Source organism: Pseudomonas sp. TH31, from assembly GCF_016650815.1.
Lineage (GTDB): Bacteria > Pseudomonadota > Gammaproteobacteria > Pseudomonadales > Pseudomonadaceae > Aquipseudomonas.
This window is the reverse complement of sequence record NZ_JAEKEZ010000029.1, coordinates 1-109,938: the sequence shown is the minus strand read 5'-3', so window position 1 is coordinate 109,938 and position 109,938 is coordinate 1. Positions and strand designations below refer to the sequence as shown.

At 58.3% G+C, this 109,938-nt stretch carries 118 protein-coding genes, 4 tRNA genes and 10 pseudogenes (1 of these 132 only partly in view); 64 read left to right on the top strand and 68 right to left on the bottom strand.

Features of this window, described 5'->3' with window-relative positions:
• The 5 genes from JFV26_RS19845 to JFV26_RS19830 form a co-directional block, all read left to right on the top strand.
• Window positions 1–320, top strand: partial view of an adenosylcobinamide-GDP ribazoletransferase gene (locus tag JFV26_RS19845; protein WP_201194866.1) — the final stretch only. The gene continues 415 nt to the left of window position 1, outside the view; 320 of the gene's 735 nt are visible here — the last part of the coding sequence; its start codon lies off the left edge, out of view; its stop codon occupies window positions 318–320.
• Between the two features lie 172 nt (window positions 321–492).
• Window positions 493–897 carry a MarR family winged helix-turn-helix transcriptional regulator gene (locus JFV26_RS19840; RefSeq protein ID WP_201194864.1) on the top strand — a complete coding sequence of 135 codons (405 nt, stop codon included), beginning with the start codon at window positions 493–495 and terminating at the stop codon, window positions 895–897.
• A gap of 52 nt (window positions 898–949) precedes the next feature.
• Window positions 950–2,158, top strand: a complete 1,209-nt coding sequence (locus JFV26_RS19835) for an MFS transporter (RefSeq protein WP_201194862.1) — start codon at window positions 950–952, stop codon at window positions 2,156–2,158.
• Window positions 2,155–2,277, top strand: coding sequence for a hypothetical protein (locus JFV26_RS34240; RefSeq protein WP_274610069.1), 123 nt, complete (start codon window positions 2,155–2,157; stop codon window positions 2,275–2,277). Before JFV26_RS19835 ends, JFV26_RS34240 begins: the two co-directional genes overlap by 4 nt.
• 56 nt (window positions 2,278–2,333) lie before the next feature.
• Window positions 2,334–2,885, top strand: a complete 552-nt coding sequence (locus tag JFV26_RS19830; RefSeq protein ID WP_201194860.1) for a glutathione peroxidase — start codon at window positions 2,334–2,336, stop codon at window positions 2,883–2,885.
• An 89-nt stretch (window positions 2,886–2,974) separates the two neighbouring features.
• Here the strand turns inward: JFV26_RS19830 and JFV26_RS19825 are convergent, their stop codons facing one another.
• From JFV26_RS19825 to JFV26_RS19815, 3 genes and pseudogenes are all read right to left on the bottom strand, one after another.
• Window positions 2,975–4,246 carry an OmpP1/FadL family transporter gene (locus JFV26_RS19825; RefSeq protein WP_201194858.1) on the bottom strand — a complete coding sequence of 424 codons (1,272 nt, stop codon included), beginning with the start codon at window positions 4,244–4,246 and terminating at the stop codon, window positions 2,975–2,977.
• Between the two features lie 146 nt (window positions 4,247–4,392).
• A pseudogene (locus JFV26_RS19820) lies at window positions 4,393–4,874 on the bottom strand (hypothetical protein).
• A gap of 277 nt (window positions 4,875–5,151) precedes the next feature.
• Window positions 5,152–5,376: a hypothetical protein gene (locus tag JFV26_RS19815; protein WP_003214941.1), complete on the bottom strand. Its 225-nt coding sequence runs from the start codon at window positions 5,374–5,376 to the stop codon at window positions 5,152–5,154.
• 1,065 nt (window positions 5,377–6,441) lie between these two features.
• Here JFV26_RS19815 and JFV26_RS19810 point away from each other — a divergent pair.
• The gene (locus JFV26_RS19810) at window positions 6,442–6,765 is read left to right on the top strand and encodes a sel1 repeat family protein (protein WP_201194856.1); all 324 of its coding nucleotides are present in this window, start codon (window positions 6,442–6,444) and stop codon (window positions 6,763–6,765) included.
• A gap of 175 nt (window positions 6,766–6,940) precedes the next feature.
• The gene (rmuC, locus tag JFV26_RS19805) at window positions 6,941–8,305 is read left to right on the top strand and encodes a DNA recombination protein RmuC (RefSeq protein WP_201195860.1); all 1,365 of its coding nucleotides are present in this window, start codon (window positions 6,941–6,943) and stop codon (window positions 8,303–8,305) included.
• 82 nt (window positions 8,306–8,387) lie between these two features.
• Here the strand turns inward: rmuC and JFV26_RS19800 are convergent, their stop codons facing one another.
• Window positions 8,388–11,861, bottom strand: coding sequence for a hybrid sensor histidine kinase/response regulator (locus JFV26_RS19800; RefSeq protein ID WP_201194854.1), 3,474 nt, complete (start codon window positions 11,859–11,861; stop codon window positions 8,388–8,390).
• A 177-nt stretch (window positions 11,862–12,038) separates the two neighbouring features.
• On the bottom strand, window positions 12,039–12,578 hold the full coding sequence (locus JFV26_RS19795; RefSeq protein ID WP_201194852.1) for a TetR/AcrR family transcriptional regulator: 540 nt from the start codon (window positions 12,576–12,578) through the stop codon (window positions 12,039–12,041).
• 91 nt (window positions 12,579–12,669) lie between these two features.
• On the opposite strand from JFV26_RS19795, the pseudogene JFV26_RS19790 reads away from it, so the two are divergent.
• The 4 genes and pseudogenes from JFV26_RS19790 to JFV26_RS19775 all read left to right on the top strand — a co-directional run bounded on the left by JFV26_RS19790 (window position 12,670) and on the right by JFV26_RS19775 (window position 17,453).
• Window positions 12,670–13,862: pseudogene (locus JFV26_RS19790) on the top strand (MFS transporter).
• Between the two features lie 50 nt (window positions 13,863–13,912).
• Entirely contained in the window at window positions 13,913–14,224 is a 312-nt protein-coding gene (locus JFV26_RS19785; protein WP_201194850.1) for a cupin, read from the top strand.
• Between the two features lie 105 nt (window positions 14,225–14,329).
• Complete coding sequence (locus JFV26_RS19780) at window positions 14,330–15,481, top strand: TDT family transporter (protein WP_201194848.1); 1,152 nt, start codon at window positions 14,330–14,332, stop codon at window positions 15,479–15,481.
• Between the two features lie 97 nt (window positions 15,482–15,578).
• Window positions 15,579–17,453: an MFS transporter gene (locus JFV26_RS19775; RefSeq protein ID WP_201194846.1), complete on the top strand. Its 1,875-nt coding sequence runs from the start codon at window positions 15,579–15,581 to the stop codon at window positions 17,451–17,453.
• 126 nt (window positions 17,454–17,579) lie between these two features.
• Here JFV26_RS19775 and sugE read toward each other — a convergent pair whose 3' ends face one another.
• The 3 genes from sugE to rdgC all read right to left on the bottom strand — a co-directional run bounded on the left by sugE (window position 17,580) and on the right by rdgC (window position 20,064).
• A complete protein-coding gene (sugE, locus tag JFV26_RS19770) occupies window positions 17,580–17,894 on the bottom strand; it encodes a quaternary ammonium compound efflux SMR transporter SugE (protein ID WP_027922462.1) in 315 nt (104 codons plus the stop codon).
• 119 nt (window positions 17,895–18,013) lie between these two features.
• Complete coding sequence (locus JFV26_RS19765) at window positions 18,014–18,979, bottom strand: bile acid:sodium symporter family protein (RefSeq protein WP_201194844.1); 966 nt, start codon at window positions 18,977–18,979, stop codon at window positions 18,014–18,016.
• A gap of 164 nt (window positions 18,980–19,143) precedes the next feature.
• On the bottom strand, window positions 19,144–20,064 hold the full coding sequence (gene rdgC / locus JFV26_RS19760; RefSeq protein ID WP_123510650.1) for a recombination-associated protein RdgC: 921 nt from the start codon (window positions 20,062–20,064) through the stop codon (window positions 19,144–19,146).
• 159 nt (window positions 20,065–20,223) lie between these two features.
• On the opposite strand from rdgC, the gene JFV26_RS19755 reads away from it, so the two are divergent.
• From JFV26_RS19755 to JFV26_RS19740, 4 genes are all read left to right on the top strand, one after another.
• Window positions 20,224–20,299 (top strand) — tRNA-Val (locus tag JFV26_RS19755).
• Window positions 20,300–20,317: 18 nt separating this feature from the next.
• Window positions 20,318–20,394: transfer RNA gene (locus tag JFV26_RS19750), tRNA-Asp, on the top strand.
• 187 nt (window positions 20,395–20,581) lie between these two features.
• Window positions 20,582–20,657 (top strand) — tRNA-Val (locus JFV26_RS19745).
• 18 nt (window positions 20,658–20,675) lie between these two features.
• Window positions 20,676–20,752, top strand: a tRNA-Asp gene (locus JFV26_RS19740).
• A gap of 277 nt (window positions 20,753–21,029) precedes the next feature.
• Here JFV26_RS19740 and JFV26_RS19735 read toward each other — a convergent pair.
• Both JFV26_RS19735 and JFV26_RS19730 read right to left on the bottom strand, forming a co-directional pair.
• Window positions 21,030–22,165: pseudogene (locus JFV26_RS19735) on the bottom strand (catalase family protein).
• Window positions 22,166–22,193: 28 nt separating this feature from the next.
• Entirely contained in the window at window positions 22,194–24,002 is a 1,809-nt protein-coding gene (locus tag JFV26_RS19730; RefSeq protein WP_201194842.1) for a di-heme-cytochrome C peroxidase, read from the bottom strand.
• Window positions 24,003–24,273: 271 nt separating this feature from the next.
• Here JFV26_RS19730 and JFV26_RS19725 point away from each other — a divergent pair, with 271 nt between their 5' ends.
• The 6 genes from JFV26_RS19725 (at window position 24,274) to JFV26_RS19700 (ending at window position 28,069) form a co-directional block, all read left to right on the top strand.
• Window positions 24,274–24,987, top strand: coding sequence for an FKBP-type peptidyl-prolyl cis-trans isomerase (locus JFV26_RS19725; RefSeq protein ID WP_201194840.1), 714 nt, complete (start codon window positions 24,274–24,276; stop codon window positions 24,985–24,987).
• Between the two features lie 296 nt (window positions 24,988–25,283).
• Complete coding sequence (locus JFV26_RS19720) at window positions 25,284–25,739, top strand: YkvA family protein (RefSeq protein WP_201194838.1); 456 nt, start codon at window positions 25,284–25,286, stop codon at window positions 25,737–25,739.
• Between the two features lie 113 nt (window positions 25,740–25,852).
• A complete protein-coding gene (locus JFV26_RS19715; protein WP_201194836.1) occupies window positions 25,853–26,194 on the top strand; it encodes a helix-turn-helix domain-containing protein in 342 nt (113 codons plus the stop codon).
• Window positions 26,191–26,562, top strand: coding sequence for a hypothetical protein (locus JFV26_RS19710; RefSeq protein WP_003223109.1), 372 nt, complete (start codon window positions 26,191–26,193; stop codon window positions 26,560–26,562). The genes JFV26_RS19715 and JFV26_RS19710 overlap by 4 nt, the downstream gene beginning before the upstream one ends.
• The gene (locus JFV26_RS19705; protein ID WP_201194834.1) at window positions 26,563–26,970 is read left to right on the top strand and encodes a sel1 repeat family protein; all 408 of its coding nucleotides are present in this window, start codon (window positions 26,563–26,565) and stop codon (window positions 26,968–26,970) included.
• Between the two features lie 64 nt (window positions 26,971–27,034).
• Complete coding sequence (locus JFV26_RS19700) at window positions 27,035–28,069, top strand: alpha/beta hydrolase family protein (protein WP_201194832.1); 1,035 nt, start codon at window positions 27,035–27,037, stop codon at window positions 28,067–28,069.
• 85 nt (window positions 28,070–28,154) lie between these two features.
• Here JFV26_RS19700 and JFV26_RS19695 read toward each other — a convergent pair whose 3' ends face one another.
• From JFV26_RS19695 to JFV26_RS19685, 3 genes are all read right to left on the bottom strand, one after another.
• Window positions 28,155–29,507 carry an OprD family outer membrane porin gene (locus JFV26_RS19695; RefSeq protein WP_201194830.1) on the bottom strand — a complete coding sequence of 451 codons (1,353 nt, stop codon included), beginning with the start codon at window positions 29,505–29,507 and terminating at the stop codon, window positions 28,155–28,157.
• A 680-nt stretch (window positions 29,508–30,187) separates the two neighbouring features.
• A complete protein-coding gene (locus tag JFV26_RS19690) occupies window positions 30,188–31,978 on the bottom strand; it encodes a bifunctional diguanylate cyclase/phosphodiesterase (protein WP_201194828.1) in 1,791 nt (596 codons plus the stop codon).
• Between the two features lie 131 nt (window positions 31,979–32,109).
• On the bottom strand, window positions 32,110–34,191 hold the full coding sequence (locus tag JFV26_RS19685; protein WP_201194826.1) for a carboxy terminal-processing peptidase: 2,082 nt from the start codon (window positions 34,189–34,191) through the stop codon (window positions 32,110–32,112).
• Between the two features lie 139 nt (window positions 34,192–34,330).
• Here JFV26_RS19685 and JFV26_RS19680 point away from each other — a divergent pair.
• Window positions 34,331–35,292, top strand: a pseudogene (locus JFV26_RS19680) (zinc-binding dehydrogenase).
• Window positions 35,293–35,390: 98 nt separating this feature from the next.
• Here the strand turns inward: JFV26_RS19680 and JFV26_RS19675 are convergent.
• The 6 genes and pseudogenes from JFV26_RS19675 to JFV26_RS19650 all read right to left on the bottom strand — a co-directional run bounded on the left by JFV26_RS19675 (window position 35,391) and on the right by JFV26_RS19650 (window position 40,693).
• Window positions 35,391–36,044, bottom strand: a complete 654-nt coding sequence (locus JFV26_RS19675; protein WP_201194824.1) for an HAD family hydrolase — start codon at window positions 36,042–36,044, stop codon at window positions 35,391–35,393.
• Between the two features lie 34 nt (window positions 36,045–36,078).
• Window positions 36,079–37,067, bottom strand: a pseudogene (locus tag JFV26_RS19670) (ABC transporter ATP-binding protein).
• Complete coding sequence (locus JFV26_RS19665; RefSeq protein WP_201194822.1) at window positions 37,064–37,864, bottom strand: ABC transporter permease; 801 nt, start codon at window positions 37,862–37,864, stop codon at window positions 37,064–37,066. The pseudogene JFV26_RS19670 and the gene JFV26_RS19665 overlap by 4 nt, the downstream one beginning before the upstream one ends.
• On the bottom strand, window positions 37,851–38,687 hold the full coding sequence (locus JFV26_RS19660) for an ABC transporter permease (RefSeq protein WP_207203992.1): 837 nt from the start codon (window positions 38,685–38,687) through the stop codon (window positions 37,851–37,853). The genes JFV26_RS19665 and JFV26_RS19660 overlap by 14 nt, the downstream gene beginning before the upstream one ends.
• Window positions 38,688–38,692: 5 nt before the next feature.
• The gene (locus tag JFV26_RS19655) at window positions 38,693–39,499 is read right to left on the bottom strand and encodes an alkaline phosphatase family protein (RefSeq protein WP_201194817.1); all 807 of its coding nucleotides are present in this window, start codon (window positions 39,497–39,499) and stop codon (window positions 38,693–38,695) included.
• 126 nt (window positions 39,500–39,625) lie between these two features.
• Window positions 39,626–40,693 carry an ABC transporter substrate-binding protein gene (locus JFV26_RS19650; protein ID WP_201194816.1) on the bottom strand — a complete coding sequence of 356 codons (1,068 nt, stop codon included), beginning with the start codon at window positions 40,691–40,693 and terminating at the stop codon, window positions 39,626–39,628.
• A 360-nt stretch (window positions 40,694–41,053) separates the two neighbouring features.
• Between JFV26_RS19650 and JFV26_RS19645 the strand changes: the two are divergent.
• Window positions 41,054–41,766: pseudogene (locus JFV26_RS19645) on the top strand (UTRA domain-containing protein).
• Window positions 41,767–41,877: 111 nt separating this feature from the next.
• Here the strand turns inward: JFV26_RS19645 and JFV26_RS19640 are convergent.
• The 7 genes from JFV26_RS19640 to minC form a co-directional block, all read right to left on the bottom strand.
• The gene (locus tag JFV26_RS19640; RefSeq protein ID WP_201194815.1) at window positions 41,878–44,043 is read right to left on the bottom strand and encodes a mechanosensitive ion channel domain-containing protein; all 2,166 of its coding nucleotides are present in this window, start codon (window positions 44,041–44,043) and stop codon (window positions 41,878–41,880) included.
• 78 nt (window positions 44,044–44,121) lie between these two features.
• On the bottom strand, window positions 44,122–44,298 hold the full coding sequence (locus JFV26_RS19635) for a hypothetical protein (protein ID WP_201194814.1): 177 nt from the start codon (window positions 44,296–44,298) through the stop codon (window positions 44,122–44,124).
• Between the two features lie 145 nt (window positions 44,299–44,443).
• Window positions 44,444–45,733 (bottom strand): M18 family aminopeptidase, encoded by a 1,290-nt coding sequence (locus JFV26_RS19630; protein WP_201194813.1) that lies wholly within the window; start codon window positions 45,731–45,733, stop codon window positions 44,444–44,446.
• A gap of 214 nt (window positions 45,734–45,947) precedes the next feature.
• On the bottom strand, window positions 45,948–46,583 hold the full coding sequence (locus JFV26_RS19625; protein ID WP_201194812.1) for an RluA family pseudouridine synthase: 636 nt from the start codon (window positions 46,581–46,583) through the stop codon (window positions 45,948–45,950).
• A 182-nt stretch (window positions 46,584–46,765) separates the two neighbouring features.
• Window positions 46,766–47,020, bottom strand: coding sequence for a cell division topological specificity factor MinE (minE, locus tag JFV26_RS19620; protein ID WP_007898843.1), 255 nt, complete (start codon window positions 47,018–47,020; stop codon window positions 46,766–46,768).
• Window positions 47,020–47,832, bottom strand: coding sequence for a septum site-determining protein MinD (minD, locus tag JFV26_RS19615; RefSeq protein ID WP_150631077.1), 813 nt, complete (start codon window positions 47,830–47,832; stop codon window positions 47,020–47,022). Before minD ends, minE begins: the two co-directional genes overlap by 1 nt.
• A 201-nt stretch (window positions 47,833–48,033) precedes the next feature.
• A complete protein-coding gene (gene minC / locus JFV26_RS19610; RefSeq protein WP_201194811.1) occupies window positions 48,034–48,771 on the bottom strand; it encodes a septum site-determining protein MinC in 738 nt (245 codons plus the stop codon).
• A 118-nt stretch (window positions 48,772–48,889) separates the two neighbouring features.
• On the opposite strand from minC, the gene JFV26_RS19605 reads away from it, so the two are divergent.
• Together JFV26_RS19605 and JFV26_RS19600 are read left to right on the top strand one after the other, a co-directional pair.
• Window positions 48,890–49,822: a lipid A biosynthesis lauroyl acyltransferase gene (locus JFV26_RS19605; protein WP_201194810.1), complete on the top strand. Its 933-nt coding sequence runs from the start codon at window positions 48,890–48,892 to the stop codon at window positions 49,820–49,822.
• A 35-nt stretch (window positions 49,823–49,857) separates the two neighbouring features.
• The gene (locus tag JFV26_RS19600; protein WP_201194808.1) at window positions 49,858–51,012 is read left to right on the top strand and encodes a patatin-like phospholipase family protein; all 1,155 of its coding nucleotides are present in this window, start codon (window positions 49,858–49,860) and stop codon (window positions 51,010–51,012) included.
• A 171-nt stretch (window positions 51,013–51,183) separates the two neighbouring features.
• On the opposite strand, the gene JFV26_RS19595 is transcribed toward JFV26_RS19600, so the two are convergent.
• From JFV26_RS19595 to puuE, 8 genes are all read right to left on the bottom strand, one after another.
• Window positions 51,184–51,975, bottom strand: coding sequence for an outer membrane protein OmpK (locus JFV26_RS19595; RefSeq protein WP_201194806.1), 792 nt, complete (start codon window positions 51,973–51,975; stop codon window positions 51,184–51,186).
• A gap of 40 nt (window positions 51,976–52,015) precedes the next feature.
• Window positions 52,016–52,447 (bottom strand): hypothetical protein, encoded by a 432-nt coding sequence (locus JFV26_RS19590; RefSeq protein WP_201194805.1) that lies wholly within the window; start codon window positions 52,445–52,447, stop codon window positions 52,016–52,018.
• A 25-nt stretch (window positions 52,448–52,472) separates the two neighbouring features.
• Window positions 52,473–53,831: a nucleobase:cation symporter-2 family protein gene (locus JFV26_RS19585; protein ID WP_201194804.1), complete on the bottom strand. Its 1,359-nt coding sequence runs from the start codon at window positions 53,829–53,831 to the stop codon at window positions 52,473–52,475.
• Window positions 53,832–53,996: 165 nt separating this feature from the next.
• Complete coding sequence (locus JFV26_RS19580) at window positions 53,997–55,298, bottom strand: urate hydroxylase PuuD (protein ID WP_201194803.1); 1,302 nt, start codon at window positions 55,296–55,298, stop codon at window positions 53,997–53,999.
• Window positions 55,299–55,359: 61 nt separating this feature from the next.
• Entirely contained in the window at window positions 55,360–55,863 is a 504-nt protein-coding gene (locus tag JFV26_RS19575; protein ID WP_201194802.1) for an ureidoglycolate lyase, read from the bottom strand.
• 140 nt (window positions 55,864–56,003) lie between these two features.
• Window positions 56,004–56,999, bottom strand: coding sequence for an allantoicase (gene alc / locus JFV26_RS19570; protein ID WP_121733428.1), 996 nt, complete (start codon window positions 56,997–56,999; stop codon window positions 56,004–56,006).
• An 88-nt stretch (window positions 57,000–57,087) separates the two neighbouring features.
• Entirely contained in the window at window positions 57,088–57,603 is a 516-nt protein-coding gene (gene uraD / locus JFV26_RS19565; RefSeq protein ID WP_201194801.1) for a 2-oxo-4-hydroxy-4-carboxy-5-ureidoimidazoline decarboxylase, read from the bottom strand.
• On the bottom strand, window positions 57,600–58,526 hold the full coding sequence (puuE, locus tag JFV26_RS19560; RefSeq protein WP_201194799.1) for an allantoinase PuuE: 927 nt from the start codon (window positions 58,524–58,526) through the stop codon (window positions 57,600–57,602). Before puuE ends, uraD begins: the two co-directional genes overlap by 4 nt.
• Window positions 58,527–58,958: 432 nt before the next feature.
• On the opposite strand from puuE, the pseudogene uraH reads away from it, so the two are divergent.
• Window positions 58,959–59,311, top strand: a pseudogene (gene uraH, locus JFV26_RS19555) (hydroxyisourate hydrolase).
• Window positions 59,312–59,498: 187 nt separating this feature from the next.
• On the opposite strand, the gene JFV26_RS19550 reads toward uraH, so the two are convergent.
• The 3 genes and pseudogenes from JFV26_RS19550 to JFV26_RS19540 form a co-directional block, all read right to left on the bottom strand.
• Window positions 59,499–60,125, bottom strand: coding sequence for a LysE family translocator (locus JFV26_RS19550; protein WP_201194797.1), 627 nt, complete (start codon window positions 60,123–60,125; stop codon window positions 59,499–59,501).
• 64 nt (window positions 60,126–60,189) lie between these two features.
• Window positions 60,190–61,539, bottom strand: a complete 1,350-nt coding sequence (locus JFV26_RS19545) for an NCS2 family permease (protein WP_201194795.1) — start codon at window positions 61,537–61,539, stop codon at window positions 60,190–60,192.
• Between the two features lie 334 nt (window positions 61,540–61,873).
• A pseudogene (locus tag JFV26_RS19540) lies at window positions 61,874–62,230 on the bottom strand (MarR family transcriptional regulator); the annotation flags it as partial.
• Here JFV26_RS19540 and JFV26_RS19535 point away from each other — a divergent pair.
• Window positions 62,219–62,472: pseudogene (locus tag JFV26_RS19535) on the top strand (hypothetical protein); the annotation flags it as partial. The pseudogenes JFV26_RS19540 and JFV26_RS19535 overlap by 12 nt on opposite strands.
• A gap of 179 nt (window positions 62,473–62,651) precedes the next feature.
• Here the strand turns inward: JFV26_RS19535 and JFV26_RS19530 are convergent.
• The 6 genes from JFV26_RS19530 to JFV26_RS19505 all read right to left on the bottom strand — a co-directional run bounded on the left by JFV26_RS19530 (window position 62,652) and on the right by JFV26_RS19505 (window position 66,737).
• Window positions 62,652–63,023, bottom strand: coding sequence for a glutathione S-transferase N-terminal domain-containing protein (locus JFV26_RS19530; RefSeq protein WP_201194793.1), 372 nt, complete (start codon window positions 63,021–63,023; stop codon window positions 62,652–62,654).
• A gap of 102 nt (window positions 63,024–63,125) precedes the next feature.
• Window positions 63,126–63,671 carry a GTP cyclohydrolase I FolE gene (folE, locus tag JFV26_RS19525; protein ID WP_010456659.1) on the bottom strand — a complete coding sequence of 182 codons (546 nt, stop codon included), beginning with the start codon at window positions 63,669–63,671 and terminating at the stop codon, window positions 63,126–63,128.
• Window positions 63,672–63,693: 22 nt separating this feature from the next.
• Window positions 63,694–64,899 (bottom strand): site-specific integrase, encoded by a 1,206-nt coding sequence (locus JFV26_RS19520; protein ID WP_201194790.1) that lies wholly within the window; start codon window positions 64,897–64,899, stop codon window positions 63,694–63,696.
• 257 nt (window positions 64,900–65,156) lie between these two features.
• On the bottom strand, window positions 65,157–65,438 hold the full coding sequence (locus JFV26_RS19515) for a hypothetical protein (protein WP_201194789.1): 282 nt from the start codon (window positions 65,436–65,438) through the stop codon (window positions 65,157–65,159).
• Window positions 65,439–65,488: 50 nt separating this feature from the next.
• A complete protein-coding gene (locus tag JFV26_RS19510) occupies window positions 65,489–66,259 on the bottom strand; it encodes a DNA-methyltransferase (RefSeq protein ID WP_201194787.1) in 771 nt (256 codons plus the stop codon).
• 49 nt (window positions 66,260–66,308) lie between these two features.
• On the bottom strand, window positions 66,309–66,737 hold the full coding sequence (locus JFV26_RS19505; protein WP_201194784.1) for a hypothetical protein: 429 nt from the start codon (window positions 66,735–66,737) through the stop codon (window positions 66,309–66,311).
• 157 nt (window positions 66,738–66,894) lie between these two features.
• Between JFV26_RS19505 and JFV26_RS19500 the strand changes: the two genes are divergently transcribed.
• From JFV26_RS19500 to JFV26_RS19490, 3 genes are all read left to right on the top strand, one after another.
• A complete protein-coding gene (locus tag JFV26_RS19500) occupies window positions 66,895–67,149 on the top strand; it encodes a hypothetical protein (protein ID WP_201194782.1) in 255 nt (84 codons plus the stop codon).
• Between the two features lie 160 nt (window positions 67,150–67,309).
• A complete protein-coding gene (locus JFV26_RS19495; RefSeq protein WP_201194781.1) occupies window positions 67,310–67,543 on the top strand; it encodes a hypothetical protein in 234 nt (77 codons plus the stop codon).
• A gap of 48 nt (window positions 67,544–67,591) precedes the next feature.
• Window positions 67,592–68,458, top strand: coding sequence for a DUF4238 domain-containing protein (locus tag JFV26_RS19490; protein ID WP_201194780.1), 867 nt, complete (start codon window positions 67,592–67,594; stop codon window positions 68,456–68,458).
• On the opposite strand, the gene JFV26_RS19485 is transcribed toward JFV26_RS19490, so the two are convergent.
• Window positions 68,455–69,312 carry a phosphoadenosine phosphosulfate reductase domain-containing protein gene (locus JFV26_RS19485; RefSeq protein ID WP_201194779.1) on the bottom strand — a complete coding sequence of 286 codons (858 nt, stop codon included), beginning with the start codon at window positions 69,310–69,312 and terminating at the stop codon, window positions 68,455–68,457. The genes JFV26_RS19490 and JFV26_RS19485 overlap by 4 nt on opposite strands.
• A gap of 44 nt (window positions 69,313–69,356) precedes the next feature.
• Window positions 69,357–71,402 carry a DNA cytosine methyltransferase gene (locus JFV26_RS19480; RefSeq protein WP_201194778.1) on the bottom strand — a complete coding sequence of 682 codons (2,046 nt, stop codon included), beginning with the start codon at window positions 71,400–71,402 and terminating at the stop codon, window positions 69,357–69,359.
• Between the two features lie 68 nt (window positions 71,403–71,470).
• Between JFV26_RS19480 and JFV26_RS19475 the strand changes: the two genes are divergently transcribed.
• Window positions 71,471–71,773, top strand: a complete 303-nt coding sequence (locus JFV26_RS19475; RefSeq protein WP_201194777.1) for a hypothetical protein — start codon at window positions 71,471–71,473, stop codon at window positions 71,771–71,773.
• Window positions 71,774–72,333: 560 nt separating this feature from the next.
• Here JFV26_RS19475 and JFV26_RS19470 read toward each other — a convergent pair.
• Entirely contained in the window at window positions 72,334–72,633 is a 300-nt protein-coding gene (locus tag JFV26_RS19470) for a hypothetical protein (protein WP_201194776.1), read from the bottom strand.
• A gap of 339 nt (window positions 72,634–72,972) precedes the next feature.
• Window positions 72,973–73,980, bottom strand: coding sequence for a nucleoid-associated protein YejK (gene yejK / locus JFV26_RS19465; RefSeq protein WP_201194775.1), 1,008 nt, complete (start codon window positions 73,978–73,980; stop codon window positions 72,973–72,975).
• Window positions 73,981–74,105: 125 nt separating this feature from the next.
• On the opposite strand from yejK, the gene JFV26_RS19460 reads away from it, so the two are divergent.
• A complete protein-coding gene (locus JFV26_RS19460) occupies window positions 74,106–74,612 on the top strand; it encodes a hypothetical protein (protein ID WP_201194774.1) in 507 nt (168 codons plus the stop codon).
• A 135-nt stretch (window positions 74,613–74,747) separates the two neighbouring features.
• On the opposite strand, the gene JFV26_RS19455 is transcribed toward JFV26_RS19460, so the two are convergent.
• The 8 genes from JFV26_RS19455 to JFV26_RS19425 form a co-directional block, all read right to left on the bottom strand.
• Window positions 74,748–75,074, bottom strand: a complete 327-nt coding sequence (locus JFV26_RS19455; protein ID WP_201194772.1) for a hypothetical protein — start codon at window positions 75,072–75,074, stop codon at window positions 74,748–74,750.
• 72 nt (window positions 75,075–75,146) lie between these two features.
• On the bottom strand, window positions 75,147–75,665 hold the full coding sequence (locus JFV26_RS19450) for a hypothetical protein (RefSeq protein WP_201194771.1): 519 nt from the start codon (window positions 75,663–75,665) through the stop codon (window positions 75,147–75,149).
• Window positions 75,662–77,305, bottom strand: coding sequence for a YqaJ viral recombinase family protein (locus tag JFV26_RS19445; protein WP_201194769.1), 1,644 nt, complete (start codon window positions 77,303–77,305; stop codon window positions 75,662–75,664). The genes JFV26_RS19450 and JFV26_RS19445 overlap by 4 nt, the downstream gene beginning before the upstream one ends.
• Entirely contained in the window at window positions 77,302–77,433 is a 132-nt protein-coding gene (locus JFV26_RS34235; RefSeq protein ID WP_274610368.1) for a hypothetical protein, read from the bottom strand. The genes JFV26_RS19445 and JFV26_RS34235 overlap by 4 nt, the downstream gene beginning before the upstream one ends.
• Entirely contained in the window at window positions 77,430–78,158 is a 729-nt protein-coding gene (locus tag JFV26_RS19440) for an ERF family protein (protein WP_242487873.1), read from the bottom strand. The genes JFV26_RS34235 and JFV26_RS19440 overlap by 4 nt, the downstream gene beginning before the upstream one ends.
• Window positions 78,159–78,697: 539 nt before the next feature.
• A complete protein-coding gene (locus tag JFV26_RS19435) occupies window positions 78,698–78,883 on the bottom strand; it encodes a hypothetical protein (RefSeq protein WP_201194767.1) in 186 nt (61 codons plus the stop codon).
• Window positions 78,880–79,071: a hypothetical protein gene (locus tag JFV26_RS19430; RefSeq protein ID WP_201194765.1), complete on the bottom strand. Its 192-nt coding sequence runs from the start codon at window positions 79,069–79,071 to the stop codon at window positions 78,880–78,882. The genes JFV26_RS19435 and JFV26_RS19430 overlap by 4 nt, the downstream gene beginning before the upstream one ends.
• On the bottom strand, window positions 79,068–79,472 hold the full coding sequence (locus tag JFV26_RS19425) for a hypothetical protein (RefSeq protein ID WP_201194763.1): 405 nt from the start codon (window positions 79,470–79,472) through the stop codon (window positions 79,068–79,070). Before JFV26_RS19425 ends, JFV26_RS19430 begins: the two co-directional genes overlap by 4 nt.
• A gap of 629 nt (window positions 79,473–80,101) precedes the next feature.
• Here JFV26_RS19425 and JFV26_RS19420 point away from each other — a divergent pair.
• A complete protein-coding gene (locus JFV26_RS19420; protein ID WP_201194761.1) occupies window positions 80,102–80,383 on the top strand; it encodes a hypothetical protein in 282 nt (93 codons plus the stop codon).
• On the opposite strand, the gene JFV26_RS19415 is transcribed toward JFV26_RS19420, so the two are convergent.
• From JFV26_RS19415 to JFV26_RS19390, 6 genes are all read right to left on the bottom strand, one after another.
• Window positions 80,344–80,547 carry a hypothetical protein gene (locus JFV26_RS19415; protein WP_201194759.1) on the bottom strand — a complete coding sequence of 68 codons (204 nt, stop codon included), beginning with the start codon at window positions 80,545–80,547 and terminating at the stop codon, window positions 80,344–80,346. The genes JFV26_RS19420 and JFV26_RS19415 overlap by 40 nt on opposite strands.
• 65 nt (window positions 80,548–80,612) lie before the next feature.
• Window positions 80,613–80,807, bottom strand: coding sequence for a hypothetical protein (locus JFV26_RS19410; protein WP_201194757.1), 195 nt, complete (start codon window positions 80,805–80,807; stop codon window positions 80,613–80,615).
• A gap of 69 nt (window positions 80,808–80,876) precedes the next feature.
• Window positions 80,877–81,113: a hypothetical protein gene (locus JFV26_RS19405; RefSeq protein ID WP_201194756.1), complete on the bottom strand. Its 237-nt coding sequence runs from the start codon at window positions 81,111–81,113 to the stop codon at window positions 80,877–80,879.
• A gap of 535 nt (window positions 81,114–81,648) precedes the next feature.
• Entirely contained in the window at window positions 81,649–82,164 is a 516-nt protein-coding gene (locus JFV26_RS19400; protein WP_201194754.1) for a BRCT domain-containing protein, read from the bottom strand.
• Window positions 82,165–82,211: 47 nt separating this feature from the next.
• The gene (locus JFV26_RS19395; RefSeq protein ID WP_201194752.1) at window positions 82,212–82,451 is read right to left on the bottom strand and encodes a hypothetical protein; all 240 of its coding nucleotides are present in this window, start codon (window positions 82,449–82,451) and stop codon (window positions 82,212–82,214) included.
• 105 nt (window positions 82,452–82,556) lie between these two features.
• Window positions 82,557–83,291: a S24 family peptidase gene (locus tag JFV26_RS19390; RefSeq protein WP_242487871.1), complete on the bottom strand. Its 735-nt coding sequence runs from the start codon at window positions 83,289–83,291 to the stop codon at window positions 82,557–82,559.
• Between the two features lie 114 nt (window positions 83,292–83,405).
• Between JFV26_RS19390 and JFV26_RS19385 the strand changes: the two genes are divergently transcribed.
• The 14 genes from JFV26_RS19385 to JFV26_RS19320 all read left to right on the top strand — a co-directional run bounded on the left by JFV26_RS19385 (window position 83,406) and on the right by JFV26_RS19320 (window position 90,854).
• Window positions 83,406–83,645 carry a hypothetical protein gene (locus JFV26_RS19385; protein WP_201194750.1) on the top strand — a complete coding sequence of 80 codons (240 nt, stop codon included), beginning with the start codon at window positions 83,406–83,408 and terminating at the stop codon, window positions 83,643–83,645.
• A gap of 53 nt (window positions 83,646–83,698) precedes the next feature.
• A complete protein-coding gene (locus JFV26_RS19380; RefSeq protein WP_201194748.1) occupies window positions 83,699–84,313 on the top strand; it encodes a hypothetical protein in 615 nt (204 codons plus the stop codon).
• 148 nt (window positions 84,314–84,461) lie between these two features.
• Window positions 84,462–85,184 (top strand): phage antirepressor KilAC domain-containing protein, encoded by a 723-nt coding sequence (locus JFV26_RS19375; protein WP_342215469.1) that lies wholly within the window; start codon window positions 84,462–84,464, stop codon window positions 85,182–85,184.
• On the top strand, window positions 85,181–85,513 hold the full coding sequence (locus JFV26_RS19370) for a hypothetical protein (protein ID WP_201194744.1): 333 nt from the start codon (window positions 85,181–85,183) through the stop codon (window positions 85,511–85,513). The genes JFV26_RS19375 and JFV26_RS19370 overlap by 4 nt, the downstream gene beginning before the upstream one ends.
• Entirely contained in the window at window positions 85,513–86,307 is a 795-nt protein-coding gene (locus JFV26_RS19365) for a Pyocin large subunit-like protein (protein WP_201194742.1), read from the top strand. Before JFV26_RS19370 ends, JFV26_RS19365 begins: the two co-directional genes overlap by 1 nt.
• On the top strand, window positions 86,304–87,086 hold the full coding sequence (locus JFV26_RS19360; RefSeq protein ID WP_201194740.1) for a replication protein P: 783 nt from the start codon (window positions 86,304–86,306) through the stop codon (window positions 87,084–87,086). The genes JFV26_RS19365 and JFV26_RS19360 overlap by 4 nt, the downstream gene beginning before the upstream one ends.
• On the top strand, window positions 87,079–87,693 hold the full coding sequence (locus tag JFV26_RS19355) for a hypothetical protein (RefSeq protein WP_201194738.1): 615 nt from the start codon (window positions 87,079–87,081) through the stop codon (window positions 87,691–87,693). Before JFV26_RS19360 ends, JFV26_RS19355 begins: the two co-directional genes overlap by 8 nt.
• On the top strand, window positions 87,690–88,160 hold the full coding sequence (locus JFV26_RS19350) for a hypothetical protein (protein ID WP_201194736.1): 471 nt from the start codon (window positions 87,690–87,692) through the stop codon (window positions 88,158–88,160). The genes JFV26_RS19355 and JFV26_RS19350 overlap by 4 nt, the downstream gene beginning before the upstream one ends.
• Window positions 88,157–88,732 (top strand): recombination protein NinG, encoded by a 576-nt coding sequence (locus JFV26_RS19345; protein ID WP_201194734.1) that lies wholly within the window; start codon window positions 88,157–88,159, stop codon window positions 88,730–88,732. The genes JFV26_RS19350 and JFV26_RS19345 overlap by 4 nt, the downstream gene beginning before the upstream one ends.
• Window positions 88,729–89,406 (top strand): hypothetical protein, encoded by a 678-nt coding sequence (locus tag JFV26_RS19340; RefSeq protein WP_201194732.1) that lies wholly within the window; start codon window positions 88,729–88,731, stop codon window positions 89,404–89,406. Before JFV26_RS19345 ends, JFV26_RS19340 begins: the two co-directional genes overlap by 4 nt.
• A 180-nt stretch (window positions 89,407–89,586) precedes the next feature.
• Window positions 89,587–89,934 carry a hypothetical protein gene (locus tag JFV26_RS19335; protein ID WP_201194730.1) on the top strand — a complete coding sequence of 116 codons (348 nt, stop codon included), beginning with the start codon at window positions 89,587–89,589 and terminating at the stop codon, window positions 89,932–89,934.
• Window positions 89,935–90,040: 106 nt separating this feature from the next.
• A complete protein-coding gene (locus JFV26_RS19330; protein ID WP_201194728.1) occupies window positions 90,041–90,355 on the top strand; it encodes a peptidase M48, Ste24p in 315 nt (104 codons plus the stop codon).
• Complete coding sequence (locus JFV26_RS19325) at window positions 90,352–90,612, top strand: hypothetical protein (RefSeq protein WP_201194726.1); 261 nt, start codon at window positions 90,352–90,354, stop codon at window positions 90,610–90,612. Before JFV26_RS19330 ends, JFV26_RS19325 begins: the two co-directional genes overlap by 4 nt.
• A 53-nt stretch (window positions 90,613–90,665) precedes the next feature.
• Window positions 90,666–90,854: a hypothetical protein gene (locus JFV26_RS19320; protein ID WP_201194724.1), complete on the top strand. Its 189-nt coding sequence runs from the start codon at window positions 90,666–90,668 to the stop codon at window positions 90,852–90,854.
• Window positions 90,855–90,865: 11 nt separating this feature from the next.
• Here JFV26_RS19320 and JFV26_RS19315 read toward each other — a convergent pair whose 3' ends face one another.
• Complete coding sequence (locus JFV26_RS19315; RefSeq protein ID WP_201194723.1) at window positions 90,866–91,054, bottom strand: hypothetical protein; 189 nt, start codon at window positions 91,052–91,054, stop codon at window positions 90,866–90,868.
• Window positions 91,055–91,193: 139 nt separating this feature from the next.
• On the opposite strand from JFV26_RS19315, the gene JFV26_RS19310 reads away from it, so the two are divergent.
• From JFV26_RS19310 to JFV26_RS19240, 15 genes and pseudogenes are all read left to right on the top strand, one after another.
• Window positions 91,194–91,448 carry a hypothetical protein gene (locus JFV26_RS19310; RefSeq protein WP_201194721.1) on the top strand — a complete coding sequence of 85 codons (255 nt, stop codon included), beginning with the start codon at window positions 91,194–91,196 and terminating at the stop codon, window positions 91,446–91,448.
• Window positions 91,449–91,914: 466 nt separating this feature from the next.
• Entirely contained in the window at window positions 91,915–92,523 is a 609-nt protein-coding gene (locus JFV26_RS19305) for a hypothetical protein (protein ID WP_201194719.1), read from the top strand.
• A gap of 1 nt (window position 92,524) precedes the next feature.
• Window positions 92,525–94,012 carry a terminase gene (locus tag JFV26_RS19300; protein WP_201194717.1) on the top strand — a complete coding sequence of 496 codons (1,488 nt, stop codon included), beginning with the start codon at window positions 92,525–92,527 and terminating at the stop codon, window positions 94,010–94,012.
• Window positions 94,012–95,472, top strand: a complete 1,461-nt coding sequence (locus JFV26_RS19295) for a DUF4055 domain-containing protein (RefSeq protein WP_201194715.1) — start codon at window positions 94,012–94,014, stop codon at window positions 95,470–95,472. Before JFV26_RS19300 ends, JFV26_RS19295 begins: the two co-directional genes overlap by 1 nt.
• A pseudogene (locus JFV26_RS19290) lies at window positions 95,447–96,534 on the top strand (minor capsid protein). Before JFV26_RS19295 ends, JFV26_RS19290 begins: the two are co-directional and overlap by 26 nt.
• Window positions 96,535–96,547: 13 nt before the next feature.
• Window positions 96,548–97,045, top strand: coding sequence for a DUF2829 domain-containing protein (locus JFV26_RS33715; protein WP_242487870.1), 498 nt, complete (start codon window positions 96,548–96,550; stop codon window positions 97,043–97,045).
• A gap of 88 nt (window positions 97,046–97,133) precedes the next feature.
• Window positions 97,134–97,838, top strand: coding sequence for a hypothetical protein (locus JFV26_RS19280; RefSeq protein ID WP_201194713.1), 705 nt, complete (start codon window positions 97,134–97,136; stop codon window positions 97,836–97,838).
• Window positions 97,839–97,854: 16 nt separating this feature from the next.
• A complete protein-coding gene (locus JFV26_RS19275) occupies window positions 97,855–98,823 on the top strand; it encodes a major capsid protein (RefSeq protein WP_201194711.1) in 969 nt (322 codons plus the stop codon).
• 53 nt (window positions 98,824–98,876) lie between these two features.
• Window positions 98,877–99,092 (top strand): hypothetical protein, encoded by a 216-nt coding sequence (locus JFV26_RS19270; protein ID WP_046047652.1) that lies wholly within the window; start codon window positions 98,877–98,879, stop codon window positions 99,090–99,092.
• Between the two features lie 3 nt (window positions 99,093–99,095).
• Window positions 99,096–99,596, top strand: coding sequence for a DnaT-like ssDNA-binding protein (locus JFV26_RS19265; RefSeq protein WP_201194709.1), 501 nt, complete (start codon window positions 99,096–99,098; stop codon window positions 99,594–99,596).
• Between the two features lie 324 nt (window positions 99,597–99,920).
• Window positions 99,921–100,604 carry a hypothetical protein gene (locus JFV26_RS19260; RefSeq protein ID WP_201195857.1) on the top strand — a complete coding sequence of 228 codons (684 nt, stop codon included), beginning with the start codon at window positions 99,921–99,923 and terminating at the stop codon, window positions 100,602–100,604.
• Between the two features lie 288 nt (window positions 100,605–100,892).
• A complete protein-coding gene (locus JFV26_RS34490) occupies window positions 100,893–101,921 on the top strand; it encodes a tail fiber domain-containing protein (protein ID WP_201194707.1) in 1,029 nt (342 codons plus the stop codon).
• 61 nt (window positions 101,922–101,982) lie between these two features.
• The gene (locus JFV26_RS19250; RefSeq protein WP_201194705.1) at window positions 101,983–102,408 is read left to right on the top strand and encodes a structural protein; all 426 of its coding nucleotides are present in this window, start codon (window positions 101,983–101,985) and stop codon (window positions 102,406–102,408) included.
• Complete coding sequence (locus tag JFV26_RS19245; protein WP_201194703.1) at window positions 102,408–102,914, top strand: lysis system i-spanin subunit Rz; 507 nt, start codon at window positions 102,408–102,410, stop codon at window positions 102,912–102,914. Before JFV26_RS19250 ends, JFV26_RS19245 begins: the two co-directional genes overlap by 1 nt.
• Before the next feature lie 486 nt (window positions 102,915–103,400).
• Entirely contained in the window at window positions 103,401–103,916 is a 516-nt protein-coding gene (locus JFV26_RS19240) for a hypothetical protein (protein WP_201194701.1), read from the top strand.
• Window positions 103,917–104,038: 122 nt separating this feature from the next.
• Here the strand turns inward: JFV26_RS19240 and JFV26_RS19235 are convergent, their stop codons facing one another.
• The 4 genes from JFV26_RS19235 to JFV26_RS19220 form a co-directional block, all read right to left on the bottom strand.
• Window positions 104,039–104,353 (bottom strand): hypothetical protein, encoded by a 315-nt coding sequence (locus JFV26_RS19235; RefSeq protein ID WP_342215468.1) that lies wholly within the window; start codon window positions 104,351–104,353, stop codon window positions 104,039–104,041.
• 347 nt (window positions 104,354–104,700) lie between these two features.
• Complete coding sequence (locus JFV26_RS19230) at window positions 104,701–105,258, bottom strand: Smr/MutS family protein (RefSeq protein WP_201194699.1); 558 nt, start codon at window positions 105,256–105,258, stop codon at window positions 104,701–104,703.
• Between the two features lie 85 nt (window positions 105,259–105,343).
• Window positions 105,344–105,664 carry a hypothetical protein gene (locus JFV26_RS19225; RefSeq protein WP_201194697.1) on the bottom strand — a complete coding sequence of 107 codons (321 nt, stop codon included), beginning with the start codon at window positions 105,662–105,664 and terminating at the stop codon, window positions 105,344–105,346.
• A gap of 131 nt (window positions 105,665–105,795) precedes the next feature.
• Window positions 105,796–106,386 (bottom strand): cysteine hydrolase family protein, encoded by a 591-nt coding sequence (locus JFV26_RS19220; RefSeq protein ID WP_201194695.1) that lies wholly within the window; start codon window positions 106,384–106,386, stop codon window positions 105,796–105,798.
• Window positions 106,387–106,641: 255 nt separating this feature from the next.
• On the opposite strand from JFV26_RS19220, the gene prmB reads away from it, so the two are divergent.
• Entirely contained in the window at window positions 106,642–107,550 is a 909-nt protein-coding gene (prmB, locus tag JFV26_RS19215; RefSeq protein ID WP_201194692.1) for a 50S ribosomal protein L3 N(5)-glutamine methyltransferase, read from the top strand.
• A gap of 126 nt (window positions 107,551–107,676) precedes the next feature.
• On the opposite strand, the gene JFV26_RS19210 is transcribed toward prmB, so the two are convergent.
• Together JFV26_RS19210 and JFV26_RS19205 are read right to left on the bottom strand one after the other, a co-directional pair.
• Entirely contained in the window at window positions 107,677–108,468 is a 792-nt protein-coding gene (locus JFV26_RS19210; RefSeq protein WP_201194690.1) for a hypothetical protein, read from the bottom strand.
• Window positions 108,469–108,565: 97 nt separating this feature from the next.
• The gene (locus JFV26_RS19205; protein ID WP_201194688.1) at window positions 108,566–109,564 is read right to left on the bottom strand and encodes an alpha/beta hydrolase; all 999 of its coding nucleotides are present in this window, start codon (window positions 109,562–109,564) and stop codon (window positions 108,566–108,568) included.
• A gap of 84 nt (window positions 109,565–109,648) precedes the next feature.
• On the opposite strand from JFV26_RS19205, the gene JFV26_RS19200 reads away from it, so the two are divergent.
• Window positions 109,649–109,938: chorismate synthase (locus tag JFV26_RS19200; RefSeq protein ID WP_201194686.1), on the top strand; the 290-nt coding region annotated here is incomplete at its 3' end.

Genomic DNA, 109,938 nt, shown 5'->3' with positions numbered 1-109,938 from the left:
TCGTTCCGTTGATTGGCCGCGCGGCGCTGTTGGGGTTATTCCTGACCACGCCGTATGTGCGTGCCGGTGGGTTGGGGCAGGCGTTGGCCGATCACTTGCCGCGCAAGGCCGGTTGGCAGGTGTTGGCGGTCAGTGCGCTGGCGTGTGGTTTGATTGCTGGGCTGAGCGGCGTGTTCGCTCTCGCGCTCGCGGCGTTGGTGTTTGTCTGGTTGCGGCAAGTTATGCAGCGGCGATTGGGTGGCACGACCGGCGATACGGCAGGGGCGTTGCTGGAGTTGTTGGAAATGTCCGTGCTCGTAGGTCTTGTATTAGTCCCGTAGGAGCGAGGCTTGCCCGCGAAGAACGCACCTCGGTATCGCAGATATATCGCGTTATCGTTCTTCGCGGGCAAGCCTCGCTCCTACAGGGGGTTCGGCAGCGCGCGCGACCCTGTGGGCAACGGTTATGCATCAATAATTTGCTTTCATTCAACCGCGGGTATATACACGCACGATGCTCGATTCCCAATGTTTATGTATCAACCTGCGTCGCGCCGCTCGTGGCGTCAGCAGGCATTACGACGGCGCTCTCGATGGCTTCGGGATCAACGTTGCCCAGTATTCTTTGCTGTGCAATCTGCAACGCCTGGATCAACCGAGTATTTCCACCCTGGCCGAAGCCATGGGCCTGGACCGCAGCACCCTGGGGCGCAATCTGCGGGTGCTGGAAGGCGAGGGGCTGGTGGCGCTGAACGAGGGCGAGGACATGCGCAATCGCATCGTCAGGCTCACCGAGGCTGGCGCTGAGCGCCTGGCCGCGGCGTTACCGGCCTGGGAAGCGGCGCAGCAGCGGCTGATTGATCGTCTGGGCGCCGAAAAACGTGAAACCTTGCTGAAGTTGCTGGACGAACTGGCTTGATGCCGGTTTGTTCGATCTTAAGCGGGTATATACCCGCTACCGGAGAATAAGAATGACATCGATGTGGCGTACGTGCGGTTGGGTGTTGGTGGGGAGTGCGCTGATTCTGGCGTTGTCTCTGGGCGTGCGGCATGGCTTCGGGCTGTTTCTGGCGCCGATGAGCGCTGAGTTCGGCTGGGGGCGTGAGACCTTTGCGTTTGCCATCGCCTTGCAGAACCTGATCTGGGGCCTGGCGCAGCCGTTCACCGGCGCCCTGGCCGACCGCTTCGGTGCCGCAAAAGTGGTGTTGGTCGGTGGTGTGTTGTACGCGGTGGGCCTGGTCTGCATGGGGTTGTCCGACTCGGCGGTGACCTTGTCCCTGAGTGCCGGCCTGTTGATCGGCATCGGCCTGTCGGGCACCTCGTTCTCCGTGATCCTTGGCGTGGTCGGGCGCGCGGTGCCGCCGGAGAAACGCAGCATGGGCATGGGTATTGCCAGCGCTGCCGGTTCTTTCGGCCAGTTCGCGATGTTGCCCGGTACGCTGGGGCTGATCGGCTGGCTCGGCTGGTCCGCCGCCTTGTTGGTGCTGGGCTTGCTGGTGGCGCTGATTGTGCCGTTGGTGAGCATGCTCAAGGACAGGCCGCTACCGGTGCTGGGTCACGAGCAAACCTTATCCGAAGCCCTGCGTGAAGCCTGCTCCCATTCCGGGTTCTGGCTGCTGGCGTTCGGCTTTTTTGTCTGCGGGTTTCAAGTGGTATTCATCGGCGTGCACCTACCGGCCTATCTGGTGGATCAACACCTGCCGGCCACTGTTGGCACTACGGTGTTGGCGCTGATCGGGCTGTTCAATATCTTCGGTACTTACACGGCAGGCTGGCTCGGCGGCCGGATGTCCAAGCCGCGCTTGCTCACGGGTTTGTACCTGTTGCGAGCGGTGGTGATCGGGCTGTTCCTGTGGGCGCCGGTGACGACGACCAGCGCTTATCTGTTCGGCATGGCTATGGGCTTTCTTTGGTTGTCCACGGTGCCGTTGACCAATGGCACCGTGGCAACCTTGTTCGGTGTGCGAAACCTGTCCATGCTCGGTGGGATTGTTTTCCTGTTCCACCAGCTCGGCTCGTTCCTCGGTGGCTGGTTGGGCGGGGTGGTGTATGACCGCACCGGGAGCTACGACTTGATCTGGCAGGTGGCGATTCTCTTGAGTCTGTTGGCGGCAGCCCTGAACTGGCCGGTGCGTGAACGGCCGGTGGCGCGGCTACAAACCCGGATGAGCGCAATATGAACAGTCTCTGGCCGCGAATAGTTGTCGCCGGTGTCGGCGCCTTGCTGCTGGCCCTGGCATGGTGGGGCTGGCATCAGGGCGGGTTGGCGCTGATGCAGCTGGGCATGGGCGCTTGCTAGCAGGATGTGAGGACGAGTAAGTTCATTTTTGACGATTTCTCAAGGATGCACCCGACATGCTGATGCGCTGGCTCGCAGTCCCCGCGTTGCTGATGGCATTTACCGGTTTGGCGCAAGCGGCCGGGTGTCCGGAGCTGTTGCAGGGCTCGCTGCCCAAGTTGCGGGCCAAGGAATCGATCGATCTGTGCCAGCGTTATGCGGGCAAGCCGCTGGTGGTGGTCAATACCGCCAGCTTCTGCGGCTTCGCCCCGCAGCTCAAAGGCCTTGAGGCGCTGTATCAGCGTTACAAGGACCAAGGGCTGGAGGTGCTCGGCGTTCCGTCCAATGACTTCAAACAAGAGGCCAGGGACGGCGCTGAGACGGCCAAGGTGTGCTACGTCAACTATGGCGTGACCTTTACCATGACCGAACCGCAGAAAGTCCGTGGCGACGAGGCGACTCACCTGTTCAAGGTTCTCGCCGAGCAGAGCAGTGCACCGAAGTGGAATTTCTACAAATACGTCATCGATCGCCAAGGCAAAGTAATTGCCAATTTCTCCAGCCTGACCAAGCCTGACAACCCGGAATTCATCGAGACCGTAGAGCAAGCCATCGCCTCGAAGCCCTGATAGACGGCCACTAAAAAGCCCCGCCTCTGTGCAAGAGAGCGGGGCTTTTTTGATTCAGGCGGCGAACTGTTCAGGTTCTCCGTGAATCATCAGAAGCGGTAGGTTGCGCCAACACCGAAACCGTTCGCCCAGTTTTGATACTTGGCGTCGTAGGTCTGGCCGCGGTCGTTGCTGTTGTTGACCTTGACCGACTCTTCACGCAGGTACGAGTACGCCACGTCGATGGTCAGGTCGTCGGTCGGGCTCCAGCCTGCGCCCAGGCTGAAGATCTTGCGATCGCCAGTCGGAATGCGTGGGGAGCGGTCGACATTGTTGGTCGGCGCTTGGTCGACGGACAGACCGGTACGCAGTACCCATTCCTTGTTCAACTGGTACGAAGCACCGATGGCGTGAGCCCAGGTGTCGTGCCAGTTCTGCTCTTCGGTGATGGTACTGAACTGACCGTTCAGGATGGTTGGCACACCGCTGTTTTCGACGGTGATGTTCTTCAGTTGGCTCCAGCGAGTCCAGGTGCTGCCCGCGTAAACGGTCCACTTGTCGTCGATCTGGTGAGTGACCGAGAAGTCCACCGATTCAGGGGTGGTCAGGTTCAGCGAGGCGTCGTACTTCTGGCTTGGGTTCTGGCCCACGGCCGCCAGGACGCTGTAGTCGACCTTGGTGCTGCCTTCGAGCTTGTACTTCACTTTCGAGTGATACGTCAGGCCGACGCGGGTGCTGTCGGTGGCCTGGACCAGGATACCAACGTTATAGCCCAGTGCGGTGTCATCACCCTTGATCTTGACCTTGCCATCGGGCGCGGCCTGGGTAATCGACAGGTTCGATTCCAGGGTGCCGTCGATGCGGTTGATGGTCGGGCCGAAACCGATGGACACCTTGTCGTTGAAGGCGTAGCTGACTGTCGGTTGCAGGGTCACGACTTTAACGTCGCTCTTGCTGCCGAAGTAGCGACCGGCAAAGCCGCTTTCGTAGTCGGTTACCAGACCGAACGGGGCATACATGCCGATACCGAATGCCCAATGATCGTCGATTGGCTTGACGTAATAGGCCATCGGAACAGCAATGAACGGCACCATGTCGCCGTTGTTGCTGCCGCCGTTAGGGCTGGAGTTGGCTTTGCTGATATCGGTGTGTGCATCGAGCATTGCCGCGCCGCCGGTAACTTGTTCACGCTTGATGCGGGACATGCCGGCAGGGTTGCCATAAATTGTGCTTGCGTCATCGGCAGAGGAAGATCGCCCGGCAAAACCTGTACCCATCCCGCTGATACTTTGTTCGTTGATGGCAAAGCCACTTGCGAAGAGCTGGGTGGATGCCAAGGTCACGGCGAGGCTAAGGGTGGTTTTGAGCATTACTTTTTTCATTATTAGAACTCCTGATGATCACCGGGGCGAAAATTACCAACATTTTCGTCCCAGCGCTATAGCCTGTATGGGTTGAGTTAGAGCGCTTTTGTAGGACAATCAGACCAGATTCGCGACCTGTTGCAAGATCTTGTGAAACGCGCCGCTCAGCAAGCGACTTGATTCAGTGGTGAAACACAGGTTTGCCAGGCGCAGGTAAAGTCGCGAAGGCGTCCTTGCGGCTGAAAGGTCTGGCGCCATATCCGGGCCATTCCCAGCACATCATCGGGGTCGGGGAGGGGAGTGTTTTGTTCTTCTACCAACAGCCAGGCGATGGCTGTGGCGTAACGCAGGTTGACGGTTAATTCCAGGTGTGGACTGCTTAAAAGGCGTGTTGGCTGGCCAGGCCACGAACCAGGCTTGCCCGCTCCGGGTCCAGTGCCAGGTAGTCATCCCAGAGTGCCCGGTGACGGGGCTCGGCGATTCGGTACAGGCCGTGTCCACGGCGGTCATGCAGGGCGGAGCCAAGGGCTGACTGGCTGGCGGCAATGCCCAGCAGCAGGGATTCGGCAGTTGCGCTATGGCGCCCGAGATAAATCAATGTCGGGCGGATCACATAACGGCACAGTTCGCTGGCAGCGATACCCATAAAGCCCTCGAAACATGAAATGGGCGGCGACACCTGAAGAGGGGGTTTGGCAGCAATGAATCGACTCAGGCTCGCCGGAAGCGGATCAAGCCGCTTGAGTTGAAGTGTAGTGTCATATTAGCGCTGTAAAGGACTGTTTTTAAAATATTTCCGGCAGGCAGTTATAACCGTTATATCGGTTAGTTCTTAAGCCTTGAAAATAAAAAGAGAAATATCAGGCAATAAAAAGCCCTGCTTTTTGAGCAGGGCTTTTGAGGTTTTCAGTCTTTCTGGCGTCTCAGGCAACCAGTGCCTGGCGAGTACGATCGATCACGGCCTGCAGCGGTTCAGCGCTGGAGTATTGATCGGGGTACAGGCGTTCGCTGTGACGGGCGATGCCGTGTTCGTTGACCAGAGTGAAACTGAAGCAGCCTTTGCGAGCGGCCATGATCAGGCAGTTCATTGGTGCAAAAGCGTTAGTTAGGGTGCGAATGGCATCCTGAGTGTGGATTTGAGTAGACATAGTTATTAGGTGTTCCTACAAGCGACACGGATAAGAGCCGTGCAAAATTAAAACGTTCCAGTGACGACGACCACCATTGGTCGAACGAAGAACCCGACTGGAACAAAGCAGCCAGTTTGAAGCGCTGATAATTGGCGCGCTTGGGCTGGCAGGTAGGTACTTAGGAGGGCAGGCAGCACATCAAGGGCAAAGGTTCTGGGCCCGGGGTGAAGATCCTGATCAATTTGCAGGTTGGTTCGGTCAGAGTAAGTGAGCTTCGCAACACCCTTTGCTTTCATTTCAAAGGCAGTGTTGACGCAAGGTTTACCTGGAAACCATCGAGGTGGCCGATCCCGCTTTGTCGGTGGAGGCTTCTCAGGGAAGGCTGACCGTGGGGATTTGTTCGACCAGAATTGACTTTCAGCTTGGTACTAACGCTGCGGATACTAACTGATTGAATTTTAGAAAGGAAGTGTGTTAGCAAAAAAAGATTGGAGCGCAGACTGTCCGACCCAATGTGAAACACGAATTTTGTAGCAGCTGGCGAAGCCTGCGTTCGGCTGCGTTCGGCTGCGCAGCAGTCGTGAGATCAGTGCATGCGGTGTTTCAGAAAGACCTCGGGCTCAGGTTTTACGACTGCTGCGCAGCCGAACGCAGGCTTCGCCAGCTGCTACAAATGGCCTCATTGCCTTCGTCGCCAAGGCTTATCCCCAGGCCTGGTCTGCAAAACGCGCCGAAAAAGCGCATTGATATAACCACCGCAAAGGTACTTGTGCACATTAGTTGCGCAGCTTGTCACGCCACTGTCACCTTGGCTTCAAACGCAGTGGGTGCCTGTAATGAAAATTTAAGTCAATGAAAAACATCGCTTTTTTTAACTGGTGAAAAAATCGTCAGTTTGACTGCGAGCCCCATTCCACAGGGCTTTGCGAGAGTTCAAGGGCGGTTGTCCACTGAGTTATCCACAGCTTCTGTGGATTGTCCCGAGCGCTTGCTCTAGGACGGGCGTGCCGGGTTTTTTTCGACTTTACCTGTAGGAAAAAAAGAGTAGAGTGGCGCGCCTTCCGATCTGCCCCACAGTGCTTTATGAAGTTTCGCTCAGTATCAACCTCTGTTACCGATATCCCCCCTACTGTTACCCCACCCAAGCGCTTTTCCATGCGTGTGGCCGAGTGGCTACTGGACAGTCCGCGCCTGGGCGATAACCCGAACGTCAAACACTTTGCCGGACGTTTGCTCAAGCAACCGGCCCGGGAAGGTGTGGTGGCTGCCCAAAGTCGTCTGGGGCAGTTGATGTGCCGCGAGTGCGGCAACGCACGGGATCGGCGCATCGGTCACGACTTGCTGCGTCAGGCCGCCCGTGCCGGTGACCGGCGCGCTCAGCAGGAACTGGGGTTGATCGAAGACTGAGCTGTCCAAGACCTGACGCCTTGGTTAACCTTCAAGCTTTATCTCATCGGCAGGAGTGGCTATGGCTATGGACTTGACCAGCATATTGCTTGGTCTGGCGGGCGCTGCACTGCCATTGTTGGCACTGGCCTGGCAAATCCAGCGCCGGGTGAGTGCCGGGCAGGCCGACGTGGCGTTGCTGGAAGAACGGCTGGCCATGGCCCAATTGGCCCAGGACGGTTTGAATGCCCAGCTCGATGCCTGTCGCGACGAGATCGGTGACCTGAGTCAGGCCAATTCCGCCAAGCAAGCCGACTTGGCGGCTGTCCGTCGTGAAGTCGAGCTGCTGCAAATCGAACGTGACGATGCCCGCGACGCGTCCCACGCCTGGAATATCGAGCGCGCCGGCAAAGAGACTGAGCTGCGTCGCCTTGACGCGCAGGCCGCCTCCCTCAATGCCGAGTTGCGTGAGCAACAGGAAAGCCATCAGCAGCGTCTCAACGACCTCCAGGGTTCGCGCGACGAGCTGCGGGCGCAGTTCGCCGAGCTGGCGGGGAAAATCTTCGACGAGCGCGAGCAGCGTTTCGCTGAAACCAGTCAGCAGCGCTTGGGGCAGTTGCTCGATCCGTTGAAGGAACGCATCCAGTCCTTCGAAAAACGTGTCGAAGAAAGTTACCAGGCCGAGGCGCGGGAGCGCTTTTCCCTGGCCAAGGAGCTGGAGCGCCTGCAACAGTTGAACCTGCGCCTGAGCGACGAAGCCACCAACCTGACCCGGGCCTTGAAAGGCCAGAAAACCCAAGGCAACTGGGGTGAGCTGATTCTTGAGCGAGTGCTTGAGCACGCAGGCCTGGAGAAAGGCCGTGAGTACCAGACTCAGGTCACCCTCAAAGGCCCGGACGGCGAGCGTTTCCAGCCGGACGTCATCATTTATTTGCCCGGCGACAAGCAGGTGGTGGTCGACTCCAAGGTCAGTCTCACGGCTTATCAGCAATACGTGGCGGCCGAAGACGATGCCATCGGCCAGGTCGCCATCAAGCAGCACGTGCTGTCGCTGCGTAATCATGTCAAAGGGCTGTCCGGCAAGGACTACAAGCGACTGGATGGCTTGCATAGCCTGGATTTCGTTCTGCTTTTCGTGCCTATCGAAGCCGCATTTTCAGCGGCATTGCAAGCCGAGCCGACGCTGTTTCAGGAGGCCTTCGACCGCAACATCGTGATCGTCAGCCCGACGACGTTGCTCGCCACGTTGCGGGTCATCGACAGCTTGTGGAAGCAAGAACGCCAGACCCAGAACGCCCGGGAAATCGCCGAACGGGCCGGATGGTTGTACGACAAGTTTGTGCTGTTCATCCAGGATCTGGACGAGGTGGGCAATCGCTTGCAACAGTTGGATAAAGCCTACAGTTCAGCGCGCAACAAGCTGACAGAAGGGCGCGGTAATCTGGTCAGTCGCAGCGAGCAGTTGAAGTTGCTCGGCGCACGGGCGAGCAAGAGCTTGCCCGCGGATTTGCTGGAGCGGGCGATGACTGATGTGGATGGCTTGGCTGAGTTGCCGGAGTAGCGGTTACAAAGATCAAAGCTCCTACAAGGTTTTGTGTACACCTGTAGGAGCTGCCGAAGGCTGCGATCTTTTGATTTTGACTTTATAAAGGCAAATGCCGATTCAACAACGCCCGCAACGCCGCCGGCTTCACCGGTTTGGCCAAATAATCCAGTCCCGCTGCATGCACTTGGGCTACCGTCTCGGGGCGCCCATCGGCACTGATCACCACACCCGGCACCGGTTCGCCTAAACGGGTGCGCAACCACGCCATCAACTCGGTTCCGGTTTCACCGTCGTCCAGGTGATAATCCACCAGCGCCAACTGCGGCCGTACACCATCGCCGAGCAATGCGGCACACTCTTCACGGTTGCGCGCGGTCCAGACCTGGCAGCCCCAACGTGTCAGCAGGCTGTTCATGCCAATCAGGATGCTGTCCTCGTTATCGATGCACAGCACCTGCGCGCCCGTCGGCAATTTACCGTTCAGTACGGTGACGTTATGCGGCGCCGCTACAGTCTGCGCCCGAGCCAGCGGCACGCTGACGCTGAACACGCTGCCATGCCCCGGCCAGGAGCGCACGCGCAAGGTATGGCCCAGCACCCGACACAACCCATCGGCAATCGCCAAGCCCAGCCCCAGGCCTTTCTCGGCGCGGGTCTGGTGACTGTCGAGGCGTTTGAACTCTTCGAAAATCACTTTCTGTTTATCTTCCGGAATTCCCGGGCCACGGTCCCAGACTTCCAGGCACAGTTCGCCGTTTCGCCGCCGAACCCCCAGCAGCACCGGGCCTTTGGCATAACGGAACGCGTTGGTCAGGAAGTTCTGCAGGATCCGTCGCAGCAACTTGATGTCGCTGTCGACCCGCAACGTGCTGCCGCGCAGGCGGAATTTCAGGCCTTGTTCCTGCGCCAGTGCCTTGAACTCGGCGCCGAGGATGTCGAACAGTTCATTGAGCACGAACGGCTTGGGATCCGGGTTGATCTTGCCGTTTTCCAGGCGGGAAATGTCTAGCAAGTCGCTGATCAAGTCCTCGGCGGAACGCAGTGAAGTATCCAGATGCTGGATCAGTTTCTGCGCCTCACTGGATAGGCCGTCGTCCTGATGGGTCAGTGCGGCAGAGAACAACCGTGCGGCATTCAGCGGCTGCATCAAGTCATGGCTGACCGCCGCCAGAAAACGGGTTTTCGACTGGTTGGCCGACTCGGCGGTGCCTTTGGCTTCGGTCAGGGCGACGTTGAGTTGCGAGAGCTCGTGGGTACGCGCGGTCACCCGTTGCTCCAGGCCTTCGTTAGCTTCGGTCAACGCCTGCTCGGCCTCGCGGAACGCGGTGATGTCGGTGAAACTCATGACGAAACCGCCGCCGGGCATCGGGTTGCCGATCAGCTCGATCACGCGGCCATTGGGGAACAGTCGTTCAGAGGTGTGGGCACGACCCTGACGCATCCAGTGCAGGCGGCGGGCGACGTGGACTTCCGCTTCGCCGGGGCCACACAGGCCGCGCTCGGCGTTGTAGCGAATGATGTCGGCAATCGGCCGACCGACGCTGATCAAGCCGTCCGGGTAGTTGAACAACTCCAGGTAACGCCGGTTCCAGGCCACCAGTTTCAGTGACTGGTCGACCACGCTGATGCCCTGGGTGATGTTCTCGATCGCCCCTTGCAACAGGGCTCGGTTGAATTGCAAAACTTCCGACGCTTCGTCGGCGATACGGACAACGTCCTCAAGCTGCATTTCCCGACCTTCGATGGCGGCTTTTACTACAGCTCGCGTCGAAGAAGCGCCGAGGACACCGGCCAGCAAGCGTTCGGTATGGGCGATCCATTCGCCGTCGGCGTTCTGGTTCGGGTTGAAGCCTTTGCCCTGGCGGTAGGCGAAGCGGATAAAGCTTTGGCGGGCGCGTTCTTCACCGACAAAACGTGCGGCCAGTTGCAGCAGATCGTCGATTTGCACCGAAAGCATCGAGCGAGCGCTGGGCCGGGCGCTGATTTCCTGACCAATGAACCGGCCGGCCTGCCAGTGCTCGGAAACGCGTGTGCGTGACAGCACCGAGACCCAGGCGAACAGCGTGAAGTTGCCCGCCAGCGACAGCACCACGCCTTGGGTCAGTGGGGTGATAGGCAAGTGCAGTGGGTTGCTGTGCAGCCAGGCCAGTCCGGGGAAACTGCTTAGCGACCAACCCAGGCTGAGGGCGGTAATTGGCACAATCAACGTGTAGAACCAGAGGAACGTCCCGGCGGCGAGGCCGGCAAATACCCCGCGACGATTGGCCTGTTTCCAGTACAGCGCGCCGAGCATGGCCGGGGCCAATTGAGTCACGGCGGCGAAGGCGATCTGGCCGATGGTCGCCAGGCTGGCAGTAGAGCCGAGCAGGCGATAGCTGACGTAGGCCAGCAGCAAAATCACCACGATGCTGACCCGGCGCACCGAGAGCATCCACTGGCGGAACACTTCGAACGGTCGCTCGGCGTTGTTGCGGCGCAGCAACCACGGCAGCAGCATGTCGTTGGAGACCATGGTCGACAGCGCCACGCTGGCCACGATCACCATGCCGGTGGCCGCGGAGGCACCGCCGATAAACGCCAGCAATGCGAGTGCCGGGTGGGCCTGGGCGAGGGGCAGGCTGATGACGAAAGAGTCCGGTAGCACAGAACTCGGAAGCAACATCTGACCGGCCAGCGCGATCGGGACTACAAACAACGCCGCCAATGCCAGGTAAGCCGGAAACACCCACTTGGCCAGGCGCAAATCCTGAGGTTCGATGTTCTCCACCACCGTGACGTGGAACTGCCGTGGCAGGCAGATAATCGCCATCATGGCGACGCCGGTTTGCACCACCATCGACGGCCAGTTGATGGTTTCCTTCCAATACTCTTCCAGGCGCGGGGCGAGCATGGCTTGGTCGAACAGGTCGTCGAAACCGTCGTACAGGCCGTAGGTCACGAACGCGCCGACCGCCAGAAAAGCGAACAGCTTGACCAGCGATTCAAACGCAATCGCCAGCACCATGCCGCGGTGGTGTTCGGTGGCGTCGAGGTTGCGCGTACCAAATACGATGGTGAACAGTGCCAACACCAGCGAGACGATCAGTGCCGTGTCCTGGGCGCGGGTGCCCATGGCGTCAGCGCCGGCTCCGATCAGCAGGTTCACCCCGAGCACGATGCCCTTGAGCTGCAAGGCGATGTAGGGCAGCACGCCGACCAGGCAGATCAGCGCCACCACCACCGCCAATGACTGCGACTTGCCATAGCGCGCGGCGATAAAGTCGGCGATGGAGGTGATGTTCTCCTGCTTGCTGATCATCACCATTTTTTGCAGGACCCACGGCGCGCACACCAGCAGCAGGATCGGCCCGAGGTAGATCGGCAGGAATGACCAGAGCTGTTCGGCGGCCTGGCCCACGGCGCCAAAGAACGTCCAGCTGGTGCAATACACGGCCAGCGACAGGCTGTAGACCCAGGCACGCACACGCGGCGGCAACGGCGCGCTGCGACGGTCACCGTAGAAGGCGATGGCGAACATGATGGCCATATAGGCCAGGGCAACGGCGGCGATCAGCCCGCTGGACAGCGACATGGAAACTCCAGACAAAGGACATCCGGGACTCCTGCCCGGTCAGACAGTCTCGCACGATGGCCGGGGTTCGTCAGTGTCGACCAAGGTCGTGGCGTGGCGGGGTGTCGCAGGGTGGTAATCGGTTAGGTTTTCAGCGTTTGGGCGGGCCTCATCGCGAGCTTGCTCGCGAAGGCGGTGTCACTCACCCAGCGCAATCTCGATCAACCGATGCAATTCCTCAACCTCCAGCGCTGCCGCCGAGAACAGGATGCGAAACACCGTCGGCGCCACTACCAGGTTGATCAGCCGGTCAACGCTCGGTTTAGGCTGGTCCGGATAACGATCCAGAATCGTCTGCAATTGCGCGCCAATGATGGTCACGCAATAACCCGGCGTAGCGCTGGACTGCACGTCGCGCATGATGTTACGACCAGGCTCGGAGCTCATTTCGTCCAGATATTGCTCGGCCCAGGCCCGCACATCACCGCGCAAACTGCCGGTGTTGGCCGGCTCGCTGTCGGGGCGCAGGCGGGCGAGGGCTACGTCCGCCAGCAGCACCGACAAATCGCCCCAACGCCGATAGATCGTCGACGGCGTAACCCCCGCACGCACCGCGATTTGCGGCACGGTCACGGTAGATCGATCCTGCTCTTCGAGGAGATCGCGGACCGCCGAGTGAATCGACTCTTGCACCCTGGCGCTTCTGCCTCCGGGGCGTAAACCTTCTTTAATTGCCATGTGGCGGACCTTAACACAAAGAATTTGCTTTAAGCGCTAGCGAGTAGCACACTCCGCAAAAGCAAAAACTTAGCTTTTGCGGAGTGTGCTCATGTCTCATCCACCTTCAAACCATTCCAGCCTGTGGTTTCTGGCGATCACTTTACTCAGTTTTCTCGCCGCCTCCACAGCGCCGACGCCGTTGTATCACCTGTATCAGGAATACCTCCATTTCTCGGCAGCGACCCTGACCCTGATTTTCGGCGTGTACGCCCTCAGCTTGCTCGCGGCGTTGCTGACGGTCGGCTCGCTCTCGGATTTCCTGGGACGCAAACCGGTGATTTTCACCGCCGTGTTGCTGAACATGCTTGCGATGTTGCTGTTTATCAACGCCGACAGCGTTGCCTGGCTGATCAGTGCGCGGGTGCTTCAGGGTTTTGCAACAGGCATGGCCACCGCCGTATTGAGTGCTGCGCTGCTGGATACCGACCGCCAGCAAGGACCATTGGTCAACAGTGTTGCTCCGTTGCTGGGCATGGCGGCGGGGGCGATGGGCTGCGGTTTGCTGGCCGAGTTTGCGCCGCTGCCGTTGCAACTGACTTTTGGGTATTGTTCGGGCTGTTTGTGCTGCAGGCACTGTATGTCTGGCGCCTGCCGGAAAGTGTCAGCCGGCAGCCGGGTGCCTGGGCTTCGCTGCGCCCGACCTTGCATGTGCCGGTCCAGGCACGACGGGCCTTGTGGTCGGTACTGCCGATCAACACCGCGGTGTGGGCGTTGGGCGGTTTTTTCGCCTCTTTAGCGCCGTCGCTGGTTCGCACGGCTACCGGTTCGACCTCCAACTTGATTGGCGGCGCAACGGTCGCGGCGTTGACGGTGACCGGCGCGCTGATGATCTACACCTTGCGCAATCGTGCGGCGGACAAGGTCTTGTGCTTGGGCGCCAGTCTGCTGCCGGCCGGCGTCGTGCTGATTCTGGTCGCTGTTCACATCGCCAGTCTGCCGTTGTTTTTTCTCGGCACGCTGGTGGCCGGTTGCGGCTTCGGTGCCGGTTTCCTCGGTGCCGTGCGCAGCCTCGTGCCGTTGGCGTTACCGCATGAGCGGGCCGGGTTGATGTCGGCGTTTTATGCGCTCAGTTACCTGGCATTTTGTTTGCCAGCGTTGCTGGCCGGCAGTTTGACCCGCAGTTTTGGGCTGATCGCGACCACCGATGGTTATGGCGCAGTGCTGATCGTCCTGGCGGTGGGGGCATTGCCGGGTCTGGTGCGTCAGCGGTCTGTGAAAGTCTGTAGCGCGGAGGTTGGATGACCGATAGCCTTGGCGCCGCCATCCACTTTTCATTTTCGACGGACCGTACGATGAAAATCATCCGCAGCAAATCCTTCACCGCCGAACGTGCCTGGGGCGCGTTGGACATCGCCAACATGAACGGCATCACCACCCGTTTGCACTGGACGGATCAGCCGTACAAATGGCACGTCAACGACGGTCAGGAAGTGTTTGTAGTACTCGATGGACAGGTGCAGATGCACTATCGGGAGGCGGACGTTGAACAACAGGCTTTACTCGACGTCGGCGATATCTTTTATGCCTCGGTAGGCACCGAGCATGTGGCGCATCCCGTCGGCGCGGCGAGGATTTTAGTGATCGAATCAGAAGGTAGCGTCTAAGGCTATATCTGCAAAACAGATAACAGTTAGAGATATTACCCGTTATATAGATATTCGATTCAGATCTACCATGAGCTCCACCTCACCAGAGGACAGGAGTTCGCCATGACATGCCCCAACACTGCCAAGCCCGGTTTTAAACCTTTCAGTCAGCTCCCGCGCCCCTTGGAAGCGATTCGCCAGTTCACCCCGAACTGGTTCGCCGCCACCATGGGCACCGGTGTGCTCGCCCTGGCGCTGGCGCAATTGCCCGTCGCGATTCCCGGTGTGCACGCGGTTGCCGAAGCCCTGTGGCTGTTCAACATCTTTCTGTTTGTAGTGTTCACCGGGTTGTACGCCGCTCGCTGGGTGTTGTTCTTCGATGAGGCGCGGCGGATTTTCGGTCACTCCACGGTGTCGATGTTTTTCGGCACCATTCCCATGGGGCTGGCGACCATCATCAACGGCTTTTTGCTGTTTGGTCTGCCGCGCTGGGGCGACGGGGTGATTCATATCGCCGAAGTGCTGTGGTGGCTGGATGTGGCGATGTCTCTGGCCTGCGGCGTGTTGATCCCGTACATGATGTTTACCCGCCAGGAACACAGCATTGACCAGATGACCGCCGTCTGGCTGTTGCCGGTGGTGGCCGCAGAAGTGGCGGCCGCCAGCGGTGGTCTGTTGGCGCCGCACCTGGCCGAGGCCCATTCACAACTGGTGGTGCTGGTCACCAGCTACGTGCTGTGGGCATTTTCCCTGCCGGTGGCGTTCAGCATTCTGACCATCCTGTTGCTGCGCATGGCGCTGCATAAATTGCCTCACGAGAACATGGCCGCATCGAGTTGGTTGGCGCTTGGGCCGATTGGTACCGGGGCGCTGGGCATGTTGCTGCTGGGCGCCGATGCACCAGCGATCTTCGCCGCCAACGGCTTGCCGGGCATCGGTGAAATCGCCGCGGGGCTAGGGCTGGTGGCCGGGATTACGCTGTGGGGTTTCGGGCTCTGGTGGATGCTGATCGCGGTGCTGATCACCGTGCGTTACCTGCGGGCCGGCATTCCGTTCAACCTTGGCTGGTGGGGCTTTACCTTCCCGCTGGGTGTTTACTCCCTGGCTACGCTGAAGCTGGCCAGCACCTTGAACCTGATGTTTTTCAGTGTGTTTGGCGGCGTGTTGGTGGCGTTGTTGACTGTGATGTGGCTGATCGTTGGCAAACGGACAGTGCAAGGCGCCTGGCGCGGCGAGCTGTTTGTCTCGCCATGTATTGCAGGATTAAAGAAATAACCCGCAAAGATTAGGTAATGTGTGGCCTGGATCGACGTTCGACATTCCAATAACAGTATCCAAGCCACTCTCAACGCCAATCAGGGACACACGGAAGATGAGTCACCCCTCACAGTTCACCTTGCTTCGCACCCGGCGTTTTCTGCCGTTTTTCGTGACACAGTCCCTCGGGGCCTTCAACGACAACATCTTCAAGCAGTCGTTGATCCTCGCCATTTTGTACAAATTGACCATCGACGGTGACCGCTCGATCTGGGTCAACTTGTGCGCACTGTTGTTCATCCTGCCGTTTTTCCTGTTCTCGGCGCTTGCCGGGCAGTTCGGGGAGAAATTCGCCAAGGACGCGCTGATCCGTCTGATCAAGCTTGGCGAAATCGCCATCATGTCGGTGGGCGCGGTCGGTTTCCTGTTCGATCACCTGTCGCTGATGCTGGTGGCGTTGTTCGCCATGGGCACTCACTCGGCACTATTCGGGCCGGTGAAGTATTCGATCCTGCCCCAGGCCTTGCACGAGGACGAATTGGTCGGAGGCAACGGCCTGGTGGAGATGGGCACCTTTTTGGCGATCCTCGCCGGGACCATTGGCGCCGGGATCATGATGTCGTCCGGTCACTACGCGCCCCTCGTCTCCACGGCGATCATCGGTGTCGCGGTGCTCGGCTACCTGGCCAGTCGCAGCATTCCTCGCGCCGCAGCCGCGTCGCCGGAGATGCGCCTGAACTGGAACATTTTCACCCAGTCCTGGGCAACCTTGAAACTGGGCCTGGGGCAAACCCCGGCTGTGTCGCGCTCGATTGTCGGCAATTCGTGGTTCTGGTTTGTCGGGGCGATTTACCTGACGCAGATCCCGGCCTACGCCAAGGAATGGATGCACGGCGACGAGACCGTGGTGACGCTGATCCTGACCGTGTTCTCGGTCGGTATCGCCCTCGGTTCGATGCTCTGCGAGAAACTCTCCGGGCGCAAAGTCGAGATCGGTCTGGTGCCGTTCGGCTCGTTTGGTCTGACGGTCTTTGGCTTGTTGCTGTGGTGGCACTCCGGTGGGATTCCGGACAGCGTCACCGGCCATGGCTGGATCGAGGTGCTGGGTTTTGGGCATACCTGGCTGGTGTTGATCGACATCCTCGGGCTTGGGGTTTTCGGTGGTTTCTATATCGTGCCGCTGTATGCGCTGATTCAGTCGCGCACCGCCGAGAACGAGCGGGCACGGGTGATTGCCGCCAACAACATTCTCAACGCGCTGTTTATGGTGGTCTCGGCGATTGTCTCGATCGTGCTGTTGAGCGTGGTGAAACTGTCGATCCCGGAGCTGTTCCTGGTGGTGTCGCTGCTGAACATCGGCGTCAACGCCTACATCTTCAGCATCGTTCCCGAGTTCAGCATGCGTTTCATGATCTGGCTCCTCAGCCATTCCATGTACCGCGTGGAGCACCGCAACCTGGACCTGATTCCCGATGAAGGCGCGGCGTTGCTGGTGTGCAACCATGTGTCGTTCGTCGATGCCTTGCTGATTGGCGGCGCGGTGCGTCGGCCGATTCGCTTTGTGATGTACTACAAAATCTACAACCTGCCGGTACTGAACTTTATCTTCCGCACCGCCGGGACAATTCCTATCGCCGGGCGTCAGGAAGACATTCAGATTTACGAAAAAGCCTTCAAGCGGATTGCCCAGTATCTGAAGGACGGTGAGTTGGTATGCATCTTCCCCGAAGGAAAACTGACCGCTGACGGTGAGATCAATGAGTTCAAGGGTGGGCTGACGCGGATTCTCGAAGAGACACCGGTGCCGGTGATTCCGCTGGCGTTGCAAGGGTTGTGGGGGAGTTTCTTCAGCCGTGATCCGGGCAAAGGGCTGTTTCGCCGGTTGTGGTCGCGGGTGACGTTGGTGGCGGGGCCGGCGGTGGCGGTTGAAGTGGCAGAGCCGGCGAAGCTGCAGGCGATGGTCGGGGAGTTGCGCGGCACTGTTAGATAGTTGTTGTGATTGCGGGCCTCTTCGCGAGCAAGCCCGCTCCCACATTGGGTATGTGGCGTGCCGCAAATAGTAGGCACACCATCAATCCACTGTGGGAGCGGGCTTGCTCGCGAAGGCGGTAGTCGCCTAAGCGCTAACTTTGAGCCCAACCAACCCGGCAATGATCAACGCCACACTGGCCAATCTAAACAACGCCATGGATTCTCCAAACAGAATGATCCCGGCGATCACCGTGCCCACGGCTCCCACGCCGGTCCAGATCGCATAGGCCGTGCCCAGCGGCAATTCCTTCATGGCAAGGCCCAGTAAACCAAGGCTGATAGCCATGGCGGCGACGGTCAATGCAGTGGGGAGCGGACGGCTGAAACCGTCAGTGTATTTCAGGCCGACGGCCCAGCCGACTTCGAATAGACCGGCGAAAAACAGAATGATCCAGGACATGAAAGACCTCCATCGATTGACGGGGTCGTCCCCAGATTAATGACTCGATCGAGCCGCGAGGTCGTCCCCGCGTTGCGCAATAGAGTGCCCGGCGTTAACCCGGGGATCAAGTTTTACGCTTATTCAGTCGCCTGCCGAGCGGCTTCTTCCCGATCTTCTTTCTCGCTCATCCGGCGGAAGTAGGTCGAGAGCAGCGCCCCGGAAATGTTGTGCCACACACTGAACAACGCACTTGGCACCGCTGCCAGCGGCGAGAAATGCGCACTGGCCAGCGCGGCCCCCAAGCCGGAATTCTGCATGCCGACTTCCAGCGCCAGAGACTTGCGCTGGGGCAGCGGCAGCTTGAACAGGCGCCCGGTGAAGTAACCCAGCAAGTAGCCGAAGCTGTTGTGCAGCATCACCACGGCCATGATCAGCAAGCCGGATTCGGCGATCTTCGCCTGACTGGCTGCGACCACCGCGGCGACGATGATCACGATGCTCACCACCGACACCAGCGGCAACACTTCCACTGCGTGGCGAACCTTGTTGCCGAGTACCCGTTGCGCAACCACGCCAAGCACGATCGGCAGCAGTACGACCTGCAGGATCGACCAGAACAACTCCATGAACGAGACCGGTAACCACGCCGAAGCCAGCAGCCAGATCAGCGCCGGGGTCAGCAGCGGGGCGAGGAGGGTGGTGACGGCGGCTATGGCCACCGACAGCGCCAAATCCCCGCGAGCCAGCCAGGTCATCACGTTGGACGAGGTGCCACTCGGGCAGCAGCCGACCAGGATCACGCCGACGGCGATTTCCGGTGGCAGGTGAAACGCCTGGCAAAGCAACCACGCCATACCGGGCATGATCACGAAATGTGCGACCACGCCCAGCGCCACGCGCCACGGATGGCGAGCGACTTCGGCGAAGTCTTCGAGTTTGAGGGTCAGGCCCATGCCGAACATCACCAGCCCCAGCAATGGCACGATGGCGCCTTTCAGGCCAATGAACCAGGTGGGTTGCAGGAACGCCAGAACGGCGAAAACCAGCACCCAGTAAGCGAAGGTGTTGCCGACAAAGCGGCTTAAAGCGGCGAGGGCGCGCATGGCCTGATCCTTATTATTAAGTAGCACCACAAAAACCACTGTGGGAGCGGGCTTGCTCGCGAAGACGGACTGACAGTCAACATTGATGTTGAATGTTATGACGCTTTCGCGAGCAAGCCCGCTCCCACAGTTGATCCGGTTTCCTCAGCGGGAACCGGTTGTTGTTAGATCCCTTGTGGAGTCTCTTCACCACCCAACGCTTCAACCAGTGCCGGCAGGAAGTCGCCGAAGGTCAGCATCATCAGGGTGAAGCTGGCGTCCAGTTGGCCCAGGGCTTCGTCGCCGCCGTCCTGCTCCGCCTGATCCTGCAGCAAGTCTTCGAACTTCAGGCGCTTGACGGTCATCTTGTCGTCGAGCATGAACGACAACTTGTCCTGCCAGGCCAACGACAGCTGAGTGACCACTTTGCCGGTGCTCAGGTGCAGCTGGATTTCGTCGCTGGTCAGGTCCTGACGCTTGCAACGCACGATGCCGCCGTCTTCGTGGGTGTCGCGCAGTTCGCACTCGTCCAGTACAAAGAAGTCGTCCGCAGCTTTCTGGGTTTTGACCCAGTCGGTCATGGTCGCGGTCGGCGCCATTTTCACGGTCAGCGGACGTACCGGCAGCGAGCCGATCACTTCACGCAGGGTCGATAGCAGGTCTTCGGCGCGTTTCGGGCTGGCCGAGTTGACCAGGATCAGGCCTTGTTTCGGCGCGATGGCGGCGAAGGTCGACGAACGACGAATAAAGGCACGAGGCAGGAACGCCAGGATGATTTCATCCTTGATTTGATCGCGTTCCTTCTTATAGACCTTGCGCATTTGGGTGGCTTCGATCTCTTCGACCTTTTCCTTCACCGCGTCACGCACGACGCTGCCCGGCAGAATGCGTTCTTCTTTACGGGCGGCGATCAGCAGGAAGTCGCCGCTGACGTGCGCCAGCGGTGCATCTTCGCCCTTGCCGAACGGCGCGACGAAACCGTAGGTGGTCAACTCCTGGCTTGCACATGGACGCGCCAGTTTGGTCGCCAGTGCAGTTTCCAACGCCTCGGCATCAAAAGGCAGATCTTGGGTCAGGCGATAGATAAGCAGGTTTTTGAACCACATGGGGCGAGTCTCTCCTTTATACAAAGGGGGGCATTATTCTCTTCACGGCGCCATAGGCCAACCCTTCTCTAAGCCTTTGGAAGGCCTCGGAAAATTATTTTAAAAAGTGCTTGCCAGAGGTTGGGTCGCTCCGTAGAATGCGCGCCACACCGAAGCGAAGGGTGATTAGCTCAGCTGGGAGAGCGTCTGCCTTACAAGCAGAATGTCGGCGGTTCGATCCCGTCATCACCCACCATTCGTTCAAGTGTTACGCGCAGCGGTAGTTCAGTCGGTTAGAATACCGGCCTGTCACGCCGGGGGTCGCGGGTTCGAGTCCCGTCCGCTGCGCCATATTCGGTAATCTGGAATGCTGAACGCCAGGTCACCACGGAAAAGCCCGCTAACGCGGGTTTTTTCTGTCTATTGTTCCTGCGGGATGTGTCATTTCATCGGTTTTCGGATTTATTTGAAAAAATATTCAATTAAATCAATCCTTTACGAAAATCTGTGGCATAATGCGCCCCGTAACGAAGGTGCTGGGTGATTAGCTCAGCTGGGAGAGCGTCTGCCTTACAAGCAGAATGTCGGCGGTTCGATCCCGTCATCACCCACCATTACTTTCAATGCTACGCGCAGCGGTAGTTCAGTCGGTTAGAATACCGGCCTGTCACGCCGGGGGTCGCGGGTTCGAGTCCCGTCCGCTGCGCCATATTCGGTAACCTGGAATGCTGAACGCCAGGTCACCACACAGAAAGCCCGCTTAATGCGGGCTTTTTGTCGTCTGGAGTTTGGCAAGCTGTACGGTGACCTGTAGCAGCTGGCGAAGCCTGCGTTCGGTTCGGGCCGCGTTCGGACGCAGCAGTCGTAAAACCTGAGTGCGAGTTCTGCCTGACACAGCGCGGTGCCTGATTTCACGACTGCTGCGTCCGAACGCGGCCCGAACCGAACGCAGGCTTCGCGCTGCTACAGAGCGCGCGTTCTGTCTACTACTGTTCGGCGTTACGGCTGTGCCGATAGTCGCTGACCGCTTCATACACCGCTTTGCGCAGGCGATTGATCCCGCCAATCGGACGGTGCGCCTCCAAACCAAACCACGGATTGAACGACTGATTGTCGCATTGCAGATTCAGCGCCGGGGTGTCGAAATCCTGGGCGGGGACGTTGATCCGCGCCACGGTTTCAAAGGGTGTATCGCTTTCGCGCCATTCAACGCTGGTGTCTTCGATCGGCATGTATTTGTTGGCATCCTGGCGCTGGATCTGCAAGACAAAACACGCCGGTACCCGGTCCGTCGACAGTTGCTGGTTCAGCGCATTACGCAGGAAGTTCGGCAGATTCTGATTTTGCTTGGGCAGCACGTAGGCTGGGCAGTTCTCGGGGTCTGGCATGACGCGAAATTTGGCATTGGTGTCGCCAAATTTGTAGGGTGAAACCGAAAAGTAGGTCGTCCGGGTCGGGCTTTCGGGGGCCGGGGAGAGTGTCGCCAGCGCGATAAACAGATGACGAACCTGCCAACTGCGCGGGTCCCAGCCGGGAAGAACGCCATGACCTTTTTGCCGTCAGCTTGGGCAGCCACATTCTGACGATACTCGGCGACATCGCTGACGAAGAAGTTCGGATGGCTGAACATCACGAAATCCTGCTCATTGCGAGCCGATTGGTTGGCCAGTAATTGTTTGCCGGACACATCGAGCAATTTGATGGCCATGCCTCGGGCGTCGCGAATGCTGTCGAACTGCGGGTAGGCGTTGCCGTTGGACAGTCGAATGCTCGCTTGCCAGGTTTTGCCGGGTTCGCTGAACACTCCTTGACGCAGTTCTACCGCCAGATCCGGCAATACCTGAACCTCGGCCTTCACGCAGCCATGGGCCTTGGCGTGGGCGTCGCGCAGGTAGCGAGTGCTTTCACGGTGCTGGTCGACGATGCGCACGGCAGTCTGGATGATGTCCTGGGTCATTGCGGATTCACCGTCCGGGATCAACTCCTGCGCGGAAACCGGGCCGCTGTGCTGCCAGGCAAACCACGCGATGGCCAGCGCCCAGCCCAGCAACCCCAGGCCGAGCAACCAGAGCAGGGTCTTGGCGAGGAACGCGCCGAGGCGCAGCCAGAGAGTGATCAGCATGGGTAAGTCCTTTTGACTGAGGAGGCGGTCATGGCAACTGCGCCTCCAGTGGGCCGCCCAGCACTTTCAGGTATTCGAGCAGCGCCCAGCGTTCCTCCGGCTGCAGCAGACGCCCGATGACGCCATTGCCGCGCTCGCCGGCGCGAAATTCATGTCCGCTGTTGTGATTGCCGGTGATGCGAGTGTCGAATACAAAGCCGTTGCCAAAGGCTTCGGTGCGATAGCCCAGGTGTTTGGGGTCGTACTCGAAGGTGCCTTTATAGAACGTGGTCGGGCGTTCGTCCTGGGGCGAGAGCAATTGATAAATACTCGGCACCGAGCCGTTGTGCAGGAAGGGCGCCGTGGCCCACACGCCGGCCAGTGGCCGGGCCTTGTAGGCACGCAATTCCTGGACACCGATCGGCAGGCCAAAACCATCCATGTCTGGGCGCTCGGCCGGCGTGACGTTGGCCGAGCGGTAAGCATGGTGCTCAACGAACGCGGTGACGTACGCGAGCCCCTTGGCCACCGAGAGCTTGCTCAGGTCCAGCGGCTCGGTGGGTTTGGGGTGCAACTGAACGTCGAGTTTCGCCAGTTCCGCCGGGTCCCATTGCAGGGCCGTTAGATCGAAACGGTGGTCGGCAATGTTGTTGGCGGCGGTGGGGTCGGTTCCGATGGCGGCGACCGGCAGCAGGTTGAGTTGTTGTACCGCGCGTCCATCGACCTGTTTCACCCGCGGCACGTGGCAACTGGCGCAGTTCTCGGCGAACAGTGCACGACCTTTGGTGGCCAGGGTTTTGTCGACACTGCCCAGCAGTTCTTCCGGCCAGGCGGGCGGCTTCAGGCGTTTCAGGGTTTCTTCGATCAGGCGCAAGTCGCGAACCCGGACACTGGAGGGATAGCGCGCATCACCTTTGAGCGGCTGGCCGTTGGCGTCGAAGAAATTCAGCGTGGCGCCAACACCCAGCGCTTCGCCGATATTGCGCGCCATCGGTTGCTGCGCCGAACCGGTCCACTGCACCCAGTCGAAGGTCCACATGTCCCATAGTTGTGGATAGTCCACAGGGGCGTTGGCTACGCGATAGTTGTCCGGCGAAATCGCATCTGCGAAGCTGGCATTGGCGATGCGGCCGAACGCGTCGGTACGGCCGGGGCCTTCTTCGGTCGGATAGAGCCCGCGGTGAGTGTCATTCCAGGCGACTTTCAGGAAGGTATCAAGCGAGCTTTTGAAGTCCTCGCGCAGGGTTTGATGCCGGGCGTCGTAGTCCGAACCTAATAGGTTGCGTGCGAAACGTTCGAACTTCCAAGGGTTGTAGTAAGTCGAGGCAAGACTGGCCACCAGTGCCTGGCCAAAACTGCCGCCGCGCAAGGTCGGTACGCTTGAAGGCAGAACATGCTGTGCCGAGCCGCCATCGATACGCACGGCCTGGCCGTTAAAACGCAGTTCGCCGGTGTGGCAGGCGGCGCACGTGATGTCGAGGAATTGATCCTGGCTGCCGGGGTTTTGATGCCGGGCGAAACCTACGGGCAAGTTGCCGGGGTTATTCGCGGTGGCGTTCTGCGCGGGATCGATCAGAAAACCGAAGCGCGCCATGTATTCGGGGGCGGCGAAGCGCTCTTGGGAAAAGGGCAGTTCCAGCGCCGTGAACCAGTCATAGCGCAAGCCTTTGACCTGGGTGCCTTGAGGAGTGAAGTAGTAAGTCTGACGGTCGGCGGCGCTCCACTGCTCCAGGTAATGCACCTGTTGCGCGGGGGTATAAACGGGCAGTTTAGGGTTGGCGATGTAGTACAGAGCCACGGCCAGGCCTAACCCCAGCAGTACGGCGATCAGACCCAGCAGACGGAGTAAGAGGTGCAAGATAAACGTCCTTGTCGATTTGTATCTCCTTTATGCCTCAGCTTCCGCGGTGGCGGCAAGTGGCCATTACGCCAAGTGTTGTAGGATCCGGCATCGGCCTTTGTAGGGGCAAGATGACAGAAACTTCATCCAGCCCATTCCCGAAATGCTTTAAAAGACCTGAACTTATCAGAAGTTTCCTGCTCTCATGCCGGTAGCCATTGGTCGTGGCCGCCTGATAAGCTCGCGGCTTTATTCGATTGCCCTTTAGGCGCATGAACAAGGAAATAGCATGAAACAGCATCGGTTGGCGGCGGCGGTGGCCCTGGTAAGCCTGGTACTTGCGGGTTGTGACTCGCAGACCAGCGTAGAGCTGAAAACCCCGGCGCAAAAAGCTTCCTACGGGATTGGCCTGAACATGGGCAAGAGCCTGGCTCAGGAAGGCATGGATGATCTCGATTCCAAGGCCGTAGCCCAAGGCATCGAAGATGCCGTCGGCAAGAAAGAACAGAAGCTGAAGGACGACGAACTGGTCGAAGCCTTCGCAGCACTGCAGAAGCGTGCTGAAGAGCGCATGGCGAAGATGAGCGAAGAGTCGGCAGCCGCCGGCAAGAAATTCCTCGAGGAAAACGCCAAGAAAGCGGGTGTAGTGACCACTGCTTCCGGTCTGCAGTATGAAGTCGTGAAGAAAGCTGATGGTCCTCAGCCTAAACCGACCGATGTGGTGACTGTTCACTACACCGGCAAGCTGACCAACGGCACTACCTTTGACAGTTCGGTTGATCGCGGTAGCCCGATCGATCTGCCTGTCAGCGGTGTGATCCCTGGTTGGGTTGAAGGCCTGCAATTGATGCACGTTGGCGAGAAGTACAAGCTGTACATCCCTAGCGACCTGGCTTACGGCGCGCAAAGCCCAAGCCCGGCAATCCCGGCCAACTCGGTGCTGGTGTTCGACCTGGAGCTGTTGGCGATCAAAGATCCAGCGAAACAAGACGCCGCGAAGTAATCGTCGTCTGATGCAAAAACAACGCCCCGCATTATGTGGGGCGTTGTTGTATCCGGGGTTTGGCAAAGTACAAACAAAGCGAACGGATGCTGTAGGCTGGAGTCTTAGCCAGTGAAGATGCCTGCGCTAGACGTACTGCACAGCCAAGTCAATGAAATCTTGGGTTTTTTTATGTGAGTAAAAAACGCCCGATCTGAGTTCAGCCCTTATAAAACGGGGCTTCCAGCCGTGAAATGCAGCTCTGTTCACAAGGTTATCCACAATTTGTGTGGATAACATTTCAGCGGGAGGAAAAGATGAAAGCACCCTGGAATTTCGCTCGATTCCTGCCACTGGCCGGTCGCTTGTTGGCTAAAGGTCGATTGCCGACCCTGTTGTTTGCCGTGGCCAGCAAAAGCGCGAGTGAGGGCGGCCGCCTGGGTAAGCTCAAGGATGACCTGCGCCTGCTGCAGGCCTTGTGCCTGGCCTACTGGCGTGGCGAGTACCGGGCCATCAGCCGCAAGTCGATTCTGATCGTCGTGGCTGGCCTGATGTACTTCCTCAGTCCTTTGGACGCGATTCCGGATTTCATCCCGGTTTTCGGCATGCTCGACGATATCGCCGTGCTCGCCTGGGTCATGAAAACCCTCGACGACGAACTCAATGCCTTCCGTGCCTGGCGCAATCGTCAGCTGCCGCAGAAGCTGGCGGCGGTCGAGCGACTGCCCGATACCCCGGAGCAACTTCAGCTTCAGGGTCCCAAAGATGACTGAGGTGTTTCAGTTTCATCCATAGTTTCATGCCCCCGCGACCTTGGCCGCTGTTAGGATTACACTTCAAGGGAAAAGTGCCGACTCGCTAAGTGTCGTTGTCCTACGGGGAAGTCATGGATATTCAGATAATCACACGCGAAGGCGAGCCCGAATATGCGGTTCTACCGTGGGCTCAGTACCAGGCTTTACTGAAAGCAGCAGGCATCGAGCAACAACCGCCAAGGGCCGCCGTAGAGCGTCCGGCGGTGGTTGCAGGGCAGATCCTTCCGGGTCTGGATCAACTCCGCAGTTTGCGCGAAGGGAAGGGCATCGCCATTGAGGCGCTCGCCCGCACGGTAGGCATCAGCCCGTCTTATCTGGCCTTGATCGAAAGTGGCGAGCGTCAACCCGACGCTGCGATTCGCCGCAGCCTGGCCTGGGAATTGACGGTGCCAGGGTGGAGGGACGAATCGTGAGCGTACGCATCAGTCGTCAACATTGGGACGGGTTGCTGGGTGAACTGGATCAGGCGCGTCGCCAGCGCCATCTGCTGACCTACCGAGCGTTGCTCGAGCGATTGCAATTGCCGACGCCGGCGATGCAAACCCTGACCGCCGCCCTTGAACACCTCGCCGCACTGGACGCCAAGGCAGAGCAACCACTGCGCAGTTCGCTGGTGATCAGCCAGGGCGCCAGCCGCCTGCCGCGCACTGGCTTCTTCGAATGCGTTGAGCGCCTGGGGCGTTTCTCCGGGCCGTCCGACGGCGTCGCCGCCGCGTCCTGGCATGCGTCGGAAGTGGTGCGTGTGTTCGAATACGAGTACCCAGAATCCGCGGAGGCCTGAGTGTTTTTACGCCTTAAGGCGCGGGCCTCCTACTGGTTGGCCCGCAGGTTGTTTCATTGGTCGTGGTTTGTGCGTCAACCCCGAGGCTGGAAATGGCTCGAGGGCCAATTCGCCCGCATGGCCAACCTCGGCAATGTCGGCGCGCAAAGCTTCTATGGCCACATCCTGACCTTTCGCGGCGTCGGTCTTGGTGCTCGTGAGGAAGGCGTGCGATTGCTGCGTCTGGCGGCGTTGGCGGGGGATGGCAAAGCGGCGTATCAGGTGGGCGTGATCAGTTTGGCGGGGACGCCGAGCAAAGCGCCGGATCCGGTGGAGGCCGCGCGGTTTTGGCGCATTGCGGTGCAGGCTGGGCATCCGTTGGCTGAGATCAAGCTGAAAGGGTTGGTGAGTGGCGATACTGCGCAGTAATTGATGCACCTGACAGCGGATGTCAGGTGTTAATAAGTTGAATCCAATCAAGGAAGATAAAACATTGAAAACAGCTTTCGGCGCCCTGTTTCTGATCTGCCTGACCACAAGCGCATTCGCTGACGATAACCCTATCGGCTTCCAGGCCTCTGCGTTGCCCGCCGCGCAAAACGACCGTCCGCTGGAAATGGTCGTCTGGTACCCCGGTACAACCACCGCCACCGCGCAATTGATCGGCGACAATCCAGTGCTTGTCGGTGCCCTTGCCGTGCGCAACGCCCCACCGGCTGCCGGCGAGCATCCATTGGTGGTGCTCTCCCACGGTCTTGGGGGCAATTGGATCAACCAGACATGGCTGGCCAGCGCACTGGCCCGCAAGGGTTACATCGTGGCGGCGGTCAACCACCCCGGCACCACCAGCCGAGACCGTAGTCCTCAAGCCGCAGCACAGTTATGGCAGCGCCCCGCCGACCTCAGCCGGACCATCGATGCGGTCATGGCCCAACCAGAACAATTTGGCGTTGTCGCGAAGCATCGAATTGCAGCCGTGGGCCATTCACTCGGCGGCTGGACTGTCATGGAAATCGCCGGTGCACGTTTCGACCCCGATCGCTTTGCCCTGGACTGCACCGCCCACCCGAAGCTGACCAGTTGCACCGTTTACCAACAGATGAACCCCGCAAGCACCCCGGCATCGAAGGCCAGGCTGGCCGCCGATTTGAGCGATAAGCGTGTCACCGCCGTTGTTTCACTGGACCTGGGCCTGTCACGCGGGATGACCGATGAAAGCCTTGCGGCGCTGCCGGTGCCGACGCTGGTGATCTCCGCGGGCTCGCCGTCTGAAGAGCTTCCCGCTCAGTTGGAATCCGCCGACTTGGCCAAACGCCTGCCCCAAGTGTCGACGCGCTATGTCGAGATTAACGACGCCAGCCACTTCAGCTTTATGTCGGTGTGCAAACCTGGGGCGGTGGCGTTGCTTGAAGAAGCAGTGCCGGGTGATGGGATTATTTGCGGGGATGGGGAGGATGCGAGGCCGCGTGAGGCGATTCAGCAGCAGGTTACTTCGTTGATTGCGGAGTTTTTGGCGGGGGCACGTTGAACAAAATAAATCTGTCCCCCTTTGCTGTCTGGGGATAACAATATAAAAAAGCCCGCATTTGCGGGCTTTTTTGCACTATCAGTGCTTACCAAAGCGGTACGACATAACTCACGTAGAACCGGTTTTCATCCTGCTTGGTCTGGCCCGTCAGGCTCGGGTTGGCCTGCGCGTTTTTCCAGGTCACCCCCAGTCCCTTCAACTTGCCATCAGGCACCTGGTAGCTCAGCGCCAAGTCGCGCTCCCATTCGCTGTCGCCGCCTTTAGCCACCTTGATCTTATCGCCGTGCGCGTAGGCGGCCATAAAGCCAAGGCCTTTGATGCCCAACTGACCGAAGTCGTATTTGTATTGAGCCATCCAGGTTTCTTCGCCAGCATGCTGGAATTTATTCAGTTGCAGGTTGGTCAGTGCCGGTGTATCAGCGCCGGAGCCAGGGCCTTGTCGGGCATCGCCACTGTTCAGCCCGGAGTCCAGGTAGGGAAAGTCACTGTCGCCGGTGTTTTTCTGGGCCCCCAGGCCAATGGTGTGGCCCGCCAGGCTGTAGCTTTCCATCAGGCTGATAGTGGATTGGTTAATACGTCCCTTGGTCAGGCCGCCAGCGTAAGAACCTGCTGTGGCAAAATCGCTGTCGCCATCCGCGTTGCCGCCTACGCCCAGGCTGCGGTAGGCGCGAAAATCACTGAGGAGGCTGCCGACCGGCAGCGCGGTGGTGTGCTTGGCGCCGATGAAGGCTTGTTGGTAGTAGTCCTGAAGATTGGAGTACCACAGGCTTAAGGTGGTGTCGGCCAGGCCTGTATAGTCAGCACCGCCATAGAAGAAGCGGTCGCTGAGTTTCGCACCGCCACCAGTGGTCATGTCACTGTCGTTGCTTTCATTGCGAATTTTCGTCCGGACAATGTCGCCACCCGTGAAGGTGAAATCGGACAGGTCTTTCGACACCAGTTGCACACCGGTGTTGGTCTGGTGGTACAGACGCCCATCGGTGTTGGCCAGCATCGGGTTATTTTGGTTGAGCATACCAACGCGCAACTCATCCTTGAGGAAGCGCATCTTGAAGGTCGGGCTCAAGACACTAAAGTCGTTGGCGGATTTTCCGTCATCCAGCGGGAACATGCTGCCGGGATAACGACTCTGGTGATCCTGGTTATTCAGGTCACCACCAGAGTCGAGCTTGAGGCCGTAAAACGCCTCAAGGTCGAGGCCGAAACCCACAGGACCGTCGGTATAACCGGAGCGGAAATTGAACTGGAAACCCTGTCCCCAGTCACGGTAACTCTTGGCCTTGGCGGTGCTGCCCACCACGTCACGGCCTTGTTGATTGAGGTAGCGGTTGAGCAGGGTCAAGTCGGCATGGCTGTCGTCGATGAAGTCCGCATGGGCAGGCAGCATCGCGCCCCCCAGCAAAGCGCCAACGAGGGATGCGGCTAGTTTCTTGATCATCATGGATCTCGTTCACAGGGTAATTCACCCTGCCGACGGACTGGTTCATCCACGGCAATCCGTTACCCACGCATCGGCAGTTTTGCAGCGCTGATGCCAAGCATTAGAGTCGCTGCAATATCTTGAAACGTATTAGGGGCCTCACAGATGACAGTTCGGTTACGCGATCTTGAGATCTAGGTCGCATTGACCTGCTGATAAAAAAGGCGCTATGGAAAAAACGAAGTGACAGGACCGTCATTTGACAGTGCTTTGGGCGGCATGTACCTGGGCAAAGCGCTGGACACGCAAACCTGCGAGCCTTGCTTCCAGCTCGCGTCCTGCGCCCTCGAAAAACACTAAGCCATGAAACGCCCGCTGAACGATTTAGCCAATCTGTTGCATCGACCGATTGAGTCCAGAGGCGAAAGCGGCTAGCCGGCTAATGGAAAAATCAAAACACGTTGCAGAGATACCTTTCACCACATTTGCTGCCATTGCACTGCGCGATGGCTGTGACGTGCTGGATGTGATTGGGCGACGGTTGCGGGCGTAGCCAGCAGCTATTCAGATTTTAGGTGTCTGATCTGGCGCCTTCGCGGGCAAGCCTTGCTCCTACAGGGTTTTGTGTCGTTCGCAAAAAACACGGGCGACATAAAACCCTGTAGGAGCAAGGCTTGCCCGCGAAGGCGCCCGTCCAATCACCGCTGCCCCATCAGCAACTCATCCTCTCGCCCCGGCACTGCCAGGCTATCAATCACATGCACGCTATACCCCGGCACATTCTTCGCGTGGTGCTTGGCTTGTGATGCCATCTCCGCCAGCAGGCTTGCATCAAGCCCGGCGCAGGCTTCGGGGTGCAAATGCACGACGCCGATGGACAGCGACAGCAGCGCAAACTCCTGTCGCACGCCTTGCCGGTTGGGGGCGATGAAGCAGCCAGCCTCCAGATGTTCGCTGCGGTAGAAGCGTCGGCATTGGCTTTGGAAGTCGTCAAGCAGTTGGTTCAGGCGTTTGCGCCAGTCTTCCGGGCCCAGCACCATCAAGAAATCGTCGCCGCCGATATGTCCCACGAAGTCGCGGGACGGGTCGACGCGGTCGTTCAGGCATTGCGCCAAACACAGCAGGACTTCATCCCCGCGGCCGTAGCCGTAGATGTCGTTGAAGGGTTTGAAGCTGTCGATGTCCACGTAGCAGATCACAGATTCCCGCGCCTGTTGCAGCAGCCGTGTCAGGCATTGCTGGATCGGCACGTTGCCGGGCAGCAGGGTCAGTGGGTTGGCGTAGCGGGCTTGCTGGATTTTCAGTTCGGTAATCAGCTTGAGCACGTCGATAACCCTGCCCAATCCCAGATAACCGCCGTTGAGGGTGATGATGAAGTCTTCTTCGATGCGCTGCCGGGCGCGGCTGGTGATCAGGCGGCTGACCTGTTGCAGCGACTGGCTCATCTCGACCGCGAGGAAGTCGTCGTTCATCAAGCGGCTGATCGGTTTGCGGGCGAACAGGTCGGTGGCAAAGGGCTTGAGCAGCGCGTCCGAGAGCGAATGCCGGTGGACGATACCGCACGGCTGGCCTTGTTCGTCGAGCACCGCCAGGGAGTTCAGGTTGGCTTGGCGGCGGAAGGCTTCCAGCACCGTCGCCGTCGGTGTGTCGCGGGCCACGGCCGGTTGGTCGTTGAGCAGGGCGCTGAGGTCGCTGCCTTCGTCGTTCAGCGCCACGGTCGTGCCGTCATGCTTGGGCATTAGTGTGCGGGCGTCCCGTGGCGGATGTTCCTGCGGGCGGCAAAGCAGATAGCCCTGCACCAGGTCCACACCCATTTCGGTCAGCACCGCGAGTTCTTCCGGCAGCTCGATACCTTCGGCGATCACTTGTGCGCGGGAGGCCTTGGCGATTTGCAGAATCGAGCCGACAAACTCACGCTTGAGCGCGTCCTGGTGGATGCCGTCGATGAAGTGCCGATCGATCTTTACGTAGTCTGGCCGCAGTTCCGACCACAAACGCAGACTTGAATACCCGGCGCCGAGATCATCCAGCGCGATGGAAAACCCCATCGCCCGGTAGTGGTGCAAGGCGGTTTGCAGCAGTTGGAAATCATCGGTCGGGGTCTGTTCGGTAAGTTCAATTACCACCTGACTCGGCGGTATACCGAAATCCTGCAGCAGTTGCAGGGTACGACCGGGTTGGTGAGCGGCTTCGAGCAGGGACTCGGGGGAGACGTTGAGAAACAGTTTGCCCGGCAGTTGCTGCTCGTTGAATCGCCGACAAGCGCTTTCCCGGCAAGCAATTTCCAGTTCATTGAGTCGCCCGCCCTGACGGGCCACGGCAAACAGTGCGATGGGGGAGTGCAGCGGACTGTTGGAGGGGCCGCGGCTAAGGGCTTCATAGCCGACGATGCGTCGTTCGGAGAGGGAGATGATCGGCTGGAACAGACTGTGCAAACCGCTTTGAGCCAGAATTGAACTCAAGGCACTCAGCTGTTCGGTCGTGGTCATGGCGTTCTCTGGCGATAAAAAAGGACTGGGCGCGCTCTTGGTTAAAGAGGGCGCCCAGTCCTGTATTTCACGACAGAGTGATGACTGTTTGATGACGCTCCGGGGAGCGTCAGCATTAAATTGCCATCATCTTAGTGCTTGGCCACCTGGTTGCTCAGTTTCAAGTAATCCAGAAGCACTCGCCCGGTTTCGCTCAGGTAGGCATCGTCTTCCGGTTTGATCTTGTCCGGCTCGGCCGCGATGGCATCTTCGTCTTCTTTCTTCAGCTCTTTGAGCGGTTCTTCGCCCTTGGCCTTGCGACGGATATTCTCCATGACCAGCTGTTTGGCTTCGATGTCGACGTGTTGCGCACGACGATCGGCTTCGTTGAGGCTGACGGTTTTTTCTTCCATCAGTTTCTGGGCCAGGGCCAGCTTGTCGCGGATAAACACGAACTCCGCGTCTTTTGCCGAACGTACGTCGTGCTCGGATTTAAGCTCGGCAATGTAAGGCTTGAACGGGTCGACCGCAGGCTTGATGGCAGCCTTGATGGTGTCCCACGGCATGGCTTCCGGCAGCGCGCTTTCGCCGATTTCCTTGGTGTCGATGATCGACGGGAAATCGACATCCGGCAGTACGCCCTGATGCTGGGTGCTCTGGCCGGAAACCCGGTAGAACTTGGCCAGGGTCAGTTTCAGTTCGCCATGGTTCAGCGGCTGAATGGTCTGCACGGTGCCTTTGCCGAAGGTCTGGCCACCGATGATCAACGCGCGGTGGTAGTCCTGCATGGCGCCGGCGAAAATCTCCGAAGCCGAGGCCGACAGGCGGTTGACCAGCAATGCCATCGGGCCTTTGTAGAACGCACCCGGGTTCTCATCTTCCAGCACATCGACCCGGCCCTCGGCGTTACGCACGAGTACGGTCGGGCCCTTGTCGATGAACAGGCTGGTCAGCTCGGTGGCTTCCTGCAAGGAGCCGCCGCCGTTGTTGCGAAGGTCAATGACCACGCCGTCAACTTTTTCTTTCTGCAACTCGGTCAGCAGTTTCTTGACGTCGCGAGTGGTGCTCTTGTAGTCCGGATCGCCAGCGCGGAACGCCTTGAAGTCCAGGTAGAAGGCGGGAATCTCGATGACGCCGAGCTTGTAGTCCTTGCCGTCCTGTTTCAGGTTGAGGATCGATTTTTTAACGGCCTGATCTTCAAGCTTCACGGCTTCGCGAGTGATCGAAACGATCTTGCTGGTCTGGTCGTTCGGTGCATTGCTGGCCGGAATCACTTCCAGGCGCACCACGGTGCCTTTTGGCCCGCGGATCAGCTTGACCACTTCGTCCAGGCGCCAGCCGACCACGTCGACCATCTCTTTGTTGGCCTGGGCCACACCGATGATCTTGTCGGCCGGTGCGACCTGCTTGGTCTTGTCCGCCGGGCCTGCTGGCACCAGGCGCACGACTTTCACCTGGTCGTTATCACTCTGCAACACGGCACCGATGCCCTCGAGGGACAGGCTCATGTTGATGTCGAAGTTCTCCGCGTTATCCGGCGACAGATAGTTGGTGTGCGGGTCGTAGGACATGGCGAAAGTGTTGATGTACGCCTGGAAGATGTCTTCCGGGCGGGTCTGGTCCAGGCGCGATAGTTGGTTCTTGTAGCGCTTGGTCAGGGTTTCCTGGATTTGCTTGGAATCCTTGCCGGCGATCTTCATCCGCAGGACTTCATCCTTGACGCGTTTGCGCCACAGGTCATCCAGCTCTGCGGTGGACTTGAGCCAAGGGGCATCCTTGCGATCAATCAGCAAGGTTTCCTTGGTAGTGAAGTCGATCTTGTCGACGCCTTTGTTCAGCTCTGCAAGGGCGAAGTCCAGACGCGATTTGACCCGGTCCAGGTAGCGCTTGTAGATGGTGAATCCGGCGTTCAGGTCGCCGCTTTTGAGGAAGTCGTCAAACTGGGTTTTCCACTTGTCGAATTCGGCAATGTCGCTGGCCATGAAGTAGCTGCGCGACGGATCCAGCAGCTTGAGGTAGCTGTCGTAGATGATCACCGAGCGCGCATCGTCGAGCGGCGGCTTGCTGTAGTGATTGCGCTTGAGCAACTCGACGACGTTCAGACTGGCGATTACTTCGTCACGATCAGGCTGAAGGTTGTCCCAGCTATTGGCTGCAAACGTATTGCTCGACATCGGCAAAAGGCCGATACCAATAAATAGAGCGAGGGCGGTGCTGGGGAACAGATGCTTCATGCTGATTCGACGCGGGGACAATTGATCACGCATATTAGGCCGTCTTTGAAGTCGCCGGTCCGTGAAGAGCCGGTCGCATAATGCAAGAAAGCCCGGCGCTACAGCAACGGGCTCAGTCCAGACTCACTATGGAGGCACTGTGAAAGCATTGCAAGGCGTTGAAGGTCGAGTGGAGTGGCTTGAAGAGCCGAGTCCTGGCTGTGATGTAGGACAAGTTCGTATTCGGGTGGCGGCAGCGGGTCTCAATCGCGCCGATTTATTACAAAAAGCTGGCCTTTATCCGCCACCGCCTGGCGCCAGCCAGGTGCTCGGTCTTGAGTGTTCCGGGGTGATCAGCGAGGTCGGTGCGGGCTCGTCCTGGCAGGTGGGAGACCGGGTCTGCGCCTTGCTGGCCGGGGGTGGGATGGCCGAAGAGGTGGTAGTCGACGGACGGCATGTGCTGCCGGTGCCCGAAGGTTTGTCGTTGGCTGAGGCCGCGGCGCTGCCAGAGGTGTACGCCACCGTTTGGTTAAATTTGTTTCATCTTGCCGGGCTCAAGCCGGGTGAGAAAGTGCTGCTGCACGCCGGAGCAAGTGGAATTGGTTCAGCTGCCATTCAGTTGTGCAAGGCCTTTGGCAACCCGTGCTGGGTTAGCGTCGGTTCTAACGAGCGTTTGGCTTATTGCGAAGCGCTGGGGGCGCAGGGTGGCGTTGTGCGCACCGGGGATCTGGACAGCCTGAATGATCTGGGGCCGTTCGATGTGATCCTGGATCCGGTGGGCGGCAATTATGCGGCGCTGAATCTCAAGCTGACGGCGCTCGATGGTCGATGGGTGCTGATCGGTTTGATGGGGGGCGCGAGGCGAAACTGGATCTGGCGCAGGTGTTAGGCAAACGCGTGCAGTTGTTGGGGTCGACGTTGCGCAGCCGTGATGACCAGTTCAAGGCGGATTTGTTCAGTGATCTGAGCCAGCACGTGTGGCCGCTGTTTGCTGAAGGGCGGTTGAGCCCGCAGCTGGCCAAGGCCTTCCCGATCAAGGATGCCGAAGCGGCATTTGCGCAGTTGGCGAGTAATAAGGTGTCGGGCAAGTTGGTGCTGTTGATCGACGAAAGCCTGACCTGAAATCGGGTTTGCTTTGAAAAGATCGCAGCCTTCGGCAACTCCTGCATTGGGATGGTGTACACCCTGTAGGAGCTGCCGAAGGCTGCGATCTTTTGCTTTTACTTCCAGGTGTGAATTGGCCAGCCAGCCTTTTCGGCGTGCTCCAGCAACACCGGATCCGGGTTGACCACGTGCGGGAAATCCACCTTCAGCAGCAATGGCAAGTCATTGCGTGAGTCTGAGTAAAAACTCGCGCCTTCCAGGTTCTCCTCTTCAGCATCAAGCCATTCCAGCAACCGGGCGATCTTGCCTTCGCGGTAGGTCAGGGTGCCGACCGTGTTGCCGCTATAAACGCCATGCGTCACTTCCAGTTCGATGCCGAGAATCTCGTCGATCCCCAGGCGATCGGCAATCGGCCGGACCAGGTGTGTGCCCGAGGCCGAGATCACCAGAATCCGGTCGCCAGCCTTGCGATGGGCGGCGATGGTTTTGGTCGCATCGCTGAAGATAATTGGCTCGATGAAGTCTTCCACCCACGGGCCGACCAAGTGGTCGACCTCTTCCGGCGTGCGGCCGATCATCGGCTCCAGGCTGAAGGTCATGTAGTCCTCCATCCGCAGCTTGCCGTGGCTGTAGGCATCCATCAGTTCGTTGTTCTGCCGCATGAACGATTCAGGGTCGACCCAGCCCAGCCGGCCCATCTGTTCGCTCCAGAGGGTGGCGCAGTCGCCGTGGATCAGGGTTTCGTCCAGATCAAAAATTGCCAGGGCCATCAGTGCAGTTCTCTCTTCAACATCAGCAAAGTCATCAGGCTACCTCACACAGGGCCGTCGGATCGATGGAAAGCGCCAGGCGCTGACCATCGGGATGCAGATCGGCCGCCGAACGGTTCAGCACATCCACCACCAATTCCACACCCGGGCTTCGACCCGGTAGCGAATCACGTTGCCCAACAGGCTGTGGCTGCGGACCTGCGCATCGAGCTCGCCGTTGAGGCTCAGTTCGATGGCTTCCGGGCGAATCGCAATGCGCCCGCTGATCGGCCGTTGCAGCAGTTTCGTCGCGCTGTCGGCATCCAGCAGGTTGTAGTTGCCGATGAAACCGGCGGCGAATACATCCACGGGTGCGGTGTAAAGGGTTTCGGCATCGCCGCTTTGTACGATCTTTCCCTGATTCATCAGGAAAATCCGGTCAGACATGGTCAGGGCTTCTTCCTGATCGTGTGTGACGAAGATCGTGGTCAGGCCGAGTTCGCGCTGGATCTGACGGATCTGTTCGCGCAGGTGCTTGCGAATCCGCGCATCCAGGGCTGACAACGGTTCATCCAGCAGCAACAGCCGCGGCCGAGTAACCAGCGAACGAGCCAGCGCCACACGCTGACATTGGCCGCCAGACAGTTGATGCGGATAGCGGGCGGCGAAGTCGTTCAGTTCCACCAGTTTCAGCACTTCAGTGACGCGCTTGTGGCTGTCGTCGGCGTTGACCTTCTGCATGCGCAAACCGAAGGCGACATTCTGTTCCACGGTCATGTTCGGGAACAGTGCGTAGCTCTGGAACACCATGCCGATCCCGCGTTTCTGCGGGCTCAATGGCACGATGTCGACGCCATCGAGCAGGATCTTGCCGCCATCCACCGAGGTCAGCCCGGCGATGCACCGCAGCAGCGTGGACTTGCCGCAACCGGAAGGGCCGAGGAGGGTGACGAATTCGCCCTTCTGGATTTCAGTGTTGATGTCGCTGAAAACGGTCGTCCCAGCGTAGTTTTTTTGCAGGTGTTGGACGCTGACATAGCTCATTCGCTTTTGTCCTTGTTCAAGATATTGGCCGCCCAGGTCAGAACCAGCACGAAGAAGAAGTAGGAAATCACCAGCGCACTGGTGAAGTGGCCGCTGCTGTTGCGCATGTTGTTGAGGTAGACCTGCAGGGTTTCGTAGCGGGTGCCGACGAGGATGTTGGCAAACACGAACTCACCGAACAGGAATGAGAACGACAGCAGTAATGCCACCATCAACCCCTTGCGCAGGTTCGGCAGCACCACCAGGAACGCCGCTTGCCAGGTGCTGGCACCGAGCAATTGGGCGGCGTCCATCAGGTCGCGCAGGTTGATCGCTTGCAGGTTGTTGGTGATCGCCCGGTACATGAACGGCAGCGCCACGGTGAAGTAGCAACCGATCAGAATCCACGGCGTACCGACCATCGCAAACGGCCCGGAACCATAGAGCTGCAGCAATCCCACCGACGACACCACCGGCGGCACCGCGAAGGGCAGCAGGATCAGGATGTTCATCAGCGCATCAAGTTTGGGGAAGTGGTAATGCACCACAAACAGCAGCGGCAGAATCAGCACCACCGACAGGATCAGCGAGCCGACACAGACCAGCAGTGACTGGCCAAACGCGTCGAGAAACCGCGGATCGCCCCACAACTGGATGTACCACTTGAAGGTGAAGCCGCTGGGCAAAATAGTCGCCGACCAACTGCTGGCAATCGAGTAGATCAACGTGCCGGCCAGCGGCAGCAACAGAATGGCAAACAGCAAATACACCACGACCCGGTGATAGACACCGACGGGGCCCAATTCAGCGCGAGACATGGTAGCTCCTCTTCAACAGCAACTGATGCACGATGGTCACCAGGGTCATCAACGCCACCAGCACCACGGCCAGGGCACTGGCCATGTTCGGGTCCAGGGAAATATCACCGGAGACCATTGCCGCGATACGAATCGGCAACACGTTGAAGTTGCCGGTGGTCAGGGCATACACCGTGGCGTAGGCGCCGAGGGCGTTGGCCAGCAGGATCACGAAGGTGCCCAGCAGCGCCGGGGTCAGCACCGGCAAACCGATATGGCGCCAGAACTGCCAGCCACTGGCGCCGAGCAGTTCGGCGGACTCGCGCCAGTCTTCGCGCAGGGCGTCGAAGGCCGGGTAGAGCAGCAGCACGCCCAGGGGAATCTGGAAGTAGGTGTAGAGAATGATCAGCCCGGTTTTCGAGTACAGGTTGAAATCCTGAATGATCCCGGCCTGCTTGAGCATGATCGTGAAGCTGCCGTTGAAGCCCAGCAGAATGATGAAGGCGAAGGCCAACGGCACGCCGGCAAAGTTGCTGGTCATGTTGGCGAAGGCGTTGACGAAGTTGCGCAGTTTCGAGTCGACCCGGCGTAGCGAGTAGGCGCCGAGCACCGCGATGATAATCCCGAACACGCTGGACCAGAAGCTGATCTCGAGGCTGTACTGGATCGCCTGCAAGTAGAACTTCGAATTGAAGATCTTGGTGAAGTTTTCGATACCCCAACCGAATTCTTCCGATTGCACGCTGTTGATCATCACCCAGCACAGCGGGGCGATCTCGAATACGATAAAGAACAGTGCAAAGGGCACCAGGCATAAGGCTGCCAGCCATTTACTACGGGTCATGGCGTTCACTTGAGCAGCTCCCGACACACTGGTTTGTCGTGGGCCACGCCCAGCAATTCGCAGACGGTGCCGCAGATTTCGGTTTGTTTCGGTGCGGCGCCGGCGTTGAAACTGAAGGCGTCGCCGAGGACGAACAGCGGTACTTCGCGCTCCTCTGGCAGCAGGCCATTGTGGGAGCGGTCGTTGTTCATGCCGTGGTCGGCAGTCACCAGCACCTGGTAACCGGCGTCGAGCCAGCCTTGCAGGTAGTCGGCGAGGATGATGTCGGCCGAGCGGGCGCTGTTGCGGTATTGCGGGGTGTCGAGGCCGTGCTTGTGCCCGGCGTCGTCGATGTTCATGGGGTGGATCAGCAGAAAGTTCGGTGCATGACGCAGGCGCAGGTTTTCCGCGTCGGCGAACAGGTGCGAGTCGGGGTAGTGATCGCTCCAGTAGAAATGCCCGTGCTGGATCGGCAGTTCCGGGTTGTGGGTGTGACGATCCCGGGCGACCACGAACGGCGAACGGTTATACAGCTCGCTGACCCAGTGATAGGCCGCAGCCGCGGTGGTCAGGCCGGCGTCGCTGGCGTAGTGGTAGATGCTGCGCTGGTTGGACAGGCGCGAGACGTTGTTGTGGACGATGCCGCTGTCGATCGGCGTAACGCCGGTCAGGATGCATTCATACAGCGGTCGGGACAGGGCCGGCAGTTCGCACTCCAGTTTGTAGAGCGCTGCGCGTCCTGCGCCGACGTAAGCCTGCAAGTGCCCCATGGCGTGGCGCGCGACCTCGTAATTGAGGCCGTCGAGCACGACAAGGATGACGTTGTGCTTCATAGGGGCGATGACTCCGAAATCAAAACTGAACGGTGTAGGAGCTGCCGCAGGCTGCGATCTTTTGATCTTGATTTAAAAAAACAGATCAAAAGATCGCAGCCTGCGGCAGCTCCTACGGATGAAGCATTACTTCATTTCGACGATGACTTCTTCGTTCCACTTCTGCGGCAGGGCCTTGGAGGTCTTTTCCCACGCATCCGCGTCCTTGATCGGCGTCACGCCTTTGTACTGCTCGTTCGGCAGCAGCTTGGCTTTCACGTCTTCCGGCAGGGTCAGGTGCTCGGCGCGGATCGGTCGGGCGTTGCCGCGCGCCAGGTTGGTCTGGCCGGCGTCGCTGAAGATGTACTCGCGGGTCAGCTTGGCGGCGTTCGGGTGCTTGGCGTATTTGTTGATGATGGTGGTGTAGCCGGAAATCACCGAGCCATCAGACGGGATCAGCACCACGTAGTCATCCGGATTGGCCATCTTGGCTTTGTAGCTCAGGCCGTTGAAGTCCCAGACCACGCCCACTTCCACTTCACCTTTTTCCATGGTGGCGATGGTCGGGTTAGCCAGCGACAGGCGACCTTGCTTGGCGATCTCGGCAAACATCAGCAATGCCGGCTGAATGTTCTTTTCATCGCCGCCGTTGGCCAGTGCTGCGGCCAGGACGCCGTTGGCAGCTTGAGCGGCAGTGCTCACGTCACCGATCGAGACTTTGTATTTGCCGGTCTTCAGGTCAGCCCAGCTTTTCGGGGCTTCGGAACCGTGCAGCAGTTTTTTGTTAACAATGAAGGCGATGGTGCCGGTGTAGGCCAAAGCCCAGTTGCCATCCTTGTCTTTCGCCCAGTCCGGGACTTGTGCCCAGGTGGTTGGCTTGTACGGCTGGGTCACGCCTTGCTTGACGGCGATCGGGCCGAAAGCGGCGCCTACGTCACCAATGTCGGCACTGGCGTTGTCTTTTTCAGCGGCGAACTTGGCCACTTCCTGGGCTGAGCTCATGTCGGTGTCGATGTGCTTCAGGCCGTAGGTCTTGGCCAGGTCTTCCCAAGTGCCTTTCCAGTTGGCCCAGTCATCGGGCATGCCGACGCTATTGACGGCGCCTTCCGCTTTCGCAGCGGCTTCCAAAGTTTTCAAATCCGTATCAGCAGCCATGGCGGCGGTGCACATGGCAATGGTCGAGCCTAACAGTGATGCCAGGAAAAGCTGTTTCATCCGAAGCTCCTTTGGGCGTTTTCAACGCTGCGATTGCGGTTGTGTTGGTCTAGGTCAGCAATACCTGAGCCAATTTAAGGGGACTGCATGACACTTTCATGTCGCTCGTCGCCCCACAGGGCTTTTATTTGCCCGCAATTGGCGGGTGCCCGGTAAGCGTAGACCATGGGCAAAGGCCCGCTACGCAAGGGACTTGGCCGAGGTATTGCAGGGTTTGAAGAGAATTGAGAGATGACCGTTGGGCAGCTGTCATCTCTCAGTCATCTGCACTGCCTAGGCTTGCAGAATGTTCGATGAGCCGGTTTTGCCGTGCGGTTCTGCCCCGAAACAGTGCTGGTCTAGTCCAGATAGGTAACGTTGATGCGCGATGAGGCAACAAAAGCGGTGACAGCCATTGGCCAGGTCCTCCAGGAGCAGCTCGACCACGGCCTGTTGGCGGCTGGCAGTAAATTGCCGGCCGAGCGCAAGCTCAGTGAGTTGTTCGGCACCACACGGATTACCGTGCGTGAGGCGTTGTTACAGTTGGAAGCGCAGGGGCAGATTTATCGCGAGGAGCGCCGTGGCTGGTTTGTCTCGCCGCCGCGCCTGGCCTACAACCTGATGCAACGCAGCCACTTCCACGCGATGGTCAGTGCCCAGGGGCGAGTGCCGTCCACCGAAGTGATATCGGCGCGTTTGCAACCGGCGTCAGCGGCGGTGTGCGCCTGGTTGCAGTTGCCGGCGTTGTCGAGCGTGATTCAGATATGCCGTTCACGGCGCATCGATGGGCGGCTGGTGTTGTATGTGGAGCACTATTTGAATCCACAGTTTTTCCCGGGGATTCTCGAGTTTGATTTGAATCAGTCGATTACCGAGCTGTACGCGCGGCACTACGATTTGCACTACGGGCGGGTGCGTTTCGAGATTGTGCCGACGTCGTTGTCGGTGGATGCCGCGGCGGCGCTACGGGTGTCGGTGGGCAGCCCGGGGTTGCGAATTGCCGGGTCAATTATGATCAGCATGAACGGCTGATCGACTGTGACCTGGAATTTTGGCGACATGATGCGATTCATGTCGGGGTGGATGTGGTCTAGATAGCAACCCGACTCACCTCGTAGGAGCTGCCGCAGGCTGCGATCTTTTGATCTTGTTTTTCTGCGATCCCGGAAAGATCAAGATCAGAAGATCGCAGCCTTCGGCAGCTCCTACAAAGGCGGTTCCTTTTGCGGGCCGCCACCGGCCGTAACCACCTGAACACTCATCCGCGGCGTCGCCAAATCCAGCCCCGCCTCATCCAGATGCCGCTTGAGCGACAAGTTAAACGCCCTTGAAACTTCCCACTGCTTGATCGGCGCAGTCTTGAACCGGGCGCGAAGAATCGCACTGCCGGACTCGAAGCTTTCCACACCCTGAATCTCCAGCGGCGACCAGATGTTGCGGCGTTGCAGTGGATCGGTGCGCATCTTCTGCCCGACTTCGCGCATCAGTTTGATCGCGTCGTCGATTTCCATGTTGTAGGGCACCGCCACCCGGAAGATCGCGTAGCCGAATTCCCGGGAGTAGTTCTTGATGCTTTTGATTTCGCTGAATGGGATCGTGTGCACGATCCCGTCGATGTCCCGCAGGCGCACGGTGCGAATGGTCAGGCCTTCGACGGTGCCGAGGTGCCCGCCGACATCCACATAGTCGTCGATGGCCAGCGAGTCCTCGATAATAATAAACAGCCCGGTGATCAAGTCCGCCACCAGTGATTGCGCACCGAAACCGATGGCCAGACCGATCACACCGGCACCGGCCAGCAGTGGTGTGACGTTCATGCCCATGTTCGCCAGCGCGACGATCAGCGCAATGATGAAGATCGCCACGAACAGCACGTTGCGGATCAGCGGCATCATGGTCTGCGCCCGGGCATTCGCCAGGCCTTTGCGTGAGCGGGTGAGGGCGTGATGCACCGCAGTGTCGCTGAGGATCCAGATCAGCCAGGCGAAAATCAGCGTAAAGGCAAGGCTGAACAGTTTGACGCTGACGTCATGACCTTCGCCTTCGGTGAAGGCGATCAGTGACATGCCCCAGACGCGCAGGCCGAGCTCGATGAATACCAGCCACACAAACAGATGGGCGAGGGTGTAGCAGAAGCTTTTCAACCGCTCGGAATACAGCGCGTGGCGTTTTACGGTTCGTTGCGGTTTGAGCGAGTGCCGGCGCACCAGCCCGTTGATGACCATGCACAACACCAGCAGCACGGTGCAGATCAGCGACTGGCGCAACGCGGTGCTGGTGTCGCCCGCTGAAATGAACGTGGCAAACAGCGAAATGCACACCAGCACCAGCGCCGGCACGTACCAGAAGGTGCCGAGGATATCGATGGTGTCGCTCAGGGCACGGCGGGTCAGGCGCCGGGACAATGGCTGGTTGCGGATCAGGTGGGCAATCGGCCGGCGGAAACGCAGGATGAACAGTCCGGTGGACAGCGCCGCCAGTACGTTGGCGATGGTGGCGGCAGTGTGTGCCAGGTGCACGCCAAGACTGGCGACCAGGCGTGGGTCGCTCAGGGCTTCGCCAAACGCGGCGAAGCTGCCGATCAGCCACAGCGGCCGGAAAGCCTGATGACGCAGGATGTACAAGGCGCGATGTCGGTGCGGGCCGTCGAGCACGGAGAAGGCAATCACGCAGATTGCCGAAAAACAGGTGCCGACTACCAACGCGTATGCCAGCACCATCGCCAGGCTTTTGCCCAATGACGAAGGCAGCGCGTAGGTCATATAAACCGTCATCACCAACGCAATCAGCCACGGCCCGAGTTTGCGCAGGGCAAAGCGCAACATGTCGAGAGCCTTGGGGTGTTGCGGCAGTTCTTCGGTCAGGCCGAAGCGCATGCGCACCCGGTGGCCAAGCCAGATCAGGGCGGCGGCCAGCAGGCTCCAGACCATCAGGATCATGGCGAAGGCAAAGATGATCGGCAGCCACTCATTGGCCGGCATCATCAGGGCCGAGAGCTCATCCTTGGCCAGGCCGAACTCTTCAGACCAGCGGGTGAGTGGGCTGTCGGCGCCGGAAAATTGCTTTTCGAAACTGCTCAGGGTCCCGCCGATCAGTCCGAGAACACCGATTTCAGTGGCCGGCTGGGCTTTTTTGGTGACGTCGCGCAGCTTCTTCAGGTCCGCCAGCAGTTTGGTCCGCTGCTGATCGTTTTCCAATGACTTGATGACTTCGTCCAGGGATTGCCCCAAGGGTTCCTGGGCTTCGGGCTGGGTTTTCGCCGAGTTATTGAGCAGTCCCGGCAAACTGACCGCCTGGGCAGGCGCCATCGGCAGCAGCGTCATCAGGCAGATCAGGAGGAAACACGGCAGGGCGAAAAGACGAGCGAGCACTAGGCGGTCAACCTTAGGAAGAGCGGATCGGCCGAGTGTACGAGCCCGACAAAATCAATGCGAGCCAGGCGCACGGATTTATTCGTTGAGCTTGGCCAGGATCTTGTAGACCACGGTGGCGAGGATCAGCAGCATGCCGAGCCACATGGCCAGGACACCGGCATTCTTGTCGCGGAAATTGAAGCCGACGGCCAGCATGATCATCCCGGCGAGGATGGGGATCAGCATGGCGTGGAACGAAGACATCGAGATCATGGCGACAGCCTTGTCGGAGGGGATATTTAAAGTTTAGGTCGATTTCGAATCGTAGGAGCTGCCGAAGGCTGCGATCTTTTGATGTTGCTTGTTTGTTAAAAACAAGATCAAAAGATCGCAGCCTTCGGCAGCTCCTACAGGGGGGCTACGGCAGCTCGCGGCAGGCGTAGAACGCGCTCAGTACTTTGACCAGGTGAGCCAGGTCGTGGCTGCCGCACAGTTCGCGGATCGAGTGCATGGCGAAGGTCGGCAGGCCGATGTCCACGGTGCGCACGCCCAAATGACTGGCGGTGATCGGGCCGATGGTCGAGCCACAGCCCATGTCGCTGCGGACCACGAAGCTCTGCACGGGCACTTCTTCGGCCATGCACAGATGGCGGAAGAACCCGGCGGTTTCGCTGTTGGTGGCGTAGCGCTGGTTGCTGTTGACCTTGATCACCGGGCCGGCGTTGAGTTTAGGGCCGTGATTGGCGTCGTGTTTCTCTGCATAGTTGGGGTGAACGCCGTGGGCGTTGTCAGCCGAGACCAGCAGGGATTTCTGAATTGTGCGTACGAACTCATCACCTTCGGGCAGCACGCGACGCAAAGTCTGCTCGAGCATCGGGCCGTCAGCGCCGCAGGCCGAGCAGGAACCGACTTCTTCGTGGTCGTTGGCCACAAACACGCAGGTTTCGTCGGTTTCGGTGGTCAGCAACGCTTGCAGGCCGGCGTAGCACGACAGCAGGTTGTCCAGGCGTGCGCCGGCGATGAAGTCGCCATGCAGGCCGATGATCGCGGCGCTTTGGGTGTCGTAGAAGCTCAGCTCGTAGTCGAGCACCACATCGGCGTTGAGGCCGTGTTCGCGGGCGAGTTGGTCGGTGAGCACGGCGCGGAAGTCCACGCGCTCGTCACCGGCAAATTGCGCGAGAATCGGCGGCAGTTCGGTCTGGGCGTTGATTGCCCAACCCATGTTGGCTTCACGGTTGAGGTGAATGGCCAGGTTCGGGATGGTCGCAATCGGCGCCTTGAAGTCGATCAACTGGCTCTCGACCTTGCCGTCACGGCGGAAGGTCACGCGGCCGGCCAGGGACAAGTCACGGTCAAACCACGGTGCCAGCAGCGCACCACCGTAGACTTCGACGCCCAGTTGCCAGAAGCCCTGGCGTTGCAGCTCGGGTTGCGGCTTGACTCGCAGGCACGGGCTGTCGGTATGAGCACCGACCAGGCGGATGCCGCCGTGCAATGGCGAATGGCGGCCCATCTTGAAGGCGACGATCGAGGAGTCATTACGGGTGACGTAGTAACGACCGTTGTTTTCGATGGTCCAGGGCTCACGCTCGTCAAGACGCGAAAAACCCGCCGCTTCCAGGCGCTGAACAAGGCTGGCAGTGGCATGGAACGGGGTAGGGGAGGCCTTGAGGAAGTCGATCAGGCCTTGGTTCAACTCTTCGCGCATAAGAAACTCCAGACAGCAATGGGCGGGAGTTTAACGTATTGGACGCAGAATTGGCGGTGGACTGCTGTTGTGGTCACTCCCGAATTTGCGCCTGGAGCAAATCCCCTGTGGGAGCGGGCTTGCTCGCGAAAGCGGTGTGTCAGGCAACAGGGATGTCGACTGGTACTCCCTCTTCGCGAGCAAGCCCGCTCCCACAGTTTTATCGCACTGCCCTTCAGAACGGCGCCGGGCACTCAAAGCGCAAACGCTCACCACTTTGCGGGTGGGTGAAGCTGAGCATGCTCGCGTGAAGGCAAAGACGCGGCCAGGCAGCCAAAGCCTGTTCGTGAGCGTAGAGCCCGTCACCCAGCAGCGGATGACCGATGGACAACATGTGCACGCGCAGTTGGTGAGAACGGCCAGTGATCGGTGTCAGCTCGACGCGGCACCAGTCGCCGCAACGCTCCAACACACGCCAGAAGGTCAGGGCATTCTTGCCGAACTCGTGATCCACCACGTGCCGAGGCTTGGTCGGCGGGTCGTAGCGCAGGGGCAAATCGATGCTGCCACTGTCCAGTTCCGGCTGACCCCAGCACAGGGCTGTGTAGGCCTTTTCGGTTTCGCGATCGTGAAACTGCCGAGACAATTCGCGATGGGTGTCCGGGTCACGGGCCAACAGGATGATGCCCGAGGTTTCCCAGTCCAGCCGATGGACGATTCGCGCTTCCGGGTAGCCGTTTTCTTGCAGACGGGTAATCAGACAGTCCTTGTTGTCATCGGCCCGGCCAGGCACGGAAAGCAACAGGGTCGGTTTGTTCACCACCAGGACAGCGTCGTCTTGATGGATGATGTGAACGTTGGACAACGGCATTAAAACAGCCTCGTAACAAACGCCAACGGCGGCTCAGAACCCCCAATGTCCAATGTAGGAGCTGCCGAAGGCTGCGATCCTTTGATTTTGCTTTGGAAAAACAAGATCAAAGGATCGCAGCCTTCGGCAGCTCCTACAAAGGCCCGAAGGGCCCTGAGCCGCCGTGGCTCCTGTCTGACCGACTAGCGATCCGGCAGGGTGATATTGAGTTCCAGAATCGAGCAGCTACCCTGGTTTTCCAAGGCGACGTGCACGTCATCGGACCCGATATTGACGTACTTGCGGATCACTTCCACCAGTTCCTTCTGCAAGGCTGGCAGGTAGTCCGGCGTACTGCGCTGGCCGCGTTCATGCGCCACGATGATCTGTAGACGCTCTTTCGCTACCGACGCGGTACTGACCTTTTTGCTGGCACGAAAGAAGTCAAAAAGATTCATTATCTACCTCCAAACAGGCGCTCGAAGAAGCCCTTCTTCGTAACATCGAGGAAACGATGCTCCACGGTTTTGCCCAGCAGACGATCGACCGCATCGCTGTACGCCTGACCGGCGTCGCTCTGGTCGTCGAGAATCACGGGCACGCCCGAGTTGGAAGCCTTCAGTACCGCTTGGGATTCCGGAATGACACCCAGCAGGGTCACGGCCAGAATCTCTTTAACGTCTTCGACGCCAAGCATTTCGCCGTCGCTGACGCGTTGCGGGTTGTAGCGGGTCAGCAGCAGGTGTTCCTTGATCGGCTCTTCGCCGTTCTCGGCGCGGCGCGATTTGCTGGCCAGCAGGCCCAGCATGCGGTCCGAGTCACGTACCGAGGACACTTCCGGGTTGGTCACGACAATCGCCTCATCAGCGAAGTACATGGCCAGGTGAGCACCTTTTTCGATGCCGGCCGGGGAGTCGCAGACCACGAACTCGAAGTCTTCTTTCAACGCCATCAGAACCTTTTCCACGCCTTCGACGGTCAGCGCGTCTTTATCGCGGGTCTGACTGGCGGCCAGTACGTAGAGGTTTTCCAGGCGTTTGTCTTTGATCAGGGCTTGCTGCAGGTTGGCTTCGCCATTGACCACATTGACGAAGTCATACACCACGCGACGCTCGCAACCCATGATCAGGTCGAGGTTACGCAAACCGACGTCGAAGTCGACGATAACTGTTTTGTGACCGCGCAGAGCGAGGCCGGTACCGATAGCGGCGCTGGTGGTGGTCTTACCCACACCACCCTTGCCGGATGTAACCACGAGAATCTTGGCCAAGGTGTTTCACCCCTAAGGAAAAAGGACATTTAGCCCCTGAAAAACATCTCTTGAAAAACTACTGCAGTCGGACAGCCTTGGCTGGAATCCGGTCCTGAGCGGCGCGTACCTGCGGTAAACACTGCTTTTGGCCTTTTTCCTACTTCGTTTGAGCCGTTTTCGCTACGTTTTAGAGATGCTTGGAAAATGCGGCAGTATCCGTTAAAGCCGAATGATGTTCAACACGTCGCCCGACAGGCTGACTTGTACGCCCGAGCCCCACAACGGATCGCGACGCAGGTCCTCGGAGACCTTGTAATGGCCCGCGATGGAGAGTAGTTCAGCGCTCATTTGCTGACAGAAAATTCGCGCTTTCGAGTCGCCCTTGACCCCGGCGAGTGCTCGACCGCGCATCGGGCCGTATACATGGATGTTCCCATCGGCGAGAAGTTCCGCCCCCGGGCTGACTGACGAAACCACAACCAGATCGCCACCCTGGGCATATATCTGTTGGCCACCACGTACTGGCGAAGTGATTACCTTCGTCGGTTTGATGGTCGGCTCCGGTGGTTTTTCGGGTTTTTTCGCCACGACGCCTTCGTGTGGGTCCAGCGCACGCTCACGGGCACCGGACGGCGGCAGCACCGGCAGGTCGACGGCGATGGCGGCGGCGATGTCCTCGATGCGGCTGGCACGGATTGCCAGGGTGCGCAGGCCATGCTGACGGCACACGCGCATCAGCCCCGGCAAATCGACGGCGCCTTCACTGGCCGGAAGTTTGTCCAGGGCCAGCACCAGCGGCGCGTTGCTGAAGAAATTCGGCGCCTGGGCCACCTTGGCGGCCAGTTGCCGATCGAGCAGCTCGAGGTCGTTGCGGGCCAGTTCCAGCACCGTAATGGCGAGCATGCTGCCCTTCAACTGGAACACGGGATCTTGGTCTAGCGGTTCGGTTTGGCTCATGGTCGGCATACAACGGCTTGTCACTAAAAGTGCCGAGACTTATAACGAGAACGCCCGCAGGCCGCAAGCCGGGTCGAACGATGTAGAATGCGCGGCCATTGTCTTTCCGGAACCTTTAATGGATCGCCCGCGTTTTCGTACAGCATTTCTTTCTCCTCGTTTCTGGCCGTTGTGGTGCGGGCTGGGGCTGTTGTGGCTGATTGTCCAGTTGCCGTATCCGGCGTTGCTGTCGGTCGGTCGCGCCTTGGGTGCATTGATGTACCGAGTGGCCGGCGACCGACGGCGCATCGCCAAACGCAATCTTGAGCTGTGTTTCCCTGAAAAAACCGCCGCCGAGCGCAAGCGCCTGCTCAAGGAAAACTTCGCCTCGACCGGCATCGCGTTCTTCGAAATGGCCATGAGTTGGTGGTGGTCGCGTCAGCGCCTGGCCAAACTGGCCCATGTCGAAGGCCTGGAACATTTGAAAAAAGCCCAGCGCGACGGCAAGGGCGTGATTCTGATGGCCCTGCATTTCACCACCCTGGAAATCGGCGCGGCGCTGCTCGGTCAGCAACATACGATCGACGGTATGTACCGCGAACACAAAAACCCGTTGTTCGATTTCATCCAGCGCCGGGGCCGCGAGCGGCACAACCTCGATTCGCTGGCGGTGGAGCGCGACGACGTGCGCGGCATGCTCAAGCTGCTTCGGGCTGGCCGGGCGATCTGGTATGCACCGGATCAGGACTACGGCGCCAAGCAAAGTATCTTCGTGCCGTTGTTCGGCATTCAGGCCGCGACGGTCACCGCCACCAGCAAGTTTGCGCGGTTGGGCAAGGCGCTGGTGGTGCCGTTTACCCAGGAACGCCTGGCGGACGGCAGCGGTTATCGGTTGGTGATTCATCCGCCGCTCGACAACTTCCCCGGCGAAACTGACGAGGCGGATTGCATTCGTATCAATCAGTGGGTCGAAGGCGCCTTGCGCGATTGCCCGCAGCAATACCTCTGGGCTCATCGCCGCTTCAAGAGCCGCCCGCCGGGCGAGCCGAAACTGTACGCAAAACGCGGTTGAATCACCGATCCCTTTAGGCACCATGGAGTGTTGCGATGCGCCCAGCTGAACCGGTTACAGGATTGATTCTTTCCGGCGGCGGGGCTCGAGCGGCCTATCAGGTAGGGGTGCTGGCAGCGATTGCCGAGTTGCTGCCGCCCGGCGCGGACAATCCGTTTCCGGTGATCGTCGGCACATCTGCCGGGGCGATTAACGCGGTCAGCCTGGCCAGCGGCGCGATGGACTTTCGCCGCGCTATCGAGCGCCTGACGGCCTTCTGGCAGGGCTTTCGCAGTCATCTGGTGTTGCGCAGCGACTGGCCGGGCGTGATCCACCAGGCCAGCCGGTTTGTCAGCCACAGCTTGCTCGGCATCGGCAGCCAGGTGCCGGTGGCGTTGCTCAACAGTTCACCGCTGCGGGGTTTGCTCAACGACAAACTGCAGATGGACGGCATCGCGCAAGCCATCGAGCAAAAGCAATTGCAGGCCGTGGCGGTGACCGCGTTCGGTTACGAGTCCGGTCAGGCGGTGACCTTCTATCAGGGCGGCGGCACCATCAATGCCTGGCTGCGCCACCGGCGGATCGGCGTGCCGACTCAATTGACCGTCGATCACTTGCTGGCCAGCTCGGCGATTCCGCTACTGTTCGCCCCGGTGAAAATCGGCGAGGAGTTCTTCGGTGATGGTGCGGTGCGTCAGTCGGCGCCGATCAGCCCCGCCCTGCACCTGGGCGCCAGCAGAGTGCTGGTAGTGGGTGTCAGCGGCAACCCGCGCGGGATCGACCCTGAGCAGCCGCTGGAGCGCGCCTACACCGGTCAGCAGCCAACGTTGGCGCAGATCGGCGGCCACCTGCTCAACAGCACGTTCATTGACAGCCTGGAAAGCGACATCGAGTTGTTGGAGCGTCTGAACCAGTTCAGTCACCTGATGCCCGATGGCACGCCGATTCGAACCCTGGGCGTGGCACCGGTGGAGGTGCTGGTGATTTCGCCGAGTCAGCCGCTCGATGAAATTGCCGCGCGTCATCGCCAGGAATTGCCGGCAGCGTTGCGCCTGTTTTTGCGCGGTCCGGGGGCGACCAAGACCAGTGGGGCAGGGGTGTTGAGTTATCTGCTGTTCGAGGCGGGATATTGCAGCGAATTGATTGATCTGGGGCGGCGGGATGCGTTGGCCAAGCGGGATGAGTTGTGTCGGTTTCTTGGGGTGTCATAAAGCAAAAGATCGCAGCCTTCGACAGCGCCTACAGGGACCGTATTGCCCTGTAGGCGCTGCCGAAGGCTGCGATCTTTTGACTTTGATCCTGAAAAACAAAAGACCACAACCACCCTCCACCCCGGATGCGCACGTGGCAGATGACGCCGGCGATCTTTTGTCTTCAACGCATCAGAAGTGGAACTTCACCAGCAAACTCGTCACGTTCTGATTGGTGGTGAACGAATGGGTGTCATCAATCCCGTACTTGTTCTTCCAGTAGTCGTACTCGACACCGACGTACAACTGCTTCGCGCCGAAATTCAGCGCTTTGCCCAAGTCGTATTTGACCTGCGGGTTGAAGTGCAGGTTCGCGTGGTAATCGCCACGGGCGTTTTTATCGTTGTCGACCACCCAGTCCATATAGCCATCGATCAGGACGCTCGAATCGCCGACCGGGATGGTGTAGGACCAGACCGGTGTGATCTGCCAGACATTGTTGCCCGGACGATCACCATCAGGATGACGCTGGTAGAAGTTCAGCTGGAAGTAGTCGAAGCCGGGGATCGCCAGGTCGAAACCCGGGCCGATCAGGTAGGACTCGACGTCGCCTTCACCAAACTCGTAAGTCATGGCCAGCAGCACGTCTTTGATCGGGCCGAACTCAATCTTTTTGTCCAGGACCTTGCCCAGCGAAATACGCGGGCTGAACTCGCCATAGGTGGAGTTCGGACCCGCGCTGGCGTCGTCCTTGCCGTTGTAGAAGATCTTGTCGACGAACAGGAAGTTATCCCCGTATTTCCAGGCGTCGGCGTGCTCGAAGGTGACGGTTTGCTGAATGGACGGGTTGACCTTGAAGCCCTTGCCGTAGAGGTAGGTCAGGCTGTTGTTCTGCCATAGCAACAGGTCGCCTTCGCCGGCCATTGCCTGGCCCCCGGCCAGCAAGGATCCCGCGAGCATCAGGCTGGTGCACGTACGTTTCATTCGGTTGCTCCCAAAAAGTAGGTGGTTCCACGTTTTTTTCTTAGGTCTGCGCTCTGGTGTGGCGCCTTTTGTTGTCGCTGTAAAAACTCATCCAATCGGTCAGCTTTAGTGCTGTTGGCAAGAGCTGAGCCAAGGCTTTCAAAAAGCCAAAAACTCCCGATCGGCTGTTCGAAAACAGTCGATTACGAGAGATTTTTGGATGCCTTGATACCGTCCAGAGCCGGGATAAGTTGGCTTTCTGGTCAGGAATTAAATCCGGGCTTTTTTTTAGACCAGATTCGGGCGGCCGCGGAGAATACTGACTCCTTGGCCAGGTCTCAAGTGCCCCGCAACAGCGCACCGACGACAGGTTTTGGGCACGGCTGTTGGTGGTGGGCCTGGCGTCGTTGAACGACAGGCTTGAGTCGGTAAAAACCATCTGATGCTTCCTCTTGTTTTTATTGTTGAGGCGCAGGCAGTTACTGGCTGCCACAGGGCAGCCCCTTCACAGGTGTCGATCAGTGTGTGCGGGCGTGGCAGTCGTTGATGGCCGCGCGTTCTCTACCGCCGAGAATGTTGAACAGCAGGTTCAACGACAGGGCGCTAAGCGTGGCCATGGCGATGCCGCTGTGGGTGATCGGGCTCATCCAAAGTGGCAGGTGCGCGAAGAACTCCGCACGCACCACCGGGATCAGGCCCATGCCGATGCTCACCGCCACCAGCAACTGGTTGCGACGGTCACCGATGTCGGCTTCCTGCAGGATTTTGATACCGGTGGCCGCGACCATGCCGAACATCGCTATGGCCGCGCCGCCCAGTACCGCCGGCGGAATCGACGCCACCAGAAACGCCGCTTTCGGCAGCAGGCTCAGCACCACCAGCAAACCGCCGGCGACGATGGTCACCGAGCGGCAACGCACGCCGGTCATCTGCACCAGGCCGATGTTCTGGGCGAAGGAGGAGTGGGTGAAGGTGTTGAAGAAGCCAGCGAAGAACGAGGCGCCGGCATCACACAGCAAGCCGCGACGCAGCATCCGTGGGCAGACTTCCTGGCCGGTGATTTTGCCCAGGGCCAGGAACATTCCGGTGGACTCGACGAAGATGATCACCACCACCAGGCACATCGACAGGATCGGTGCGAGTTCGAATTTCGGCATGCCGAAGTGCAGCGGCGTGACGATCTGCACCCATGGCGCTTGAGCCATGCCGCTGAGATCGACCATGCCGATCACGCCGCAGAGCGCGTAGCCCAGGCACATGCCGATCAGCACGGAAATGTTGACCCAGAAACCGCGCATAAAGCGGTGGATCAACAAAATGGTCGCCAGTACCAGCGCGGCGATGGCCAGGTAAATCGGTGAACCGAATTGAGTCGCGCCGACACCGCCGCCGGCCCAGTTAACGGCCACGGGGAACAGCGACAAACCGATCGAGGTGATGACGGTGCCGGTCACCAGCGGCGGGAAGAAGCGCACCACTTTGGACATGAACGGCGCGATGAGCATGCCGAAGAATCCGGCGGTGATGGTCGCACCGAAGATCCCTTGCAGGCCGATACCGGGCATGCCGGCCATGGCGACCATGCTGCCGACCGCAGCGAAACTGGCGCCCATCATCACCGGCATGCGGATGCCCATCGGTCCGATCCCAAGCGATTGCACGACGGTGGCAATGCCGGCGACCAGCAGGTCGGCGTTGATCAAAAAGGCGATTTCTTCACGACTCAGGCCAGCGGCCTGTCCGATGATCAGCGGTACCGCAATGGCGCCGCCGTACATCAGCAAAACATGTTGCAGACCGACCAGGATCAGTTGCAAAAGGGGCAAACGCTGAATCGCGGGTGCGTCGGGGATGCGCGCTTCGGATAGCTCGGACATGCAACACCTCGGATCTTTTTTATTCTTGTGATTTACAGCTGCAGTGCTGCTGATAGCTGTTTTTTGCATCAGGTGGACCGCGTTGCGGCCATTCGCGAGCAGGCTCGCTCCCACAGGATTGTGTTGCCTGTGTGGGAGCGAGCCTGCTCGCGATGCTTTTGCTACTTAATTGACTTGAGCTCCCTGATTGATCCAGGCACCAATCAGGTCACGTTCCTGCTGGGTCATCTGTGTGATGTTGCCCAGTGGCATGATCTGGCTGGCGACGGCTTGCGCCTGGATCCGCGGGGCCAATTGCTGGATTTGTTGCGGAGTATCGAACATCACGCCGGCCGGTGCCGCACTGAACAGCGGGCTGGTCGGCTTGGCCGAATGGCACACGGCGCAGCGTTCCTGAATCACGCTGTGCACCTTGTCGAACGCCGGGCCCTGGCTCGACGCTTGCGCCGGTGCGGCGGCAGGCGCTGAAGGCTTGGCCGCTTCAGGTTTGGCACCACCACCGAGGGCCGTTTCCGGCAACGGTTGGTACTCGATGGCGGCAGGAGCCTTGGCCACTTCAGGAGCAGTGGGCATCGGCGCTGGGCCGGTCACGTAAGCCAGGCTGATCATGCCGACGGCTGCAACCGGCAGGGTCCAGGCAAACTTGTGGCTGTTGTGACGGGTGTTGAAGTAGTGACGCACCAACACCGCCAGCACCGCGATCCCGGCCAGGATCAGCCAGTTGTATTGGCTGCCGTAAGTGCTCGGGAAGTGGTTGCTGATCATGATGAACAGCACGGGCAGGGTGAAGTAGTTGTTGTGGCGCGAACGCAGCAAGCCTTTGGCCGGCAGTGCCGGATCGGGTGTGCGGTTCTCGGCAATCGCCGCCACCAGCGCGCGTTGCGCCGGCATGATGATGCGGAACACGTTACCGACCATGATCGTGCCGATGATCGCGCCAACATGCAGGTACGCACCACGACCGCTGAACACTTTGCTGAAGCCGTAGGCGGCGCCGATGATCAGCACGAATAGGATGCCGCCGAGCAGGGCAGGGCGTTTGCCCAGGGCCGAGTCGCAGAGGAAGGAGTAGATGAACCAGCCGATGAACAGCGAGCCGATACCGATGGCCACGCCTTCAGGACCGCTCAGGCTGCTGCCTGGAGCCAGCAAGTACAACGTCGGGTTGGAGTAGAACACCACGCACAGCAGCGCGATCCCCGACATCCAGGTGAAGTAGGCTTCCCATTTGAACCAGTGCAGGTTGTCCGGCATGGTCGGTGGAGCCAGTTTGTATTTTTCCAGGTGATAGATACCGCCGCCGTGGATCGCCCACAGATCACCCGCCAGACCGCTTTTCGGGTTGACCCGATTGAGGTTGTTTTCCAGCCAGACGAAATAGAACGACGCACCGATCCAGGCCACGCCAGTAATCATGTGAACCCAGCGCACGCTAAGGTTCAGCCATTCCAACAGATGTGCTTCCACAGTCTTTACCTCTCGCTTGTCACTCTGTTGTCGAGTGATCGGAGCGTTTTTTGGTTGGGTCTTATAGGTGGGGGGCGAGGATCAAACGCTCATCCTCTTTGAAAAAATGCTCATCGCAGTTATTGCCTGTGCCACTGCGATCAACCACCAGGAAGTCATCCCGCTTTTCGATCGTCAGCACCGGATGGTGCCAAACGCCGCGATGGTAATTAATGCCCTGCCTGCCGTTGGTGACGAAGGCGCGGACCAAGCCTGATACAGGTTCATCGCCAAGTGGCGCGACCACGATCAGAAAGGGGTTGCCGAGCAGCGGGATGAAAGCCTGGCTGCCCAGCGGGTGACGCTCCAGCATGCTGACGGTCAGCGGCATGTCCTGCGCGTCGGCGCGGAAGATGCTGATGATCGCGTTGTCTTCTGGCGTGGCGGTTTGCACCGTCGCCAGTTTATGGAAGCGCATGGTCGAACCGTTGTTGATCATGAAGTGATCGCTACCGTCGGTTTCGATCACGTCACCGAAAGGGGCGAAGGCTTCTTTGGTCAGCGGTTCAATCGTCAATGTGCGCATGCTGGTCTTCTTTTCTTTAAATATGATTTCGGTTCACTGCGTTCCCTGTAGGAGCTGGCGAAGCCTGCGATCTTTTGACTTTGCTTTTTAAGATCAAGATCAAAAGATCGCAGACTGCGGCAGCTCCTACAGGCTCAGCATTACTTCGCGACCTTGCCCAAAACGCGCAGGCGGCTCACACCACCATCCGGAAACACGTTCAGGCGGATGTGGGTGATTGGGCCCAGCGCCTTGATCTGCTCGGCGAAGGTGTGTTCGGCGTGCATTTCCAGTTTCTGCGCTGGCAGCAGTTCGCGCCAGAACAACGATTGGGTTTCGATCTGGCTGTCAGTGCCGCCCTTCACGAAGGCGCCCTGGATCGAGCAGGTGTCCGGGTAGTTGCCCTTGAAGTGCAGGGTGTCGACGATGACTTTCTCGACTTCGCCCGCATGGCCCAACGCGACGATCACCCAGTCATTGCCTGGGGTGCGACGACGTGCGGTTTCCCAGCCGTCGCCCATGTTGATGCCACGGCCCGGGTTGAGGATGTTGCTCATGCGGCCGAAGTGTTCATCGGAGCAGGCGAGGGCGCGGCCACCGTTCAGGGCGGCGGCCAGGTCGATTTGTTCGTTGTCGCCGACGGCCGACCAGTCGCGGTGCGGAACACCGTACACACGCAGACGCGCTACGCCGCCATCCGGGTAGATGTTGAAACGCAGGTGGCTGAACGCCTGGTCGTTGTTGATTTCGTGGAAGTGATGGCTGTTGCCTTGCAGCTCGACAGCCGACAGCACTTCAACCCACTGGGTGTTTTCAGTCGGTTCGCCTTCTGCCAGGAAGCAGGCTTCCAGGGAGGCCGACGGCGGGAAGTTGCCGGTGAAGAATGAAGTGTCGATGTCCACGCCTTTGATCGAACCCGGTACGCCCAGGCGGATCACGGCACTGTCATAGCCTTCGAAGCGCTTGCGGCGCGATTCCCAGCCGTCCATCCACTTGCCGTTGTCATCGAACACGCCTTCTTTCCACACCGCCGGGGTCGGCTGGAACAGGCGGTTGGCATCAGCGAACCAGTCATCGGTGACCGAGATGATTTTGGTGCCCAGGCGGGCGTCGGCCAGGTTGACGAACTTCTCGAAAGGTACGGCGTAAGCTTTCATTCTTCTTGTCTGCCTTTAATTAGTTGGCTTGGGATGCTTGCAGGGCCCTGGGCGATGTATGCGTTCAGTGTCGCTCGGGCCAGGCTTGCTAGAGAGTCAGTAATCGGAACAACGCTATCTTGTTGATCTGCGCCAGCGCGCATTTGAATTCGGTGTCGACCGAGTTGTGAATGCGCGTTTCGAACGCCGCGAGGATCTGATGCCGGTTGCTGCCTTTTACCGCCATGATGAAGGGAAACTTGAACTTGGCTTTGTAGGCGTCGTTCAGCTCGGTGAAGTGCGAAAACTCTTCGGCCGTGCATTGGTGAATACCCGCGCCAGACTGTTCTTGAGTGCTGGCTGCGGTAAGCTCGCCCTGGACGGCAGCTTTGCCGGCCAGGTCCGGGTGAGCGTTGATCAGGGCCAGTTGGCTGGCGTGATCGGCGCTCAACAGGGTGTCGCTCATGCGCTGGTGCAGGGTTTCGATCTCGTCGATCGAGGTGTCCTGGCCCAGGTCGAAGGCCTTTTCAGCCACCCATGGCGAGTGTTCATAGATGTCGGCGAAGGCGGCGACAAACGCGTCGCGGCTCAGGGTCGACGGTTTCAGTGTCTGGAAGGTGCTCATTTGGCAGCCCCTTGGTACGGGTGGGTTTCGTGCCAGTGGCGAGCGATGTCGACGCGCCGGCTGAACCACACCTGTTCATGACTTTTAGCGTATTCGATAAAGCGCTTGAGCGAGGCCAGACGCGCCGGACGGCCGATCAAGCGGCAGTGCAGGCCGATCGACAACATCTTCGGTGCTTCGGCGCCTTCAGCGTAAAGCACGTCGAATGCGTCTTTGAGGTACTCGAAGAAGTCGTCGCCCTTGTTGAAACCCTGGACCTGGGTGAAGCGCATGTCGTTGGTGTCCAGGGTGTACGGGATCACCAGGTGGGGCTTGCCGGTCGGGTTGTTCGGTTCCCAGTAGGGCAGGTCGTCGTCGTAGGTGTCGCAGTCGTAGAGGAAACCGCCTTCTTCCATTACCAGCCGACGAGTGTTCGGGCCGGTGCGGCCGGTGTACCAGCCCAGTGGGCGACTGCCTGTGAGTTCGGTGAGGATGCGGATCGCTTCGAGCATGTGCTCGCGTTCCTGCGCCTCGTCCATGTACTGATAGTCTATCCAGCGATAGCCGTGGCTGCAGATTTCGTGGCCGGCATCGACCATCGCGCGGATCACGTCCGGGTGACGCTGGGCGGCCATCGCTACGGCGAAGACGGTCAGCGGAATGTCGAATTCCTTGAACAGCTTCAGCACCCGCCAGACACCGGCACGGCTGCCATACTCGTAAAGGGATTCCATGCTCATGTTGCGCGCGCCTTGCAGCGGCTGCGCCGAGACCATTTCCGAGAGGAAGGCTTCGGACTCTTTATCGCCGTGCAGGATATTGCGCTCGCCACCTTCCTCGTAATTGAGCACGAAGGACAGGGCGATGCGGGCATTGCCCGGCCAGTGTGGGTGGGGAGGGTTACTGCCGTAACCGACCAGGTCGCGTGGGTAGTCAGCGCTCACTGCAGTCTTCCTTCTTATTCGTGTGGCTCATTCAAGATCAGGGTTGTGTGGCGGCCTGGCGATGGGTGACAGGCTGGCGTCACAGAGATGGGCTGATTGTATACAACTTTATATCCGCTTTGTAAGCCTGATTTTTTGCATTTTTCACTAACTGTCATGAATAGAGGCTACTGCAAGAAACCTGCCTGACTGGTCAGCTAATGGGCAAGAGGTTCGCTGACTGCATGGTTCACGGGTAAATCCGCGGTAATTTGGCGGATGGCGGGGGATGGCGTAAAAATGTCGTTTTTATTGTGTACAATTTTTTTAAAAAGTGTCTTAATCAGTCGCTCGCCGCAGCTTTTCGTGCTTCGAAACGGTGCGGTCTCCTTTTCAACTGACTTCGGGAGGTGCGAGGCCTGACTGCTCTACGCAGCCAGGCGCGCAGAATCAATGGGACGTTTGACTACACACGTTTTGGACGCTGCACACGGTTGCCGGGCAGCTCGATCAAGGTCGAGTTGTACCGCGTTGAAGGCTCGCAGCTGGAATTGGTCGCCAGCGCGATGACCAACAGCGACGGCCGTGTCGATGCACCGCTGCTGCAAGGCGATGACTACCGCTCCGGGGTCTATCAGGTTCAGTTTCATGCGGGCGATTACTACCGCGCCCGTGGCGTCCAGCTGCCGGAACCCGCGTTCCTGGACGTAGTCGTGTTGCGGTTCGGCATCTCTGCCGAACAGGATCACTACCACGTGCCACTGCTGATTTCGCCCTACAGCTATTCGACCTACAGAGGAAGCTAGACTCCCCCAACCCATTCTTCTCAAAAAGAGTGGCGCAAAAAGCTTCTTTGGTCTTTCGCCCGCTCACACTGCGGGCTTTTTTTGCCTTCAGGAAAGTCAAAAGATCGCAGCCTTCGGCAGCTCCTACATTTAAATGCGATCCCTTGTAGGAGCTGCCGAAGGCTGCGATCTTTTGATCTTGCTTTACTTACCGACTCAACAACGACGCAGCACCGGCACCACCAAACAACCCGGCACTGATCCGGTTGAACCAGCTCTGCCCCTTGCCACTGCGCAGATACCGCGCTGCGCCGTGGGCACCGAGGCCATACGCCAACTTGCACAGCAGATCCAAAACGGTCCAGGTCGCAATCATCACCAGCAGTTGCGGCAGGAACGGCTGTTCGGCGCTCAAGAACTGCGGCAGGAAAGCGGCGAAAAACAGGATGTCTTTCGGATTACTCGCGCCCAACACAAACGCGCGTCCGAACAGTGCACGAAAGCGTGGTACCGGCGCGGCCACGGGAACTTCAGCGCCGTGGGATGGCTGACGCGATTGCTGCCAGCTCTGCCAGGCGAGGTAGAACAGGTACAGCGCACCAACGATCTTCAGCGCGCTGAACAGCTGTTCCGACGCCAGCAGCAGGGCCCCCAAACCCAGCGCCGACGCACTGAGCAGACAAATAGAGGCAATCACCCCGCCGAGAAACGCCGGGTAAGAACGGCGCAAACCGTAGTTCAGGCTGTTGCTGATCATCAGCAAAGACAATGGCCCCGGGATCAGGATCACTACCAGCGCGGCGCCGCTGAACAGCAGCCAGGTTTCCAGACTCATCACTTTCCTCCTAATGTGCAAAAGCCCCACCCGACGGGGTGAGGCTGTTTGAAGCTATGACGGCTTACAAGAAAATGAACTTGGCGATGAAGATCGCGCAAAGCACCCACAAACTGGCGGAAATTTCCTTGTACTTACCGGTACCGGCCTTCAGCACCACGTAAGTGATAAAGCCCAGCGCGATGCCGTCGGCGACCGAGAAGGTCAGCGGCATCATGATCGCGGTAACGATGGCCGGAATGCTGTCGGTCGCTTCATCCCAGTTGATGTGAGCCATACCGCTCATCATCAGCATCGCCACATAAATCAGCGCACCGGCGGTTGCATAAGCCGGAATCATGCCAGCCAGTGGTGCGAAGAACATCGCGGCAATAAATAGCACACCTACGGTCACTGCGGTAAGACCAGTCCGACCACCAGCGGCTACACCCGCGGCACTTTCTACATAGCTTGTTACTGGAGGGACGCCGACCATCGCCCCGAATACGCTGGAGGCGCTGTCGGCTTTCATGGCGCGGGAAAGGTTTTCGATCCGGCCGTCAGCGTTGACCAGGCCGGCGCGCTGGGCGACGCCCATCAAGGTGCCGGCGGTGTCGAACATGTGCACGAAGAGGAACGCCAACACCACGCTGATCATGCTGACGTTGAACACGCCGGCGATGTTCATGGCCATCCAGGTCGGTGCCAGGCTCGGCGGGGCGGACATGATGCCGCCGTAATGCACCAGGCCAAGACCCCAGCCGGCGAGGGTCACGGTGATGATGCTGATGAGGATCGCGCCGAAGACTTTGTGGTAACTGAGCACGGCAATCATCAGGAAGCAGATGGCCGCCAGCAGCGGGCCAGGCTCGCGCAGGGAACCGAGCTTGATCAGGGTGGCCGGGCTGGCGACGATGATGCCGGCAGTTTTCAGGCCGATGATCCCCAGAAACAGTCCGACCCCGGCACCCATGGCGTAGCGCAGGCTGACCGGAATGCTGTTGAGCAGCCATTCGCGAATCTTGGAAAACGTCAGAATCATGAACAACACACCGGAGATAAACACCGCGCCGAGGGCGGTTTCCCAGTTGTAGCCCATGGTGCCAACCACGGTGTAGGTGAAGAAGGCGTTCAGGCCCATGCCCGGCGCCAGGCCGACCGGCCAGTTGGCGTACAAACCCATCAACAGGCAACCCAGCGCTGCGGCGATGCAAGTGGCAACGAACGCCGCGCCGTGGTTGATCCCGGCGTCAGCCATGATGTTCGGGTTGACGAAGATGATGTAGGCCATCGTGATGAAGGTTGTCAGACCGGCAATCAGCTCGGTCTTCACCGTGGTGCCATGCAAGCTGAGTTTGAAGATGCGCTCCAGCCAGCCATTGCGTAACGGCGGCGAGAGTTCCAGCGACGAGGCTTCGGATTTGCGGCTTTCCACAGCGAGTACTCCTCAAGAGTTTTATTTTTATTTCCAGGGCCGGACCCATGAGGGTGGCAGCGGCCCTTTGAGGCACTTGCGAATTTGTTGACCGCTTGGTCAGGAACTCGCACGAGGTGGATTATGCTTTTGTATACAAATAAAGCAAATAATGTTTTTGGTTTTGTTGACGAAAAGTTTGGCGATAGAGGTATATCGCCTGTTAGATCGCTTTCGCGAGCAAGCCCGCTCCCACATTCGACCGCATTCTCCTGAAGGAACTCGGTCACATGTGGGAGCGGGCTTGCTCGCGAAGAGGCCAGATCTGCTGATACAAATCCGGCAGACAGAAAGCTCAGTCCGCGAGCGCTTGGGTTTGCCCCAGTGCTTTGTTCACCGCCAACCACCCATCCACCGCTGCCTCGCCAGCCTCGGCAAACACCCGCTCCAGCAACTTCACCTGCTCGCGGCGCAGTGATTGTTCGAAGCGCGCGCCATCGTCGGTCAGTTCCAGCAAGCGTTTGCGCTTGTCGGTCTCGGACGCCACGCTGTCCACCAAATGCATCTCCACCAACTGGCGCAGTGGGATGTTCAACGCCTGCTTGGTCACGCCGAGCAATGCCAGCAACTCCTTCACACTCAGGTTCGGGTAGCGGGCGATGAAAAACACGATGCGCTGATGCACCCGGCTCAAGCCTCGACGCTCAAGCACCCGCTGGACACCCGGACCTTGCTCAAGGACGCACTGGCGGCGGATGTGGCGTTTATGCCGGGTGAACCGTTTTTCCGGACCCGGACAATAATCCTGGCCACTTAAGGCTGAACTTCAGCCACATCGACCCGGCGCGGCTGGATGAAGGGCTCAAGCGGTTGGATGAAGGGCTCAAGCGGTTGGCGGCGGTTGTTAGGCAGGCCTCAGGCAGCAGAAGCAGCCTGAGGGGAGGGCACAAATGAATAAACCGGCGCGAGGGCCGGTTTATTTTTTCTGGGGTTTGCGGTGCCTGGGCTGGCCTCATCGCGGGCAAGCCTTGCTCCTACAGGTTATAAGGGTGATCACAACAGGTGTGCTACGCCGCCAATCCGTAGGAGCAAGGCTTGCCCGCGATGGCGTCCGCAAGCACACCGCTGAAAAATCAGACCGCCGCAAACCGCTTATCCAGATAATCAATAATCACCTTGGACTCATACATCCAGCTGGTCTGGCCATTCTCTTCAATGCGCAGGCACGGCACCTTGATCTTGCCGCCTTGCTCCAGCAGGGTCTGGCGATCCAGTTCGTTGTTCTTCGCATCGCGCAACGCCACCGGCACATTCAAGCGGCGCAAGGTTCGGCGGGTTTTTACGCAGAACGGGCAGGCGTGGAACTGATACAGGGTCAGGTCCTTGGCGGCCGTGTTGACCTTGGCCTGAACCTCGGCAGGGCGCTGCTTTTTGCCTGGGCGGGTGATGAAGTCGATGAAGATGATCAGTTGGCCAAGGCCGACACGAAGCGCTTTAACGAACACGGTAGAAGCCTCACAAGGGCAAACAGAAGGCGCGCAGCTTACCTGATTTTTCACCGGCGAAAAAAAACCGGCGATGAGTGCCGGTTTTCTTCGTGCTGCGAGTTACTTGATCAGGCTGAGAAACTCGCTGCGCGTGGCAGCGTTTTCGCGGAACTCACCGAGCATCACCGAAGTGATCATCGACGAATTCTGCTTCTCCACACCGCGCATCATCATGCACATGTGCTTGGCCTCGATCACCACCGCAACGCCCAGGGCGCCGGTGACTTGCTGGACCGCATCGGCGATCTGGCGGCTGAGGTTTTCCTGGATCTGCAGGCGGCGGGCGTACATATCGACGATCCGCGCGACTTTCGACAAGCCCAACACCTTGCCGCTCGGGATATAGGCGACGTGGGCCTTGCCGATGAACGGCAGCAGGTGGTGTTCGCACAACGAGTAGAGCTCGATGTCCTTGACCAGCACCATTTCGCTGTTGTCGGAGCTGAACAAGGCACCATTGGTGACTTCTTCCAGTGTCTGTTCATAACCGCGGCAAAGGTACTGCATGGCTTTGGCGGCACGCTTTGGCGTGTCGAGCAGGCCCTCGCGGGACACGTCCTCGCCCAATTGGCCGAGAATCGCGGTGTAATTCTGTTCCAATGTCACAGAGCTTTATTCCGTATGGGTTCTAGAGGGGTACGGTTTCTGTCTGTACCAATTTTGTACCAATCAGGCTTTGCTCCAGCTTCCCGACTTCGCTCCAGTCTTCACTGGAGTTGATCCACCGGGCGTATGTCGACAGCAGCATTTGCACGCTGTGGCCGAGCTGATTCGCAATGAACCCGAGGTTCATGCCTGCCATTAGGCACATGGTAGCGTAAGTGTGCCGGCAGTTGTATTGCCGTCTGGCCCTGATCTTCAATGCGACCAGTGCCGCCTTGAAGTGCTTGTCGGTCACGCTGGCCTGTTGGATGAACTCAAAGTTCTTGGTTGGCGGGAACACGTACGGCGACTGTTTGTGCTGCCGGCGGCTCTGTGACGCCCTCAACTCGGCCACGCCTCTGGCCGCCTCAATGGCATTTAATGCCCTGCTGTTCAGCATAACTCGCCGCGTCTCGCGGGTTTTTGTGCGCTCCTCGATCTTGTAGTCAGCCACGATTCTGCACACGTTGGCGACTCGCCCCTCGGTATTCACCTCATCCCAGCGCAGCGCCGCTATCTCCCCTGGACGCATGCCGGTGTAGAACGCGAACTCGAAGTAGGCAGCGTAAACCCGCATCGAACCGGTCAGCACCTTATATAGGTGCCCGATGATCAAATCCGCCTCCACCACAGTAAACGGGTCCACCGGTTTCTTCGCCTTCACTGGCAATTCAATTGAGCTGACCGGGTTGCGCGTGATCAACTCGTCGTTCACTGCACTTTCAAACATCGTGTACAGGCGCTGGATCGCCGACCGCTTAACAGTTGGCGATTTCCATGGCGTCTCACTCACGATTTTTCGCAGCACTGCCGAACTGATCTGATCGATCGGGAGCAGCGCCAGGTGCGGCATCCAATAAATGTTGAGTGAGCTCCGGTAGTTCTTCCGGGTGCCACCTACGACTTCTCGGCTGTCGAGCCAAGTCTGTGCATAGCCGCCGAACAGCGGCGTCGCGGAATAAGTCGAGTAGGTCGAATTCGGGAACAGCTCGGCGTAACGCTGATCATCCATCACTCCATGCTTGATCAGGCTGATTACTGTAGCGCGAAGATCTGCGGCTGCCTTGATGCCTTTTGGCGTTTGGGTATAGGGGAGGGTCTCACAACGCCGGAACTTCCAGGTGAAGCGGATGCGAACTGACTGGCCCGCAAATTCAACTCCGGCGGGCAATCCCAAAGGCTTTCTAGCCATGCCTCGTATCTCCTGATGCTGTAATAAACCTGTCCATCGAATTCGTTCCAAACCCCTTTCGGGATGATGTTGCGCTGGCGCTTGCCCTGCAGGGCTCGGCGGGTCGTCCCGACCATCTCCGCGAAGTTCTTCTCGGCGATCTTGTCGGACAGGTACTCAGCGGGTAACTGCTCTGCTGCTGCCATGACGGCTACCTCTGCCGGGTCGGGCATTGATGCTCCGTGCCGCAAATGGCGGCAGGAGGTGGTTGTTGGGTGTCAGCCGATATACGCAGTCAGGGTCGCACTACCGTCGCCGTTAATGATTCGGGTGTGAATTGCTGGAGCGGCCTGGGTGCGGATAGCGTGAAAGGCTTTAACGAAAGGCTCGTAGCACTCGCCGCCATCGCCGGGCAGATGAGTCGTGCAAGCGAGGTCGGGATCTTCGTCGTTTGGGATATGCGCGCTGAAGATGAATGCGATGTTGTGCTCCTTGCAGATCGAGATGATTTTCGCCATCAGCGGGTTGATCTGTTCGTCGTAGATGTCTTCTTTGGTCATGGCTTCGCCTCGCCCGCCGTTCACCGGCAGGCTGGTAGGTGGAAGAGGGGTTAAGCTGTTGCGAACAAATCGATTTGCGGTACCGGTGTGTCGCGGATGGTGATGGCGTCAGCAATCCGCTCGTGGGCGGTGTCGCAGATCTTGCGGTCCTGCTCGATACCAATGAACTGCCGCCCGAGCTGCATGCACGCCACACCGGTGGTGCCGCTGCCCATCGTGTTATCGAGCACCACCTGGCCGGGCCGCGTGTAGGTGCTGATCAGAAAGGCCATCCAGGCCACCGGCTTCTGAGTTGGGTGAAAGCTTCCGGTCTGCTTGTCGCTTGAAAAGAACTGCACCGAGCGTGGGTACCGCTCCGTTGAGTCATATTCGGTGAGCGCCAAGGCTTTGCCGTAGCACTCCGAACTGACCGTCTTCCGTTTGTTTGTCTTGCGTTCGTGCCCGCTCGACATTTGAGGGTTGTACACCGGCTGCTGGCGATAGAAGACCTGAGCGCTTTCGTGCGCCCGGAGCGGTTGCTTCTTGGCGTTCAGAAATCCAGTGGCGTTGCCTTTCTCCCAAATCCACTCATAACGGTAGAGCTTCGGGTTGCTCGCCACCAGCATCGAAGCGAACGGTTGGGCAGCGCACAGCACTATTGCCGCTTCTGGTTTGGCGATCCGTAGGTATTCCCGCCAGAGTGGCTCGAGCGGGATGATGGTGTCCCAGGCGCATTGGGTCGTGCCGTAGGGCAGATCGGCCAACACCATGTCGACGCTGGCATCTGGCAAGTACTTCATCACCTCCAAGCAGTCGCCGAGATAGAGTTCGTATTCACTCATCACCGCGGCCCCTTGTAGCAGTACACGTAGGCGAACCAGACGAGGGCGATCATTGCGTCACCTTCGGACTTTCTTCTGCGACCTTGTACGACCCGCAACCATCACCGCAGGCGCCGCAGAACTCTTTGCCGGCGGCTACTGCGTTGACTTCACGCTGCAAGCTCGCTACATACCGCACCCAAATGCAGATCGGCCCATCTTCAGTGTCGTGAATCGAGAAGATGAGCCAGCCGTCGCCGGCGGGCGGGGTTGGCTCCCAGGCCGAGCAATTTGCGATCCCGCTGGCGAACCAGGCCGCTTGCAGTTCCTCCGGGGCGTCACCCTCGAAATTACGCTCACGAACCTCGAGGCCCCGCTCGGTGAACCATGCGTAAGGGATCAGTTCGTCATCGGTGGATGGCCAGGCCGGATGAGTCCAGCACCCAGTGTCATCTCGATGAATCGGCTGCGGCTGGATCAAAACAGTTTCTTCAGGCATGACTTCGTCCTTTGCCGCTATAGCGGCTGACTTTGAAGGGGAGGGGTTATAGAGAGTGGAGTACAGTCCATCGCGGATACTGGTACGTAACTAGGTTCACTCTAGTGAGATCATTCTGGTGCTGCTCAATGACCGATTTAGCTAACGAAGGTGGGGCATGGACTTAAATTTTCTGGTTGGTTTTGTGCCTGTGGCAACGCTTCTTTACGTGATGCATTTGCAGAAGAAAATTTCGTTACTCAAGGGGCAAATCGATGCAATCGAGATCGATCGAGCATGGTTTCGGCAAAAGCGTGACGAGCAGTTGACCGAGATCGAGATGACGCTTTATGCCATTCGCGATGAAGTGAAAGACATGAACGATTATCAACATGGGCGAGGCTCGTATACCTACGATCCTGATCGACCTTGATCCAGCACAATTCTACGTAGGCGAGTCTCGAAACCATTTTGCAAGTCGACCATGGTGTAGATCTCTGAGTGGCAGGCCCCTATGGGCATGGGGCGTCCTATCCGGGTCATGCCCGGCCAACTGGGTGCTACGATGCCGTCTCACTCAAGCGAGAAGCACCATGACCAAGCACGACATTTACGACGAGCACGAAGGATTTCGGCTCTGGAACTACATGGAGTGCGAAATACTGGAGAGCGGCCAGGAGGTCTGGCGGATCAACGTCGAGGTAAAACGCGTTGATGAGGTGGTGATTCCGGTTGTTGCGGGCGACCAGACTTACGCTGACCGTGGGCTGGCACAGGTGGCTGGTCGGGAGCTGGGGGCGAAATTGGTGGCCGAACGATCATCATGATCAGCGCTTGAGAAAACATTAGATTAGGACTTCGGCAAGGACAACCAAATGAATTACGAGCGACCACAGAAGGGAAATCCTCATCGATTGACTATTGATCAGCATGTATATCCTGCCGCCAGCATTAAGCGATTCGGACGGCATGATGGTAGAGTTGAGTTGTACAGTTTTAAACATAAAAAAAATATGTTAGTAAAGTCGAATAATGAAATTTTTTGCGCCAAGAGAGCCTGGGATCAAGGGGCGGAAGTTGGATATCAAAAAAATATTGAGGACTCATTTCAAGAAATTGTCCGAGGCGTCATTAATGGGAATGTAAAGTCACTAAATAGTGATGATCGGCGAGCCATTAGCGAGTTTTTTTTGCTATGGCGATTTAGGTGTGCAGCAAAGCTTGAGCCGTTTCAGGATGCTCGATTTAATATCTTGGGGGCGAGCCGGGAACTCAGTCTCGATGACCAGGAGTACCTGGAAAAAGGAAATGTAGGTTTTATTCGTCCAGATTGCACAATGCCCGGAAGATGGTTTGCAGGTATTCAAATTAAACGCAATATTGATATGTCTTATGAGCTGTTAAGTGGTCGCCGGTGGGGTATTGGTCGCTCCGAAAGTGAAGAGTTTTTAGTTCCCGATTTCTTTGACGACTTTCCAGTTATTCCCATTACTCCGAATATTGTGCTTGCTATGGATTATGATGATAGATTTTTGTGTGTGGCTGATGTTGCGCATCTAAATATGAGTGCTATCTCTAAGTCGCGTGAGTTTATATTTGCTAGGGGTTTCAAATGGTGCTCGTATGCGGCTGATTGGAGAGAGTTATCGTTTAGAAACTCGATGCTGGTTCAGCGCATCAGAAACTCCGGTGTGCCTGATAGAAGTCCAATTTGTGCATCTCCGTATTTTTCTGGTGTTTAATCGCCGCAGAAGCAGGCAATAGCCTCGTCGTGGTCGGCGAACATGTCGAATTGGATGTCGGAGTAGTCGAGCATTTGCTGGTAGCTGGGACGGTCACTGCGGAACCGGGCGCCGTCACCGGTAAACTTGCCGCCGGACACCACCGAGCTTTCCATGCGTGCCCACCAGTAGCCCTTGGGGCGGTCGCTGGCGATGATTGAATAAACCTGCTTAGCGCCCTTCAGGAAGCAGAGATCACAGTTGCCTTCCAGCGTGCGGCCGTTGATCGTCGGTAGCATCAGGTCAAATGATTGACCTGTCCAGAAGTCCGTCACGTCCTGCACGCCGACGCCGGCATCAGCCAGCGGCATTACCATCGTGGCCCACTTGCTTTCGCTGGTGCTCTTCCTGTGCCGAATTTTCACCACCCGGCGGGGCTCGTCGGCGCGGATGCCGGTCATCATGTCTACCGGGTTGTCTTCCGTCGAAAGCCCCAAGCTGCGCAGATACTTGTGGATGATGCGGATCTTCAGGTCGATGGTGCAGAACCTGGTCACCGGGTTGGGCAGGTACTTGCGTTTGCGGATCAGTGCTTCAAACGGTTCGCCTTCACGGCTGGCGCTGGCAAAGTCGACGACCTCGAAACCAGCCTCGTTATCCCTGAATTCAAGCCAGACAATTGGCACCGCCCAGCGCTCGGCGCACTCCCTAACAAAGTCCAGAGTGGCGGGGTGCTCCTTGCCGGTGTTGGCGAAGGTGACGACCAGATCGGTCAGGTCATCGTTGTTGTCCAGCACCTGGCGAAGCATATAGGCGCTGGTTCTGCCGCCGGAAAAGCTGACGACCGTTGTCCCGGATATTTTATAGGGAGACATGGGCGTCCTATGCCGGGTCATGCCCGGGCGGTGGAGTGGGTTGGTTACGCTGCTTCGGCTTGGCGTTCGGCGATTCGCCATGGATCGTTGGCGCGAGCCAGTGCAGCCATCGGCGGCGGGCTGACGCTGTTGCCGCACATGTGGACCTGTTGAGTCTTGGTGAACGGCTTGCCGTCGGCGCCGTGGCTGATGATGTAGTCGGCGGGGAAGCCCTGAGCCTTGTACAGTTCTGCCGGTTGAAGCATCCGCAGGCAGATATCGACGATCACGTACGGCGTGCCCTTGATGGTCACGGTTACCAAGGCCAGACGGTCCTTGGTGGTGATGGTCGGTGCTGGCTCGCCGGCGCCGCTCACGTTCTCGGTGCCGTAGTAGCTGATCAGGAATGCCGCGACCCGCAATGCACCGGCTTCAACCTCTGGCGAAAGCTGAAACTCGACCAGTGAGCTTTTACCACCGCCGCCAGCCGTAATGGTCGGTGCCGGCTCATCCACGGGTTGGCCAACGCTGGCGCCGAACTGACGCTCCATGAAAGCAGTGACCAGTCCGTGGTGGGTTCCTCCGGCGCTGATGGTGTGCAGCGGGTCTGCGGCGTCCCGGGCATCGCAGTTGCCGCGCAGGTGCACCAGGTTCGCCGTCACCAATTGCTGCTGGCTGCCAGTGTTGGTCACAGTGGTCATCGGGTCTTCGATGCTCTTGGCGTCGGTAGTGTTGAAGCCACCGTTCATTTGCGCCATGAACACCGTCGAGATACCCATCGCGTGGGCCGCTCCGGCGGGGCGCTGATAGTTGCCGCCGCTGGTGATGGTCGGTAGCGGCTCGTTCAGCGCCTTGCCCTCATCAGCAAACCGGAACTTCACCAGATGAGCCGCCGCGATCGCGCGATGGTTCTGGGTCATCAGTGTCCCGGCCGGATGATCAATCGATGCTGGTTTGCCCGAGTACTCCGGCCCACCGGTACCGACCAGAACCGGACTGATCAGCGTCAGCTCGCCGCGGTTGGCGCAGGTCACTGTCGGCAGCGGGGCGTGTGGGTCATTGACCCGATCGCTGCCCTGATGTGTGGCCGGCGCGATGATCGGGCTGGCCATGGCGAACGAACCGCCGCGCGGCCAAGAGGTTACGGTGCGCAACGGGTCGTGCGCTGATTGCACGCTTTCCCCGGACCAGTTCGCGATCGGCACGATGAATGGGTCAGCAGCATCGATGACGAACTTCTTCATGCCCTTGGCGATTCGCCGCAGGGTTGCCGGTGCCAACGGCTTTGGCCGGTCGAAGATGCTTTTGCTCGGGATCGTCCAGTCGATGCACTCGGCGGCTGTGCGCCATTTCTGCTGGCCTTTGACCGGGTTCTTGGCGTGGGTCGGCTCTGGCCAGACAATCGGCTCACCGTCGCAGCGGGCAATCATGAACAGCCGTTCGCGGCTGGTCGGTGCGCCGAAGTCGCAGGCCTTGATAACGCGCCACTCGACGACGTAGCCAAGGTGCTGCAGCTCGGCAACGAAGGTTGCCCAGGTCTGGCCGCGCCGCTTCGGGTCAGGCACCAGAAACTGCTGGTGGACCGGAACGACTTCTCCAGGCTCGGCAATGGCGCCGCCCAGCTTCATCACTCGGCCAGTGGCCTTGCAGCGCTTGGCGATCAGCGGTCCCCACTGGAGGATTTGTTTCACGTTCTCCAGGCTGATGACGCGGGGCTTCTTCTTGCCGGCCCATTTCAGGCCGATCCATGACAGGTTGCGAATCTCACGCTTGCGCGGCTGGCCGCCGGCGGCCTGACTGTGATGCGTGCAGTCCGGCGACATATGGAACCAGCCAACGGCCTTGCCGCCGCACTCGGTATCCGGATCACCGTCGAACACGTCGGTCGTGTAGTGCACTGTGCCCGGGTGATTCACGGTGTGCATGCTGATTGCTTGGGGGCTGTGATTCTTCGCAACATTCACGGCGCGACCCAGGCCCATTTCCAGTCCGGTACCGGCGCCACCACCACCGCAGAAGAAGTCGACAACGATCTCATCGTCCTGAGTGCTGAAGCCGAGTCCGTATTGAGTTTTGAAATCGAAGGGGTGTTTCTTCTGCTGTGCGGACATGATGGTTCCTCGCCTAGAGTAAATAGCTACGGCATAATCGAATTAGGGGTTAATTCTGGGAGATGACCTTGAAAACGGATTGGGTGATTTGGGGCGGATGTATCGGGCTTTTTTTCGCTGGAGGCGTCTATTTCAATATGCTTCCGGAGTTTACGTGGAAGAAAGAAGTAGGCGTCGCCGATATCGTTGGAGGAGTTTCAGCAATTGCCGCTGCTATTGCTGCATTAGCGGCCTCACGTGCCGCGAAGATTGCTAACAAACAATCTTCTGATAGTGCAATCTCAATAAGATGGCAAATGTATAAAATGCATTGGGATTCATTTAATGAGCTGCTTTCAGCAGTTGAGAGTGAGTTAGGGGTTGTTTTTTAAGCGGGCGAGCCTTTACGATGTAATGTTTCCGGGGAACAGGAGCCCGAAAGAAGCATTTTCTGAGACTGGTTCTTCTGTAATAACGCTATGGCAGGGGCACTGTGGAAAGTTAATAGATTCAGTTTGCTCATCTGAGGCGCCTTCATATCGTGGGTTCGCCGACTGGGCTTTTCAGTACTTTTCGCTGAGGTGCTCTTTAAACTATTCTTACCTCGACTCACATGGCCCACAACTTTGGTTAGGGGGGCGTTCCCTCTGGAGTAAATCTTCTTAATTATGATCGTGCTGTTTTAATTATGTCTCAGGTTCTTGATAGGCTTTGCGCATTTGCATTCATTGCTGGAGCCCCAATCAGCAGAGGTGTATCGCCAGAGTTTAAGTGTGGCTTTGAAGTGTTTGTGACGGAAGTAATAAAAAACAAGACTCTCCAGCACGAATTTCATTGAATCTAATGAGCTTTAGAGCTTTCGTGTAATAGGTGCGCGTGGATTACAGAGAAGCTTCGCCAGTGTCGATCCTGCGGAGTTCCATCACCTCAACACGCTGGTGTCCGTCTGTGATCACCCAGCATGGCAGCTCAAGATTTCGAAACGTACCGTGGTAGTTGCGATACGCACCGAGAGCGGCCTTGCGGAACGAGTCGGCGGCGACTTTGCCGATTGCCATGGGGCTGCCCCCCCCCCCAGCAGTGTCAGCTCGAAGACGGTTGCATTTGCGATGCGCTTCGCCGCCGCCCGAATTGTCCCGGGGGCAAGCTGGAAATCCTTGGCAACTTCGATCACATGCTTGTATGTCAGGGCATCGAAGATCTGTTGGTCGCGGGCGCCGTTGCGCAGGCCCGCATAGATAACTGCTTGCATGGGGTATCTCCAGGCAGACGCCTGCCTCGCCGGCTGGCGTGAATTGTGTTTGTGGGCTATTGCTTGATGGCCCGGCATGGAGCCGGATCAAGGAGAGTGAGATGAGTAATCAGGCACAAATAGACGCACTGGAACACCTATTGATCGCCGTTCTTAACAGTACGCCAGGGGCTCCAAAGGGCTATCTGATCAAGCAGGCCCAAGGGTCGCTGCTGGGAAGTGATGGCCCTGGAGGCCCAGATCAGAAGTCTGAGGCAGTGAACCACCTTAACTACATCGCTACCCGTCTCGGGTAATTAGCGCGCCCGTTCTTTCAAGTGCGCCACGCGCAGCTGGGCGTCAGGCGCTGGCGCGCCTGAGTTGGTCGGAGAGCTGGGTGGGTAATTTGCGCAATGTCAGCGTGCCGCCGGCTTCGTCGAACTCGACTTTTGATCCGAGAAGGTGCTGCTCGAAACTGATCGACAGACCATCGGCGCGGCCAGTGAAGCGCCGGAATTTGTTCAGGGTCTTCTTGTCCGGCGGGATTGACGCCGAAAGGCCGTAGTCCTTGCCCTGGATAAACTCGGCGAACGCCTTTGGCTGATCGTCATCGAGCACTTCTGACAGTTCGTCGAGTGTGATCGGCTCGCCCAGTTTGACCTGCGACAAGGCGTAGCTGACCAGCGTTTCGGTTTTCTCGCGGGCGCCGTCTTCGCCCAGGTCTTCGCTTTCAACAAAGTCACTGAACGCCTTGAGCAGGGTGCGGGTTTCACCCGGGCCGTCGACGCCTTCCTGCGCGCCAATGAAGTCGCGGAAGTACTCGTTGAGCCTGCGGCCCTGCTTACCCTTGAGGTACGAGATGTACTGGCGCGACTGTGGGTTGTTCTTCCACTCGCTCAGGTTGATGCGCGCGGCCAAGCGGATATGGTCCAGGTCCAAGCGCTTTACCGTCATCAGGTGCAGCTCCTCGGTCATGGTCACCGCTTCCGTTTCCTGAACCAGGGCGATGATCAGGTAATCGGTCAGGCCTTGTTGGTAGTGACAGAAGAGGGCGTGCCCGCCAGTGCTCAGGTTCGACTCTTCCATCAACCGGGTCAGGTGCTCGACGGCGGTGACGCTGAAGTCGAAGAAGGCGGAGCCGCCTGCCAAGTACTTGACGAGCCAGCCGCTGAGCGGGTATGCGCCAGATTCAGAGTGGAAGAAACCCCAGCCTTTGCCAGCGGTGGCGTTGTAGCTTTCGTTGAACTGATTCATCAGATTGTCGCGGGCCTGACTCTCGACCTGCTCGGCGCCGCCGAGGAACAGAACAGCCGGGGTGCCGTCGGGCTTTTTGTCGATCTTGTGGATTACGCTGTGGAGAACGGGCATTGCGGTTACCTCGGGTAGGCGCCGCCCTCCGTGACCGGATGCGACAGAGGGGATTGGTGGTGGGGCTCCATCGACAATGGATGGCATTTTGCTATAGTCGGGACCGAATCGAAGAAGGACTCCCGATGTACCAACAACAGTATTGGGTTGAGTTGCAAAATCTTAAGGCGCACGTTTATTACTTGGAGCTGTATCAGCTGGGGTCCGAGTCTATTGAGCGATGGATCGGCATCATTCTGGCAGTTGCATCATCGGCGAGCATAGGCGGGTGGGTGATCTGGAAGGATTACGCTTTTGTCTGGGCGTTTTTTATTATGGTCACTCAGGTCATATCGGTGGTTTATAAGTTTCTCCCTTTCAAGTCGCGAATTAAGCCTCTGGCTTCCGCAGGAGTAGAGCTCTCTCTTTTGGCCGATGATGCTGAAAAAGGCTGGTTTGACGTAGCTCAGGGAAATCTGACCGAGCGCGAAATCAATGAAAAACGCTTTGCAATACGGAAGAAAAAATCTGCTGTAATGAAGTCAGCTTTTTCTGGAATGGTTTTTCCAGAAAATGAAAAGCTGATGGCTAAGGCAGAAGATCAAATGCGGAAATATTTCAAAAGCCATTATCAGGAGCTTCAATATGAGTGATAACAAACCATCCACCGGTCACAAGCGGCCATCGGGACCAACCCAAGCCAATGACCGAGGGTTGCCGCCGGTACAAAACACTTTGCCAATGCCTAAAGTGCAACCACCAAAAAAAGAAAAGTGACCTCTGAATTATCAGGCTGGCGAGAAATTTTCATCGCCAGGATCGCGCTTCAGCTCGGCCATGCTCTCATTTCGAAACATCCGCGCCACGTTTTCGCTTATTAGCACTTTGTGGCGCGGACTGCCAATCGCCTGATAGGAAAGAGTAGGGCCGAGCGCATGAGCGTTCAGGATCAGGTTCTGCACTGCCTCGCTGATTTCCTCGATATCGTTCCAGGACATCAGATCATCAAGCATCTGCCGGGTGCCGAGCCTGACCCGGTGCCGCAATTCCTTCTCGTCGTACTCGATCCGCTTCTCGGCGGCCTTCGCTGATCGCTCTTGTCCAGTCTTGGCCATGGCCAACCTCTTCTATGCCACTGGCCGGCAGCGCCAGCCAGGTTTGTCGTTTGCGTTGTTGTGGCCGGCTCTTCATCGAAACGCCGGCTCCAGCTTCGGATAATCGATGTCGAAATCCTTGATCAGTCGGTAAAGCAGAGTCGAGCTGATGCCCAAGGCTTCGCAGCACCGCGTTCGGTTGATGCCTTTCGCTATGCAAGCCTTCACCTGGGTGACCAGCATTGCGTCAGATTCAGGCGCTGTTTTGTTCGGCGCGAAGGCCTTCTTGGGGCCTGCCGTGAAGTCGATGGCGTAACGAGCGGCGATGCCTCGAAGAACCCCCGTCGATATGCCTTCCTTCTCGCATATCTCGGCCCGGTTCAGGGTTTTGGCCAGGGCGCGAATCCGCGAAACCTGCTCCGACGTTTCGGATTTCACCGCGGGCCGTTGGAAGTTCGGAGGCTGGCACCCATTGGATAACGATCTCATCGGGGCGTTGGACTTCGGTGCTCGGATCTCGCCGCCCGTAGCCAGGTACTGCGCTACCTGGGCGGCAAGTTCGTTGGCTGCCGGCTGGCGCTCGTTGATGATGTTGAGGTGGTTGCTGATCATGCGGCCACCTTCACCAGCCTCACGCCGGCCATGCTGAACTTGGCGCCCTGGTCCGCGACAAGTGCGTCGAGATTTTCCCAGTCCACGGTCAGCATCGAGATTGGGGCTTGGCCATAGGCGACGGCCTTGATCAGCGCTTCGAGGTCATAGACGTCTGCCTGCATCGCCACCGGTTGGCTGGCTTGCGTTGGAGCAGGCTTCGGCGCGGCCTGAACAATTGGAGCAGCTTTCGCTGGTGCGGGAGTTTCGACAGCAGCAGGTTCAACAATGATCGCGACTACGGCTTTCGCCTTCGCTTCGTCTTCGATCCGCTGCAGCTCTTCGTTTCGAATCCGCGTCCGCGTGGCTTCTGCTTTCACTTCTTCGGCTTTCTGATGGTCGGCGATCCGCACCTTGATCAGCGCGACCAGGTCATCGTTCGCCTTCAGTACGAGCTGCTGGAGATCGTTGAACAAGAACGCATGGTTTGCGGCGAGCTCGTCATAGCTGGCCAGGTTGGCGCGAATGCTGTCGCCGACCTGGCTGGCGGCGATCTTCGCCCGGGCCAGCTCCGAGTCGGCGGCATCGCGCAGGCTGCTGATGGACTTCTTACCCTTGATGGCACCGGCGAAATCGGCGGGCACCGCCGGCATGCGAGCCTTGCCGCCCAGCGACGTGTTGATCTGGTCGATGTGAGCCTGCAGTGCTTTGGCGGCATCCATGACGATGTCTTGGCGGATACTCAGCTTGCGGGCCGTCACCAGTTTGTTGAGCATCAGTCGTTTGTCGCGCGCTTCGGCGCTGATCTCGGTGATTGTGCGGAATAGAAGGTCGATGGATTCCGTTTGACTCAGCGCGTGTCGCCTGGCTGCTTCCAAGCGCTCTTCCACATCAGCACACCACTTGACGGTTTTCTCGGCGTCGGCGAAGTGTTGGTCAGTTTCCAGTTCGGTGTTGATCGACGCGAAGACTGCCAGCGAGTGTGCCTTGAATTGCTCCAGGTTGCTGGCGGTGACCATGCCGGTAACTTCGATGCGCAGTGCGGGCAGGCTATCCGGAGTCTTGCCGACGGCCTCAGGCATGACCTCGATCGGAGTGAAGTCGAGCAGGTCGGCTTGGAACTGCTTCCAACCAGCGACGAGCGTCGCGGCGCGGCCCGGTACCGGTGTGTATTCCATCGACACGAAGTTGTCTTCAGTGCCGTCGGAGCAAACGAAGATCACTTTCTCGGCGCCGCTCACCAACAGCTGCTGCTCGAGCTGCCAGTAATAGTGCGGGTCCAGGTTGCCGGCCAGCACGTCGGCGGCCAGTTGTTCGTTCCACATTTTGTGCTCGAACAGCGTCTCGCCGAGCATGGTGCAGCCGTCGAGCGAGGCGAGCAGGTCGCCATCGGTACCGACAACGGGAAAGAGGTCTTCACCGATCTGTGCCTCCAGAATCGGGCGGGCCATGGCTTCAGCTTCGTGGCCTTTGTCGAACAGGTATTTCTGCACCCACCACGACACGTCGCGGTCGAGGCCGGTCTTTTTAGCACTAAGCAGTTCGGTGCGTTTCATCTGCTTCGAGGCGCCCATCATGGCTGGCGCCTCGGAGGCGGTGAAGTAGTTGGCGCGGAGCGCATGCCAGGCTTCGGAGCCTTGGATTACCGAATGGATTTTCAAGATGCGTCTCCTTCTTTTGATGGCGCGATGATTGCGAGGATGGTTTTTTTCTGGTGCTCGGTTAGAGATGCCTTAAACCCGAGCATCACGACGATGTGTTCAGCAGTTTTTTGTCCGCCCAGAATCATGGCGACCCACTTAGGGAAGTTCTCGGCGAACTTTTCGGGAGGGTAGGGAGGAAGAGCTTCAGGTTCCGGCGGCGACGCCGCTGCGGGTAGAGCCCCGAATTACCGTCATCGTCGTCATCGGTCGTGGTGACGTTGAAAATCATCTGGGTCAGGTATCGCCGGCCGTAGCTGATCGTCGAGCCGTTCGCTTGAACACCGGTTTTGTTTGTCTTGCCGCCAGATCCGGCGGCATCAATCGGCAGGTCTAGCTGGTAGAGCTTCGTATGGCCGCCGGCGTGCATGCATTCACAAGTGATGCGGAGATGACCAGGCAGGCGGGAATCGGCAGTGCCGAAGGACAGCGAGAAACCTTCCTCGGTGAAGATCGGGCTGATCTTTCGGTCAATATCTTCGAGCGTGGCGTAGGTGCTGGCGGTGTGTTTGTTGACTGCATTACGCGTCACCGGCTTGATTCGTTTCTGCGCGCTGACCATTGCAGTGCTGAACGCTGCTGAAGCCTGTCGGTCGACGTGGCGCTCATGCATCTGCATCAGCCGCTCCATGTTGCCGACATCGACATTTGGATTGGCGGCTACCTGGATGATCACGGACATGATGCTGGCAGCGTCGTTAGATTGCGCTGCAACCTCGGTTGCGACATTTGGCGATCGGCGCTGATCGATGGTGGTGACCACGCTCGACTCAACACCCTCCACAACTTGGCTGGGTTTACGCTCTGCGGACATACGGATTCCTTGCCGCGATGCACGCAGCGTTTAAGGTTGTGAGCTATTGAGGGGGCGGCGCGGAAAGGGCGCCGAACAACATGAGGGCGGTGCAGGTGGCGAGCGCGAAGAACGAGCTGCGCCAGAAGAAGAAACGTCTGGTGTGTTGTCGGGGTGTCATGCTGCATCTGCCTTGCGCCATGCCATTGCAGGGGCGCTTCCTACAATGTCGAGTGGTAAGCTACTTCGTTCTATAAAATCGAGGGAATGATCATGCCATCAAGAACAAATCCACCCGGTTTCTGGATCGACTTTCCTGAGCCAGAGACGTATCTAGTAGATGTCGACGGTAAGAGCGAAACTGCTCAGGTTGATAAGTTGAACGTTATGTCTGACAGAAAATCTATAACTGTGAAGTACGGAGGAAAGGCCGCCGATAAGGCAGATAACAAAATTCAACTTCCACGGGACGCCGAATTCCTTAGAGACTTGGCAAAAGAGTTCACCGAGTTGGCAGCATTATTGGAAGCCCGTCGAGGTGGTACTTGTTAGATTGCGTTTTAGCTTGGCGAATTAGCCTTATATCTCAATAGCCAGACGCCCGGCGCGACCCAGCCATACTGTAGAGGGGCGCCGGCGAACCCTTGCCGCGCCGCGAGGCGCAACGCAGAGTCCTTGGTTTTTCCGGCGAACTCAATTTCTTCAAGCTGCTCGTCGATCAGCGATTTAACCGGTGCCGTACTCATGCCGTCTCCTTGCGCCGCTGACAGATGTCGCGCAGCCGCTTGCAGTAGTGGTTGAACTCGTCGATGGTGATCGCGCCGTCGGTGAAGAGGCGTGTGATCAGTGCCTGGACCAGTAGGCTGATGTCTTCTGCGCCGAATGGCGTGGCCACTCCCTCAAGGGCTTGGTCGATCAGAATGTGCGGGCTCAAAATCCGCATTCCCGCTCGAGGCGATCGCTTTCTCGTTTTGTATCGCGGTACGCGTTGGCATGCACAGCGATCAGGTCGACTGCCATGGCGCGGATGGTCAGTGGGTCACCGCCAATTGCGCGGACTGCCCAGCGATGCAACAAGCTGTCGTCCTCTCGACCAACCAGCTCGATCAAGATCTTCTCGATGTAGCGATCGGGATCAGGCTGCGCGGTCATGTGATCCGCCAACGCCTCCGGCAAGTGGTCGGCATTGACCAGTACCTTGTTTCGGCCCATTGCGTTAGGCGCCTCGATGTTGCGCCGGCTTATCAATTCTTCTACCGACTCAGCCAACCAGTCCTGGCCGGCTGTAGTTTCGAGAAAGTCATCTTCGGGAATTGGCTTGCGCAGTGCTGACATGGTCGGCTCCAAAGTGGCGGGTGTTGATCCAACAACACTCGGCTGCACTCATCCGTTCCGCTGGTTGCCGTTGGGCGCGGAGGGGAGTGCATGCGGGTGGTGTCGGGTAGAAAAAGGCGAAAGGTCTGCTAAATTTCAGAAAGCCGTAAATGAAAAGGAGGTCAACATGAGCTGGTCAGACAGCAGTCGCAAAGCGACCTGCGAGAGTTGTGGACACGAAGGCGTGTGCATCAGTAGCTCGGACGACTGGGGGAGAACAGAGGAGCACTGGCAGGGCTTCGATACTGTCCCTGCAAGCGATTATGAATATTATCGAGGGCGGTCTGAGGCTCGTATTCCTGTTTGCAAATGCGGAAGCAAGAACATCATTATCGGCGGCCCCATCTCGAACTGAGGTAGGCAGCGTCGCATGGGTGTGTGATCCGTCTGGCTCTCATACCTGAGGCCGAGCCAATGCAGCAGGTGGTCAGTTCACAACCCGACGTACTCTCATAGAGAGGATAGGGCAGTTATCGTTAGGCTGACATGGCACCTGTTTTTACAGGGGCAGGCTCCCTGCTTCCTCGCTTTCCACAGTCGAGGGGAAACCATATGCTTCGACTTCCACAGTCGACACAAGGAATGTTGTAATGGCGGAATACATGGTGCGAGTTGAGATTTTCAAGGCCGATAGCGAGGACTACATAGACCTCCACAAGGGGCTGGAGGCGCTTGGACTGAAGAGAACAGTTCAGGGTGGCGACGGGCTTAGGAAAATGCCGCCAGGCACCTATTTCGGCTCAAGTAGCCTAACTGCCTACGACCTGAGGGAAAAGGTCAGGCTGATTGCTTCACCGTTTTCGCATCCGCGCGATCCGTCAATATTTGTCAGTCAGTCCAGCGACTGGTCGGGCTGGCTGCTTCCCGCTTGAGATGATCCTCCGCAGCCGGACGCCTTTCTCCCTTTAGGCATGCCGTCGGCATGAAACTTCAACATACCCATCGCGATTGCGAAAGCCTCATCAAAGCTGATGCTTTCATCAGTCGCGATCTCTTGAACAATATCTTGAATCTGTTTTGTCTGGGCTTCGTTCATTGTCTCGCTCCGGTTGTTTTCCCAATGCACCCGTCACCAGGCGCATCAGTGAAAAGGTCCGTCATTCAACTACGCTCTACCTCGCAACATTGTTCGTAATGCGCCATGGCAATGGGCATGTGGTAGCTATCCAGCGGCCATTTACTAACTTTGCAGCCCTGGCCGGAAGGGCAGTGAAAAACGAACAGCTCACCCGCCTCCTTGTCCATCTCCATGCTCACCTGCGCACCGCTTGTGAAGTCGTCTTCGATGATGATCATTTCGCCTTTCTCCGATGCCCGGTTGTTTTCCCAATGCACCCGTCACCAGGTGCATCAGGAAAAGGTCCGTCAAGCTGCGACCATGTCGTAAAGCGTTACGGTGAAGTCGTCCTTATTGATGAAGGCGCGGTGGCAAAGCGCGGTCATCGTTTCGGATGCCGCATTAATGGCTTCGACGCCTTCCTTGCCAGCCTTGAGCTGCGTTACGGCCAGTTGAGCGAACAACAGAACATCCGCTTCGCTCACGCCCATCGTCTGGGCCAACTGCTGAATTTTGCTTTCCATCGTGTTGCCCTCGGTTGTCATCCCAAAGCCCGCTCATTGAACGGGCTTCAGTGATGCTTTCCGCCGTGACCCGCTACTGGCGTCGATCTCCGGCCTATCTCAAATTGTTCTTCCAGCCACGGGCCTTTCGGCTTGTTCTCCCGCTGGATAACTGTTCTTGGCGTTTTACGCTGCACGCCCGGGTCAGTTGCCAACCCTCTGAACCGTTTAGGCCGGTTCATCGCTGCCTTTGAGTCTGGGCCGGTGGTGATCCGGCAAGGTGAAGCGGTATCGCTAAAGAGCGGTGCGGCTTTCGTTGCTGGGCCGGTGTTGCTTGATGGCTTGAACATAATTTAGCTCCAAGCTAAACATTGCGTCAATATCTTTCTGCTAAAAAATTTAGCATGTGCATATTTTCGTTTAGCTCTTTGTTGTCGTTGAGGCAAGGGAGGTGGAATTTCAGGCACAAAAAAGCCCGCACTTGGCGGGCTTCAAATTGTCTTTTGGATCATTCAGCAGGGGGAGGTCAGCGCATGATTTCGTCGGAAGTGATTAAGCCTTCATTTCGCCAGCCCGGCTAAGGCAGCTCGCCAGTCGTGACCAGGCTCAAAAACTGCTCTGAATCAATGATAAAAGCCCCAGCTTCAAGCGCCTTAGCGACCTTGGTCGGTCCTGCGTTATCGCCATAGCAGAGAAAAGTCAGCGTTTTACCTGGAGTGCTCATAACCTTCAATCCAAAGTCCAGAGCCTTCTGCTCGAGTTCGGCCCGATGCGCGGCCGCGAAGCCAGTGAAAAGAATTTGATTTATTCCGCCGAGCGGCGACTTGGGGTTAGGCGTGCTTGAAGCGGCTTGTAACGCGAGCGCAGACGCCGCCAGCTTTGGCTGGAGCTTAGGAGCGGGCGGAGCGGTATCGTTGAGAAGTAGCTCCGCACCAAGCAAAACCTCGACTATGCGGTCTTTTCGGAAGGTTTTTGGGAATGAATCGCTGGAGGAGCGACCCTGAAGGTAAAGCGAGTTTTCTGACCATTGGGTCAGCTCCCTCTCGCTCAAATTCCCTTTCGCATCTCGATAACTGAACTTAATAGTTGTCACCAACTTCACTCCCTTGTGATGGCCACATGACCAAATCTCTCGGACTGTTACTCGGCCTTTCCCCGCACAATCCTTCCCGCCTTCACCTCATCAGCGTAACCGGCCAGCCGATCCTCGACATCCTGGTAACTCGACGCGATCTTCAGCAGCTCTTTGGCGTCGTCTTCATGCCCGGACTCTGAAAGCCGCACAGCCACCTGCATGAGATCGACTCCGGACCACTTGAGAAGGGCGGCAGCCTCTTTTAGGTCGCGCCGGAGCTGTTGATTTGGTTTGGTGAGGGGCATGGCGCCTCCTGCATTTCCTAGTCAATTAAGTCAATAATCGGTTGATGATTAATTTGCCGAAATTGCCGACCAGGTCACCCGGTGTCAATTTATGGCAAATGCGACCTACCTGGCGTACATACCCCACCAGAAAACGTGCCCGAGGATGCTGATCTGCTCATCCTGGATGTCCTGGAACGTGTAGTCCTCATCGGGGTGTTCTTCGCGGTTAAAGCTGCGCAGGCGAACACCTGACGGGAGTCTGTAGAGCTGCTTCACGCGTAGCTGTCCATTGTGGATTAACGCGTACAGGTCGCCATCAGTAACATCGGAGATCGATGTGATGCCGGTGTTGATTCCCACCGTTGCCCCATCTCTCAGTATCGGAAGCATGCTGTTGCCACGAATGGTCACGCATTTTGCATTTGAGAATTGGACACCGTTCTGACGAAGACTTCGCTTTCCGAACCGCAGGAAAGAATTAGAGCTTTCCTCAATGACGAAGCGGCCAGAGCCGGCGGCAAGCTCGACTTCACGAAGGAAGGGCACAGAAACTTCGTCGTCATCGATAGGCGTGGAGTCATCCCAGAGAGCAATATCCTTTAGATCTGTGTGCTGAGATTCCGTCGCTGACTCAGCGACCAGTGACATATCTCGGACATTGTCCAAGTAGCCCTTCGGCAGGTCTTCGGCGGCTTCAATCCTGCGCGCGAGCTCATCCCCCAAGTTCCTGACCGGGTTTTTGGAGAGGATCTGGCTCAACACCGAAGACGATGTTCCCCATTTCTCCGCACATTCTTTTCGCTTTCTGTTGCCTGCGAGGGCTTCCAGGTTGCGCTTTCTGATCGCGTAAATATCCATGCGCTAATGATTGCAGCTCTTAGCTAAATGATAAATATTCTCCGAGCTAAACTCTTGCTTGCTAAATAATTTAGCCAAAGGCTAAACTCTGTGCGAGATAAACGGAGAATACCCATGACCACCCAAATGCAAGAGTGGCTCAAGAAGGCGACCGCACCTGAGCGCGATCGAGTTGCGGCAGCGGCAGGCACCAGCGTCGGCTACCTCTACCAAATTGCGGGCGGTCATCGGAAGCCTTCACTGGAGCTTTCGAAAAAGCTTCAAGCCGCAACAAGTGGAGATCTGACCATCTCCGGCCTGCGGCCCGATCTGTACGAGCTTCTCACCGAGTCAAAACCCCAAGTAGCCGCCTGACAACCAGCACCGTCGCTGACCCGTTGAAGCCAGATTAGAAGAGAGCAGTCCCCATGGAAACGTCCAGTCCAAGACACAGCGCGCAAACCCGTGACCAAGTTCTGGTCGCACACGCGGCAAACCAGATCGCACGCACCAGCCTGAGCCAGGACGATTTTGCTCAGGCTCTGAGCCGTGAACTGCACTTGGCGTGCCCGGACAAGGCCGCCGCTAAAGAGGTGCCGGACTTCGGCGCGCTGACAGAGCTGAACGATGTTGGTGAGTTCGTGAAGGCGACCGGCCGGTGGTTGAAGCGTGTCCAGCGCTGGCTGTCCGGTGATCAAGACATGCCGTCTTGGCTGGAAGAGTCATGGGTGAACGCTCTAGAGCCTGAGTTTCGCGATCACTGCATCAACGAACTGGCTGGCCGCTACGGACTGATCGGCGCTCGCCAGATGACAAGCGACCAATGCGCTAACAAAAGCTTCGGCGCACTAATTCGCGCTTTGGGCGATGTGATCGATACGGGCAGCGAAGTATTTGACGACCAGGTGATGTGCGAAGAGGACTTGCCGCATCTGCCGGCGTTCGCCACGCAATGCCGTCAGGTGGAAGCGAGGGCAGGGGAGCTCGGCCGGAAGGCAGAAGCACTGCTCGACCAGCACCGACCGAAATTGAAAATCGCCTGAATCCGGGCACAAAAAAACCGGGATTGCGCCCCGGCTGATTCATTACCACTAGTTGAGACCGATTATGCAGAGCCAACCAATTTCAAGCAATACCCCGAACCATGTCGCGACACGTTTTGTGAGTTCCGAAAACGTGTCGCGGACCACGATGTCTTCCCGCGAAATCGCAGATCTGGTCGAGTCTCGCCACGACAGCGTGAAGCGGACCATCGAAAGATTGGCTAACCGAAAGACAATTGGTTCTCCACCAATGGTGGAATACCTCGACGGCCTGGGTCGTCCGGCCTCGGAGTACCTCGTTTGCAAGCGAGACAGCTTCGTCGTCGTTGCGCAGCTCAGCCCTGAGTTCACTGCCGCACTTGTAGATCGCTGGCAGCAACTGGAAGAGTTTTCGGCCAAGCCAACCTTCGACTACGCCGCAGCCCTCAACGACCCGCGCACCTTACTTGCCTTGCTCACCGACAACGTTAAGAAGGTTGTCGCCTTGGAAGCGGACAACACCGAGCTTTCCCATGAAAACCTGATGCTCGAGCAGAAGGTCGCCGCCGACGCGCCGAAGACAGCTTTCTTCGATGCGGTGACCGTCACGCACGAAACCTATTCGGTGGCCGAAGCCGCGAAGCTAATCGGCACCGGCCAGAACCGCCTGATGGCGTTCTTGCGCCAGCGTCGCTGGGTCACCGTCCGCAAAAACGAACCGATGCAGGGCCCGATTGAATCCGGCTACCTGACTGCAAAGCTCAGCACCTTCGAACACCCCGAGAACGGCAAGACGATCGTTTCCACTCCGCGTGTAACCGGCAAGGGGCTTACCAAGCTCCAGACTCTGTGGGCTCGCCGTGATGCGGACCTGCTCGGAGGTGCTTTGTGATCACCACCGAACGCCTTCAACTGGCACTTCGTGTTGCTGATCGCGCAATGGCCCATCAGCGCGCCATCGACGATCTGGCCGAAGCCCAGCGCCGCCTGGATCAAGGCTATGTCGACTTCTTCGAAGAGCATGGCCGCCCATTTGACGATCGCCGTCCAATCAATCCGGAAGTCGAAGAATTTCTTCCGGTAATCGATGCGACTCGCCACCTCTATATCGCCCGCTGCAACGCCCGCCAAGCCGCCAATACAGCTAAGCGCAAGCTCAAGCTGGCCGTTCGTGCTGTCGAGCGTTACGACGCGGACACCATCACACAGGACGCCGCGTAATGGCTGGAGACTGGATCAAAATGCGCATCGAACTTCAGACTCATCCGAAAGTTTTCCGCATGGTGTCCGCATTGCAAGCGGACAGACTTCGGATCATTGGCGGACTGCACATCGCTTGGAGCATCTTCGACACCCATTGTGATGATGGTGTGCTTGTTGGCTACACCACTGACGCGATGGATGCTGTCATCGGCTGGCCAGGCTTCACCCAGGCCATGATCGACGTCGAGTGGGCCGCCCTCGATGACACCGGAAGCCTTGTAATGCCTCGCTTTGACGAGCACAACGGCAAGAGTGCAAAGCGCCGAGCCAACGACAACGAGCGCAAGCGCAACACTCGCAACGGTGAGTCTGTCCGCAATATGTCCGCTAGTGATGCGGACAAAAAGCGGACCAGAGAAGAGAAGAGAAGAGAAGATAAAGATCAAAAGCCTTTTGGCGATGATGCGGTCGATCCTGCGGAGCTTTTCGCACGGTTCTGGGCGCTGTATCCCCGCAAGGTGAGCAAGGACGCTGCTCGCAAGGCCTGGGACAAGCTTGATCTGTCCGCAGAGCTTTTCGAGGCCATGATCCAAGCCTTGGGCGCACAGAGCCTCAGCGTCGACTGGACCAAGGACAACGGCCAGTTCATCCCGCACGCCTCGACGTGGCTCAACGGCAAGCGCTGGGAAGACGAAGTGCCGGCGCCGGCGCCCACGGGCAGCAATGTCCACCAGCTTCGACCGCAGCGTCAGGCCAACGGCCCAGACTTTGATGACCAGACATGGGCGAATGACATCGGTGGCGGCCTATGAGCAACAAGCCTAAGCCGCCAAGAAGCGCCGCCCAGTTGATGAGCATCGTCGGCGCCACCACGGACATGAGATCCGCCGTTGCGAGTTATCAGCCGGCACCCATGCCGGTCATGCCAAAGATCCTGCCACCCGGTACCGTGGAAGTCGTCAATGCCCTTTTCAAGGAGTTGCAGGCGATCTTCCCGGCGTGGAAGCAGGCTTGGCCTGACGATGACGCCCTGCGCGCAGCCAAACGCAGCTGGACCAAGGCCTTCATCGTTGCCGAGATCAATACCCTGGAGCAGATCCGGTACGGCCTGCAGAACTGCCGTCAAAGCGGGACGGACTTCGCGCCGAGCGTAGGCAAGTTCATCAAGTGGTGCTTGCCGACGCCGGCGATGATGGGCATTCCATCGCACGACCAGGCGTTTCGTGAAGCGCTGTTGAACCTGCACCCGGCTCGGCGTACTTCCCGCGAGTGGTCGCATCCGGCTGTGCGTCATGCGGCGCTCCAGTGCGAAATGCATAACCTTGCAGATCTGACATCGGAGAAGGCCAGCAAGATCTTCGACCGCGCCTACGACATCACGATTCGGATGCTGGTCAACGGCCAGCCGCTCGAGGACATCGCCGTCGGTATTGGTCACGACAGCCAGAAGACCGACGTGGAGCGGGCTGATGAGTTCGGCGCGTTGCTCCAGGCGCGCCTACTGGAAATTCAGGGAATCCCTACCTGCGCGAGCGCGGCTCGTTACCAACTTCTCGATATGTTGAAAATCCGGAGGGTAGACCATGTCTGATCACGGCGAACTGAAACGGCCGGCTGAGGCTGACTTCAAAAACTTCCACCGCAACCTTTGCGCGCGCTTCGGTTATTTCCATGACGATATCGACTGGCAGCGAGATCAGGTGTCGCTGGAAGAACACATTGCCACCCAGTTCGGCCATGTCAGCGCGGAGAACGGCGCGCTGCGCTCTCAGTCGGAAACCGTGCAGCGTGGTGCGGGGCAGCTCAAGGCGGAGAATGAGGCTCTGAATACGATTATTGAAGATTTGGAGAGGGCTCGTATCTCCAGCTTCGAGGAATACGATTTCTCCCGCCTCAAGGATCGCGCCGGAGACCAGAAGGTTTTCAAGATCACCATTGAAACCGAATGCGGCTGCGACATCGAGGAAGGCGAATACACGGTGCGCGTTACCCATCTGCTGGGCAACTGGCTGGGGGCCGATGATTTTGGCTTGATCGGAGACGCCGTTGCCGAAGTGATAGCTGATCTCGGATTGCCAGAGGAGGGCCACACCACCTTCATCGCATACGAGTCGGGCGAGCGGCAGGACGTGTTTTGGACCAAGTGGTTCGAGATCGCGACCCTGGCATCGGTTTTGGCTGAAGAGGTGGAAGCATGACTGACAAAATCAGCGTCAACTGCCAGGCCAAACTCACCGAGGCAATCACCAGTCTGACCACCATGTACCGCGACAAGAAGTTCGTCGTGGTGTCCCTGCGCCCGGGCAAGGACCGCACCCTCGACCAGAACTCGCTGTGGTTCGGGATGTACAAGCGAATCGCCGAGATGACCCAGATCGGCGATGCGGCTGATGCCCGGCGCTACTGCAAGTTGCACTTCGGCGTGCAGATCCTGCTGAACGAGGATGCGGGGTTTCAGGCGGATTGGTATCGGGTCATGCGCCATCTGCCGTACGAGACGAAGCTGACCATGATGGGTGAGTGCAAGCTGTTCGGCCCTGACGGCTTCCCCGTCACCAGCTTGTTCAATCGCTCTCAGGGCATCCAGTACACCGACCGCATCGCTACGTTCTTCACCGGACAAGGCGTGGTGTTTACCGATTTGCTCAGCAAGGAGGCTGCATGATCGTCAGGCAGCCCAAGCCGAAGAATTGCAAGAACCCAGCGTGCGGCATCAGTTTCACGCCGCAGCGCCTGGGTCAGGCCGTGTGCAGCCCCAAGTGTGGCCTGGCCATCAAGGACGTGAACAAGGAGAGGGCACGCAAAGCGATCGCGGATCTCGGCCGCAAGGAGGTCCGCGCAGCAAAGGAGCGAATCAAGCCGAAAGGGCAGTACATGAAAGAGGCTCAGACCGCCTTTAACGCCTGGGTGCGCGAGCGTGACACGGCACTGCCATGCATCAGTTGCGGCCGGCACCACCAGGGCAAGTACGACGCAGGGCATTACCGGACGGTCGGGAGCAATCCGGCGCTGCGCTTCGAGCCGCTGAACTGCCATCGACAATGCTCGCCATGCAACACGCACAAATCCGGCGACATCGTGAACTACCGCATTGAGCTGGTGAAGCGCATTGGCACCGAAAAGGTGGATTGGTTGGAGGGGCCGCACGAACCGAAGCGCTACACCGTTGAAGATTTGAAAACCATCAAGGCCGACTACCAGGCGAAGACAAAAGAACTGAAGAGGGAAGTAGCATGAAGCTAGTCGGAGCACGTCAGGCATGGACTGACTCTCAACACGAATCGAACGCCTCCATCACCGCAGCGGCTATCGACTCCGCGCAGTCGGCGGCAGTGCTGAAAAAGACCCGAGCCAGGCAGCACGAAGTCGTGTTTGCCGCGATGGGGGACGACAAAGAAGAGCGGATTCTCGCCACCCGCCAGCGGATCAGCATCAGCGAAACACGGCGGAAGCCTATCGGTCGGTCAACCGCTCGGGCCGCGCACCTGGTCACGATGGGGAAGATCCAGCGCGCTATCGACACTTTGCCGTTCCAGGTGCGGGAGTTTGGGCACTACCTGTATCACCCCGTACTGAACATGCGCCACGTCATGAATGCCGAAAAGCTAATTTCGGCAAAGGCTGATTTCTCTGGCCTGTCCGATGCCAAGAAGATCAAGGCCGAATGCCTTATAACTATGGCCTTGCGATCATACAAAGGGGAGGTGAGCCGGGCTGCTGAGTGGGGTCCGGTTCGCATCGCTGAAGAGATAGAGGCCTTCTACGGCGTGGTAATCGAGATCACTCAATGGGCTCGGGACTGGAAGGAGGTGTGGGATTCCCTGAAAGAGGTGATCAAGGAAGTGGATCTTGACGCTCAGCAGCCAATTTGGCAGGTGATTCACTCGGAAAATGAAGAAAGCGCGGCATAAACACATTGACATGTCGAGTGTTTCGCGGTAATTTTCCCATAGTGCGCAATTCACGCAACACGCACATGAATACCTGAACCCGGCCATCGAGCCGGGTTTTTTGTCTGTGGCGTATTGCCATTACTAGCGCCGTCAATTTATTGTTCTGTCTGAAGTTCAATAATTTGACGGGGTTGCGTAATGTTTTCTGAAATTTCGGATGGGTTTGATCTATTTAAGCAGTTTGCTTTCACTGGCTTTTGGTCGGTACTGCTTGTAGGTGGGATCTTTTGCGCGAAGAAATACTTCAGTCTGGATGGTAATTGGCCGTATTACGTTGCCGGGGCGGTTATGGTGCTTCTGCTGATCGTGCCTAATGGATGGCACGTAGTTTTCGGCACTGATCAGCGCGATTTTGTAAGCCTCTTGGAGGCGCGCCAGATGTTACCAGCAGCGTCTTTGTTTAAGGCCGATTTTTGGGGAGTGCTGATCGGTTCAGGCGTTGGCCTCATTGCCTCTCTGGCTCTTCCGGCCCGCAGATATTGGTAAGTGATGTTTAATTCGGGGCCCCGCATGTCGGGGCTTTTTTATGCCTCAAATTCCACCTATTTCGGGCCTCGTATTAAGCGGGGCCTTTTCGTTTATGGAGCTTCCTATGGCAGAACCAACAAGCACTGCCGCAGGCTTGCTTATGGCCAAGTACGGCGTTGCGATCGCTGGATTCGCTGGGGCAATCCTGTCCCTGACGTTTCTGCGAGGCCTTACCCGGAGAGAGGCCGCTTGGGCTGTCTTCACCGGATTCGCTTCGGCGATCTTCACCACCCCTTTGGCGGTGCACTACTTCAACCTACCGGTTGATGGTGACACCCAGAACGGCGTGGCTTTCCTGATTGGCCTGCTGGCCATGAACATCATCCCGGGCCTGAAGGCCTTGGCAGGGAAGTTCGGCACCACAGGAGCAGCCGGATGAATACGATCCTGAGTGGGGCTGAAGCCTTTCTTTGTGTCCTGGTGGTAATTGCCGCCGGGGACTACCTTCGCCGCGTTCGCCCGATTGACCAGCCACTGCTGAGTATCTCGTTCTACCTGGTGGCCATCGGTGCATTCGGCGCGTTCGTCACTGCGCTGCAGGGGCACTGGGTAAACCCGTTCGGCGTGATGATCCATGCCGGAATTGTGCTGTACGCCTGGGCCCGGCGCGGCCATCTGTTTGAGCCGAAAACGTAATCCGCGACACGTTTCGCGAATCAACAAAATGTGTCGCGACATTGGAGAATGGCATGAGCAACATTACCCGCCTGCGCCACGCTCTACCGATGAGCCCAGACATCAACAAGGCCATCGCCGATCTGGATAGCGCCATCGCCAAAGCGGTAGGCGCTGCCAAGGAAGCCGGCCTGCCTCAGGGCTTTGTCGTATCTCTTTTGCACGGGCACGCCCAGGTGCAGACGAACATCATGGTGGGCTGAACGCGCGTCTGCTACGACTTCTCGTACTCACGGTAAAGCTTTTTTAATTCCCGGTTGTATTCGTCGTCGGTCAGCTTGAACTTTAGTGTGAGCATCTTTTCCTGTGCATTAGCTACGGCGCTCGCATCGCTTTTATTTTTACGCGCCGCCCATTCCCTGGCGGCCTGAACGACTAACTGTTCAGTTATGCGCTCGATCATTTTCCATTTCCTTTGTGAGTTGATCAGACACTAACCATAGACCAGTTGCTCTGAATGAGAGGGGCGGACCGATGAAGCTCTTCTTCCGCCAAGAGCCTTCGCTTATTCAGCGATGCTGACTTCTCCGATGGTGAAATGAATGGCCGCTAAGTCGCTGGAGTTCAAGCCTGAAGGCTGGCGAGACGCCGTCCGCACGCTGCGCAAGATCGCCGATGACCAGGAGTCGGGCGAGCGAGAAGCCTGCTCGGTCGGTGTGATGGGCATTCGGTCAGAGAGCGGTCGCATCGAGGTGTTTGGGTTTGGCCCAAAGGCCGACGACATGCAGTCGCTTGCGCTGTTCCGCCTGGGTGAGCAGAAGCTGATCGAGATCATCCTGGAAGGAGCGGAAGGGTAGGTGTGCCGGAGGTGAGTGCGGCACGAAAACCTAAATGCTCTCGGGATCAGTGAGCCGGAAAGACCACACATTGTACCAAAGGCTGTGATGCTTCCAGGCACTCAACGCCACGCTCGTGAAGAGGCTGATACATGCTCCCCAGGATAAAACCAAAAATCGCAAACACCACGCAGTAAATCCTTGGGCGCTCTTTTGGTCCCTCCGTGCCATTTGCGTAAGCGATCCCCTTCCGTGCTTGCCGGGCGAGCAAGTAAAGCATTGGACACAGAACCGCTAGCGCGAAACTAAAAATACCAATCGTTGGGGTCATAGCTGTTTCTCATAGGAAGGTTGGCGCTCAATCCGTTGTGCTCATATCAGCGCGGCCAAAAAATGACGTCATATTTATGGCCGCGCTGATTGGATCCAATTAATACCGCCAACTACTTGTTAATACAACCCCACATCGTCCAGTAAGAATCAATTTATGACAGCCAAGCAACCCGACTGGGAGGCAATCGAACGCGCCTACCGGGCGGGATTGCTTTCCGTAAGAGAGATCGCCGCCTCCTGTGGTGTGTCTCACACCGCGATCCAGAAGCGTGCCAAGGCGAACGGATGGGAGCGGGACCTGAAGGCAAAGATCAAAGCGAAGGCTGATTCACTGGTTGCCAAAAGAGAGGTTGCCACTCAGGTTGCCAGCAAATCAGTGGAAACCGAGCGGGAGATCATCGAGGTCAATGCTGAGGTCATTGCGAACATCCGCATGGCCCACCGCGGCGACATCTCACGCGGCCGGCGCCTCGCAAACAAGCTGCTAGATGAGCTCGAGGGGCTGACAGACAACCGCCAGCTATTCGAAGAGTTGGGCGAGCTGCTGCGATCCGAAGACGACAAAGGGCAGGACAAGCGGAATGACCTGTACCAGAAGATCATCGATCTGCCGGGCCGCTCCAAGACGATGAAGGAAATGGCCGAGACGCTGAAGACCCTGATCGCCCTGGAGCGCCAAGCCTACGACCTCGACACCAAGACTGGCGGCAATGACGCCGACGAACTATCGAAAATGATGGACGAACTATCGAAGGACGCCTGACATGAAGCCCGAGCACATGAAGCTGCTCCGGGACAAGCGTTGGCGGATCAACAATCTCTACTTCATCAACGATAAGCAGGGTAAGAAGGTCCGCTTCCGGATGACGGACGAGCAGATCGAATACTTCGACGGGATGCACACCCGGAACATCATCTTGAAGGCTCGGCAGCTTGGCTTTACTACCGAGTGCTGCATCATCCAGCTCGATGCCGCGTTGTTCGAGTCTGCCAAGTGCGCGCTGATCGCTCACACCCTGAACGACGCCAAGCGCCTGTTCCGGGAGAAGGTGAAGTACGCCTACGACAACCTGCCGGCCGAGATCCGCGCCGCCAATCCGGCGAGCAACGATTCCGCCGGTGAGCTGGTGTTCAGTAAGGGCGGCTCGGTCTATGTCTCCACTTCATTCCGAGGCGGCACACTGCGTTACCTGCATGTGTCTGAGTTCGGGAAGATCTGCGCCAAGTTTCCACACAAGGCCCGCGAGATCGTCACCGGTGCATTTGAGGCCGTGGCCACCGACTGTTTCGTCACGATTGAATCGACGGCGGAAGGTCGGGCCGGCTACTTCTTCGATTACTCGCAGAGTGCGGAACGTCAGCAACTGGCTGGTGTGACCTTGGGCTTACTGGACTGGAAGTTTTTCTTCTTCTCCTGGTGGAAGAACAAAGCCTACTGGCTTGACCCGACAGACGTGGTCATCCCGCAGCGCCTGTCCGATTACTTCAGCGAACTGCACGCCAAGCACGGGATCGTCACCGATGACGGCCAGCGCGCCTGGTACGCGGCCAAGGAGAGGACACTCGGCGACGACATGAAGCGGGAATACCCATCGATCCCGGTCGAAGCCTTCCAACAGTCGGTCGAAGGCGCCTATTACGCGCAGCAACTGACCAAGCTCTACGCCCAGCAACGCATAGGCGTGATGCCGGACAACAGCCACCTGCCGGTGATGACCTTCTGGGATATCGGCGTCAGCGACTCCACGGCCATCTGGTTCGTGCGTCAAGTCGGCACCGAATATCACGTCATCGACTACTACGAGAACTCGGGCGAAGGCCTGCGGCACTACATGAAGGTGCTTAAGGACAAGGGCTACACCTACTCCGAGCACTGGGGGCCGCACGACATCGAGAACCGCGAGTTCGGCAGTGATGCGAAGACTCGTAAAGACATTGCTCGAGAAGGCTACGAGATCGATGGTCAGGTCTACCGAATGACGTTCCAGGTTGTCCCGAAGATAGGGGTGGACGATGGCATTGAGCAGGTTCGCGAGATTCTGTCCAAGTGCGCCTTCGACGAATCGAAGTGCGAAGGGGGCATCACTGCGCTCGAGAACTACCGCAAAGAGTGGGACGACAAGAAGGGCTGCTGGAAAGACAAGCCACTGCATGACTGGACGTCCCACGGCTCCGACGCATTCCGGTACTTCGCTGTCGCCAAGAGCGCGAGGAAGCCGGCCACGAAAATCAAAATGGGATTTGCACGCTGATGAGCGACGTCACTTTCACTCGCCCCGAGTACGTCGCGGCGAAAAACCGCTGGCGCCTGGTGCGCGACGTCTGCAAAGGCTCGGAAACCATCAAGGCAGCAGGCGACCACTACCTGCCGCGACCGAACGCGTCGGACGAGAGCGCAGACAACAAGGCTCGCTACGACGCGTACAAGAAGCGCGCCGTGTTCTACAACGCCACGGGGCGGACGAAACACAGCTTGGTAGGCGCGGTCTTCCGCACATGGCCAACGCTGACGATTCCCGGCGCACTCGACTACGTGTCCAAGGACATCGACGGGCAGGGCGTGAGTGTTTACCAGCAGTCGCAATCGGTCATCGGGCATCTGCTCGAAGTCGGCCGCCATGGCCTGCTGGTGGATTACGCTGCCGTGAAGTCGGGCAGCGTGAGCAAGGCGGACGAGCAATCAGGTCGGGCCAGGGCAAGCGTTGCCAGCTACGTCGCCGAATCGATCATCAACTGGAAGACGCGCAAGGTTGGTGGTCAGCACCTGCTGAGCCTGGTCGTGCTGCGTGAAACGGTCGACATCGATACCGATGATGGTTTCGGCAGTGAGGAAGCTGTGCAGTACCGAGTGCTTCGGCTCGATGCTGCTGGCGTCTACACGCAGGAAGTCTGGGAAGAGGGCAGCAGCACCACAACGATGGTCACGGCTCCTTTCTCGCCGCTGAATGGCGCCGGCCAGCAATGGAAGGTGATCCCGTTCCAATTCCTGGGCAGCGAGAACAACGACACCAGCATTGACGACTCGCCGCTGTACGACATGGCCGAAATCAACATCGGCCATTACCGCAACAGCGCTGATTACGAAGAGGCTGCCTACCTGGTGGGTCAGCCTCAACCGTGGATGTCCGGGCTCAGCGATCAATGGCGCGACCATCTGGAGGGACAAGGCATCTTCCTTGGATCGCGCGCGCCGTGGTTGCTCCCACAAGGTGGGGCGTGCGGAATGATGCAGGCTCAGCCGAACACCGTGGCCAAAGAGGCCATGGACGGCAAGAAAGAGGACATGGTGTCGCTCGGCGCCAGGCTGATCGAGCGGGGCAGCGCGGTGAAGACCGCCACCCAGGCTGACAACGACAGCGCCGCCGAACACAGCGTCCTTTCGCTGGTGGTCAGTAACGTCAGCGAGGCCTACAGCCAGTGTCTGGTCTGGATGGCCGAGTTCACGAACGCTGCCGGTGAAGCACTCTATAAGCTCAATCAGGACTTCAGCCAGATCAGCCTGGACGCAACGATCCTCACCGCACTGTTCAACGCAGTGCAGGGCGGCAAGCTGCCGGCGGGCGACTTCTGGCAGTACCTGCGCGATCGCGGGGTGATCAATCCCGAGAAGACCGACGACCAGATCCGCGACGAACTGGAAACTGAAAGCCCTGGGCCCGCTCTGGACGACACCGAGGTAATCCCGAATGGCAGCCAACCAGGCAATCCTTGATGCCACGATTCGGCACGCAGTTTTCCTCGAGCAACTGAAGTCGGGGAGGTCGCCAAGTTCGGGCCTTTCCTCAAGGAGATTGACCGCTCGATACGTGAGCGGCTGACCCGGACCGATCTGACGGATTACACCGTGGCCCGCCTGGAACGGTTGCTGAGTGAGGTCGATAGCCTGCTGTTGGGCATCTTCAATCGGTACAGCGAGAAGCTGAACCTCGACCTGGTCGATATTGCCAACTACGAAGCCGAGTTTGAGGCGACCAGCCTGACCCGGGCGGCGCCGGTTGGCGTCTCGTTCGATGCGGCGGTGCCGGGTGCTGCCGCAATCAGGGCGGCCATCCTCGGCAACCCGCTCAGCGTGCGCGGCGCTGATGGCGGCAAGCTGCTCAAGTCTTTCATTGATGGCTTTACCGCCACTGAGCGGCAGCGCCTCACAGGCGCGATCCGGCAGGGCTTCTTCGAAGGCCAGACCAACTTCCAGATCATCAAGAACATTCGGGGCACCAAGGCGCTCCAGTACAACGACGGCATCCTGGCCACGACCAATCGGAATGCCGGTGCAGTTGTTCGGACTGCGGTGCAGCACGTCGCCACCCAGGCGCGCATGGAGACGCTGAAAGAGAACGCCGATGTCGTGCAGGCGGTGGAGTGGGTCAGCACCCTGGATACGAAGACGACCAGCCAATGCCGGACGCTCGACAAGCGGCGGTTCAAACTGACCGAGGGTCCGCGCCCGCCGATCCACATCAACTGCCGCTCGACGGTGGTGGCAGTCACGCGCTTCAGCGCTCTGTTCGCCAAGGACGCCACGCGGGCATCCATCGGTGATGACGGTCCGCAGCAGGTCCGCGCGGACCTCAGCTATTACGACTGGCTAAAGCAGCAGCCGGCGGCGTTTCAGGACAAGGCTATCGGCCTGGTCCGCGCCAAGCTTTTCCGCGAAGGCGGCCTGAGCATCGAACGATTCTCCGAGCTTCAGCTTGATCGCAATTTCAAACCTCTGACCCTTTTGCAGATGCGAGCACTTGAACCGCTTGCCTTCGAACGGTCGGGCATCAAATAACCTGGAGACATTCATGACTCAGCGCTTCATTGGCACCAAAATCATTCTAGCTCTGGCCATGACCCGGCTCGCCTACAACGCATATCGCGGCTGGGAACTGCCTGCCGATGAGAACGGTGCGGACGACGGCTATCTGGTTGAGTACACCGATGGTGGTGCACCAAACCACCCAGACCACACCGGGTACATCAGTTGGTCGCCCAAGGCGCAACTCGATAACGCCTATCGGGCAACTGATGGCATGAGCTTCGGTTTGGCTGTCGAGGCTCTAAAGAAAGGCTTCAAGGTCGCGCGCGCTGGCTGGAACGGCAAGGGCATGTGGCTCGTGCTCGATCCTGGCTCGGTTGTCAGCGAGGCCCGTGAGGGTAGCGCGTACCACAAGGCCGGTATCACTGGCGCATTCACAATCAATCCTCACATCAACATGAAGACAGCGACCGGCGAGATGCAGCCGGGCTGGCTCGCCTCTCAGACCGACATGCTCGCAGATGACTGGCAACTGATCGATTGATCCACCTTTGATTTCTACAAGCCGGCCATGAGCCGGTTTTTTCATATCTGCGGGCAGGGCCTGCAAATCGTCTCTGGGAGACAAGCACATGGGTTTGAAATATCAGCTGGACACTCTGGATGGTCTCGATGACTCCGCTAAAACGCTCTACGTCGAGAAAGACGGCAAGTACGTCCTCGGCATCGAAGGTCTGCCGCAGCCCGAGGATGTCTCGGGCCTGAAGTCCAAAGTCCAGGAACTGCTGGACGAGAAGAAGACTGCCGACAAGGCCCGCAAGGACGCCGAAGACCAAGCCCGCCTGGAGCGCGAAGAGAATGCGCGCAAGTCCGGCAACGTCGAAGAGCTTGAAAAGTCCTGGTCCGAAAAATTCAACCGTCGCGAAGCTGAGCTGAACGGCATGCTGGAACAGGAGCGTGGAACGCTGAGCACTCAGATCCGGGATCTGACCGTCGGCCGTACCGCTACTGATATCGCGTCTGCCCTGGCAATCCCAGGTAGCGCCAAAGCCCTGTTGCCGCACATCGAGCGCCGTTTGAGCGTCGAGCAGCGCGACGGGAAGCCTGTGGTGGTCGTGCTCGACGCCCAGGGCAAGCTCTCGGCGGCAACGCTGGATGAGCTGAAAGCAGAATTCGCAAACGACACGGCGTTCGCGCCGTTGATCGCGGGTAGTAAGGCATCTGGCGGCGGGGCCGGCGGTGCTGGAGGTGGCGGCGGGGCCGCAAAAGGAAACATCGGCGGTACCAAAGCAGAGCGCACGGCGGCAATCGCGTCCCGGTTCTCTGATCTCCCCTAAATTAAGGATTTGACCCATGTCCCTGTCTCAAATGCAGGTTTTCAACGATTACATCATGCCAGCGACTCTCGAGACGCTGGACCAAATGCTGGAGGCGTTCAACGCAGCCAGCAACGGCGCGATTGTGCTGTCGCCGAATGGCTTCACCGGTGACTTCCTGCAAGAGTCGTTCTTCCAGAACCTCGGTGCAGCTCAGCGTCGCGTGAACCGCTACGGCGCCAACTCGGTGGTGACTCCGGTCGACCTGACCGAACTGCAAGACACCACCGTGAAAGTGGCAGGTGGCTTCGGTCCGATTCGTTACGAGCCGTCGCAAATGACCTGGCTGCAGCGTCCGACTGCGCAAGGCGTTGAAGTCGCTAGCCGCGCCTTCGCTGAAGTGCTGCTGAAGGATCAGCTGAACACCGCGATCGCTGCACTGGTGGCGGCCATTACTGCGCAAGCAGGTGCGGTGAATGACGTGTCGGCCACTCTGGGTATCTCCCAGTCCGGTCTGAACAGCGCGCACGCGAAGTTCGGCGACGCCAGCCAGAATCTGGTTGCTCAAGTCATGCAGGGCACCACCTGGCACAAGCTGGTCGGGCAGGGCCTCGCCAACCCGAACAACCTGTTCCAGGCCGGCAACGTTCGCGTTGTCGACATCCTCGGCAAGACCTCGATCGTCACCGATGCGCCGGCGCTTGCTCAAGCCGGCACGCCGAACAAGGAAATCATCCTGGGGCTGTCGGCTGGTGCCGCGCTGGTGCACGACAACCGAGACATCATCTCGAACGTGCAGACCAACAACGGTAACGAGCGCATCACCACGACCATCCAGGTGGACTACACCTTCGGTCTCGGCATCAAGGGTTACACCTGGGATGTCGCAAACGGCGGCAAGTCGCCATCCAGCGCCGCGCTCGCCACCGGCACCAACTGGGACAAAACCGCAGCCAGCATCAAGGACACCGCCGGTGTTGCTCTGATCGGCGACGCCTCCAAGTAACCACCTGATGACTGCGCCGGGGCATAATGCCCTGGCGCAGCGGAGTGACAGTGATGACTGATAACATCTGGTATCTGCCGGGCCCGTTCCACCGCTACGAAGATGACGTGAAGGCAATCGCCAAAAAGGAAGGCCTGATCATCATCGATGCCAATGTCACGGAAGACCGTGGCGGCGAAGTCGAGAAGCCGCCGAAGGCTACGCTGAAGGCTGAGTACCGCGCCGCACCTGCGAAGGCAGGCGCTGACCTGAACAAACCCAAGGACTGACCCATGCTCATCATCGAGGACGGCACCGGCAAGCCGGACGCCGAAAGCTATGCATCCGCCGAGGACTTGGCCATGTACGCCGTGAAGTTTGGCGCGGTCATTCCTGCCGATGTTGTCGCGCAAGAAGCACTGCTCCGCCGGGCCGCCTTGGCGATGGAAGGCAAGACTTGGAAGGGGCGCAAGACGGACAGCGATCAGGCCCTGGCTTGGCCGCGCCGAGGTGTCGAGCTAGATCAGCAGATCAAGCCCGACAACTACCTGCCGGCGCGAATTCAGTACGGCCAGATGGCTTTGGCTGCTGAGATTCATCAGGACGATATCGACCCGGTGGAGAAGCGCAAAGGTGCAATCACCCTGGAGCGTGTCGAAGGCGCGGTAACTCGCGAGTACGCGACGATTTCCAACACCAGTGGCCGACTGTTACCGGCGGCGCCAGATCGGCCGAGCGCAACGCAGTTTGCGGATTATTTGCAGAGGCGGGGGCTGTTTGCCGTAAGAGCTTAAAGTCCAAGATCCGTTTCGAGTATTAGTGCTCCGTACGTTTTAACAAGACCATCTTTTCCACCCGCCACAGCCCCTGCTAGTGCTGTCGACTTTGGTCACCTTTGCTACCCAAGCAAAAGGGAGTCAGGATTTCGCAGTGGCCGGCTGCGATGCTACGAACTCGGTCGCAATCGTGATCCCGGTAGGCCCCTATAACGAATCGACATCCTTCCAGTTAGAAACAGAGATGCTTTCGGGAGTTGCGCGTGTTTACAACTACACACGCACTTTCGCGGCCAGTCTTTCCACCAGTGGAACCATGCGTTTAATGGTCATAAGGTTTGCCTGATGGCGAGTTACGGACTTAGCTTTATCAACAACAGCAACCAGGTGGTGATCGATTCCGAGTTCGCCCGCCTCAACGTTATCTGTAGCGGCCGATACGCGCCGACGCAGGAGTCCGGACTTGGGTCAACTACTGCCTTTCCTCGAGTTATCACCAGTCAAGAGCCACCGCTGGTCTTTTGCCGGCCTGACACAGGAGGTATTGCCGGTCTCACTGCGATGCAGATCATCGGTTCAGCGGGGAACTGGACCGGATTTTACGTTCGGGCGTACGACGTAAATACAAACCAGCCGAACGGTCGGTACTTCGCGGCTACTTTCGGTGCTCAACCAGCCGCAACTTATGGGATGCGATTGTGGGATGGTTCTTCCAAGTTGCTGTTTGACTCTGGCACTCCTACTGCTCTGTTCACGCGAGCGTTTCAAAACTGGACCTATGTCCGATCCGAAACCACCGCGACATCTAGCACGCGAAGTTTTTACACGGTGTCATTCAACTTCCCAGAAAACGAATATCTGCTTATCAACACGTTTGGTATGAACATGGTGACCGGTTCACCCTCTGGGCGTTTAGTAAAAACCCTTTGGAGTTTTAGCACGGGGACGCTCTACGCCGTCACTGACGGTTTCAACAATCCCTTCGCATTTTTCATGCCGGCCGTTTTCGCAAAACTCGCCGTTTAACCTCTTTATATAGGACTCAACTATGCCCTGGCACAGACTGGGAACGGTTTCTGTTACCCAAAATTCCACAACCGTCACTGGCGTCAATACCGGTTTTGCAGCAAATACCGGGTTGGGGACGCCTTCATTGGACCTGATGGTCGCCAGTACGAGCTTGGAAACGTCGCAAGTGACACGGTGATCTCGATCCTTCCACCATATCTAGGGCCGACAGTTGCTGGCGCCAGTTACGCAATAACACCAGTACAGGGTTATCAGAAGGGTTTGTCCGACCAGGTGCGCGATTGGGTGAATACTTACGGCCCGAAGATGGCCGCGCTCGGCACCACCGGTAACTACGACGTCTTGCCGCTCGCAAAGGGCGGCACAGGGCGAACCGATGGAAGGGCAAAGTTTGCTGAAGTCGCTATAACCTCTGCGGCGGCGCTGTACACGGTACAAGGCCTATGCATGGGCTGGAGTCCGACTGGGCAGGGGGACGGGCAATTTGTGGTTAACCGGGGCAATGGATCTGGCGGGTTCATCTGGAGATCGGTGAACGCAGATAACACCGCAACCGGGCCGAATATGTCCTACAGCTACGATGGTGTTTTAGCGGTTCCGCTTGAGCTGCAAGTGCCAAAAATTACCGGCATGAGCACGCCTCTATCTGTAGCGCAAGGCGGCACAGGCGGTAATACTCAGGCAGCAGCAAGGACCGCGCTCGGGTTGGGATCCGTGGCAATCGAGAGCGTTGTTCCGACCCAAAAGGGCGGCACTGGCAGAAGTGACAATCGCATAGCTGCAGTGGAGGTAGGAGTCACCGCGCCGGCCACATTTTACGGATCGCAACAAGGCCTATACATAGGCTGGAATCCGACTGGGCAGGGTGACGGGCAATTTGTGGTTAACCAGGGCAGCGGCGTTGGCGGCTTCACTTGGAGGTCGGTAAACTCAAACAATACGGCGTCCGGGCCGACCATGGCCTACACCTATGCGGGCAACCTGAACGTGCCGGGCGCGGTAAGCCAAGGTTCTGATCGCCGGTTGAAAATCAACGACATTGAGATCACTGACGGCCTTGATCGAATTATGGCGATCCGGCCGGTTGAGTTCGATCGCCGTGACTTCCTCGATTCCACGGAATATCCGCACCACGAGGTCGGCGTAATCGCGCAGGAGCTCTTTGAGGTCGCTCCGCTACTGGTTACCCCTGCGGACCCTGACTCGGCCGAGGACATCTGGCGCGTGAATTACACCGGGCTGATTCCTTACCTGGTGTCTGCGATCAAAACCTTGAAGGCTGAAATTGAAGAACTGAAGTCAGCCTCCCAATAGACCCAACTGAAAAACAAAGCACCCGCCATCGAGCGGGCTTTTTTTTGCCTGGAGAAAAGTGATGACTGCAACCGAGACGCGCGGAGTGCGCAACCGCAACCCCGGAAACATAGACTACAACCCAGTCAACCAGTGGCAGGGCCAGCTCAAGCCCGATCCCGCTATCGAGAAGCGCTTTGCCAGATTCGACGTGCCCGAGAACGGTATCCGAGCCCTGGGCAAGTTGTTGCTGACGTACCAACGCAAGCACGGACTGAAGACGGTGACGGCGATGATCAGTCGGTGGGCGCCATCGGTAGAAAACGACACTGCCGCATACGTGCGCGCCGTCGAAGAGAACACCGGTACCAAAGCTGGCGCTGAGATTGATCTGGCTATGCCGGCGGTGATGCGGGGCTTTGTCAAAGCGATCATCCATCATGAGAACGCCGGGTTTGCTTATCCGGATTCGGTGTTGGCTGAAGGTGTGCGGAGGGCGCTGGTGTGATGCCGTTGCCGTGGAAGTTGATCGGCGGGCTTGCTTTGGCGCTGGCCATCGCCGCCGGCGCATGGCAGGTCCAAGACTGGCGCTACGGAAAGCAGCTCGCCGAACAGGCACGGTTGCAGGGCGACACGCTAAATGAACTGACCCTGGCAGCCGCCACCCAGCAACGGAACGAGCAGGACAAGCGCCTGGCGCTTGAGCAGCGCCTGTCGGCCAGCGACCAAACCCACCACAAGGAACTGACCGATGCTCAAACCAATCAGGCTCGCCTGCGCGATCGCCTTGCCACTTCTGATTTGCGGTTGTCAGTCCTCCTCGACGCTGCGGATCCAGCCGGTGGCTGTTCAGTGCCAGCCGGTGCCGAAGCCGTCGGCGTGGTTCATGGAGGAGCGCGCGCCCGACTTGACCCAGCGCATGCTCAACGAGTTATCGCCATCACCGACGCCGGCGACCAGGGACTGATCGCCCTGCAGGCGTGTCAGGCCTATGTCAGGGCGTTGGTGCGTTGAGGATGGTGAAAGCCAGGGCGCTTGGCATGCTCAGCGCTGCAATGAGGTCGTGAACGCCGGTGTACTCCGACAGTCTTCCGCACATAGGCACTTCTCTATCTTTCGAAATTCCCCACAAAAACTAACGCAAACTGGTGCTTTTATTGGCATGTTGACGGTTGCGCTCTTGGCTTGTCGGTGTATGCGCAACTATCACCCTAGATTAAGAGCAGCCTTTGTTAATTCCTGTTGCTGATTCATGTGTCTAGTAAAAAGTCGAGTCCTATTTGAATTGGTTTTTATCGTTGTTGGCGATAATGGCGCTATAATTAATAGCGGATAGAAGTTTGAAAATTAGCATTTAGAATGTTGCTTGTAAATTTTGACAGAGGCGTTTTACCAAACTTTAATGGATAAGGCGTATCCAAAGATTGGATTCGTGTAACAGGGAGAGGCTCTTGTTAAGAGCCTCAGTGCATATGGAACTTAGGAAATAGGGAAATTAAAATGTCTGAGCTAGCCAAAAAAGTAGCTTCGAACCTAGAGGCATCACCTGCTCGCAAAAATGTCATCCTCTACAACAAGGACGGCATCACGATCTTCATGGCAATGCCCGTTACAGTGAAAGTCAATCAGAGCCTAGACGTGTGCTACGACTGCGCTCCTGTTTTGACGAACAGCACTGGCTTTCCCGTCGAGTCAGCGGAGTTCACCATCACACTCAATAATGTGAGGAGTAACGGCGGCACGAAAGACGAGATCCTGAGCGTGCAGTGGTGGGACCCACAAAGTCTCAAGCCGTACCGGACCATGACTTTCAAGTGTGGTCCGGTTGCGGTCGGTAAAAACGGCGCGTGTCAGCCCACCACTCCTACGTGCTCTCAAATCCTGTGCCACACCACAGTGACGAGCGGGTTCGGCACGCAGACGCTCCAAAATACCCTGAGCGTTGTTTCGCTCACTTATAAACCCACAAACCCGACCTCTGATATTGGAGATGGACCGGATATCATTATTGGCTAGTTGATTTGCGATCGCGAGGCCCAGAAGTCAGGGGCTCGCGGTCGTCCCTGGCTCTAGGGGCTGGGGTAAGACCTAGAGCTGAATCTTGAGTTTAGACAATCGTTTTTGATTGGGATCTCAGGTCAGCAAGCTTCTGCCGGAGGTAATCCGCTTCTCGTCTGTTCGATCCTGCTCTGGTGGTCCAGTCGCTTATCTCCTTGCGCTTGCCGCCACTTCGACACCTCTCGTTGCCAGGTATCCCCTGAAATCTCTTTTAGCGGCCTCTCAGCATCTGCCAGCATTTTGGTCAGCCCTGATATGTCCTCGCGGGCTTTGCGCAGTTGTAGGGTCAGCTCCTGGATTTCATTTTCCAGCATGCGGTTGTAGTGTGCGATGGTTTCCAGTTCTGTCGGGCATCCAAGCCAGTCGCTGGTGTCTTCAATGTCGAGATGGTTCACGGTAGTGCCTTATTTATACTGTTCGGATATACAGTAATCGAGGCGCGAGGTTGGGCGAGGGTGAGGCGACGAGGTGTAGGTTTTGAAGTGACGAACGCTAGGCAGGGACGCCTAAGAAGGGAATGAAGCTTGTACCAATTTTTGTACCAATGACCGTGTAATGAGGGTGTAAACCGGGTATTCCAAAGTAAGGAAGTGCCCGGTTTCATTGGCCCTGAGTACTTTGCCTTACCCCTTTAGAATCGCGGTGTAATTCTGTTCCAGGGACATGAAACTACCTGTGGGATTTTACGCAAAGGCCAAGGGTACGGTGGCGGACACGACGCTGCAAGCATGACGCATCAGCTTTACTCGTCTCGACCTTCCATCATGGTGCGTTTGAGCATCACATACACCGCACCGGCGCCGCCGTGTTTCGGTTGGCACGAGGTGAAGCCAAGCACTTGGGAATGCTGGCGCAGCCAGGTGTTGACGTGGCTTTTGATCATCGGCCGCTTGCCGTCCAGGCGCACGGCTTTGCCGTGAGTGACGCGCACGCAGCGGATTTCGAATTTGGTGGCTTCGGCGAGAAAGGCCCAGAGGGTTTCCCGAGCCTTTTCCACGTTCATGCCGTGCAGGTCGAGGCTGCCTTCGAAGGGGATCTGGCCAATCTTGAGTTTGCGTATCTGGCTTTCCTGAACGCCGTCGCGTGCCCACATCAACTCGTCTTCCGGGCCGACATCGATCACGAACTGATCCGACAGCCCGTCAACGGTGGTGGCATCGGTGCGCACGGTGGCGGCCTGACGCAGCTTGGCGATTTGCGCGCGGTCGCTCTTGGGTTTTCCGGTTTCGGCGCGATCGTGCTTGATCGGCTTGATGCCTTGGGTCGCACTTTTAAACAGGGAAAAATCGTCGTCTTGCATGTCAGCCTCCGCGAAGGCCGCCAGTTTACCCAAGTCGAGGCGCCATCCATAACAATTGGGCCCGCCAGATTGGCGGGCCGTTGATTCAGTCGTGTTTTTTCATTAGGTGCGGGGATATATTCAGACCCTGCGACTGGCGCGAGCGCCGGCGGCAGCGGCGCCAGAGCCACACGCCGATGTACAGCACAAACAGGCCAATCGCCAGAATCACGGCGGCCCCGACCCGGTTGGTATTCAATTCGCCCATGGCGGGCGCGTGGCCGAGCAGGCTGGCGGCACCGGCCATGGCGAGCAGCACACCGCCCATCGCCAGCAGGGCGGCAATCGCTGCGCCGAATCTGTAACGCCAGTTGCTTCGGCCTTTGGGCCGCAGGCGGCGTGCGTCAAAACCATCGGATAACTTCATTCCGACCTTCCTCAATGGGTATCGGCCCTTCGACCGGGAGTTGTCCGGGATGTTCCTGAGGCTAAGACAATTGCAGAAAATGAGAGGCTTTTGTGGATGAGCGGCGGGATTAGCCGCTCATCTGGCGTCGATCAGATCAGATCGTGGGTCAGGGCGAGGGTGGCGAAGTTGTCTGCCATGATTGCCATTTCGGTCTGCTGAACGTGCTCGGCGCTGAGTACACCGCCCTTGTAAGGCAGGTCACGGGTGGCACAGGCATCTTCGACCAGGGTGCAGCGAAAGCCCAGGTTCTTCGCGGCGCGCACGGTGGTGCTGACGCTGGAATGGCTCATGAAACCGCAGACGATCAAGTCCAGGGAGCCCAGTTCTTGCAGGCGATCGTACAGCGTGGTGCCGTGGAACGCGCTCGGCAACAGCTTGCCGATGATGGTCTCGTCGGCGTGTGGCTCCAGGCCCGGGATGAACTCACCGCGCTCGCCCTGTGGATCGAACAGCCCACCAACGGTGCCGAGGTGACGCACGTGCACGATCGGCCGACCGGCTGCGCGGGCCGCGGCCACGATTTGCTTGATGTTTGCGACGGCAGCATCCATGCCGCTCAGGGCCAACGGGCCGCTGAGGTATTCTTTCTGAGCATCGATGATGATGAGGGTCGCCTGGCTCAGTTTGGCCGCCGGGTAACCGCGACCGCTGAGTTGAAACATCGTTTGTGGAACGGACATTCTGGGGCTCCTTGGAGTGGGGCTTTTGCGACATTGTCCTCTGGCTGAGCGGTTCTGTGAATCGCTACCATCGCAGGCACCGTCGTTGCTGGCTTACAGCCTTGTCAAGCGGCTCTTTTTGTTCAATAGCCAACCGAAAAAAATGGACAAGTCCTACATCTGCTCCGGTGTTTTTCCCGCGTCGTCGTCAAGCGTTTTGGCTGTTAGAATCACCAGTCGTTTTTTCTGCCAGTCGTTTCATTTGGAGTTGCCCCCGTGATCACTTCCCGACTTCGTACCCTGCGTGACCATATCCGTTGGGCCGTCAGCCGCTTCCATGGGGAGGATCTGTTTTTCGGCCATGGGACCGACAATGCCTGGGATGAAGCCCGTCAACTGGTGTTGGGGGCGTTGCACCTGCCGTGGGAAATTGCCGACAGCTATCTGGACTGCAATCTGGAAGACGATGAGCTGGTCAATCTGCAACGCTTGCTCAGGCGTCGTATCGAAGAACGCATTCCTACCGCTTATCTGTTGGGCGAGGCCTGGTTCTGCGGCATGTCGTTCATCGTTGATGAGCGGGTGCTGATTCCGCGCTCACCGATTGGCGAGCTGATCGAAAAACGCTTCGCTCCGTGGCTGGGCACCGACCCGGCGCGGATTCTTGACCTGTGCACCGGTTCCGGTTGCATCGGTATTGCCTGCGCCTACGAGTTCCAGAACGCCGAAGTGGTGCTGGCCGACCTGTCGTTCGAAGCGCTGGAGGTGGCCAACCAGAACATCGAGCGCCATGGCGTCGATGAGCGGGTGTACACGGTTCAGGGCGATGGTTTTGATGGCTTGCCGGGTCAACGTTTCGACCTGATCGTGTCGAACCCGCCCTACGTCGATGCGGAGGATTTCGCCGACATGCCGGACGAATACCAGCACGAACCGGAATTGGGCCTGGCCTGCGGTGATGACGGTTTGAACCTGGTTCGCCGGATGCTCGCCGAAGCGGCGAATCACCTGACCGAGAAGGGCTTGCTGATTGTCGAAGTAGGCAACAGCCAGGTTCACGTCGAAGCGCTGTACCCGGAAGTCGACTTCGCCTGGCTCGATTTCGAGCGCGGTGGGCATGGGGTATTCATGCTGACCGCAGAGCAGTGCCGCGATCATCAGGCGGTGTTTGCTTCCCGCGTTTAACCGTTAGAACGCTTTCGCGGGCAAGCCTTGCTCCTACAGGTTTTGTGTGTGCTGCGTCATTGGGCACGACACAAAACCTGTAGGAGCAAGGCTTGCCCGCGATGGCCGCACCGCGGTCTCAAGCCTTTAACGGTGTGTCGCAATCCAGATCAACAACCCCGCCTGAAACACCGCAAACGCCACCAGGCAACTGATGGTAAAGCGCAGCCCCGCGTCCTCGCGCTTGTACTTGGTGACCTTCTCTTCGTGTTTCTTGAGCTTCACTTCCTGCTCGGCCAGGTTCTGCTCGGCCTGCTGAAGCATCTGCGCCGCTTCGAGAATTTCCACCTGCTGCAGCTTTTCGGTATTCCAGTCGGTCAGCAAATCGCCGACCTGCACCTCTTTGACGCTGCCCTTCAAATGCTGGGCGTCGGCGTAGACCACATCAAAACCGTGCACCCGCAAAAAGTGATCGCGGCGCAGGCGCGTGTCTTCGTTCAACGCATCCTTGTTGTTCAGGTCGCTGCCGTCGACGGTGTAGCCGGGCCAGCGTTTTTTCGCCCAGCAAATGCCTTGAGCCGCCAGGTAACGGCCGATGCCACGGTTCATCGGTTCGATCTGCAAACCGCTGGCCGGCCCGAAATGCACGCGTTTGGTTTCGTGATCGACCCAGACGTCCAGATGATTCTGTTCCTTGCGCACCCGCTGGCCCGGCAGCGTGATGGTCATGCGCATCAGGCTGTGTTCCTTGCTGTTGCGCTCGGCGTAACCGAACTCGACAAAGCGCAGTGGCCGGCCACCCGTGTTGCGGTCGGTCTGCAACGGTGCCAGGCGGAGCATCTTGTGGTGCTCGACGTGGACGTCCGCCCACGGCAGCTCGACCACTGGAGGTGCGTCTTTTTCAGCGGTGGTGTCGGGTGAAGTCTGGGTATCAGTCATAACGGCGAGATCCTGTCCAAGCGCTTGCCGCCAGTCATGGCGCTGGCGACAAAGGCTTATCGGCCGTTTTTTTCAGGACTAGAGGGCTAGGGGGCGTTCAACGGGTGCGAAGTCCGTCAATAAACTCGATGATTCGCGTGCCCAGTTCTGCGGCCAGCGGCAAATTAGGGTCCTTGTAGGACGCCAATTGCCGTTTCACGTCGTTCGGCACGATGCGCATCACGTGGTTCATGCCTTCGATCACTGCCAGTGTGGCATCGGGTTTGGCGGCTTTGAGCGCTTTGGCATCGCCGACACCGACTTGAATGTCATGGCTGCCCTGAACAATCAGCGCCGGCATCTTCAAGCGGGCGAAGGCGGCCGAAGGATCCTGGCGGAACAGCGAAATCAGGTACGGCTGCACACTGGGACGGAAAATCACCTCCAACTGTGGAGGTACATTATCGTCGGTGTGCCCGGCCTTGAGGCTGTCGAGCAGCTCATTGCTGCGCAGCATCAGCGGTGGTGGCAGGCGATTGCCCAATTGTTGGCGCAATACCTCATCGACCGGACGGGCGCTGCCAGACAGGGAAATCACCCCCGCCGCATCAGCACTCGGCGCCGCCAGCGTGGCAATCAACGCACCTTCGCTGTGGCCGAGCAAAATCAACTGGCCAAAGCGTGGGTCGGTCTTGAGCTTCTGGCTCCAGGCTTCGGCGTCGGCCACATAGGCTTCCACCGACAAATTGCGCTCGTCCGGCGTCGCGGCCAGGCTCGCCGCCACGCCGCGCTTGTCGTAGCGCACGCTGGCGATGTTGTGTTTGGCCAGCACCCAGGCCAGCCGCTTGAGGCTGTCGTTGCGCCCGCCGTCGGGGTTATTTCCGTCACGATCCGTCGGGCCGGAACCGGAAATGATCAGGACAACCGGTACCGGCGTGTCGGATTTTGGCAGCAACAGCGAGCCGAAAAGCTCCCCGGTACCGGTATTCAAAGTGATTGGGCGTTGCAGGACAGTGGCCTGGGCAAAGCCGGTAAACAGGGTAAGGCTCAAGGCTAGAACTCGCAGCATCATCACGCCATCATGAACAAGATGCCGGTTGGACTCGCAGGCACCCATAAGGTTCGAGGATGAACTACTTGGGTAGCCTGCGTATACTGGCGCGCATTACGTATTCAGGTTCGATTTCACGGAGCGTCCCGCATGTCCGGCAATACCTACGGCAAGCTGTTCACTGTCACCACCGCTGGCGAAAGCCATGGTCCGGCGTTGGTCGCCATTGTCGACGGCTGCCCGCCGGGTCTGGAGATTTCCCAGGAGGATCTGCAGCGTGACCTTGACCGCCGCAAACCCGGCACCAGCCGCCACACCACCCAGCGCCAGGAAGCCGACGAAGTCGAAATCCTCAGCGGCGTGTTCGAAGGCCGCACCACCGGTTGCGCCATTGGCCTGTTGATCCGCAACACCGACCAGAAGTCCAAGGACTACTCGGC

Excerpts from the sequence above, each read along its gene's own strand:
- JFV26_RS19650 (WP_201194816.1), bottom strand. The coding sequence starts at position 40,693 with ATGAAACAGCTTTTCCTGGCATCACTGTTAGGCTCGACCATTGCCATG.
- JFV26_RS19510 (WP_201194787.1), bottom strand. The coding sequence starts at position 66,259 with ATGAGTGAATACGAACTCTATCTCGGCGACTGCTTGGAGGTGATGAAG.
- JFV26_RS19635 (WP_201194814.1), bottom strand. The coding sequence starts at position 44,298 with ATGATCTCGATGTCTTCGTTCCACGCCATGCTGATCCCCATCCTCGCC.
- JFV26_RS19360 (WP_201194740.1), top strand. The coding sequence starts at position 86,304 with ATGAGCAACAAGCCTAAGCCGCCAAGAAGCGCCGCCCAGTTGATGAGC.
- JFV26_RS19295 (WP_201194715.1), top strand. The coding sequence starts at position 94,012 with ATGAGCGACGTCACTTTCACTCGCCCCGAGTACGTCGCGGCGAAAAAC.
- JFV26_RS19305 (WP_201194719.1), top strand. The coding sequence starts at position 91,915 with ATGACAGCCAAGCAACCCGACTGGGAGGCAATCGAACGCGCCTACCGG.
- JFV26_RS19365 (WP_201194742.1), top strand. The coding sequence starts at position 85,513 with ATGGCTGGAGACTGGATCAAAATGCGCATCGAACTTCAGACTCATCCG.
- JFV26_RS19460 (WP_201194774.1), top strand. The coding sequence starts at position 74,106 with ATGTACCAACAACAGTATTGGGTTGAGTTGCAAAATCTTAAGGCGCAC.
- JFV26_RS34235 (WP_274610368.1), bottom strand. The coding sequence starts at position 77,433 with ATGATTCTGGGCGGACAAAAAACTGCTGAACACATCGTCGTGATGCTC.
- uraD (WP_201194801.1), bottom strand. The coding sequence starts at position 57,603 with ATGAGCACCTTCCAGACACTGAAACCGTCGACCCTGAGCCGCGACGCG.
- JFV26_RS19665 (WP_201194822.1), bottom strand. The coding sequence starts at position 37,864 with ATGTCTCGCGCTGAATTGGGCCCCGTCGGTGTCTATCACCGGGTCGTG.
- JFV26_RS19440 (WP_242487873.1), bottom strand. The coding sequence starts at position 78,158 with ATGTCCGCAGAGCGTAAACCCAGCCAAGTTGTGGAGGGTGTTGAGTCG.
- JFV26_RS19385 (WP_201194750.1), top strand. The coding sequence starts at position 83,406 with ATGACCACCCAAATGCAAGAGTGGCTCAAGAAGGCGACCGCACCTGAG.
- alc (WP_121733428.1), bottom strand. The coding sequence starts at position 56,999 with ATGAAAGCTTACGCCGTACCTTTCGAGAAGTTCGTCAACCTGGCCGAC.
- JFV26_RS19280 (WP_201194713.1), top strand. The coding sequence starts at position 97,134 with ATGGGTTTGAAATATCAGCTGGACACTCTGGATGGTCTCGATGACTCC.
- JFV26_RS19375 (WP_342215469.1), top strand. The coding sequence starts at position 84,462 with ATGTCTTCCCGCGAAATCGCAGATCTGGTCGAGTCTCGCCACGACAGC.
- JFV26_RS19600 (WP_201194808.1), top strand. The coding sequence starts at position 49,858 with ATGCGCCCAGCTGAACCGGTTACAGGATTGATTCTTTCCGGCGGCGGG.
- JFV26_RS19205 (WP_201194688.1), bottom strand. The coding sequence starts at position 109,564 with ATGGGTGCCTGCGAGTCCAACCGGCATCTTGTTCATGATGGCGTGATG.
- JFV26_RS19685 (WP_201194826.1), bottom strand. The coding sequence starts at position 34,191 with ATGAAGCATCTGTTCCCCAGCACCGCCCTCGCTCTATTTATTGGTATC.
- JFV26_RS19815 (WP_003214941.1), bottom strand. The coding sequence starts at position 5,376 with ATGTCTACTCAAATCCACACTCAGGATGCCATTCGCACCCTAACTAAC.
- minE (WP_007898843.1), bottom strand. The coding sequence starts at position 47,020 with ATGAATCTTTTTGACTTCTTTCGTGCCAGCAAAAAGGTCAGTACCGCG.
- JFV26_RS19780 (WP_201194848.1), top strand. The coding sequence starts at position 14,330 with ATGACATGCCCCAACACTGCCAAGCCCGGTTTTAAACCTTTCAGTCAG.
- JFV26_RS19390 (WP_242487871.1), bottom strand. The coding sequence starts at position 83,291 with ATGGATATTTACGCGATCAGAAAGCGCAACCTGGAAGCCCTCGCAGGC.
- JFV26_RS19325 (WP_201194726.1), top strand. The coding sequence starts at position 90,352 with ATGAATACGATCCTGAGTGGGGCTGAAGCCTTTCTTTGTGTCCTGGTG.
- JFV26_RS19505 (WP_201194784.1), bottom strand. The coding sequence starts at position 66,737 with ATGCCTGAAGAAACTGTTTTGATCCAGCCGCAGCCGATTCATCGAGAT.
- JFV26_RS19835 (WP_201194862.1), top strand. The coding sequence starts at position 950 with ATGACATCGATGTGGCGTACGTGCGGTTGGGTGTTGGTGGGGAGTGCG.
- JFV26_RS33715 (WP_242487870.1), top strand. The coding sequence starts at position 96,548 with ATGACTCAGCGCTTCATTGGCACCAAAATCATTCTAGCTCTGGCCATG.
- JFV26_RS19420 (WP_201194761.1), top strand. The coding sequence starts at position 80,102 with ATGGCGGAATACATGGTGCGAGTTGAGATTTTCAAGGCCGATAGCGAG.
- JFV26_RS19725 (WP_201194840.1), top strand. The coding sequence starts at position 24,274 with ATGAAACAGCATCGGTTGGCGGCGGCGGTGGCCCTGGTAAGCCTGGTA.
- JFV26_RS19695 (WP_201194830.1), bottom strand. The coding sequence starts at position 29,507 with ATGATCAAGAAACTAGCCGCATCCCTCGTTGGCGCTTTGCTGGGGGGC.
- JFV26_RS19550 (WP_201194797.1), bottom strand. The coding sequence starts at position 60,125 with ATGAGTCTGGAAACCTGGCTGCTGTTCAGCGGCGCCGCGCTGGTAGTG.
- JFV26_RS19785 (WP_201194850.1), top strand. The coding sequence starts at position 13,913 with ATGAAAATCATCCGCAGCAAATCCTTCACCGCCGAACGTGCCTGGGGC.
- JFV26_RS19335 (WP_201194730.1), top strand. The coding sequence starts at position 89,587 with ATGTTTTCTGAAATTTCGGATGGGTTTGATCTATTTAAGCAGTTTGCT.
- JFV26_RS19520 (WP_201194790.1), bottom strand. The coding sequence starts at position 64,899 with ATGGCTAGAAAGCCTTTGGGATTGCCCGCCGGAGTTGAATTTGCGGGC.
- JFV26_RS19380 (WP_201194748.1), top strand. The coding sequence starts at position 83,699 with ATGGAAACGTCCAGTCCAAGACACAGCGCGCAAACCCGTGACCAAGTT.
- JFV26_RS19275 (WP_201194711.1), top strand. The coding sequence starts at position 97,855 with ATGTCCCTGTCTCAAATGCAGGTTTTCAACGATTACATCATGCCAGCG.
- JFV26_RS19265 (WP_201194709.1), top strand. The coding sequence starts at position 99,096 with ATGCTCATCATCGAGGACGGCACCGGCAAGCCGGACGCCGAAAGCTAT.
- JFV26_RS19840 (WP_201194864.1), top strand. The coding sequence starts at position 493 with ATGCTCGATTCCCAATGTTTATGTATCAACCTGCGTCGCGCCGCTCGT.
- JFV26_RS19470 (WP_201194776.1), bottom strand. The coding sequence starts at position 72,633 with ATGCAAGCAGTTATCTATGCGGGCCTGCGCAACGGCGCCCGCGACCAA.
- JFV26_RS19270 (WP_046047652.1), top strand. The coding sequence starts at position 98,877 with ATGACTGATAACATCTGGTATCTGCCGGGCCCGTTCCACCGCTACGAA.
- JFV26_RS19655 (WP_201194817.1), bottom strand. The coding sequence starts at position 39,499 with ATGAAGCACAACGTCATCCTTGTCGTGCTCGACGGCCTCAATTACGAG.
- JFV26_RS19625 (WP_201194812.1), bottom strand. The coding sequence starts at position 46,583 with ATGCCGTTGTCCAACGTTCACATCATCCATCAAGACGACGCTGTCCTG.
- rdgC (WP_123510650.1), bottom strand. The coding sequence starts at position 20,064 with ATGTGGTTCAAAAACCTGCTTATCTATCGCCTGACCCAAGATCTGCCT.
- JFV26_RS19495 (WP_201194781.1), top strand. The coding sequence starts at position 67,310 with ATGACCAAGCACGACATTTACGACGAGCACGAAGGATTTCGGCTCTGG.
- JFV26_RS19595 (WP_201194806.1), bottom strand. The coding sequence starts at position 51,975 with ATGAAACGTACGTGCACCAGCCTGATGCTCGCGGGATCCTTGCTGGCC.
- JFV26_RS19795 (WP_201194852.1), bottom strand. The coding sequence starts at position 12,578 with ATGGCAATTAAAGAAGGTTTACGCCCCGGAGGCAGAAGCGCCAGGGTG.
- JFV26_RS19490 (WP_201194780.1), top strand. The coding sequence starts at position 67,592 with ATGAATTACGAGCGACCACAGAAGGGAAATCCTCATCGATTGACTATT.
- JFV26_RS19250 (WP_201194705.1), top strand. The coding sequence starts at position 101,983 with ATGACTGCAACCGAGACGCGCGGAGTGCGCAACCGCAACCCCGGAAAC.
- JFV26_RS19585 (WP_201194804.1), bottom strand. The coding sequence starts at position 53,831 with ATGTCCGAGCTATCCGAAGCGCGCATCCCCGACGCACCCGCGATTCAG.
- JFV26_RS19605 (WP_201194810.1), top strand. The coding sequence starts at position 48,890 with ATGGATCGCCCGCGTTTTCGTACAGCATTTCTTTCTCCTCGTTTCTGG.
- JFV26_RS19310 (WP_201194721.1), top strand. The coding sequence starts at position 91,194 with ATGGCCGCTAAGTCGCTGGAGTTCAAGCCTGAAGGCTGGCGAGACGCC.
- yejK (WP_201194775.1), bottom strand. The coding sequence starts at position 73,980 with ATGCCCGTTCTCCACAGCGTAATCCACAAGATCGACAAAAAGCCCGAC.
- JFV26_RS19425 (WP_201194763.1), bottom strand. The coding sequence starts at position 79,472 with ATGTCAGCACTGCGCAAGCCAATTCCCGAAGATGACTTTCTCGAAACT.
- JFV26_RS19240 (WP_201194701.1), top strand. The coding sequence starts at position 103,401 with ATGTCTGAGCTAGCCAAAAAAGTAGCTTCGAACCTAGAGGCATCACCT.
- JFV26_RS19660 (WP_207203992.1), bottom strand. The coding sequence starts at position 38,687 with ATGACCCGTAGTAAATGGCTGGCAGCCTTATGCCTGGTGCCCTTTGCA.
- JFV26_RS19355 (WP_201194738.1), top strand. The coding sequence starts at position 87,079 with ATGTCTGATCACGGCGAACTGAAACGGCCGGCTGAGGCTGACTTCAAA.
- JFV26_RS19410 (WP_201194757.1), bottom strand. The coding sequence starts at position 80,807 with ATGATCATCATCGAAGACGACTTCACAAGCGGTGCGCAGGTGAGCATG.
- JFV26_RS19775 (WP_201194846.1), top strand. The coding sequence starts at position 15,579 with ATGAGTCACCCCTCACAGTTCACCTTGCTTCGCACCCGGCGTTTTCTG.
- JFV26_RS19405 (WP_201194756.1), bottom strand. The coding sequence starts at position 81,113 with ATGACAACCGAGGGCAACACGATGGAAAGCAAAATTCAGCAGTTGGCC.
- JFV26_RS19830 (WP_201194860.1), top strand. The coding sequence starts at position 2,334 with ATGCTGATGCGCTGGCTCGCAGTCCCCGCGTTGCTGATGGCATTTACC.
- JFV26_RS19300 (WP_201194717.1), top strand. The coding sequence starts at position 92,525 with ATGAAGCCCGAGCACATGAAGCTGCTCCGGGACAAGCGTTGGCGGATC.
- sugE (WP_027922462.1), bottom strand. The coding sequence starts at position 17,894 with ATGTCCTGGATCATTCTGTTTTTCGCCGGTCTATTCGAAGTCGGCTGG.
- JFV26_RS19825 (WP_201194858.1), bottom strand. The coding sequence starts at position 4,246 with ATGAAAAAAGTAATGCTCAAAACCACCCTTAGCCTCGCCGTGACCTTG.
- JFV26_RS19315 (WP_201194723.1), bottom strand. The coding sequence starts at position 91,054 with ATGATCGAGCGCATAACTGAACAGTTAGTCGTTCAGGCCGCCAGGGAA.
- JFV26_RS19500 (WP_201194782.1), top strand. The coding sequence starts at position 66,895 with ATGGACTTAAATTTTCTGGTTGGTTTTGTGCCTGTGGCAACGCTTCTT.
- JFV26_RS19210 (WP_201194690.1), bottom strand. The coding sequence starts at position 108,468 with ATGACTGATACCCAGACTTCACCCGACACCACCGCTGAAAAAGACGCA.
- JFV26_RS19435 (WP_201194767.1), bottom strand. The coding sequence starts at position 78,883 with ATGAGTACGGCACCGGTTAAATCGCTGATCGACGAGCAGCTTGAAGAA.
- JFV26_RS19765 (WP_201194844.1), bottom strand. The coding sequence starts at position 18,979 with ATGCGCGCCCTCGCCGCTTTAAGCCGCTTTGTCGGCAACACCTTCGCT.
- JFV26_RS19630 (WP_201194813.1), bottom strand. The coding sequence starts at position 45,733 with ATGCGCGAAGAGTTGAACCAAGGCCTGATCGACTTCCTCAAGGCCTCC.
- JFV26_RS19720 (WP_201194838.1), top strand. The coding sequence starts at position 25,284 with ATGAAAGCACCCTGGAATTTCGCTCGATTCCTGCCACTGGCCGGTCGC.
- JFV26_RS19515 (WP_201194789.1), bottom strand. The coding sequence starts at position 65,438 with ATGACCAAAGAAGACATCTACGACGAACAGATCAACCCGCTGATGGCG.
- JFV26_RS19350 (WP_201194736.1), top strand. The coding sequence starts at position 87,690 with ATGACTGACAAAATCAGCGTCAACTGCCAGGCCAAACTCACCGAGGCA.
- JFV26_RS19320 (WP_201194724.1), top strand. The coding sequence starts at position 90,666 with ATGAGCAACATTACCCGCCTGCGCCACGCTCTACCGATGAGCCCAGAC.
- JFV26_RS19480 (WP_201194778.1), bottom strand. The coding sequence starts at position 71,402 with ATGTCCGCACAGCAGAAGAAACACCCCTTCGATTTCAAAACTCAATAC.
- JFV26_RS19225 (WP_201194697.1), bottom strand. The coding sequence starts at position 105,664 with ATGAAGTTATCCGATGGTTTTGACGCACGCCGCCTGCGGCCCAAAGGC.
- JFV26_RS19450 (WP_201194771.1), bottom strand. The coding sequence starts at position 75,665 with ATGATCAGCAACCACCTCAACATCATCAACGAGCGCCAGCCGGCAGCC.
- JFV26_RS34240 (WP_274610069.1), top strand. The coding sequence starts at position 2,155 with ATGAACAGTCTCTGGCCGCGAATAGTTGTCGCCGGTGTCGGCGCCTTG.
- JFV26_RS19810 (WP_201194856.1), top strand. The coding sequence starts at position 6,442 with ATGAAGTTTCGCTCAGTATCAACCTCTGTTACCGATATCCCCCCTACT.
- JFV26_RS19675 (WP_201194824.1), bottom strand. The coding sequence starts at position 36,044 with ATGGCCCTGGCAATTTTTGATCTGGACGAAACCCTGATCCACGGCGAC.
- JFV26_RS19395 (WP_201194752.1), bottom strand. The coding sequence starts at position 82,451 with ATGCCCCTCACCAAACCAAATCAACAGCTCCGGCGCGACCTAAAAGAG.
- JFV26_RS19575 (WP_201194802.1), bottom strand. The coding sequence starts at position 55,863 with ATGCGCACATTGACGATTGAACCGCTGACCAAAGAAGCCTTCGCCCCT.
- JFV26_RS19220 (WP_201194695.1), bottom strand. The coding sequence starts at position 106,386 with ATGTCCGTTCCACAAACGATGTTTCAACTCAGCGGTCGCGGTTACCCG.
- JFV26_RS19485 (WP_201194779.1), bottom strand. The coding sequence starts at position 69,312 with ATGTCTCCCTATAAAATATCCGGGACAACGGTCGTCAGCTTTTCCGGC.
- JFV26_RS19690 (WP_201194828.1), bottom strand. The coding sequence starts at position 31,978 with ATGACCACGACCGAACAGCTGAGTGCCTTGAGTTCAATTCTGGCTCAA.
- JFV26_RS19330 (WP_201194728.1), top strand. The coding sequence starts at position 90,041 with ATGGCAGAACCAACAAGCACTGCCGCAGGCTTGCTTATGGCCAAGTAC.
- JFV26_RS19245 (WP_201194703.1), top strand. The coding sequence starts at position 102,408 with ATGCCGTTGCCGTGGAAGTTGATCGGCGGGCTTGCTTTGGCGCTGGCC.
- JFV26_RS19715 (WP_201194836.1), top strand. The coding sequence starts at position 25,853 with ATGGATATTCAGATAATCACACGCGAAGGCGAGCCCGAATATGCGGTT.
- JFV26_RS19455 (WP_201194772.1), bottom strand. The coding sequence starts at position 75,074 with ATGGCCAAGACTGGACAAGAGCGATCAGCGAAGGCCGCCGAGAAGCGG.
- JFV26_RS19345 (WP_201194734.1), top strand. The coding sequence starts at position 88,157 with ATGATCGTCAGGCAGCCCAAGCCGAAGAATTGCAAGAACCCAGCGTGC.
- JFV26_RS19415 (WP_201194759.1), bottom strand. The coding sequence starts at position 80,547 with ATGAACGAAGCCCAGACAAAACAGATTCAAGATATTGTTCAAGAGATC.
- minC (WP_201194811.1), bottom strand. The coding sequence starts at position 48,771 with ATGAGCCAAACCGAACCGCTAGACCAAGATCCCGTGTTCCAGTTGAAG.
- JFV26_RS19340 (WP_201194732.1), top strand. The coding sequence starts at position 88,729 with ATGAAGCTAGTCGGAGCACGTCAGGCATGGACTGACTCTCAACACGAA.
- JFV26_RS19230 (WP_201194699.1), bottom strand. The coding sequence starts at position 105,258 with ATGCAAGACGACGATTTTTCCCTGTTTAAAAGTGCGACCCAAGGCATC.
- JFV26_RS19800 (WP_201194854.1), bottom strand. The coding sequence starts at position 11,861 with ATGTCGCTGTCCAGCGGGCTGATCGCCGCCGTTGCCCTGGCCTATATG.